56 protein-coding genes, 1 rRNA gene and 1 pseudogene (1 of these 58 only partly in view) are annotated in these 106,500 nt (G+C 62.8%); 25 read left to right on the top strand and 33 right to left on the bottom strand.

Annotated elements, in window-relative coordinates; genetic code table 11:
- The first annotated feature begins 152 nt into the window (after positions 1–152).
- From rrf to AC19YY_RS20310, 5 genes are all read left to right on the top strand, one after another.
- A 5S ribosomal RNA gene (rrf, locus tag AC19YY_RS20330) occupies positions 153–268 on the top strand.
- Positions 269–499: 231 nt separating this feature from the next.
- Positions 500–2,392, top strand: coding sequence for a penicillin-binding protein 2 (mrdA, locus tag AC19YY_RS20325; protein WP_169957315.1), 1,893 nt, complete (start codon positions 500–502; stop codon positions 2,390–2,392).
- Between the two features lie 117 nt (positions 2,393–2,509).
- A complete protein-coding gene (locus tag AC19YY_RS20320; RefSeq protein ID WP_057439140.1) occupies positions 2,510–3,022 on the top strand; it encodes a sigma-70 family RNA polymerase sigma factor in 513 nt (170 codons plus the stop codon).
- Positions 3,019–3,993, top strand: a complete 975-nt coding sequence (locus AC19YY_RS20315) for a FecR family protein (protein WP_169957317.1) — start codon at positions 3,019–3,021, stop codon at positions 3,991–3,993. The genes AC19YY_RS20320 and AC19YY_RS20315 overlap by 4 nt, the downstream gene beginning before the upstream one ends.
- Positions 3,994–4,103: 110 nt before the next feature.
- The gene (locus AC19YY_RS20310; protein ID WP_500604741.1) at positions 4,104–6,521 is read left to right on the top strand and encodes a TonB-dependent siderophore receptor; all 2,418 of its coding nucleotides are present in this window, start codon (positions 4,104–4,106) and stop codon (positions 6,519–6,521) included.
- Between the two features lies 1 nt (position 6,522).
- Here AC19YY_RS20310 and AC19YY_RS20305 read toward each other — a convergent pair whose 3' ends face one another.
- From AC19YY_RS20305 to AC19YY_RS20280, 6 genes are all read right to left on the bottom strand, one after another.
- Entirely contained in the window at positions 6,523–7,494 is a 972-nt protein-coding gene (locus AC19YY_RS20305; RefSeq protein ID WP_169957320.1) for a cyclase family protein, read from the bottom strand.
- A 28-nt stretch (positions 7,495–7,522) separates the two neighbouring features.
- A complete protein-coding gene (locus AC19YY_RS20300; protein ID WP_169957322.1) occupies positions 7,523–8,281 on the bottom strand; it encodes an SDR family oxidoreductase in 759 nt (252 codons plus the stop codon).
- A 32-nt stretch (positions 8,282–8,313) separates the two neighbouring features.
- Entirely contained in the window at positions 8,314–9,762 is a 1,449-nt protein-coding gene (locus AC19YY_RS20295; protein WP_170043684.1) for an aldehyde dehydrogenase family protein, read from the bottom strand.
- Between the two features lie 2 nt (positions 9,763–9,764).
- Complete coding sequence (locus AC19YY_RS20290) at positions 9,765–10,871, bottom strand: tartrate dehydrogenase (protein WP_169957325.1); 1,107 nt, start codon at positions 10,869–10,871, stop codon at positions 9,765–9,767.
- 116 nt (positions 10,872–10,987) lie between these two features.
- A complete protein-coding gene (locus AC19YY_RS20285; protein WP_492633481.1) occupies positions 10,988–11,875 on the bottom strand; it encodes a LysR family transcriptional regulator in 888 nt (295 codons plus the stop codon).
- 235 nt (positions 11,876–12,110) lie between these two features.
- Entirely contained in the window at positions 12,111–14,342 is a 2,232-nt protein-coding gene (locus AC19YY_RS20280) for a TonB-dependent receptor (protein WP_500604740.1), read from the bottom strand.
- A 227-nt stretch (positions 14,343–14,569) separates the two neighbouring features.
- Here AC19YY_RS20280 and AC19YY_RS20275 point away from each other — a divergent pair, with 227 nt between their 5' ends.
- The 6 genes from AC19YY_RS20275 (at position 14,570) to AC19YY_RS20250 (ending at position 22,433) form a co-directional block, all read left to right on the top strand.
- Positions 14,570–16,927, top strand: coding sequence for a DNA polymerase II (locus AC19YY_RS20275; RefSeq protein ID WP_170043686.1), 2,358 nt, complete (start codon positions 14,570–14,572; stop codon positions 16,925–16,927).
- A 50-nt stretch (positions 16,928–16,977) separates the two neighbouring features.
- Positions 16,978–17,610 carry a glutathione S-transferase N-terminal domain-containing protein gene (locus AC19YY_RS20270; RefSeq protein ID WP_169954794.1) on the top strand — a complete coding sequence of 211 codons (633 nt, stop codon included), beginning with the start codon at positions 16,978–16,980 and terminating at the stop codon, positions 17,608–17,610.
- A gap of 164 nt (positions 17,611–17,774) precedes the next feature.
- Positions 17,775–18,329, top strand: coding sequence for a DUF4174 domain-containing protein (locus AC19YY_RS20265; protein WP_032862995.1), 555 nt, complete (start codon positions 17,775–17,777; stop codon positions 18,327–18,329).
- A gap of 129 nt (positions 18,330–18,458) precedes the next feature.
- On the top strand, positions 18,459–18,974 hold the full coding sequence (locus AC19YY_RS20260) for a sigma-70 family RNA polymerase sigma factor (RefSeq protein WP_169954793.1): 516 nt from the start codon (positions 18,459–18,461) through the stop codon (positions 18,972–18,974).
- On the top strand, positions 18,971–19,930 hold the full coding sequence (locus AC19YY_RS20255) for a FecR domain-containing protein (RefSeq protein WP_169954792.1): 960 nt from the start codon (positions 18,971–18,973) through the stop codon (positions 19,928–19,930). Before AC19YY_RS20260 ends, AC19YY_RS20255 begins: the two co-directional genes overlap by 4 nt.
- An 82-nt stretch (positions 19,931–20,012) precedes the next feature.
- A complete protein-coding gene (locus AC19YY_RS20250; protein ID WP_500604739.1) occupies positions 20,013–22,433 on the top strand; it encodes a TonB-dependent siderophore receptor in 2,421 nt (806 codons plus the stop codon).
- Between the two features lie 343 nt (positions 22,434–22,776).
- Here AC19YY_RS20250 and AC19YY_RS20245 read toward each other — a convergent pair whose 3' ends face one another.
- From AC19YY_RS20245 to AC19YY_RS20190, 12 genes and pseudogenes are all read right to left on the bottom strand, one after another.
- Complete coding sequence (locus AC19YY_RS20245) at positions 22,777–24,183, bottom strand: lipid II flippase MurJ (RefSeq protein WP_500604738.1); 1,407 nt, start codon at positions 24,181–24,183, stop codon at positions 22,777–22,779.
- Positions 24,183–25,004 carry an acyltransferase gene (locus tag AC19YY_RS20240; protein WP_170043690.1) on the bottom strand — a complete coding sequence of 274 codons (822 nt, stop codon included), beginning with the start codon at positions 25,002–25,004 and terminating at the stop codon, positions 24,183–24,185. The genes AC19YY_RS20245 and AC19YY_RS20240 overlap by 1 nt, the downstream gene beginning before the upstream one ends.
- Positions 25,001–26,398 carry an O-antigen ligase family protein gene (locus AC19YY_RS20235; protein ID WP_170043691.1) on the bottom strand — a complete coding sequence of 466 codons (1,398 nt, stop codon included), beginning with the start codon at positions 26,396–26,398 and terminating at the stop codon, positions 25,001–25,003. Before AC19YY_RS20235 ends, AC19YY_RS20240 begins: the two co-directional genes overlap by 4 nt.
- A complete protein-coding gene (locus AC19YY_RS20230; protein ID WP_492633474.1) occupies positions 26,398–27,501 on the bottom strand; it encodes a glycosyltransferase family 4 protein in 1,104 nt (367 codons plus the stop codon). The genes AC19YY_RS20235 and AC19YY_RS20230 overlap by 1 nt, the downstream gene beginning before the upstream one ends.
- Entirely contained in the window at positions 27,492–28,706 is a 1,215-nt protein-coding gene (locus AC19YY_RS20225) for a glycosyltransferase (RefSeq protein WP_170043693.1), read from the bottom strand. The genes AC19YY_RS20230 and AC19YY_RS20225 overlap by 10 nt, the downstream gene beginning before the upstream one ends.
- Positions 28,707–28,731: 25 nt before the next feature.
- Complete coding sequence (locus tag AC19YY_RS20220) at positions 28,732–30,072, bottom strand: glycoside hydrolase 5 family protein (protein WP_170058393.1); 1,341 nt, start codon at positions 30,070–30,072, stop codon at positions 28,732–28,734.
- A complete protein-coding gene (locus AC19YY_RS20215; RefSeq protein ID WP_500604737.1) occupies positions 30,072–31,250 on the bottom strand; it encodes a glycosyltransferase in 1,179 nt (392 codons plus the stop codon). The genes AC19YY_RS20220 and AC19YY_RS20215 overlap by 1 nt, the downstream gene beginning before the upstream one ends.
- The gene (locus AC19YY_RS20210; RefSeq protein WP_170043696.1) at positions 31,250–33,229 is read right to left on the bottom strand and encodes an exopolysaccharide transport family protein; all 1,980 of its coding nucleotides are present in this window, start codon (positions 33,227–33,229) and stop codon (positions 31,250–31,252) included. The genes AC19YY_RS20215 and AC19YY_RS20210 overlap by 1 nt, the downstream gene beginning before the upstream one ends.
- A gap of 76 nt (positions 33,230–33,305) precedes the next feature.
- A complete protein-coding gene (locus AC19YY_RS20205; protein ID WP_492633471.1) occupies positions 33,306–34,127 on the bottom strand; it encodes a polysaccharide biosynthesis/export family protein in 822 nt (273 codons plus the stop codon).
- A gap of 6 nt (positions 34,128–34,133) precedes the next feature.
- A complete protein-coding gene (locus AC19YY_RS20200) occupies positions 34,134–35,045 on the bottom strand; it encodes a glycosyltransferase family 2 protein (protein ID WP_500604736.1) in 912 nt (303 codons plus the stop codon).
- Entirely contained in the window at positions 35,045–36,508 is a 1,464-nt protein-coding gene (locus AC19YY_RS20195) for a mannose-1-phosphate guanylyltransferase/mannose-6-phosphate isomerase (protein ID WP_172314451.1), read from the bottom strand. The genes AC19YY_RS20200 and AC19YY_RS20195 overlap by 1 nt, the downstream gene beginning before the upstream one ends.
- Positions 36,508–37,947: pseudogene (locus tag AC19YY_RS20190) on the bottom strand (undecaprenyl-phosphate glucose phosphotransferase). The gene AC19YY_RS20195 and the pseudogene AC19YY_RS20190 overlap by 1 nt, the downstream one beginning before the upstream one ends.
- A gap of 454 nt (positions 37,948–38,401) precedes the next feature.
- Here AC19YY_RS20190 and AC19YY_RS20185 point away from each other — a divergent pair.
- A complete protein-coding gene (locus AC19YY_RS20185) occupies positions 38,402–39,031 on the top strand; it encodes a LysE family translocator (protein ID WP_500604735.1) in 630 nt (209 codons plus the stop codon).
- 399 nt (positions 39,032–39,430) lie between these two features.
- Here the strand turns inward: AC19YY_RS20185 and inhA are convergent, their stop codons facing one another.
- Positions 39,431–40,111, bottom strand: a complete 681-nt coding sequence (inhA, locus tag AC19YY_RS20180) for an isonitrile hydratase (protein ID WP_169954790.1) — start codon at positions 40,109–40,111, stop codon at positions 39,431–39,433.
- A 90-nt stretch (positions 40,112–40,201) separates the two neighbouring features.
- On the opposite strand from inhA, the gene AC19YY_RS20175 reads away from it, so the two are divergent.
- Complete coding sequence (locus AC19YY_RS20175) at positions 40,202–41,170, top strand: GlxA family transcriptional regulator (protein ID WP_169954789.1); 969 nt, start codon at positions 40,202–40,204, stop codon at positions 41,168–41,170.
- Here AC19YY_RS20175 and AC19YY_RS20170 read toward each other — a convergent pair.
- The 4 genes from AC19YY_RS20170 to AC19YY_RS20155 form a co-directional block, all read right to left on the bottom strand.
- Complete coding sequence (locus AC19YY_RS20170) at positions 41,140–42,072, bottom strand: alpha/beta fold hydrolase (RefSeq protein WP_500604734.1); 933 nt, start codon at positions 42,070–42,072, stop codon at positions 41,140–41,142. The two genes, AC19YY_RS20175 and AC19YY_RS20170, sit on opposite strands and share 31 nt — an antisense overlap.
- 37 nt (positions 42,073–42,109) lie before the next feature.
- Positions 42,110–42,724: a GNAT family N-acetyltransferase gene (locus AC19YY_RS20165; protein WP_500604733.1), complete on the bottom strand. Its 615-nt coding sequence runs from the start codon at positions 42,722–42,724 to the stop codon at positions 42,110–42,112.
- A gap of 163 nt (positions 42,725–42,887) precedes the next feature.
- Positions 42,888–44,714, bottom strand: coding sequence for a glycoside hydrolase family 15 protein (locus AC19YY_RS20160; protein WP_169954787.1), 1,827 nt, complete (start codon positions 44,712–44,714; stop codon positions 42,888–42,890).
- On the bottom strand, positions 44,707–45,507 hold the full coding sequence (locus AC19YY_RS20155; protein WP_500604732.1) for a glucose 1-dehydrogenase: 801 nt from the start codon (positions 45,505–45,507) through the stop codon (positions 44,707–44,709). Before AC19YY_RS20155 ends, AC19YY_RS20160 begins: the two co-directional genes overlap by 8 nt.
- 161 nt (positions 45,508–45,668) lie before the next feature.
- On the opposite strand from AC19YY_RS20155, the gene AC19YY_RS20150 reads away from it, so the two are divergent.
- The 4 genes from AC19YY_RS20150 to AC19YY_RS20135 all read left to right on the top strand — a co-directional run bounded on the left by AC19YY_RS20150 (position 45,669) and on the right by AC19YY_RS20135 (position 50,663).
- On the top strand, positions 45,669–46,412 hold the full coding sequence (locus tag AC19YY_RS20150) for an AraC family transcriptional regulator (RefSeq protein ID WP_169954785.1): 744 nt from the start codon (positions 45,669–45,671) through the stop codon (positions 46,410–46,412).
- 114 nt (positions 46,413–46,526) lie between these two features.
- The gene (locus tag AC19YY_RS20145) at positions 46,527–48,005 is read left to right on the top strand and encodes an efflux transporter outer membrane subunit (RefSeq protein ID WP_169954784.1); all 1,479 of its coding nucleotides are present in this window, start codon (positions 46,527–46,529) and stop codon (positions 48,003–48,005) included.
- Positions 48,002–49,153 (top strand): HlyD family secretion protein, encoded by a 1,152-nt coding sequence (locus tag AC19YY_RS20140; protein WP_169954783.1) that lies wholly within the window; start codon positions 48,002–48,004, stop codon positions 49,151–49,153. Before AC19YY_RS20145 ends, AC19YY_RS20140 begins: the two co-directional genes overlap by 4 nt.
- Positions 49,143–50,663, top strand: coding sequence for an MDR family MFS transporter (locus tag AC19YY_RS20135; protein WP_169954782.1), 1,521 nt, complete (start codon positions 49,143–49,145; stop codon positions 50,661–50,663). The genes AC19YY_RS20140 and AC19YY_RS20135 overlap by 11 nt, the downstream gene beginning before the upstream one ends.
- A gap of 22 nt (positions 50,664–50,685) precedes the next feature.
- Here the strand turns inward: AC19YY_RS20135 and AC19YY_RS20130 are convergent, their stop codons facing one another.
- The gene (locus tag AC19YY_RS20130) at positions 50,686–51,270 is read right to left on the bottom strand and encodes a TetR/AcrR family transcriptional regulator (protein WP_169954781.1); all 585 of its coding nucleotides are present in this window, start codon (positions 51,268–51,270) and stop codon (positions 50,686–50,688) included.
- A 131-nt stretch (positions 51,271–51,401) separates the two neighbouring features.
- Between AC19YY_RS20130 and AC19YY_RS20125 the strand changes: the two genes are divergently transcribed.
- On the top strand, positions 51,402–52,574 hold the full coding sequence (locus AC19YY_RS20125; RefSeq protein ID WP_169954780.1) for an MFS transporter: 1,173 nt from the start codon (positions 51,402–51,404) through the stop codon (positions 52,572–52,574).
- A 1-nt stretch (position 52,575) separates the two neighbouring features.
- On the opposite strand, the gene AC19YY_RS20120 is transcribed toward AC19YY_RS20125, so the two are convergent.
- The gene (locus AC19YY_RS20120) at positions 52,576–52,941 is read right to left on the bottom strand and encodes a type II toxin-antitoxin system HicB family antitoxin (protein WP_169954779.1); all 366 of its coding nucleotides are present in this window, start codon (positions 52,939–52,941) and stop codon (positions 52,576–52,578) included.
- Complete coding sequence (locus tag AC19YY_RS20115; RefSeq protein WP_057439099.1) at positions 52,938–53,189, bottom strand: type II toxin-antitoxin system HicA family toxin; 252 nt, start codon at positions 53,187–53,189, stop codon at positions 52,938–52,940. Before AC19YY_RS20115 ends, AC19YY_RS20120 begins: the two co-directional genes overlap by 4 nt.
- A gap of 196 nt (positions 53,190–53,385) precedes the next feature.
- On the opposite strand from AC19YY_RS20115, the gene AC19YY_RS20110 reads away from it, so the two are divergent.
- The 7 genes from AC19YY_RS20110 to AC19YY_RS20080 all read left to right on the top strand — a co-directional run bounded on the left by AC19YY_RS20110 (position 53,386) and on the right by AC19YY_RS20080 (position 81,523).
- Positions 53,386–65,682, top strand: a complete 12,297-nt coding sequence (locus AC19YY_RS20110; protein ID WP_500604731.1) for a non-ribosomal peptide synthase/polyketide synthase — start codon at positions 53,386–53,388, stop codon at positions 65,680–65,682.
- Positions 65,675–71,413, top strand: coding sequence for an amino acid adenylation domain-containing protein (locus AC19YY_RS20105; protein WP_500604730.1), 5,739 nt, complete (start codon positions 65,675–65,677; stop codon positions 71,411–71,413). Before AC19YY_RS20110 ends, AC19YY_RS20105 begins: the two co-directional genes overlap by 8 nt.
- Positions 71,410–74,580: a non-ribosomal peptide synthetase gene (locus AC19YY_RS20100; RefSeq protein ID WP_500604729.1), complete on the top strand. Its 3,171-nt coding sequence runs from the start codon at positions 71,410–71,412 to the stop codon at positions 74,578–74,580. The genes AC19YY_RS20105 and AC19YY_RS20100 overlap by 4 nt, the downstream gene beginning before the upstream one ends.
- Before the next feature lie 125 nt (positions 74,581–74,705).
- A complete protein-coding gene (locus AC19YY_RS20095) occupies positions 74,706–75,212 on the top strand; it encodes an RNA polymerase sigma factor (RefSeq protein WP_262377088.1) in 507 nt (168 codons plus the stop codon).
- Positions 75,209–76,141 (top strand): FecR family protein, encoded by a 933-nt coding sequence (locus AC19YY_RS20090; RefSeq protein WP_500604728.1) that lies wholly within the window; start codon positions 75,209–75,211, stop codon positions 76,139–76,141. The genes AC19YY_RS20095 and AC19YY_RS20090 overlap by 4 nt, the downstream gene beginning before the upstream one ends.
- Positions 76,142–76,247: 106 nt before the next feature.
- Positions 76,248–78,734 (top strand): TonB-dependent siderophore receptor, encoded by a 2,487-nt coding sequence (locus AC19YY_RS20085; protein ID WP_500604727.1) that lies wholly within the window; start codon positions 76,248–76,250, stop codon positions 78,732–78,734.
- 245 nt (positions 78,735–78,979) lie between these two features.
- Positions 78,980–81,523 (top strand): TonB-dependent siderophore receptor, encoded by a 2,544-nt coding sequence (locus AC19YY_RS20080; protein WP_500604743.1) that lies wholly within the window; start codon positions 78,980–78,982, stop codon positions 81,521–81,523.
- Positions 81,524–81,590: 67 nt separating this feature from the next.
- Here AC19YY_RS20080 and AC19YY_RS20075 read toward each other — a convergent pair whose 3' ends face one another.
- The 7 genes from AC19YY_RS20075 to pvdN all read right to left on the bottom strand — a co-directional run.
- Positions 81,591–82,547, bottom strand: a complete 957-nt coding sequence (locus AC19YY_RS20075; RefSeq protein ID WP_492633460.1) for an alpha/beta hydrolase — start codon at positions 82,545–82,547, stop codon at positions 81,591–81,593.
- A 69-nt stretch (positions 82,548–82,616) separates the two neighbouring features.
- Positions 82,617–91,109, bottom strand: a complete 8,493-nt coding sequence (locus AC19YY_RS20070; RefSeq protein WP_500604742.1) for an amino acid adenylation domain-containing protein — start codon at positions 91,107–91,109, stop codon at positions 82,617–82,619.
- 83 nt (positions 91,110–91,192) lie between these two features.
- Positions 91,193–94,522 carry an amino acid adenylation domain-containing protein gene (locus tag AC19YY_RS20065; RefSeq protein WP_500604726.1) on the bottom strand — a complete coding sequence of 1,110 codons (3,330 nt, stop codon included), beginning with the start codon at positions 94,520–94,522 and terminating at the stop codon, positions 91,193–91,195.
- On the bottom strand, positions 94,523–102,400 hold the full coding sequence (locus AC19YY_RS20060; RefSeq protein WP_500604725.1) for an amino acid adenylation domain-containing protein: 7,878 nt from the start codon (positions 102,398–102,400) through the stop codon (positions 94,523–94,525).
- A 188-nt stretch (positions 102,401–102,588) separates the two neighbouring features.
- A complete protein-coding gene (locus tag AC19YY_RS20055; RefSeq protein ID WP_169954766.1) occupies positions 102,589–104,238 on the bottom strand; it encodes a cyclic peptide export ABC transporter in 1,650 nt (549 codons plus the stop codon).
- Between the two features lie 138 nt (positions 104,239–104,376).
- The gene (pvdO, locus tag AC19YY_RS20050; protein ID WP_169954765.1) at positions 104,377–105,255 is read right to left on the bottom strand and encodes a dihydropyoverdine dehydrogenase; all 879 of its coding nucleotides are present in this window, start codon (positions 105,253–105,255) and stop codon (positions 104,377–104,379) included.
- 30 nt (positions 105,256–105,285) lie between these two features.
- Positions 105,286–106,500 carry the 3' portion of a pyoverdine-tailoring periplasmic protein PvdN gene (gene pvdN / locus AC19YY_RS20045; RefSeq protein ID WP_500604724.1) on the bottom strand. Its footprint extends 57 nt past the window's final position, so 1,215 of the gene's 1,272 nt are visible here — the last part of the coding sequence; the start codon falls outside the window, past its right edge; it ends in the stop codon at positions 105,286–105,288.

Below are 106,500 nucleotides of genomic sequence, written 5' to 3'. Positions count from 1 at the left end.
AACACCCAAGCAATTTGTTTCTCGAAAGAGCATCAGATTGCGGTGTGTGAAGACGAAATGAACCGAAAGTTCGAATCTCACAAAACACCGAAAGCTGTCACATACCCAATTTGCTGAAGCGAGGCACATGCCACGACTCAGTACCCGAATTTCTTGACGACCATAGAGCATTGGAACCACCTGATCCCATCCCGAACTCAGCAGTGAAACGATGCATCGCCGATGGTAGTGTGGGGTTTCCCCATGTGAGAGTAGGTCATCGTCAAGATTAAATTCCGAAACCCCAATTGCGAAAGCAGTTGGGGTTTTGTTTTGGGCGGTCGAAAAGGCGCGCGCAAAGACTAGCCCGCAGCTTCGCTGCTATCCACCCCCCAACCACCCTTCGGTCAATTCAATACAAAGTGTTTCGGTATTTTTGGTAAGGTGCAGCAGCTTTTTCAGGGACGGCCTTTCAACCGCAGGATGCGGCATCACCCTTATTCAACGAGATGCTGTAGAAATGCCCGAAGCCATACCGATCAAAGACCACGAAAAAGAGCACCGCCTGGTCAACAAGCGCCTGCTGGCCTGCGCAATACTGGTGCTTGGCATCACCTGTGCCCTGGTCGCCCGCATGTATTTCCTGCAGGTGGTGGAGTTCGACTATCACTCCACCATCTCCGAAAACAACCGTGTCCACGTCCTGCCCATCACCCCGACCCGCGGCCTGATCTATGACCGTAACGGTGTGGTTCTGGCCGATAACCGTCCCAGTTACAACCTGACCATCACCCGCGAACGGGCTACCGACCTGAAAGGGGAGCTGGACTCGATCATCGCTCTGCTGCACCTGCCCCCCGAAGACCGCGCCGTATTCGACAAGGCCCTGAAGCAAGCCCGCCACCCGTTCGTGCCCGTGACGTTGTTCTATGAGTTGACTGAAGAACAGATCGCCATATTGGCCGTCAACGAATTCCGCCTGCCAGGCGTGGATGTCGAGCCGCAGTTCGTGCGGCACTACCCGCTGGGTGCACACTTTGCGCATTCCATTGGTTACGTGGGGCGCATCAACGAGAAAGAGTCCAAGGAGCTGGATTCGGTCGAATACCGTGGCACGCAATCGATTGGTAAAACCGGCATCGAGCGCTTCTATGAGTCGCAGTTGCACGGCCATGTGGGTTATGAAGAGGTCGAGACCAATGCCCAGGGTCGGGTCTTGCGGGTGCTCAAGCATACCGATCCGGTTCCCGGCAAAAATATCGTCCTGAGCCTGGATATCAAGCTCCAGGAAGCCGCCGAAGAAGCCCTGGGCGACCGTCGCGGGTCAGTAGTAGCCCTCGACCCGCAAACCGGCGAAGTCCTGGCGATGGTCAGCAAACCCAGCTTTGACCCCAACTCGTTCGTCACCGGCATTAGTTTCAAGGAATATGCCGCGCTCCATGACTCCCTCGACCGGCCCTTGTTCAACCGCGTGTTGCGCGGGCTGTATGCGCCAGGCTCGACGATCAAGCCGGAAGTGGCCATCGCCGGTCTCGACAGTGGCGTGGTCACCGCGCAAACCCGGGTCTTCGACCCCGGCTACTACCAACTGCCGGACTTTGATCACAAGTACCGCAACTGGAACCACAGCGGTGATGGCTGGGTAGATATGGACGCCGCCATCATGCGTTCCAACGACACCTACTTCTACGACCTGGCCCACAAGCTGGGGATCGATCGCCTGCACGACTACATGGCCGAATTCGGTCTTGGCCAGAAAGTCTCCCTGGACATGTTCGAAGAGTCGGCCGGCCTGATGCCATCCCAGGCCTGGAAGCGTGCAACCCGGCGCCAGCCCTGGTTCCCGGGCGAAACCGTGATCCTCGGCATCGGCCAGGGCTATATGCAGGTCACCCCGTTGCAATTGGCCCAGGCCACCGCGCTGATCGCCAACAAGGGCGTGTGGAATCGTCCGCACCTGGCCAAGACCATCGACGGTGTGCCACCCGTGGACGAGAACCCGATGCCCAATGTCGTGCTCAAGAACCCCCGCGACTGGGATCAGGTCAACCACGGCATGCAAATGGTGATGCACGACCCGCGCGGGATTGCCCGGGCGTCGGCCGCCGGTGCGCAGTATCGGATCGCGGGCAAGAGTGGCACCGCGCAGGTGGTGGCAATCAAGCAGGGCGAGCGCTACAACCGCCTGAAGACTCGCGAGCGCAACCGCGACAACGCATTGTTCGTCGGCTTCGCCCCGGCTGAACACCCCAGGATCGTGATTTCAGTGATGATTGAAAACGGCGAGGCGGGCGGCCGGGTGGCAGGCCCGGTGGTGCGCCAGATCATGGATGCCTGGTTGCTCGATCAACAAGGCCACCTGAAACCGCAGTACGCCACGCCGGCCAAGACATCGGGCGACCCTCGTGTCTAGCGCCAGTATCGTCAAGCCGTCTTGAGCGAGGTTCCACTGGGTAGATAAGCGATTGCATTTAGCCACAGCCTGCGCAGATAATGAGATGAATTATCATTAACGTGCTTGGCTGCCCGCGTGTCTACTCCTACCGATCCCAAGGTCCTTCTGGCAACGCTTTATGACGACAACCATCGCTGGTTGCGCGCCTGGTTGTATCGTCAGCTCAAGTGCCCGCAAGATGCCGCGGACCTGACCCAGGACACGTTTATCCGCATTCTGGATGCGCGCCAGCTCCATCAACTCGATGAGCCCCGCGCGTTTCTCAGCACCGTGGCGCGCCGCTTGTTGTTCAGCTTCTGGCGACGCAAACGGTTGGAGCAGACCTACCTCGACAGCCTGGCGCAGTTGCCGCACGCCTACACCCCTTCGGAAGAAGACCTGGCCCTGGTGCGCGAAGCGCTGGAAAGCATCGATCGCCTGCTCAATGGCCTACCGCCGCGTGTCCGGCAGATCTTTATGCTCAATCGCCTCGAGGGCTTGTCGCAGCCCGTCATCGCCCAGCAGTTGAGCGTGTCGCTGGCCACGGTAGAGCGTGATCTGCGCCGGGCTTTCCTGCATTGCCTGGCCGAGTCGGCGGACCTGACATGAGCCACCCCAAGGTGGACGCCACCACCCGCGCCGCCGTGGATTGGTTGCTACGCCTGGAGGCCGGGGCTGACGACCCCGCGCTGCGTCAAGCCTTCGAAGCCTGGCTGCGGGCCAACCCCCAGCACACCGTCGCCTGGCAGCGTGTGGGCAGTTTGCTGCAGCAGCCGATTGCTGATTTGCAGCGCGTCGAGGCCCGTAGCCCCGGCCAATTGCGCGCCGTTACCCAGGCCCTGGCGACGCCGGATTCCGAAGCGCGGCGCAAGGTACTGCGCGGTGGCCTGGCCCTGGTGTTGTTCGGTGTCAGCGGTGCGGCGATCTTTGACCGCGCCCAACCGCTCAATGGCCTGTGGGCCGACCGCCACACCGCCACCGGTGAGCGCAAGACTTTCGCCTTGGCCGATGGCAGCCGCCTGAGCCTCAATGCCCGCAGTTCGGTGGACATCCACTTCAGTGACAGCCGTCGCCTGGTGCGCCTGCGTGAGGGCCAAGTGTTCGTGGACGTCGCCGCCGACCCGCGCCGGCCGTTTGTGATCGCCACCGACCAGGGCGAAGTCCAGGCCCTGGGCACGCAATTTATGGTGCGCCAGGAGGCCACCGGCAGCCTGACCTCGGTGCAGCTGCACAGCGTCCAGGTCACCACGCTCGGCGGCAGCCAGCGCCGTGTAGAGGCGGGGGAGGCGGCGTGGTTCAGCGATGTCGATGTGCGCCCGGTACCGCTCTCGGTACGCAGCCGCGCGGACTGGCGCGACGGCCGCGTGGATATCCGTGATGAGCCCCTGGGCCTGTTGATCGACGCCCTGCGGCCGTATCGCCGGGGCGTATTGCGGGTCAGTGAGCAAGCCGCAAAAGTACGCGTCTATGGCGTGTACCCACTGGATGATCCGGCGCAAACCCTGGAGTCGCTGGCCCAGACCTTCCCCCTGCGCATCAGTCACTACGGCCCCTGGTTGACCCTGATAGACGTGCGTTGAGCCGACAATGGGAATTATTTTCACTCAGCGTGAGGGGGTCGCCGATCTCGCGAGTCAAGGTTAGGGAACGCCAACCTGACAATGAGCATCCTCACCCTATGGCACCCTTGATGATCCGTCCCTGCCTGTTGACCCTGGCCGTAACCCTGGCGGTGGTCGGCCACCCCGTGGCCGCCCTGGCCGATACGGCCGCCAGCACCCAGCAATATTTCAATCTGCCCGCTGCAGACCTCGGCGATAGCCTGAGCCGGCTGTCGCGGGAAAGCGGGCGCACGCTGTCGGTCAGCCCGGCCTTGCTGCAAGGCCGCCGCGCGCCGGCGCTGCAGGGCCAATACAGCCCTGAACAGGCCGCGCAACACTTGCTGGCCGGCAGCGGCCTGGGCCTGACCGTCACCGACAATGGCACCTGGAGCCTGTACCTGCTGCCCGAAGGCGGCGCCTTGAACCTTGGCGCCACCACCGTCACCGGCCTGGTAGCAGAAAATGCCTGGGGCCCGGTGGATGGCTATGTGGCCACCCGCAGCGCCACGGCCACCAAGACCGATACACCGATCCTGGAAATCCCGCAGACCGTCAACGTGGTCACCGCCGACCAGGTCAAGGTCCAGGGCGCACGTAACCTGACCCAGTCCTTGCGCTACACCCCAGGCGTCGATACCAACGGCTATACCGATCGCAACACCATCGCCGACGAGCTGACCAGCCGTGGCTTCGCGCCCACCTTGTTGTATCTCGATGGCGCCTATCTGCCTTACGCCGGCAGCCTCGGTGGCGCGCCACAGATCGATCCCTACACCCTGGAACGCATTGAAGTGCTCAAGGGCCCGGCCTCAGTGCTGTTCGGGCAGAACCAGCCGGGCGGCATGATCAACCTGGTGTCCAAGCGGCCCACCACTGAGGCCCGGCACCAGGTCAAGTTTGGCCTGGGCAGTTACGACCGGGTCAATGGCGCCCTGGATTTCAGCGGCCCCCTCGATGAGGCAAAAACCTTGAGCTACCGCCTGATCGGCCTGGTCCGCGACGGTAACGAGATGGTCGACCATGCCACCGACAGCCGCACCTTGCTGGCCCCCAGCCTGACCTGGGCGCCCACGGATGACACTGCCCTGACGATCTATGCGCAGATCCAGCGTGACAAATCCCTGGCCGACTACCAGGCGTTACCGGCCATTGGCACCCTGTACCGCAACTCCAAGGGCCAGCACATCGACCGCGACACCTTCCTCGGCGACTCCGACTGGAACAACTACATTCGCGATCAGTATGTGCTGGGCTATGACTTCTCCCATGCCTTCAACGACAACCTGGAATATCGCCAGACCGCACGGTTTACCGACGTCAACGACCGCTACAAAGGTTTCTACCTGAACCGCTTCGTCGAACTGCCCGATGGCAGCACCGATGACACCCGCGCCAGCCGCACCAAGCTCGACTGGCGCCAACACAACAGCGCCTACACCCTCGATAACAACCTGCAGGCCAAGTTCGCCACCGGTGCTCTGGAACACACCTTGCTGGTGGGCTTCGATCACCGCGAGTTCACCCGTAAATATCAGGGCTACAACCTCTCCGGCGCAGAAATCATCGACCTCTACAAACCGTCCAACTACCACACCTTTGGCCAGCCGCAACTGACCACCAAGTGGAACAACACGGTCAAGCAGACCGGCCTGTATGCCCAGGACCAGATCAAGTTCGACCGTTTCATCCTCACCATGGGCCTGCGTGAAGACTGGGCCGAAGTGATCAATCGCGACCTGCTGGACCACAGCACGGTGTCGCAGAAAGACAAGCAACTCACGCGTCGCGTCGGCCTGACTTACCTCACCGACTTCGGCCTGGCGCCCTACGTCAGTTATGCCGAATCGTTTCTGCCCAGCGTCGGCCGGCTGGCCCCGGAGCGTGGCGGCGGCGCCTATAAACCGGTGGAAGGCGAGCAGTATGAGGCGGGCCTCAAATACCAGCCCAACGACCAGTCGCTGCTGACCTTGTCGGTGTTCCAGATCAAACAGAAAAACGTCCTGACCGGCGATCTGGTCTATCGCGAATACCAGTTGCAGGAAGGCGAAGTGCGCTCGCGGGGCGTGGAATTTGAAGGCAAGGCCCGGTTTGGCCAGGTGGAGTTGATCAGTGCGCTGTCGTACCTGGACGTGATCTATACCAAGAGCAACTACGGCGAAGAGGGTAACCGCAGCGAGGCGCAGGCGCCTTGGAGCGCCAGTACCTGGGCCGACTACCACTTTGCCGGCGATACCCTGGCCGGCCTGACCGTAGGCGGTGGTGCGCGGTATACCGGGAAGAAGTACGGCGACTCGGCCAACACCTTCAAGACCCCGTCGTTCGTGGTCTTTGACGCCACCGTCAGCTACGACCTGAGCCGCGTCAGCCCCACATTCAAGGGGGCCGAAGCCAGCCTCAACGTGCAGAACCTGTTTGACCGCGAGTACGTCTCGTCCTGCAACTACTCCTTTGGTTGCTATTACGGCCAGGAGCGCACTGCGTCCCTGGCCGTGTCCTACGATTGGTGAGCTACTTGATCACCACCGGGTTCACCGGCGCGCCGCTGCCACCGACAATCTTCAACGGCGCGGCGGTGTAGAGGAACTTCCACTGGCCGTCGTCGGCACAATCGGCGGCCAGATCCTCCAGCAGCACGATCTCGGTAAAGGCGATGCCGAGGTTGCGCATCAGCGCGCAATGCAACGGAATCTGCACCCCCGACACCGGATCGGTGATCACTTCGTTAGCGATGGTATCGGTCACCAGGTTGGGGATTTCCATGGCGTGGAACCACTCCACCAGTTCCCGGCTGTAGGTCAGGCCGGGCTCCACCAGGTCCTTGAAAAACTCGGTCTTGCCATACTCGTAGAAGGCGCCCATGGAGCCGGTACGGATGATCAGGATGTCGCGCTTTTCGATGGTCACGCCCTGGGCCTTGGCGGCGGCCAGCAAGTCCAGGTGGTTGAAGGTTTCGCCACGGCCCAGGTATTTCTTGCCGCGATGGCGGGCCATGTCGATCAGCACCGCGCGCCCGACCACGCCGCGCTCGGCAATCGCCAGTACACTGGCCTTGGCCATGCCGCCGACGGTGCTCATGGCGTCGTAGCCGTTCCACAGTTGATTGTCGTACCAGGCATGCCCGAGGGCGTCGTACTGGGTCGAGCCTTGCAGCTGCATGAAGATCACATCGTCGCAATACGCCGCGCCGCCGGTCATTTCGGGTTGCTTGCCGAAGTGGTAGTGGCTGTGATCCAGGGTGTTGAAGCGCATCGACGGGTTGCGCGCCGGCCACATCGGGTCGCCGCCCGGATGGCCGATCTGCACTTGCAGGGTGAAGGTCTTGCCCTGGCGCACCGCGGCCACGCCGCGCAGCACTTCGGTTTCGGTCAGGTAATTGAGGGCGCCGACTTCATCGTCCGGTCCCCATTTACCCCAGTTCTTTGGCAGGCCTTCGAGTAGCTGCTTGGTGCTCGGTTCGTTCTTGTTATGTAAGTCGCACATATCGACTCCGATCCCTTTGGTCGTTGAGTTACACGCAGCGCCCACCGTCGACTTCAAGGCAGGTGCCGGTGATAAAGGCCGCTTCGTCCGAGGCCAGGTACAGGCAGGCATTGGCCACGTCTTGCGGGGTGGAAAAACGTCCCAGGGGGATGGTTGCCATGAACTTCTGACGGTTTTGCGGGGTGTCCGGCACGCCCATGAACTCACTGAGCAACGCGGTTGCGCCGACCACCGGGTTCACGCAATTGACGCGGATATTGTCCGGCCCCAGCTCCGCCGCCATGGTCTTGCTCATGACCACCACCGCGCCCTTGCTGCCGTTATACCAGACCAGTCCCGGGCGTGGGCGGATCGCGGCGGTCGAGGCAATATTGACGAACACGCCGGCGCCCTGGCCGCGAAAGTGCGGCACAAAATGCCTGGCGCTGAGGTAGATGCTTTTGACGTTGACCGCGAACACCCGGTCGAATTCGGCCTCGTCCACCTCCAGCATTGGCCGGTTGCGGTGGGTGGTGCCGGCGTTGTTGATGACGATATCCAGCCCGCCGAATTGCTCCAGGGTCGCGCGCAGCAGCGCGCCCACGCTTTCGTCGTTGGCCACATTGACCTCGACGAAATGGGCATGGCCGCCGGTGGCGGCGATCTCATTGACCACCCGCTGGCCGCCGGTGGCGTTCATGTCGGCGACGATAACCCGCGCACCCTGTTGGGCGAAGGTCTTGGCGATCCCTTCACCAAAGCCGGAACCGGCACCAGTGACGATGGCAACTTTGTTTGCTAGACGCATGGAGTGTGCTCCTTTCTTGTTGTTGTAATGGCTTAGCCGTGTTTGATCGCGATGGTCTTCAAGGTGGTAAAGCCCAGCAGGGCCTCGAAGCCTTTTTCCCGGCCATAACCGCTGGCCTTGACGCCGCCGAAGGGCAGTTCAACCCCGCCGCCGGCCCCGTAGTTATTGATAAATACCTGGCCACAGCGCAGCTTGCGCGCCAGGCGCATTTGCCGTGCGCCGTCGCGGGTCCATACGCCGGCGACCAGGCCGAACTCGGTGCCATTGGCCAGGCGGATCGCCTCGGCTTCCTCGTCGAAAGGCATCACGGCCAACACCGGGCCGAAGACTTCCTCCCGGGCCAGGCGGCTGTCGGGCGGCACGTCGCGAAACAGCACCGCTTCCTGGAAGTAACCACCACTGCCGGCCTCGGCCACCACCTGGCCGCGCGCGGCCACCGTGATGCCGGCCTGTTCGGCCTCGCGCACGAACTCACGTACCTGGCGTTGCTGCTTCTGGTTGATCAGTGGGCCCATGTCCAGGTCCAGCGCCGAAGGCCCGGTGCGCAGTTCGCGAAAACGCTGGCTGAGTTGCTCCACCAGCGCCTCATAAATGCTGCGCTCCACCAGCAGCCGGCTGCCCGCCGAACAGGTCTGCCCGCAGTTCTGCACAATGGCGTTGACCAGCACCGGCAAGGCTTGCTCCAGGTCGGCATCGGCGAATACCAGCTGCGGTGATTTCCCGCCCAGTTCCAGGGTCACCGGGCAGTGCCGTTCAGCGGCGGCCTTGGACACCGCCGTGCCGGTCAGGGTGGAACCGGTAAACGAGATGTGATCGATACCCGGGTGGCTGCACAACGCCGCGCCAGCCTCGTAGCCATAGCCGGTCACCACATTGATCGCACCGGCCGGGAAGCCCACTTCGGCGGCAATCTGCGCCAGGCGCAGCAACGACAGGCTGGCATCCTCGGCCGGCTTGACCACACAGGCGTTGCCCGCCGCCAGGGACGCACCGACGCTGCGGCCGAAGATCTGCATCGGGTAGTTCCACGGGATGATATGCCCGGTTACCCCATGGGGCTCGCGCACCGTCAGCACCGTGTAGCCGTTCTGATAAGGCAGGGTCTCGCCGTGCAACTTGTCGGCCGCGCCAGCGTAGTACTCGAAATAACGGGCGAGGGCGGTGGCATCGGCCCGCGCGACTTTCAGCGCCTTGCCAGTGTCCCGCGCCTCGATCTGCGCCAGTTCTTCGTGATGCTCCAGCACCGCCGCGCCAAGCCTGGCCAGCAGGCGGCTGCGCTCCAGGGCCGACAACGTGCCCCACGGGCCATCGAAGGTTTCGCCTACGGCCAGGCGCGCGGCGCGGACGGCGGCGTCCACATCGGCAGCGGTGCCCCGGGCGATGCTGGAGTAGGTTTCGCCGCTGCTGGGATCGATCACCGGGATGTCTTCCAGGGACGTCGAGGCTTGCCATTGGTTGGCGATGTAATGTGCGTTGATCATGTTCAGCTCCTGTTCCCGGCGATGCATTCGGCGATGGCCACGCCCACTTCGATCGTACTGGCGCTGCCGCCCATTTCCCGGGTGCGCGGGCCTTGCGCAAGCACCGTCTCGATGGCCGAGACAATCGCTGCTGCGGCCTGCTGGTACAGCGGGTCGCCATTGCCCAGGTGCTCGATCATCAACGCAGCCGACCAGATCTGCCCGATGGGGTTGGCCACGCCTAGCCCGGCAATGTCCGGCGCCGAACCGTGTACCGGCTCGAACAGCGACGGGTAGCGCCGCTCGGGGTTGAGGTTGGCCGAGGGGGCAATGCCGATGGTGCCGGTGCAGGCCGGGCCGAGGTCGGAGAGGATGTCGCCAAAGAGGTTGGAGGCCACCACCACATCGAACCAGTCCGGGTGCTGCACAAAGTGTGCGCACAGTATGTCGATGTGGAATTTGGCGCTCTTGACGTCCGGGTAGCGCTGGGCGATCAGGTTCACCCGCTCGTCCCAGAACGGCATGGTGATGGAAATGCCGTTGGATTTGGTGGCGGCCACCAGGTGCTTGCGTGGTCGCTGCTGGGCGAGTTTGAAGGCGTAGTCCACCACCCGGTCCACGCCTTCGCGGGAGAAGATCGACTCCTGCACCGCGATCTCGCGCGGCGTGCCTTCCCACATCCGCCCGCCGACGCTGGAGTACTCGCCCTCGGTGTTCTCGCGTACCACGATAAAGTCGATATCCCCCGGCACACGGCCGGCAAGCGGGCAGGGCACGCCGGGCATCAGGCGTACCGGGCGGATGTTGACGTACTGGTCGAACTGGCGGCGGATCTTGAGCAGTGACTCCCACACCGCCGTATGGTCGGCGATGATGTCCGGGGCACCCACGGCGCCGAAGAAGATCGCATCATGGCTGCCGATCTGCTCGGCCCAATCGTCCGGCATCATGGTGCCGTGGGCCAGGTAGTGCTCGCTGCACCAGGCAAAGTGATCGAACTCAAACGCAATCCCGAAGCGCCGGCTGACGGCCTCCAGTACGCGCAGGCCTTCGGGCACCACCTCGCGGCCGATACCGTCGCCGGGAATCACCGCAATACGATGGCGGGTGCTGGTCGTGGAATTGGACACGCCGTGTCTCCTGTTTTTGTTGTTGTCAGTGAGGCGGGGACATTCTTGGCACAGGTGCAGCGGTGGGGGAATTGCTGATTACAGAAGCGGCCTTCGCAAAAATCGAAGGCCAGTGATCAGTCGCAGTGGCAGGTAACCAGGTAGTCGAATAACGCCAGGCTCGTCGGAGACGGCTGTTGCTGGCGCATGCAAAGGTACATCTGGCGGTCGGCCCAAGGGTCGTCGATTTCGATAAAGCGCAAGGCCATCTCCTTGCGAAAGATCTGCACCGCGCCCTGGGGCAGTACGCCAACCCCTTGCCCGGCGGCAATCAGCCGGCACACCGCTTCAAAGCTGCGTACCTGCACCCGCAGGCGCAGCGGCATGCCAATCGCGGCGGCGGCTTCGGTGATCAGCGCGGTGATGGCGGCGTTATCCTCCAGGCCCACAAAGTCATAGCCCAGCAAATCGGCAAAGCGCGCATGGCGCATCTTGAACGGATGATCATCGGGCACCAGCAGGCACAGGCGGTCCTGGCAGTACGGGGCAAAGCGCAAGTCCTCGCCGCCCGGCTGGGTGGTGACGATGCCCACATCGGCCACGCCATCGCGCACCGCCTGCAGGATTTCGCGGCTGCGCTCTTCGCGGATATCCAGGCGGATGCCGGGGTGCAGAGCGTTCCACTGGGTCAGTTGGCGGGGCAGTTGCTGGCTCATCGCCGAACTGTTGGCATACAGGCACACGCGGCCGGTGGCGCCCTTGGCGTAGTCGGCGAGGTCAGCGTGCATCACATCCACTGCGCGCAAAATCGCCAACCCATGCTCGGCCAACACCTCGCCGGCCGCCGTGGGCGAGACGCCAGTGGAGGAGCGGTGCAACAGGGCGACCTTGAAATGCTGCTCGAGCAACGACAGGCGCCGGCTGGCCGCTGACAGCGAGAGGTGCGACTGCTCGGCCGCCCGGGACAGGCTGCCGAGCTTGACCGTCTTGAGGAACAGCTCGATGGAGGTGAGATCGGGGGCCATGCCAGAGTCCTTGTGCGCGGTCTGTGAAAACTACGCAGTTGGGACAGGACTGTCCAATCGTCTGATACAACGTTGGAGGCGCCGCCGATCCCTTGTGGGAGCTGTCGAGCCCTGGCGAGGCTACGATGGCGGCGGCATTGCCAGCATTGATGGTGACTGACCCACCGCCATCGTAGCCTCGCCGGGGCTCGACAGCTCCCAGCTTTAAACTTTGCTGCCTTGAGTAAAGTGCCGGTTAGAACTCGATGCTCGCCGACAGCTTGGCCACCCGTGGGTCGCCCTGGGTCAGGTAGCCGCCCATTGCCGACTCCCAGTATTTGGTATTGGCCACATTGTCCACGTTCAGCCCCAGGGTGACGCTGCGCTGGTCCACTTTGAAGTTGTAGCGTGCGCCCAGGTCAAAGCGGTTCCAGGCCGGCAGGCTGAGGTTGTTGGCGGCATCCACGTACTGCCCGCCGGTACGCAACATGCGCCCGCTGAGGGTCACGCCTTGCAGGCCCGGCACATCCCATTCCACCCCGGCATTGAGCTGGAACGACGGCACGCCAATCGCGCGGTTGCCGTCGTTGGCGCCGTTCTGGGTGCCCTTGAGCTCGGTTTTCATCACCGTCGCACCGCCGAGCAAGCGCAGGCCGGCCAGCGGTTCGCCGAATACGTTGAGCTCTACGCCTTTGTTGATTTGCTCGCCTTCACGCACGAAGCGTGCGGTGGTGGCATCGATGATCTGGGTGTAGCCGGCGCCGGGCTGCTCGATGCGATACACACCCAGGGTCGCGCCGTAGGTGCCCATGTCAACCTTGACCCCGGCCTCGATCTGCTTGGAGCGTGCCGGCGCGAACGCCTGGCCACCGCCAATCACCGTACGCCCAGAGGAGTTAACCGGCGAAACAGGCCCCTTGGCCAAACCTTCAATCCGATTGGCATACAGCGACACATGCTCCCAAGGCTTGAACACAATGCCGTACACCGGTGTGGTGATCGACTGATCGTAGTTGGCCGTGCGGCTGCCGCTCATATAGTTGTAGCCCTGCACCACCATTTGCTGATGGCGCAGGCCCAGGGTGACCAACAAGCGATCATCGATAAAACCAACGGTGTCGGACACCGCCGCGCTGCGCATGAAGGTCTTGGCGGTGATGGTCGGGTCGCTGAAGTCGGTGCCAGGGGTATTGCGCGGGCTGTTCAGGCGCGGTTCGGCGCCGGTTACCGGGTGGTAGATATTGGTGCTGGTCTTGGCGCTGTCGAACACATAGGCGTTGCGCGCCTCGGTCCAGATCCCGGCCAGGCCGAAATTCAGGCGGTGGCTCACCGGCCCGGTCTGGAAATTGCCCTTCAAGCCGGCCATGGCGCTGCTGTTGTCTTCTTCGTGGGCGATGGTCGAGGCGCTGGTCTGGGCATTGCCCAGGTTGTCGTTGATGGTCACCGAGGAATACCGGCCCATCTCCCGGGTATGCTTGGCACCGCCCGCCGCGTAGGCGGTCCAGTTGTCGTTCAGGTCGTACTCGGCGCGCAGCATGCCCAGGGTGTCTTCAATATTGGTTGCACTCCAGCGCGGCGCGTAGTTGGTGTCGGCGGAAGGGGCGTCGGGTACGTGGGTCACCAGGGGGCCGAGGAACACCGAGTTGCGCCCGCCATTGACGCGCTGCTTCTGATACGCGAAATCCCCCGACAGGCGCAATGCATCACCACGGTAATCCAGGCCGACGGCAAACAGCTTGGAGCGCTGGTTCTCATTGTCGGTGGCGGTATCGCCTTCACGCTGGGACAGGTTCACCCGCGCCCCAAAACGATTGTCTTCGCCAAAACGCTGGCCGAGATCCAGGTGCTGGCCAATCCGGCCTTCGCTACTGATATCGGTGCTGAAGCGGCGCAGCGGCACGTCGTCGGCGCGCTTGGGTTGCAGGTTCACGCCGCCGCCGATACCGGAGCCGGAGGGCGTTACCCCGTTGATAAAGGCGTTGGGGCCCTTGAACACTTCCACCCGCTCCAGGGCGTCGGTGGACATGATCTGCCTGGGCAGGATGCCGTACAGACCGTTGTAGGAAATGTCGTCGCCATTCAGTGGCAGGCCACGAATCACGAACAATTGCGACTGGTTGGCGTAACCCGAGGCCTGGCGCACGGACGAGTCGTTGAGCAGTACATCGCCCACCGTCTCGGCCTGTTGGTCGCGAATCAGTTGTTCGGTGTAGGAGGCCATGCTGAACGGCACGTCCATGATGTCCTGGTTGCCCAAGACCCCCAACTGCCCGCCGCGTGCGACCTGGCCGCCGGCGTACACCGGGGGCAGGGCGCCGGGGATGATGGATTCGGCGCTGATGCTGGTTGCCCCCAGTTCCAGGGCCTGGCCATTGCTCGCATCCTGCGGGGTTTGTTGGGGGGCGCTGTGGACAGCAAAGCTCAGGGAGCAGCACAGGGCGAGCAGGGTCGGGCGAAACGGCACGGCGAGTCGGGTACAAGTGGGCATGGTCGATCCGGACGGCGAAGCGTCAATGTGAGGAAGGGGGCAACAACGTTGCGCTTCCTCGCTGCGCGAATACGACTCCAATGCAAATGATAATAAATGCTAAATGATATTTCACAAACTGATTTGTGATGTATGACTTTTCTGAAGGGCAAAAAATTTCTATTAAGGCCTGATGGCGGATGCCGAGTAGAATCGCGCCCTGAAAGCGATTCCTGAGGTGCGGCAAGGTGGATTTACAGCAGGGTTTTGTCCTGACCCGGCATTGGCACGACACCCCGGCGGGCACGCAGGTCAGCTTCTGGCTGGCGACCGACCAGGGGCCGCGGTATATCCGTCTACCGGTGCAGCCTTCGGTGATGTTTATTCCGTTGGCCCATCGCGAGCACGCGCAACGGGTGCTCAAGGGCGAGCGCGACGTGGAACTGCGCCCGCTGCAACTGTGTGACTTCCACCATCGCCCGGTCCTGGGCCTCTACACCCGCCAGCATCGCCAGGCGATGGACCTGGAAAAACGCCTGCGCCAGGCCGGCGTGGATGTCTACGAAGGCGATGTGCGCCCGCCCGAGCGCTATATGATGGAGCGCTTCATCACCGCACCGGTGGCATTTGGCGGCACGCCCGGCGAGGGCGGGATGTTGCTGGAGGCGCAGATGAAGCCCGCGCCCGACTACCGCCCGGCGTTGAAGCTGGTGTCGCTGGATATCGAAACCACCGCGCGCGGCGAGCTGTATTCCATCGCCCTGGAAGGCTGCGGCGAGCGCCAGGTGTATATGCTCGGCCCGCCGAACAAAACCTGCGCGGTGGATTTTAAGCTCGAATACTGCGACAGCCGCGCCCAACTGCTGGAGCGCCTCAACCAGTGGCTGGCGCAATACGACCCCGACGCGATCATCGGCTGGAACCTGGTGCAGTTCGACCTGCGGGTCCTCCACGAGCATGCCCAACGCCTTAACGTGCCATTGCTGCTTGGCCGTGGCGGCGAGGCCATGGCCTGGCGCGAGCACGGCAGCCGCCACCATTTCTTCGCCGCCGCTGCCGGGCGGTTGATCATCGATGGCATCGAGGCCTTGCGCTCGGCGACCTGGACTTTTGAGTCATTCAGCCTGGAAAACGTCGCCCAGACCCTGCTGGGCGAAGGCAAGTCGATCGCAACGCCGTATCAGCGCATGGACGAGATCAACCGCATGTTCGCCGAGGACAAGCCCGCCCTGGCGCGCTACAACCTCAAGGACTGCGAGTTGGTGACGCGGATTTTCGAGAAAACCGAGTTGCTCAAGTTCCTTCTGGAACGGGCCAGCGTTACCGGCCTGCCGGCAGATCGCAACGGTGGTTCGGTGGCGGCGTTCACCCATTTGTACATGCCGCTGATGCATCGCCAGGGCTTTGTCGCGCCCAACCTGGGGGACAAACCGCCCCAGGCCAGCCCCGGCGGTTTTGTCATGGACTCGCGGCCGGGGCTGTACGAGTCGGTGCTGGTGCTGGACTACAAAAGCCTTTATCCGTCGATCATTCGCAGCTTCCTGATCGACCCCGTGGGCCTGATCGAAGGCCTGCGCCATCCTGACGACAGCGAGTCGGTGGAAGGCTTTCGCGGCGCGCGCTTTTCCCGCACCCGGCATTGCCTGCCGGCCATTGTGGCGCGGGTCTCCGAAGGCCGCGAAGTGGCCAAGCGCGAGCATAACGCGCCGTTGTCCCAGGCCCTGAAGATCATCATGAATGCCTTCTACGGCGTGCTCGGTTCCAGCGGCTGTCGGTTCTTCGACACGCGGCTGGCGTCGTCGATCACCCTGCGCGGCCACCAGATCATGCGCCAGACCCGCGAACTGGTAGAAGCCCAGGGTTATGAGGTGATCTATGGCGACACCGACTCCACCTTTGTCTGGCTCGGCAGTGCCCATTCCCAGGAGGACGCCGCGCGCATCGGCCAGGACCTGGTACAGCACGTCAACCAATGGTGGCGCGAGCGCCTGCACAGCGAATTCGGCCTGCAAAGCGCCCTCGAACTGCAATACGAAACCCACTTCAGCCGCTTCCTGATGCCGACCATCCGCGGTGCGGAAGAGGGCAGCAAGAAGCGCTATGCAGGCCTTGTGACCCGCGCCGATGGCAGTGAAGAAATGATCTACAAAGGCCTGGAAACCGTGCGCAGCGACTGGTCGCCCCTGGCCCGCCAGTTCCAGCAGGAGCTGTACCAGCGCATCTTCCATCGCCAGCCCCACCAGGATTACGTGCGTGACTACGTGCGCCGCACCCTCAGCGGCGAGTTCGATGAGCTGCTGATCTACCGCAAGCGCCTGCGCCGGCAACTGGGCGACTACGAACGCAACGTGCCGCCCCATGTACGGGCCGCGCGCCTGGCGGATGAATACAACGACCGCCAGGGCCGCCCGCGCCAGTACCAGAACGGTGGCTGGATTCGCTACGTGATCACCGTCAACGGCCCCGAGCCCCTGGAAGTACGCCAGGCACCGATTGACTACGACCACTACGTCACCCGGCAATTGCAGCCGGTGGCCGATGCGATCCTGCCGTTTGTCGATGATGATTTCAGCACCCTGGTCGGTGGTCAGATGGGCTTGTTTTAACCCCTGGAACACGTTTCACTCTGGACGCTGAATCTCCAGGAGGAAGGCCCATGTACACGCTCTACGGTACGCAAAGCTCTGGCTCATGCATCGTCGAAATCGCTCTGCAACGCTGCGGCGTGCCGTGGCAGCAGGTCGATGCCAGCCCCTGGGGCGATGCGGCGGGGATGGAGGCCCTCGGGCAGATCAACCCGCTGCGGCAAATCCCCACCCTGCAACTGCCCGACGGCAGCGTGTTGACGGAGAGCGCGGCGATCCTGATCCACCTGGGCCTGGCGTATCCGGCCAGCGGATTGCTGTCCGGCAACCGTGCGCAGATCATTCGCGGCCTGGTGTATATCGCCGCCAACTGCTACTCGGCAATCACCATCATCGACTACCCCCAGCGCTTTCTCGACGACGCCGACGAGGCGGTACAGGCGCAACTGATTGCAGGTACCCAGCAGAAACTGCACCGCACCTGGCAGTTGTTTGCCGAGCAATTTGCCGGGCAACTTTTTACCCCGCAGGGCCTGCCCAATGCCTTGGGCATCATGGCGGCGGCCGTGTCCCGCTGGGAGGGTGCGCGCGACGTCCTGCAACACTCCCACCCCGCGTGCGCCCAGGCCCTGGCGCAGGTGGATGCCGACCCGCAGGTGGCCCCGGTGTTCGCCTGGCACTGGCCGGATTGGCCCGGGCAGTAAGCCTTGGCAATCAGAAGAAACAATGAGCCCCGAAGCGCCTCAAGCCCTTGCGTCGCGGGCGTCCTGGCCTACTCTTTCTGATAGTCGCGTAGGAATCATCCTTGAAATTGACTGTCGCAGACATGAAACTCAAAAACTCTGCATGGAATTGGAAGGAGGTACGCATGCTCGTCCGGTCGCTGACCCTGGCTACCTTGATGGCGTTTACGGGGCCGTTGTTGGCTGCGGATAACCGAGGCCCGCTGGAACAGGATCAAGGCAAATTCCGCCCGCTGATCGTGATTGCACCCAGCTCCATCGACCCGACTCAGGTCCAGCTCAAGAAAGACCTTGAACAGCCTGAGAACAAACAGAAGTTCACCGAGCGCAACATGGTGCTCTACACCGTGAACTACACGAGCATCGGCACCGTCGGCCAGCGTGACGGCAAGGACCTCGGCGCCCAGGACACCAACGCGCTGATCCGCGCCCTGAAGCTTGGCGCCAGTGCCGGCACCAAAGTGATCCTGGTGGGCAAGGATGGCGAGAAGAAAGTCGAAAAGACCGTGCCCCCCGATACCCTTGACCTTGCAGAGTTCTTTGCGGCTGTCGACAAGATGCCCATGGCAGAAAAAGAAGCCGCCGCCCCCGCCGAGCCGGAACCCGCCGCCCCGGCAGCGGGCAAACCTGGCGCCAAAGCCAAGCCTGGCAAGCACGCGCCGCAACCGCTGGAAGATTGATGCTCCTCGCTGGCGCCTACAGGGGAGGTGCCAGCGAACCCTACAAGCTGTATGCCACTTGCAGGCATTGCGCCATGAAGCATATGATAACAGTTATCATTTACGACTTACCTTCTGCGCGCACCCTCCATGCCCCCGAACCCTGCGACAAGCCCTACTGACCTGGCCACCCTGTATCAGCAGCAACACCGCTGGCTGCAGCACTGGCTGTGGCGTCGCCTGAACTGCTCGCAGAGCGCCGCCGACCTGGCCCAGGATACATTCCTGCGCCTGCTGGCCAAGAACCAACCCCTGGAAGTCCAGGCGCCTCGCAGCTTTCTGGCGAAGGTCGCACAGAGCGTGTTGTCCAATCACTTTCGTCGGCAGAAGCTGGAAAAGGCCTACCTGCAAGCCCTGGCGCTGTTGCCCGAAGAGGTCGCCCCCAGCGCCGAGACGCAATGGCTACTCCTGGAAACCCTGATGGCTCTCGACGAAGTGCTCAGCCGCCTGGCATTGCCGGTGCGCCAGGCCTTCCTCTGGTCGCAGCTCGACGGCTTGAGCCACGGCGAGATTGCCGAGCGCCTGGGCACCAGCATCACCACGGTCAAGCGCTACATCGTCAAGGCCGGTGCGCAGTGCATTGTGCTCGACAGCCAGCGCCCATGAATCCCTCGCCCCTGACCCTGGACGCCGCCGAGCAAGCCATGCACTGGCAGTTGGAGTTACAGGCGCCGGATGTCACCGAACAGACCCGTGCGCAATGGCTGGCGTGGCGCCAGCAGGATCCGCTCAACGAGCAGGCATGGCAGTATTCCCAGCGATTTTTCCAGCGTATGCACGAGGTGCGCGACCCGGCGCACCAGGCGCTGGTCAGCGCCACCCTGTTGCCGGCGATGTCCCGGCGCCGGGTGCTGAAAAATCTGGCCCTGTTGCTGGCCGCCGGCAGTGTGGCATGGACCGCCCGGGACGCCGGCCTGCTGCAACCCTGGACCTGCGATTTCAGCACCTCGGTCGGTGAGCAATGGCGCATCGACCTGGCGGACAACAGCCAAATCCAGCTCAACACCGACACTGCTGTCGATGTGAACTACGGCCCCGACCAGCGCCAGATTCATCTGCTGCGCGGGGAGATCCTGGTGTTGCCCAACCCGCTGGACAGCCGCCCGCTGTGGGTGAAAACCGCCGAAGGCCTGACCCACGCCACGGGCGGGCGCTTCAGCGTGCGCCAGCGCGATGGTTTTACCCAGTTGGGGGCTGACCAGCAGCCGCTGGCGGCGCAGATTCCAGCGCGCAACCTGAGCCTTTCTCCCGGCGAAATCATCAGCTTTGACCCGCAGACCCTGCTGGCGCGGCGCTCCCAGCGCGCCGGCGAACTGGCCTGGAGCCGCGGCATGATCGTCGCCGAGGATCTGCGCCTGGAAGACTTCCTCAATGAATTGAGCCGCTACCGGCGCGGGCATCTGGACTGTGATCCGAGCGTGCGCGAACTGCGCGTGTCTGGCACCTATCCACTGGCCGACACCGACCGCATTCTGGTGGCGCTGCAACAGACCCTCAAGCTGGATGTGCAGCATTTCACGCGGTACTGGGTCACGCTGAAACCGCGTCGGGCACAGGTATGAATTTATTTTGCATGCCTGTGGTCCGTTTCCCAATCTCACGAGACTTATATCCCCAGACACTCACTTATCTGGGGAACAGGGCATGCACCCGCAACGCACCATCCGGGCAACACTGAAAAAATCACTGGCCGTGGCCGTCGTCCGTGGCATCGCCAGCTTCGGCGTGGCTGCGCCGTTGTTGCTGGCGCCGGCCTGGGCAATGGCCGCGTCACAGCAGGAATTCGATATCGCCCCAGGCTCACTGGCCGGCGCGTTGAACCAGTTTGGCCAGGCCACGCAGATCCTGCTGTCCTACCCGGCCGCCCTCACGCAAGGGCAGACCAGCCCGGGCCTGCAAGGGCGGCATGACCTCGACAGCGGCCTGGCGATCCTGCTCAGCAACAGCTCGCTGCAAGCGGTGCGTGGCAGTGGCGATAACTACTCCCTGGAGTCCCGGCCTACCGACGGCGCATTGCAACTGGGCACCGTGTCGATCTCCGGCAAGGCGCCGGGGTCGACCACCGAAGGCACCGGTTCCTACACCACGCAGTCGTCCAGCAGCTCCACGCGCCTGAACCTGACGCCCAGGGAAACCCCGCAATCGCTGACCGTCATGACCCGCCAGCGCCTGGATGACCAGCGCCTGACCAACCTGTCCGATACCCTGGATGCCACCCCCGGCATCATCGTATTGCGTGATGGCCTGGGTTCGGAAAGCGATAGCTATTTCTCCCGGGGTTTCCAGATCCAGAACTTCGAAATCGACGGCGTGCCCACCGTCACGCGCATGGACAACTACACCCAGAGCATGGCGATGTACGACCGGGTGGAAGTGGTGCGCGGCGCCACCGGCTTGATCAGCGGCATGGGCAACCCCTCGGCCACCATCAACCTGATCCGCAAGCGCCCGACGGCCGAGGCGCGGGCCAGCGTCACCGCTGAAGCGGGCAACTGGGACCGCTACGGCAGTGGCCTGGACGTGTCCGGCCCGCTGACCGAAACCGGCAATGTGCGCGGGCGCCTGGTGGCCGACTACAAGAGCGAACATGCCTGGGTCGACCGCTACAAGCAGCAAACCCAGTTGCTGTACGGCATCACGGAATTCGACTTGAGCGAAGACACCTTGCTGACCCTGGGTTTCAGCTACCTGCGTACCGACGTGGATGCCCCGGCGCGTTCCGGTTTGCCCACGCGCTTTACCGACGGTTCGCGCAGCAACCTCAGCCGTTCCCTGAATACCGCACCGGCCTGGTCCTATAACGACCATGAACAGACCAGTTTCTTTACCTCCATCGAACAGAAGTTCGACAGTGGCTGGAGCGCCAAGGCCGAGTTCACCCATTCGCAAAACAAGTTCGATGAGGTGTTCAACTACGTCAATGGCAGCCTCAACAGCGATGGCAGCGGCACCACGCAGTTGCCGGTGCGCTTCTCCGGTACGCCGCGCCAGGACAACCTCGACCTGTACGCCACCGGCCCGTTCAGCCTGCTGGGCCGCGAGCACGAGTTGATCGCCGGCGTGACCCTGTCCAAGTACAAGGAAAACGTGCCCAGCCATGGCGGCTGGGACTACGCGTATTCCGGTTCCCCGGCGGGCGCCATCGACAACCTGTTCAACTGGGACGGGCACTCGACCAAGCCGGACTTCCCGGTGACCGGCAAATCCTCGGTGGATGAAAGCCAGTACGCCGCCTACCTGAGCACGCGCCTGCGCATGACCGACGACCTGAGCGTGATCCTCGGCAGCCGGGTCATCGACTGGAAGCGCGAAACCGCAGACAGCCCCTATGGCGGCGTCGCCACCCGCACCGATGAATCGGAGACCGGCGTGTACATTCCCTACGCCGGTGTGGTCTACGACCTGACCGACAACTGGTCGGCCTACGCCAGCTACACCAAGATCTTCAATCCCCAGGCCAGTTGGGTGCGCGATATCAACAACAAGGCCCTGGAACCTATGGAAGGCAAGGGCTACGAGCTTGGCTTGAAGGGCAGCTTCTTCGACGAGCAGTTGAACACCAGCCTGGCGCTGTTCAAGCTGGAGCAGGACAACCTGGCGATCTGGATCGACACCCCGGGCGGCAACACCTACCGCAACGAGAAGGGCACCACCACCGAGGGCGTCGAGCTGGAACTCAACGGTCAATTGGCGGAAGGCTGGCAAGCCTCTGCGGGCTATGCCTATGCGGTCAGTACCGATGCCGACGACAAACGCATCGTCACCACCTTGCCCCGCCAGAGCCTGAAGACCTTCACCACCTACCGCCTGCCGGGCGCGTTGAACAAAGTGACCGTGGGGGGCGGGGTGAACTGGCAGAGCAAAGTCGGTGAAGACCTGCACACGTTCAGTCAAGGCAGCTACGCCATCACCAACCTGCTACTGCGCTATGACGTGACACCGCAGTTGAGCACCTCGGTCAACCTCAACAACCTGTTTGACCGCGAGTACTTCAGCTATGCCGGCAACCACGGGATGTACGGCGCACCGCGCAACCTGATGACCAGCGTCAAATACGACTTCTAGACCCACCCATGACCCCCTGTGGGAGCTGGTTCAGGCACCATTTCCGCTAGCTGACACACCGCCTTCGCAGGCAAGCCAGCTCCTACATTTGAACTGCGGTGTGGCAAAAATCCTAAGCCCAACTGAGATCCCTTGTAGGAGCGGGCTTGCCCGCGATAGCGGTGGTTCAGGCACCATTTCCGCTAGCTGACACACCGCCATCGCAGGCAAGCCAGCTCCTACATTTGAACTGCGGTGTGGCAAAAATCCTATGCCCAACTGAGATCCCCTGTGGGAGCGGGCTTGCCCGCGATAGCGGTAGTCCAGGCACCATTTCCGCTAGTTGACACACCGCCATCGCAGCTCACGCCTTCCACGGCTTGAACCACAGCCCCAACCCTGCCAATACCACGATGCCCGCCAAGGTACTCAACCCCAGCTGCCAGCCATCGTTATGCAGCGGGTGCAGCACCAGTGCCGCGACTCCCAGCAACACCACACTCAAGCCCCACTGCAACGGCCAGCTCAGTTGCCCGAGCAGGTGTTGGCGTTGCATCAGCAGCAGGTTGGTGACGATCACCCCACCCAAGGCCGCCAAGGCAATACCTGGCAGGCCGAAGAAGTACGGCAGTAAGACCAGCAGGCCGGCATTGACCAGGCTGCCCAGCAGTTCACATTTGAGCGGCAGGCGCGTGTCGCCGCTGGCGTAGGCATAGCGCGCGAGCATGGCGTTCCAGGCGCCGAATACCAGGGGCGTAGCGAACCAGGCGAGCAGGGCGGGCAGCGGGCCGTCGGCGCTTTGCGCGGGCATCAGCAGGTGAATCAGCACTGGGCTTGCGCCAATCAGGCCGAGGGCGGCGGGCAGGCTCAGCAAGGTGGCGGCGTCCAGGCCACGGCGCAGGAGTGCCAGGCGTTGTTGGCCTTGCTCACCGCTCATCATCCCCAGCAATACCTGGTTAAGGCTCATCAGCGCGATCAGCGGCAGGTTGATCAGCTTGCGCGCCAGGTTGACCCAGGTCACCGCGCCTTCGCCCAGGTAGCTGGCGATCAACCGTTCGAGCAACGCCAGGCCCTGGCTGGCGACATTGCTCGCCAACAGCGGGCCGATACGCCCCAGCAGTTCGCGGCCGGCCTGGGCATCGCCCCGGACCTGCCAGGGGCGCCAGCCGAATGACCAGACCGGCGCCAGCAGCGGCAGGCACATCAATACGCTGCCGGCAAAAAAACACATCGCCAGTTCCGCGCTGTCGCTGGCCGTGCCGCGGATAAACAGGTACAGCACCGGCGGCAGGTTGAACAGCAGCGAGCCCAGCCCCGGCAGCACAAAGCGCTGGCGCGCCTGCAACGGAATACTGAACAGGCCATGCATCACCAAGCCCGGCGCACAGGCGGCCAGCCAGCGCAGATTGGCGGCAGCCTGGTCGTGGGCGGCGGCGTCCAGCCCCGGGCCGATCAGCCGTACCCACAGTGGCGCGCCGAGTGCCAGCAGGGCGAACAGGCCCAGGCCGACGCCGAGCAGGCGCGGCGACAGGCTGGCCAGCCAGGCTTGCTGGCGTTGTGCATCACGCTGTTGATAGAGGGGCAGGGCAGCGGCGGCGAGCAAGCCGGCGGCCAGGGTCATGCGCAGCGCCTCGGGCAAAAACACCGCCACCAGGAACCCGTCGCTGCGGCTGCCCGCACCCCAGGCGGCCACCAGCAGCCATTCCCGGGCAAAGCCGGCCACCAGCCCGGCCAGCGTCGCCAGGGTCAGCCACAGGGTGCTGCCAAACATCAGTGGAACAGGGTGAACAGGCCCTTGCCACCCACCTTGTAGTTCAGCCCGCGAACGCGTTCGCCCATGACTTTGGCACCGGTGCCGCCGACAATTTTGTACGGCGCGACGGTTTTCGCCACCACGGTATTGGCAGTCACCACCGAGCCTTCGCACAGATGGGTGCCAAAACCGATCAGCGCACGGCTGCCGATCCACACATAGTCGTCGATATAAATCGCCCCGGAAATCGACCAGAACTCCGGTGCCTGCAAGTCATGGCTGCCGGCGATGATCAGCACATGGGAGGCAATCGCCACATGGTTGCCGATCACCAGGCCAGAGCGTGCATCCACCTGGCAATGCCAGCCGATCACCGTGTCGTCGCCGACTCTCAGGTTGTGGATGCCCAGCACCTCGGTGTTGCGCCACAGGCTCGAACCCTTGCCGATTTTCGCGCCGCCCAGGCGCAGCCAGCCGATACGGATGTGGTGACTGGGGATCTTGTTGATCAGGATGTTGTAGGCCATGTCCCAGGCGCTGCGCCAGCGGTCCTTGAGGGTCGGCCAGTTCTTGCCATAGATCGGCAGGAACTGTGCCGGAATGTCCTGTTTCATGCGATGGAACAGCCGACGTGCCACCGGATGCTCGATGGTCGGCTCCACATCGAAGGACGTCATCCAGAAGCGCTTGTTCTCGCCTTCGCCCTCTTCAAAAACCACCTCGTTGGCCAGGCACCAGGCCAGGCCGTCCTGCAGGTCTTGCAGGCTCACGCCGAGTTCGCTGGCCAGGGCGGGCAGGCGGTCACGCAGGTCGGGGGAGTGAATAGTGCGATGTTTCATGGTCGGTCATCCTTTGGTACGCAAACAGGAGCGGTAATGGTCGGGCTCAGGCGCACCTGTTGCAGGCTGATGCCCATCAACAGCCAGAACAGCGCGATCAATACGAAGGTGAAGCTGAAGTAGTGGTCGAAAATCCCCGTCAGCAGCGCCGCCAGCACACCGCATACGCAGCCCAGCCACAGGGCGTTGTCGGCGGTGACCTTGCGCACCATGCCCAGCGGTCGCACTTCGCGCCACCACAATACGGTGATGGCGATGAACAACAGCATCCCCGGAACGCCGATCTTGTAGATGAAGTTCAGCCACAGGTTGGAAATCCCCAGCAGGTTGCTGCCCGGCACCGGTGGGTCGATCTTGAAGCCGATGCCCAGCGGGTACTTGGCCATGACATCGGGGAACCCGGCGTACTCGTCGAAGCGGATCTCGGTACTGGCGTTGGTGGTCGAGAACATCGTCATCAAGCGGTCCTGCAATGGCGGATAGAACAGCACCAGGGCGATCACAAAGGCCACGCCGATGCCGATGATCCGCCCGCTGTGAGGCACGCGCTTGTAGGTCAGCCAGATCAGGATCAGCGCCAGGGCCACAATCGCGCCCCGGGAGATACTCAACAGCAGGCCGGCGCAACCCAGTACCGCCACTGCCAGGCCCAGGGCGCGGCGCCAGCCGGTGCGGGTCCAGCCGTAGAACAGCGCCAGCGGGATAAACAGCACCAGCACGCCACCGGTCAGGTTCGGGTGAACCCAGGGCGAGGCCATGCGCTTGTAGTTAGCCGAGAAGATGTCCTTCACCGCCTCGGGGTGGGCGTATTTGAGGTCGGTGAGAATATCGATCATCGACATCGCGTTGCGCGTCTTGAGGAACATGAAGATCGACAGCGACAGCATCGCCAGGTTGCCCAGCAGCAGGGCGACCACCACTTTGTCGCGGTCGGCATCGGTACGCAGCAGCAGCGGCACGATAAACAGCAGCGACAGGTTCATCAGCCAGCGCACCCAGTTCACCGGGCCGTTGCCCTCGGCGTGGATGATGAGCATGCCCCAGATAAACGGGATGGTGCTGAACAGCATCAGCCACATCAACGCCCGCTCCGTGGGGCGCCAGACCATGAAACCACGGGTCTTGCCGATAAACGATTGCCAGAACACCCCGGCCCAGGTCAGGCCCAGCACCGCTTCGCTGATGGTGGTGCGGATCCCCAGTTGCAGGGTGGTGTAGGGAATACTGGTGGCCAAGACAGCAAAGATCAGCAAGCCCCACAACGGTTTGCGGATCAGGGTCAGCGCCACGCCCACGCCGACCACGATCATGAAGACCTTCATCGGCGGCAGTGCCAACAGCAAGCCCCCGAAGACCAGGCCCAGGAGCAGACTAACGAGTTTTCCTGGCAGCATTAGCGGTTCAATTCCTTGAGCAGTTTATCCAGGCGCAGGCGATAGGCCGGTTCGGCAAATTGCCGGGCCCATGTGCGTTGCAATTGGGGGTCGACCGTGGCCCCAGGTGCAGCCAGTGACACCATCAATGTTTGCAGTTGCAGGGCGTCGTCGGGTGCAAAGCGTGGCGCCGTGGGCGGCGCCACTTCATCCAGGGCCGAACCACGGGCCACCGCAACCTGTGTGCCGACACTCAGCGCTTCCACCACCGGCAAGCCAAACCCTTCGGCATAGGAAGGCTGCCACAGGTACGCGGCATGCCGGTAGAGCGCCTGCAACTGGCCATCGGACAGCCCGTTGCGCCAATGCAGGCCAGGCAACTCGCCGAGGGCCGCCGGCACATCGCTGGCGTGGCCGACCAGCACCAGGTCCGGCACGCTCGGGTCCTGGGCGCGGCTGGCTTGCCATTGCTCCAGGAAAAACGCCATGTTCTTGCGTGGCTCGCGGGTGCCCACCACCAGCCAGTAGCGCGCCGGAATGCCTGCGGGCAGCGGCTCGGGTGCATCGGTGAACTCCGGCACCAGGTTATTCAACACGCGGAACTTGGCCCGCGCCCAGGGAAACAGGCGCGCGGCTTCATCGCACGAGAACTGCGACGGGCACCACACCCGGTCCGCCTGCCACACCGACCAGGCAATCGACGCGCCGTCGATCAGGCGGTAGGCCAGGGCCTTGAGGCGGGAGCGATGGAAGTTGCGGTGGGTCAGTTGAAACAGGTCGTGCAGCACCAGCACATAGCGGGTGCCGGCGGGTTTGCGGCACAGAGGCAGGCCCATGTTGGCCGTGGCGATGTACAGGTCGATCCGCTGTTGGTGGATTTCCCGGGACAAAAAACCGCGCTCAAAGCGCAGTCGTACCTGGGGCCGTTGCAGGCCTTCCAGGGGGCTGGCCCACGCCGGGCACACCGCGGTGGCGCGCTGGGGATGATCCAGGGGTGCCTCGGTAAACAGCACCACTTCAGTGTTGTCCCGTGCGCGCAAGGCTTGCTCCAGGGCCAGCACCTGGCGGGCAATGCCCGACGAAGGTGCGACCGTGGCGGGGCGGTAATCCAGGGCTACGCGCATGCTTGGGGCTCCTGATGGGTTGGCAAGGTGCGGTAGATCTGCTCCAGTTCGTTACCGGCGACCGCCCAGTCGTGATAGTTGCGCGCGTAATCCCGCGCGGCATCCGCCAGTTGGCTGGCCAGTGCCGGTTCGTCCAGCAGGCGCACAATCCCATCGGCCAGGGCCTCGGCGCTTTCGCCGGCCAGGTAGTGTGCCTGGGCCTCGACCGCCAGCCCGGACACGCCCTGGGCGGTACTCACCAGCGGCAGGCCGGCGGCCATCGCTTCCAGCACTTTGAGCTTGGAGCCGCCACCATGGCGCAGCGCGGCGACAAAACCTGCACAGCGGCGTTGCAAGGCCGTCAGGTCGGGGACAAAACCCTGCCACTCAATACGTTCGTCCGGCCAGCGCTCGCGCCAGTGTTCGGGCAAGCCGAAGCCGGCCACCGCCAGGCGGGCGTTGGGGCATTGCAACCAGACCCGGGGGAAGATGTCGTCGAGCAGCCACTGCACTGCGTCGAGGTTCGGCGCGTATTCGTAGTTGCCGACAAACAACAGGCGCTGGCTCTGCGGGTCGGCGCTGACGTCGCTGAAGGCCCGGCTGTCGACCCCGTTGACCACCACGCTCACCGGTGTAGCGGTCAGTTGGCCGATGGCCTGGGCATCGGCCTGGGTCACGGCCACCACATGGCAGGCAGCATCAAACGCCTTGCGTTCCCACTGCTGGCAACGCCATTGGTCGTAGCGCACGAACGGTGCGGCCCATTTCGGAAAGCGGTCATAGGTGGCGCCGCCCAGGCTCGATTCCAGGTTGTGCTCGGTGAGCACAAAATCCCGCGCTTGCTGCTGCAAGAGCGTGAAGTACGGTTGCAGGCTGTAGCTGTGCTCGACCTGGATCACATCCCAGGTTTCGTCCAGCAGTTCGCGAAAGCGCGCCTGCAACACCGGCGACAGGCCGTTGACCGTGGTCAGCAGCGGCCAGGGCGCAAATACCCCGGCGAGCAGGGTCATGGGGTGTTTCAGCGGTCGGCGCGGCACCACGATCAGGCGTTCGAGCAAAGGCTCAAGGGCGGCGTGCACGGCGGCGTCGGCCGGGGTTTTCGATTGCACCAGCAAAGTGATGCGATGCCCGCGCTCACTCAAGGTGCGCAGCAAATGGTACTGCCGGGTCTTGCCGCCGCTGGTCATCGGCCACGGCAGATAGGGCACAATCCACAGGATTCTCACGTGCAGCTCTCCATGCCTGGGCGTGCTACCACACCAATATCTGCAACGACGGTTTCACCACGGGGCGAATGCCGTTGTAATCGTTAAGGGTCTGCCGGGCGCCGGTCAGCGGGTCCAGCAGCTCGGCGTGTTGTACGTTGGGCAAGGTGATGCTGGTGCCTTGCGCGCTCCAGTACATCAACAGGTGTTTGCCGTCTTCGCGGGTCCAGGCCACGCTGTAAAAAGTCTTGGGTACGTCTGCAAGCGCGGGGGTGACCCCAGGCTTGAGCGTCGGCCCGGTGATCTCGAGGAAGCGGGCGAGGGCGCTGTAGACTGGCTTGGGTTCGCCGTTGAGATCCAGCAGGCCGTAGTGCTGGTCACGCACGGAGGCCCGTTCATCCAGGTCGGACAGGGCAAACAGGAAAATCTTCTGGTAGTCCTGGGACGCCATCAACGCCAGGCGGCGCAAGGTGAAATCGGCCTGGCCGTCGACGCCGATCAGGTCCTGCATCTCCTTGGGCCCGGCATAGCTGGACCAGCCCCACTCGGTGGCCCACACATCCTTGACCCCGGCACCGTGCAGCACGGCGTTGAGTTGGTCGCCGCGCAGCAGTACTTCGTTCTTGCCCGGTTCGTCGGTTTCCGGGGTCATCGAGTACGGGTGATACGCCGCGACCATACCCAGGGTTTGTACGCCCAGCGCGCCGAGGGCTTCAAACATCAGGGTCTTGCCGCGCGGCGGCATCTGGCTGTAGTAGGCCATGCCGCCCATCACCTGGATTTTGTCTGGCGCGGCGATATTCAGGGCCTGGTGACTGGCCAGCAGCAAGCGCGCGTATTCCTCGGCATTCACTTGCGGGCGCCAGTTGTTCGGCAGGTTCTGTTCGTTCCACACCTGCCAGGCGTTGATGTTCGGGTAGCGCTTGGCCAACAGGGCCAGGCGCAGGGCATACACGCTGGCATCCCGCGGGCGGTATTGGTCCTGGAATTCTGCGCCTTTGGGAGCGGTGGTGATGAACGGCGCCGACCCCACCAGGTAGAACACCGAGCGGATCTTCTCGGCCGTCAGGGTGCGGTCCAGTTCGTCGAAAGTGCTCAGTTGATAATCTTCTTCCTTGGGCTCCAGGCGGTCCCAGTGCAGGTCGACGCGCACCCAGTCCAGCCCCAGCTTCTGGTATTGGCGAATCTGCTTCTGGTACTGCTCGGGCTTGAACCACAGGAAATGCGCGTTCACCCCCAAGAACTCGCGCCACTCCACAGTGCGCTGGGGCGCCAGGTTCACGGGCTCCGCGTCGACCTTTTCACTGAGCAGCAGTGCGCCGCCCACGGCCATTGCAATGACCAGTGGCAGGTAGCGCCACATCCGGCGAGTAGACGAAGTGTTCATCACAAAGGCTCCTTGACTGCGGCCTGGAACATCTCGGCAAAGCGTTGGGCGGTGCTGGCCCACTGGCGCTGCCGGCCGATCTCGGCAGCGTGGTCGGCCCACTGGCGGGCCTGTTGCGGGTCGAGGATCAGGCGATTCAGGGCATCGCTCAACGAGGCGATATCACCCTGTTGATAGGTGATGCCATTGCCCCCGGCGACTTCTTCGGCGAAGGCGCGGGCATTGGAGGTAATCACCCCGCGCCCGCAGGCGTTGGCCCAGGACAGCGCGCCGCTGGTGCCGCGCATCTGCCCCAGGAAACCGAGTTTTTTCGATTCGCGGTACGGCAGCACCATCACATGGTGGGCCTGGATGGTGTGGGGAATGTCGGCCGAGGGCAGGTCCAGTTGCCAGTCCACCACATCGCCCAGTTGCAGGCTGGCGATCAGTTGGCGCAGGCCATCGAGGTAGTTGCCGGCCGGGTCGAAGGTCATCTCCGGCGCGGTGCCCCCGGCCAGGGTCAGGCGCACCTGGCCCCGGCATTGCGGGTGGGTAGCCAGGGAGCGGGCCAGGGCCTGTAGCAGGTCCTCGATGCCCTTGCCCCGGTAGATAAAGCCGAAATACAGCAGGCGCAACGGTTGCAACGGCGGCAAGGCCACGGGGGCGATGGGCAGGTTGCCGTGGGCAATCACTGCCACTTGCTCAGGTCTTAGCCCCATGCGCTGGCGCAGGCAGTCGCCCCCCAGGCGCGTGAGGGTGATCAGGCGACGCATGCTTTTGGCCAGGCGCCGCTCTTCGTATAGGGTCAATGGGTCGGCGAGCAGCGCCGCGGCCTGGGGCAGCGGGTGGGGCAGGCGTTCGAGCAGGGTCAGCGGGAAAAACAGCTTGGCCCGGCGCCAGATCAGGCGTTCCGGGTCGTGTACGGTGGCGGTCAGCGGCAGTTGCGGCTGGGCCCGGCGCAAGTAATCCAGGGCCTGGAACTCGGCAAAGCGCCCGCCGCCCAGCTCGGCATGGACCAGGTCCACGCCGCGCCAGTCAAAGGCGTGCAGGCGCTGCAACTGTTGCGTCAGGTCCAGGCAGCCTTCCAGAGGCGTCAGCACCTCCAGGCCCTGGTCGCGCAACGCGCTGCGCAAGTGCGCAGCGTAGTCGGCGATCCCGGTCTGCTCCGGCGGCAGCGGCGCCAGCAGCGCAATGCGCATCAGGCCGCACCGCGCCAGCTGTTGATCCGCGCCAGGACATTGGCCGGCACTTCAAAACGGCGGCGGTTGAGGATCATCCCGTCGACTTTGCCGAACGCAGTGGTCAGCAGCGACAGGGCGTTCTCGATGGTCGGCACGGTGCTGGTGCGGGCTTCGATCACCAGCACAATCTGCTCGGCGCGGCGCAGGGTGAGGAACGCCTGCGGGTTGGACGACAGGGCCGAGGCGTCCAGCAGCAGCACTTCACCGGGCTTCGGCGCTTCGGTGCCGTTGACCGAGACCTGGTGGCCGCGCTCTTCGAGCAGGCGCTTGAGTTGCTCGATGATAAAGCTCACGCCTTCGCCATGCCGTGCCGAGGTCAGGCCCAGGGCAAAGCCCTCGCTGGCGATGCGCTCGGCGGGTAGCAGGCTGTACAGGCGATAGATGCTGGCGGTGAGGGCTGCCGGCGTCGCGTGTTGCACATCGGGAATGCTGCTCCACAGCGGTACACCGAACACTTCCTGCAAGCGCGCACCATCGTGGATGCGCTGGTCCAGCAGGTACAGCACGTAGATGGTCAGCAAGCCGACGGCCAGGCCGGCAGGAATGGTGAACAACAGAATCAGCAGGCTCTTGGGAAACACGCGCGCCGGGTTGAGGGTGGCGTGCTCGATCAGGGCGATGTTGCTGATCTGGCTGCTGTCCAGTTCGTGGTCGATGCGCGCCTGTTCGAGGTTTTCCGAGTACAGCGCGTAGCTTTTCTCGGCGGTGCGCAGTTGCTGGGTGAGCTTGTTCAGCTCAGGTTCATCGGTCATCGCCTGGTCACGCTGGGCGCGCAGTTCGGCGAGGGTCTTCTCGTAGTTCTCGATTTCCCCGGCCAGTTTGCGCTCCTGCAACTGGGCATCGATGATCTGTTGCTTGACGTTGATTACCAGGCTGTTGGGCGCGGTGTTTTGCGAGCGTTCCAGGCGTGTCGCTTCCTGGGCGCTGAGGTCTTGCATGTCGCGGATGTTCTGCTCGATCTGGTTGACCTGCGGCGTGCCCGGCAGGTAGGTGCGCAGCAGGCGCGCGCGTTCCACTTGCAGGGCATTGAGCTGGCGCTTGAGGTCAAGCTGGGTCGGGTTGAGGCTGGTTTCCCGGGCCGTCACCACTTCCGCTGGCTGGTTCTTGATCTGCTGGCTGGCGTTGGCCAGGAAGCTGCGGATCCCCGCGATCTGGTTTTGTGCGGTGACCTTGGCGTCGGTGACGCGGTCGATCTGGTTGGTCAGGTTTTTCAGGCGCGCGTCTACGCTGATCGAGTCGATCTGCTTCAAGCGGCCCTGCAGTTGATCCTTGAGCCCCTGGATATTGGTGGCGACCTTGGTGCGCTCGGCTTCATAGAAGGTGTGCAGGCTCTTGCGCCCAAGAATCCGTGCGCGTTCTTCGAGGTAGGCATCGACCCAGGTCTCGACGACTTTCTGCGCGATGACCGGATCATCCCAGGTGAAGGAAATCTCGATCACCGAGGAGCCCGGTTCGTGGCCGGCTTCGAAGTTCTTCTCCAGCTTGGTCGCCAGGCGTTCCAGCGGGCTTTGCTTCTCGGCCAGGCCGACGAATTGCAGGACGCTGCGCACCGCATCCAGTACTTCACCGGCGGCTTTCTTGACGTAGAACTTGGTGACTTTCCAGAAGCCCTGTGGCGGCTCGGACGTCATTGCCAGGTAGCGCTCGGCAACGATATGCACGATGGGCCGGCCGGTGAGCATCTTCTCCTCATCGACGATCGGGTCGTGCTGGGTGCTGGGCGCAATCAGCGTCTGGCGGTTGGCGGCTTCGATCGGCAACGTGGTGTTGTCCCGCCCTGGCTTGACCAGCAAGCGCGCGTCGGACTCGTAGCGAGCCGGCAACAGGAAGGCACCCAACACGGCCACCACAATCGTGGTGATCACGGCCAGTTTGAATTCGCGGCGGAAGATGAAAAACAGCCGCAAAAGGTCGCGTAGAGAGCGGATTTCGATCACAGGATCACTCCATTGAATATGTGGTGTACGCCAGACGGGAACAGTCGGTTCGAGTGATACGAAGCCTGGTCCATAATCATTGGCCTGCGTTGATGACTGGGTTGTTGTAGATGGTGTTGCCGCTGTTCTTCACGCCACTGTCGTTGAGGTCGTAGTTCAAGCCCACACCAATGCCCTTGTTGATCGGGAACAGGCGGGTGAAGTACATGTCCACCGCTTCCACGGTGGCGCCGATGCCCGACTGCGGCACGTAGATCAGGTCGCCACGTTGCAGGGCCACCCGAGGGTGATTGGGATCGGTCAGCATGTTGTTCAAACTGATGAAGTAGGTCTTGTACTTGCCATCCGGGCCGGTACGCATCAGGGCCACGTTGGAGGCGTCCGCCGAGGCCAGCACGCCGCCGGAGCTGAGCAGGGCCTGCTCCACACTGACATTGCCCGCCAGGTCAAAAAACGCCGGGTTAGGCACCGCACCACCGATAAACACCTTGTTGCTCGGGGCGCTGGCGATGTTCACCGTCACTGCCGGTTCACGGTAGATGCGCTTGTACTTGTCGGTGATTTCCTTGCCCAGGTCTTCCGGCGTGCGCAATGCCGCCTTGACCCGACCGATGTTGGGGATGGAGATCACGCCGTCGGGGCGCACGACAAATACCGTCATGTCGTCGGCCGCCGCCGGCTCCTGGGCATCACGCACGATGCGCAACAGGTCGCCACTCTGGATCAGCACCTGCGGGGGCGGCAGGTCGGCCAAGGTCAGCGCCGCCTGGTGGCCGGCCTTGAGCGTGTTGTTGTCAGGAAGCGGCACCCGCGCAGGGGTCGAACAACCAGCCAGCCAGATCGAGGCACTCAACAGGCTGAACAGGGTAAGACGGGAACGTCGGTTGGTAGTCTTCATGACGGCTCAAGTCCAGTAGGTGGAAAACATGCCCAGGCGCTGCTTGAGCGATTTGGGCAGGTAGCGTTCAAGGTGGCCGAGGCGATAGCCCAGCAATTTAAAGGCACTGCGCACCACCACTTCGGGGGCGCGGTGCAAGGCGTTGGCCTCGCGCAAGGCACGTAATTCGGCCAGTACATAGCGTTTACCTTCACCGCCGGCGTCGCCAAACGCCTGGCGAATCCACGGCTCGCGGCCGTAGAACACACCAATGTCGAAGTAGCGGTGAAATTCATCCATGAGTCGGTAATCGTGGGAGTGATAAACCCGGGCGCTGGCGGCGTACTGCACCTTCCAGCCCGCCAGCAGCAGGCGCGCGGCGACGTAGGCGTCTTCGCTGCCGATCACATCGGCGGGAAAGCCGCCCACGGCCTCTAGGGCGCTGCGCCGGTACACGGAAAACGAATCGGAGCTAAAGCAGGTCTTGATCCCCAACTGCGGCGCATCGGCCAGGCTTTTGCTGCGGCTGTGGGCCGGGTAGTTGAAGTGCCGCGACTGCGCGCCCAGCACTCCCGCACCGGGGTGCGGCAGCTGCCGGCCATAGGCGACGCCGTTGAGTGGGTCCTGTTGCAGCTCGGCGAGCAGGTTGGCGAAGGTCTCGGGCTCGGCCGGGATCGCATCCTGGGTCATCACGATCAGCGCATCGCCACCCACGTGCTCGCTGGCCCAGCGCCGGGTGCCGCCGTGGTTGAAGTCGCGGGCGGCGATCACTTCGACACGCGTGCCAAACTCGCGAAAGCGCGCCACCGTGTCATCGCTCGAGGCGCTGTCCACTACCAGCATTGCGTCGGGTTGCAGGGTCTGCATGCGCAGCGCCGGCAGCAGCCGGTCGAGGTGGCCGGCGGCGTTGCGGGTCGGGATGATCAGGGACGTACGCATCAGGGCTTGGGCTCGCTGGCGGGCGCACGGCCGTAGATGTCGTCGAAGCGCACAATGTCGTCTTCGCCCAGGTATTCGCCGCTCTGCACCTCGATCATCACCAGGTCGATGATGCCGGGGTTGGTCAGGCGGTGTTTGTGCCCGGCGGGAATATAGGTGGACTCGTTCATGTTGAGCAGGATCTCGCGCTCGCCATTGGTGATCATTGCCGCGCCGCTGACCACTACCCAGTGTTCGCTGCGGTGATGGTGCATTTGCAACGACAGCGAGCCCTTGGGCTTGACCACGATGCGCTTGATCTTGAAGCGCGTGCTTTCCTCCAGCACCGTGTACGTGCCCCAGGGCCGGGTGACGGTGCGGTGCAGGCTGAACGCGGGATGATTCTGGCGCTTGAGTTCGGCAACGATATGGCGCACATCCTGGCTGCGGTTGGCGTCGGCAATCAGAAGGGCGTCGGGGGTGTCGACGATGATCAGGTCACGCACCCCGACCGCGCCCAATACGCGCTTGGGCGAGTCGATATAGCAGTTGTGCACGTCGTGCAGGATCGCTTCGCCATTGATCTGGTTGCCGTTGTCGTCGCTGGGGGTCAGCTGGCGCAGGGCTTCCCAGGAGCCGATATCGCTCCAGCCGATGTCACACGGCACTACGGCAACCTGGGCGGATTTCTCCATCAGGGCCACGTCGATGGAGATGTCCGGCGCGGTGCCAAAGCCTTGCGGGTTCAGTTCGCGCTGGCGGCTGCTGTTGTTTTGCAGGCTGGTGCTGTGTTCCAGCGCCGCCTTGGCTGCGTCCAGCACGGCCGGGGCGTGGGTCGCCAGCTCTTCGAGCAGGGTGGCGGCCTTGAAGCAGAACATCCCGGCATTCCACAGGTGCTTGCCGCCGTCGAGGTAGCCTTGGGCGGTGGCCAGGTCGGGTTTTTCGACGAAGCGCTGGACACGGAAACCCTGGGCCAGCGCCGGGCCTTGTTCGATATAGCCAAAGCCGGTCTCGGGGCGGTCGGGCTGGATGCCGAAGGTCACCAGGTAACCCGCTTCGGCCAATTCGCGGGCCTGGGCCACGGCCTTGGCGAAGGCGTTTTCATCGAGGATCAGGTGGTCGGCCGGCATCACCAGCAATTGCGCATCGTCGCCGAAAAACTCCTGCACATGCAGGGCAGCGACCGCGATGGCCGCAGCCGTGTTGCGGCCGAACGGTTCCAGCAGCAAATCCAGGCCCAGGTGGGCGGTGTTGACTGCGCGGTAATCGTCGAGGGTGCGAAACAGCAGGTCGCGGTTGGTCACCGTCAGCACGCTGTCGACCCCCGGCAGGCGGCTGGCGCGCAGGAAAGTTTTCTGCAACAGGCTCTGGTCGTCGCGCATGCGCATGAACGGCTTGGGCATGTTCTGCCGCGAAACCGGCCACAGCCGCGTGCCCGAGCCACCGGAGATGATGCAGGGAATCAATCCGTTGAGGGTGTTCATCAATAGACTTCCTTGGTGGAAAGGACGGCCGGGACCGTCATGAAAACGATGTACAGGTCAAACCACACCGACCATTTGGCGATGTATTCCAGGTCGTATTCGACCCGTTTCTGGATCTTGAACAGGGTGTCGGTTTCACCCCGGTAGCCATTGATCTGCGCCCAGCCGGTGATGCCCGGCTTGACCCGGTGCCGCGAGCTGTATTCGCTGACGGCTTCCTCGAACGGAATCCCGGCGGCCTTGGTGGCGGTGGCATGGGGGCGCGGACCGACCATCGACATATTGCCCAGCAGCACATTGAACAGTTGCGGCAGCTCGTCGATGCTGGTCTTGCGAATGATTCGCCCGACACGGGTGATACGTGGGTCGCGGCGGGTGGTCTAGCACTCGGCGTTGAAATCGCTCTGGTCGACGTACATCGAGCGGAACTTGAACACCCGGATCAGGTTGTCGTTATAGCCGTAGCGCTTCTGGCGAAACAGCACCGGGCCCTTGGAGTCGAGCTTGATGGCAATGGCGGTCACCACCATGATCGGCGACAACAGCAGCAGGCCGGCGCTGGCCAACAGCAGGTCTTCACAGCGCTTGATAAAGGGTGACCAACCGCGCAGCGGCAGTTGCGAGGTGTTGAACATCAGGATGCCGCCGACATCGGTGATGCGGTTATGGCCATAGCGCAGGGCGGCCATGTCCGGCACCAGCATGACGTTGACCGACATCTGCCGCAGGCGCTTGACCAGCCCGTTGATGCGCTGCTCGGCGGCCCAGGGCAGGGTGATCATCACCTGGTTGACCTGTTCGGACCTGATCAGTTTTTCCAGGTCGCGGGTGTTGCCCAGCAACGGCAGGTTGCTCAATTCCTTGGGGATGCGTTCGGTGCGGTCGTCGATAAAACCGATCAGGCCGGAGCGGATGTCACTGTTGCGCGACAGGTGTTCGGCCACATGGATGGCGGTGTCGGTAAAGCCGAGGATCACCGTGCGCTGCAGGAACTTGCCATTCTTCATCAGGTTGCGATACAGGCGCAGCATCAGGATGCGTTCCACGCCAAACAGGATCAGGCTCAGGCTGAACCAGAACATCAGGTTGCGCGGGCTCAACTGCGGGAACAGCAGCAGGATCTGGTACATGAACAGCAGGATGCAAAACGCCGAGATCCACGCGACCAACATCACGCGAAAACGCAGGCGGTTGCTGAACAGGTCCTCGGAGTACACCCCCAGGGCCTGGAACAGAATGATGGTCAGGATCGCAAAAAACAGCAGCAGGCCCAGGTAGTGGCCACGCATTTGCGGGTCGACCGGATCCGGGTAGAACAACAGGATCATCGCCGGCAGGACTGCCGTCAGGCCGTGGATTAATTTGACGAAAACCACAAAGAATTCAACAAAACCGGTACGAGTCAGAAACAGGCTGTCGACTGACGACTTCTCACGCATAAATCATCCCTCAATACACCACCAGGACTTCCCTGTTCGTTTGCTCATCCATAAGGCAGGTCTGCTTTATAAGTGGTGCAAGGCGAACGACTGCTTTCACTGGGTAACGCGCAATTGCCTGTCTGGGCGCAGGCTGTTGCGAAGTAATGTCTAAATGATGGCTCCTTTTGATTTTCTCGTCAAGGTTTTGACTTTTTCCATGAGTCTAGCCGTCTAGTGTCATAAGATACTCTTGTGATGACGGTTTGTTGACATATTTTGCGGTATTCTCAGATTAATCGAGAATAAGTGATGGCTTTTTGGAGTGTAGAAACAAAAGCGGGAATTATCCTGCCGGGCAGGAAAAGCTTTTTTGACGGGCTGCACCGGCATCTGTAGGAACTCTCTGGCGGCTGCTGGCATCTGGCCCAGGGGTGAGACTAATCTACGGTTTTCCCTGGCGGATGAGCTAAGCATGATCGATCTCCCAACCCTGGCGGTTTTCTCTGGCTCCGTGCTGCTGTTGCTGCTGTCGCCCGGGCCGAACATGGCCTTTGTCATCAGTCATGGCGTGAGCTATGGCTGGCGCGGTGGGGTGGCGGCGGGGTTGGGGATCGGGGTGGCCGACCTGCTGCTGACCGCACTCACCGCTACCGGTGTCACCGCGTTGGTGGCCAGTTGGCCCCCGGCGTTTGACCTGATTCGTTATGCCGGGGTGGTCTACCTGCTGTGGCTGGCGTTCAAGACCTTGCAGAAAAAACCGTCCCTGGATACCGCCCAAGTTGTGCGGGTACGCCTGGGCGGGGTGTTTATGCGGGCCATGCTCAACAGCCTGCTCAACCCCAAGGCGCTGCTGTTTTTCATGGTGTTCCTGCCGCAGTTCGTCAAACCCGAGGCCGGCCCCATTGCCCTGCAATTGGTGCAGTTGGGTGCGGTCCTGACGCTGATTGCGGGCGTATTTCACGCGGTACTGGGGGTTTTTGGCGGGGCGATCAGCCGGTTTTTCGCCGGTAGTAAAAGAACCGCCGGCCTGCAGAAATGGGGGCTGGCCACGGTGCTGACGGTGTTGGCCGTGCGCCTGGCGGTGATGCCGCGCAGCTTGTAAATGGCAGATGCCTCTCCTTGTGGGAGCGGGCTTACCCGCGATAGCGGCGGTTCAGCCATTATTTTTGGCGGCTGGTATACCGCCATCGCAGGCAAGCCAGTTCCCACCTTTGATTTGTGGTGTGGCCCAAACTACTGCCCCGACGCACATCCCCTGTGGGAGCGGGCTTGCCTGCGATAGCGGCAGTTCGGCCATTATTTTTGGCGGCTGGTATACCGCCATCGCAGGCAAGCCAGCTCCTACCTTTGATTTGTGGTGTGGCCCAGGCTTCTGCCCCGACGCACATCCCCTGTGGGAGCGGGCTTGCTCGCGAAAGCAGTGGGTCAGTCAACATCAATGTTTGCTGGGCCGACGTCTTCGCGAGCAAGCCAGCTCCCACAAGGGAAAAGCGTCCGGCCTTCAGCCCAGCCGCGCCGCCGCCCGTGCGGCAATTTCGCCCCGGGTCTTGCGTGATTCAGCGGTGCGCTTATTCGCCTCGTCCAGCACCGGCCGTGGCGCGGTGTCCGGGCGGCCGGCATTGAAGGGCGGGGCTGGCGCATATTCAAGCTGCAATTGCACCAACTGCGCCGCCGCCTCGCCGTACAGCTCGGCGGCCAGGGTCAGGGCAAAGTCGATCCCCGCCGTGATGCCGCCCCCGGTGAACAGATTGCCGTCGCGTACCACACGCTCCTGCACCGCAGTCGCGCCCAAAGTGGCCAGCATCTCGTGATAGGCCCAATGCGTGGTGGCTCGCCGCCCGCGCAGCAAACCCGCCGCTCCCAGCACCAGCGAGCCGGTACACACCGACGTCACATAGCGCGCGGTCTGGGATTGTGCCCGCAGAAAGTCCAGGGTCGGCTCATCTTCCATCAGCGGCCCAACCCCCGAGCCGCCCGGTACGCAGATCACGTCCAGCGTCGGGCAGTGGTCGTAGGTGATGGTCGGTGACAGCACCAACCCGCTGCTGGAAGTGATCGGCGCCAAGTCTTTCCAGATCAGGTGCAACTTTACGTCCGGCAATGACGCCAGTACGTCGTAGGGGCCGGTGAGGTCCAGTTGCTGGATGCCGGGGAACAACACAAAGCCGATCTGCAAGGTCATGGTGAAACTCCAGGAGAGGGGATGGACGGCTTCACTCTAGTGGCCTAGGCTTTGGCGCATACGCCATTGAGCCCACGAATCACGCCAATCATGCCGAAAATCATCCATGTGCTGGCCTTTGCCAACGTGCAGGTACTCGACGTCACCGGGCCGTTGCAAGTGTTTGCCTCGGCCAACGACCTGGCCCGCCAGCAAGGTTTGCCGTTGCCCTATGCGGTCAACGTGGTTGCCGCCCAGGCCGAGCCGGTGATGACCTCTGCCGGCCTGGCCCTGGTGGCCGAGCCGTTGCCTGCCGCCGATACGCCTTGCGACACCCTGGTGATCGCTGGTGGCTGGGGCGTGTATGGGGCGGCCGATGATCCGCAACTGGTGGAGTGGGTGCGGCAAAAAGCCAAGCAGTCGCGGCGCATCACCTCGGTGTGTACCGGTGCCTTCCTGTTGGCCGCCAGTGGCCTGCTGGACGGCTGCCGTGTCGCCACCCACTGGACGCGCTGCGAGGAACTGGCGCGTAAATACCCCAGGCTGCGGGTCGAGGCCAACCCGATCTTTATCCAGCAGGGCTCGCTCTGGACTTCGGCGGGAGTCACGGCCGGTATCGATTTGTGCCTGGCCCTGGTGGAACAGGACCTGGGCCGCGCAGTGGCCCTGGAAGTGGCGCGGCACCTGGTGGTGTTTCTCAAACGACCCGGTGGGCAGTCGCAGTTCAGCGTCACCCTGTCCCTGCAAAAGGGCGGCAGCCGCTTCAGTCAATTGCATGCGTGGATTGCCGAGCACCTGCACCTTAACTTGAACATCCCGACCCTGGCGGCTGCGTGTGGCATGAGCGAACGCAGCTTCGTACGCCATTACCGCGCCGAAACCGGCCAGACCCCGGCCCGGGCGGTGGAACTGATCCGCGTGGAAACCGCACGCCGGCAATTGGCCGACAGCACCGTGGCAATCAAGCGCATCGCGGCGCAATGCGGCTTTGGCAGCGAAGAAACCATGCGCCGCAGTTTTATCCGCGCGTTGTCGATCACCCCCCAGCTTTATCGCGAGCGGTTTGCGGCGCCGGCGTGAGTCTGCTCCAGCAGTTCAAACAATGCATCGAGGGTGGCCTGCGGTGCTTCCTGGGGAATATTGTGGCCCACCCCGGCGAGCACCCGGCGTCGATAGAATCCGCTGAAATTGCCCACGTCGTCATCCACCTCGGGAGCCGGGCCGACACCGTCGTCGGCGCCGCACAGCGAAATGCTTGGCACCGAAATCGGCGGCGGCTGCACCAGCGCCTGTTCAATCCCTTCCAGCGCCGGATCACCCTCGGCATACATGAAACGATGGCGATAGGAGTGGATCACCACCTCCACAAAGTCCGGGTTATCAAACGAGGGCGCCGTCTGCGGGTAAAGGCTCGGCCCCTCGGCCCAGGAGGGCGACCAGAGTGACCACAGCAGTTCACACAGCTCGCCGCGGTTGGCGGTCAGGCCATCGACACCCCGTTGGGTGTGGAAATAGAACTGGTACCACAACCGATGCTCCGTGACCGGCGCGCGTGGCTGGACGGACTTGGCAATGTCCTGAATGTTGTAGCCATCACCTGTGACCAGGCAGCGTACGCGCGTGGGCCAAAGCGCCGCGACAATGCACGCGGCGCGCCCGCCCCAGTCATAACCAGCAAGGGCTGCCTGGTCGATGGACAGGGCGTCCATGAAATCCAGCAGGTCCTTGGCCAGCGCCGCCTGTTGGCCGGAGCGCATTACCTGGGCGTGGGCAAAACGGGTCGGGCCGTAGCCGCGCAGGTAAGGCACCAGCACGCGATAGCCAGCCTCGGCCAACACCGGCGCGATGGCATCGTAGCCGCGAGGGTCATAGGGAAAACCGTGCAGCAGAATCACCACTTCGCCGTCGGCCGGGCCATGGGCTTCGTAGGCGATATCGAGCATGGGAGTGCGGATATACAGCAGCGTGATCGAGGGGCTCATTGGGACTCCGTCAGGGTCACAGCAGGGAGCCTGGACTTTAGCGCGAAACCTTTGCGTGTTCATGGGCCAGCAGCGAAAACACGTGCAGGTCCTGATAACGCCCCGCCCAAAACCCGGCCTCGCGCAGCACGCCTTCGCGGCTAAAACCCAGGCGCCCCAGCAGTGCCTGGGACGCCAGGTTGCGCGGATGAACCAGCGCTTCGACACGATGCAACTGCATCTGCGCAAAGCCCCAGTCGAGCACGCTGCCCAGGGCTTCGCTCATCAAGCCTTTGCCCCTGGCCGTCGGTGCCAGCTCGCAGGCCAGGGCGCAGCTGTTCCACTGGCGATTCCATTTGAACAGCCCACAGGTGCCAATCAACCTGCCTTCACATTCCAGACCCCAGCGCGTGCCCGGATTGGCCTGGGTCCGCCATTGAGCGAAGGTGGCGATCAGGGCGTGGGCCTGTGATACATCGGTCATGGGATCAATGCCAAACCAGGGCATGGCCTCGGCGTCGCGATAGATCGCGAACAGCGCCGGGGCGTCGTGGGGGGTCAACTCCCGCAGGTGCAAACGTTCAGTGTGCAGGGTGGGGAACGCATCCCTGTGGTGTGGCGCGGTTGGCGTGGGTATCGACTGAACATTGTCGGGCGCCAGGGGCGGGTTCATATTCGTTCCTTGAATACAGGAGGGGCAGGCAGATAGCTTGCTCAAGGTAGCAAAGATCAAAGGTGGAGCGGTCGAGCTTTAGCGAGGCAGCGATGGCATCGGTGCAGCCAATGTGGAGGTTGCCTGAAAGCTCCTCCAAGGGTTTCACTTCGCTGCTCGATTCTCAAGGTTGCCACACGGTTTTTTCCCCACTCAACTTGCGATCCAGAAACGTCGCCGCGCTGATCAGCGCCAAATGGCTCAAGGCCTGGGGCGTGTTGCCTAGATGCCGTGCCTGGCTGTCGAACTCTTCGGCATAAAGCCCCAGCGGGTTGGCATAGCGCAGCAGTTGCTCGAACTCCAGGTGGGCCTTTTCCACTTGCCCCGCGCGGGCCAGGCATTCGACGTACCAGAATGAACAGGCGGTAAACGCCCCCTCTGTGCCTTGCAAGCCGTCAATCTGGCTGTCGTCATTGCGGTAGCGGTACACCATGCCGTCGCGCACCAGGCTTTTCTGGATGGCCTCCAGGGTCGACAGCCAGCGCGGGTCGGTAGCCGCCACGAAGCGCACCAGTGGCATCAACAGCATCGACCCATCCAGTGCAGTGCTGCCGATGTGCTGCACGAAATGCCCGCGTTCGGCGTTCCAGAAGTTGCTCCAGATATCTTCATAAATCGCCTGGCGGGTCTGGTCCCAGCGGGCGAACGGGGCTGGCAGCGAGCGTTTGGAGGCCAGGCGTATCGCCCGGTCGAGCGCCACCCAGCACATCAGCCGCGAGTGCAGGAAGTGATGCTGCTCGCCACGCATCTCCCAGATGCCGACGTCTTTCTGGTTCCAGGTTTCGCACACCTGGTCCACCACTTCCAGGGTGTGTTTCCAGCCTTCATGGGAGATGGCCTCGCCGTACTTGTTGACCAGGTACACCGCGTCCATCAGTTCGCCAAAGATATCCAGTTGCACCTGGTCAAAGGCCTCGTTGCCAATGCGCACCGGTTGCGCGCCGCCGTGGCCGCTGAGGTGGGTCAACTCGGTTTCCGGCAGCTGTTGGCGGCCGTCGATGCCATACAGGATATTGATTTTCATCGGCTGCCCGCAGCAGTCGCTGACGCGCCCGCGCAGCCAGCGCATGTAGTCATTGGCTTCCTGGACAAACCCCAGGCGCATAAAGGCATAGACGGTGAACGAGGCGTCGCGGATCCAGGTGTAGCGGTAGTCCCAATTGCGCTCGCCGCCGGGGCTTTCGGGCAGGCCGAAGGTGGCCGCTGCGAGGATCGCCCCGTGTTTGCGCGAGGTCAAAAGCTTCAGGGCCAGGGCCGAGCGGTTGACCATTTCCCGCCAGCGGCCACGGTAGTTGGACTGCGCCAGCCAGCCGCGCCAGAACTGCAGGGTGCGTTGCAGGCACAGGTCGGTGCCGCCACTGTCGACACGCACATCGTCGAGGCCACCAAGGACAAATTCGGCGCCCTGGTCCTGGTCCAGGGTAAAGCAGGCAACAGCGGCATCGTCCTCGATCTGTACCGGTAGGCTGCTGGCCAGGCGCAGGCCGGGCAGGCCCGGGGCTTGGAAACATACATCGGTCTTATCCGCCGTAGCCCGGGTGGGCGCCCGGGCATAGTCATGGCGTACCGCGCAGCGCATATGCAGGGTGGCCTTGCCGCTCACCACCCGCACGCGGCGGATCAGCAGGGGCAGGTCGTCGACGTCGTCGCTGATGCTCAGCAGGTCGGTGATTTCCACCACCGCCTCATCGCTCAGCCAGCGGGTTTGCAGGACGTTGGTGTCCGGCAGGTAGATTTGTTCGCGGCGCGCCTCGGGCAGGTCTGGGGTGAGCTGGAAGATCCCGGCGGCGGGGGAGTCGAGCAGTGAGCAGAAGATCGACGGGCTGTCGAATTCCGGCCAGCAGAAAAAATCGATGCTGCCCTGGTCGTTGATCAGCGCTGCACTGCGCATGTCGCCGATGATGCCGTGGGCGTCGATGGCGCTTTGCGCTTCGTTTTTCAGATCAACCATTGTCTTTGAACTCCGGATAAAGGCTCATGCCGCCGTCGATAAACAAGGTGCTGCCCACCACATAGTCGGACGCATCACTGGCCAGCCAGACCACGGCGTTGGCCACATCCTCCACGTCGCCAACGCGGCCATAGGGGATCAGTTTGAGCAACTGCTGCTCGGCATCGCCCTCGGTGGCGGCGCGGTTGATGGCCGTGCGGATCGCCCCCGGCGCGATGCCGTTGATGCGGATCCGTTGGTGGCTGACTTCCTGGGCGAGGCTGCGCATCAGCATCTCGACGCCGCCCTTGGAGGCCGCGTAATTGACGTGGCCGGCCCAGGGGATCAACTGGTGCACCGAACTCATATGGATGATCTTGCCGGCAGCCCGCGATACGCCGACTCGCACACCCTGGCGGTTGAAAATGCGCAAGGCGGCGCGGGCGCAGAGGAACTGGCCGGTGAGGTTGACGCCAATCACCGCGTTCCATTGCTCAAGGGTCATGTCGCTGATGGCGGCGTCTTTCTGCAGGCCCGAGTTGGCCACCAGGATGTCCAGGTGGCCGAAGGCGTCGAGGGTTTGCGCAAACAGGCGCTCGACATCGGCCTCCCTGGACACGTCGGCACCGATCGCCAGGGCCCGGCCACCGGACTGGTTGATCTGCGCGGCCAGGGCCTGGGCGGGTTCTGCCTGGCTGTTGTAGTTCACCACCACCGCCGCGCCGGCGGCGGCCAACGCTTTGGCGGCGCCCGCGCCAATGCCGGAGCTGGCCCCGGTGACCACGGCCACTTGTTGTTCCAACGAGATGCGCATTGTCCACCCAACCTTTCTTCAGGAGTCCATTGAGCTGACTGATGGTGCGCGGCACAAGTTCAGCGGCTTGTCTGAAATGCGACGATGGCTGTCTATATCTATCGTTTTCGCCAGCGGGCTTTTGGTTAGAATCAGCGGCTTGATGACGTGAGACGCTGCCCATGACAACTGCGCACCGGCCTTGGCTTGAGGCTTATGCCGACAACTACCGCAACGACGAAGTGGTCCACCCCCATTGTCATACCCAGGCGCAACTGATTCACGGGGTCACCGGAGTGATGGTGGTCAGCACCGCCCAGGGCAGTTGGCTGGTGCCGTCCGGGCATGCGTTGTGGGTGCCCGCCGGGACGCCCCACGAGATCCGTATGGCCGGCGAGGTGCACATGCGCACCTTGTTCCTGATGCCTGAGGTGGAGCCAAGCCTGGGCCGGACCTGCCAGGTGATCGAGGTCTCGGCCCTGCTGCGCGAGCTGATCGTGGCCGCCACACAGATCGCCGGCCAGAACAGCCCACGCTTGCAGGCCATGGTGGAGTTGATCCGCATGGAGCTGTTGGCTGCACCGGTGGTGGCCATGCATGTGCCGGTTCCCGGCGAAGCGCGCTTGGCCCGGCTATGTAACCGGTTTATCCGCAACCCATCCGATGACAGCAGCCTGGAGTCCTGGGCCGAGACCCTGAACATGAGCGCGCGCACCCTGAGCCGGATTTTCCAGCGGGAACTGGGCATGAGCTTTGGCGAGTGGCGCAAGCGTGCGCGCCTGGCCCTGAGCCTGAAGCTGCTGGCCCAGGGCGCTTCGATCCTGGAGGTGGCGCTGGAGCATGGTTACCAGAGCCCGAGCGCGTTCAGCGCGATGTTCCGTCGTTCGCTGGGGTATCCGCCGAGTCATTTCCGTCCCGGGGCCTGATGTTGCTTCATGTAACCCAATTGTCCATTTGGCGACGATACATGGCCCTGGCGCGGGCGAATCCGCCAGGGTGCATGCCTAATCTGCAAAGCTCATTCTTCAGCGAGCTTTGTGATGCCCAGCCTTGTCGTTCATCCACCCACTAGCCATCGATCCCCGGCATCCCTGACCCTGCTTCTGCTGGGCGCGCTGGCCGGATGCAGCGGCCTGCCCGACGAGCCAGCCGCGCAGTTGACAGCCCAGGCGGCGCCGCAATTGTCCAGTGGCTCGGCCACCCAGCCGCTGCCCCAGCGCTGGTGGCAGTTGTACCGCGACCCGCAATTGGACCGGCTGGTCGAGCAGGCCTTGAGCCACAACAAAGACCTGGAGGCTGCCGCCGCCCATGTCGACGCGTTGCTGGCCCGCCTGGAACAGGTCGACAGCGAGCGCCAACCCTCGAGCCTGCTGACCTACGGCGTGGGCTATGGCCGCAGCCGAGACGACCAGACCCTGGCCCAGGCGAGCGGTAAACATGCCGACGCCCAATGGAGCCATACGCCCGGATTCGCCCTGAGCTACACCCTGGACCTGTGGGGCGAGGTGCGTTATCGCCTGGCCGCCGCCCGCGCCGATGCGGATGCGGCGCGCGCGCTGGAAGATGAATGGCGGGTGACGGTGGCCGCGCAGATCACCCGCGCCTATGGCCAGGCCTGCGTCTATGAGTTCAGCCGCCAGGTGCAGCGTCATTCGGTGCAAGTGTTGGAGCGCAGTGTAGAAGTCACCCGCACGTTGCAGAAAGCCGGGGCGGCGACGGCGCTGGACCTGGCGCGCCTCGATGGCCTGCTGGAAGAAACCCGTGCGCCGTTGCCGATATTGACTGCCCGCCGTCAGGCCGCCCTGTATGAATTGGCGGTGCTCAGTGGGGTGGCGCCCCAGGACGTGGCCCGTAACAGCTGTGCCCGGCCCCCGCAATTGCAGGCGCCGCTGCCGGTGGGGGACGGCTGGGCGCTGGTGCAGCGGCGTGCCGATATCCGGCGTGCCGAGCGCCAACTGCAAGCGGCCACGCTGGCCATCGGTGTCGCGCGCGCAGATTTGTATCCGCGGGTGACGTTCGGTGCCGCGCTGGAGTCTTCCGCCAGCAGCCTGGGCAAGTTGGGGGACAGTGAGGCGCTGGTGTATTCCGTGGGGCCGTTGCTGTCTTGGCGCTTTCCCCATCGCGGCGTTGCCCAGGCCCAGGTGGGCCAGCGCCGGGCCCAGGCGCGCGAGGCCCAGGCGCGTTTTGACGGCACGGTACTCAATGCCTTGAAACAGGTCGAGCAAGCCCTGGCCCTGTATCAGGGCGAACAGCAACGCCGCCAGGCCCTGCAAGCCGCGCTGGACAGCAGCCAGCGGGCGTTTGAGCTGGCCAACCGCAGTTTTCGGGCCGGCGCCCTCGATGCCCTGCAACTGCTGGACAGCGAGCGCAGCCTGGTCAACCTGCAGGCCACCCTGGCCCAGGCTGACCTGCGCTTGATCAACCGCCAGATCGACCTGTTCCAGGCCCTAGGTGGCGGCTGGCAACGTGACGATCACCCCCAACCCATCCCCCTTGCGACCCTTGGAGCCACGCCATGAACCAGGCTGTTGAACCCGCCATCCTGCAATCCACTCCCAGCTTGATGCAACGCCATCGCCGTGCATTGCTGACGGGCGCATCCCTGGCGACGCTGTTGGGGCTGGGGCTGTTTGCCGGGTATTGGTGGCAATGGGGGCGATTCCTTGAAGAAACCGACGATGCCTACGTGCGCGCCGATTGGGTGGCAATCAGCCCACGCATCGCCGGCTACGTGGCCCAGGTGTTGGTGGAGGACAACCAGCCGGTCAAGGCCGGGGATGTGCTGGTACGCCTGGATGACCGCGACTTTATCGAACAGTTGCACAGCACCGAGGCCAAGTTGCAGCAAGCCCGGGCAGCGGCGACGGCGCGCCAGTCCAGCCTGCATACCCTGGACGCACGCCTGGGCGAGCAGCAGCAACGCATCGTCCAGGCTCAGGCTGCGTTGAGCAGCAGCGAGGCCGAGGCTCATCGTGCCCGCCTGGACTTCCTGCGTTATCGCGACCTGGTGGACCAGCAGATTGCTACCCGTGAGCGCCTGGAAACCGCCAGTGCCGGCCAGGCCAAGGCGCTGGCGGCAGTGACCGAGGCCCGTGCCCAAGTGGCCCGGCAGCAGGCCCAGTGCCAGGTGTTGCAGGCGCGCCGCCAACAGGCCCAGGCGCGGATTGCCCAATCCCAGGCCCGGGTGGGCGAGGCCCAGGCCAAACTGGCCCTGGCCCGCAACGCCTTGAATGACACGGCGATCCGCGCGCCGTTCGATGGGGTCGTGGGCCAGCGCAAGGTGCGTCGCCAGCAGTACGTGATGCCGGGCCTGCCGTTGCTGGCGGTGGTGCCGGTGGAGCAGGCCTATGTGATCGCCAACTACAAGGAAACCCAGTTGCAACACATGGCGCCGGGGCAATCGGTGGATATCGCGGTGGACAGTTTTTCCGGCCAGCACTGGCGCGGCCAGGTGGAAAGCATCGCGCCCGGTTCCGGCGCGGTGTTTGCCTTGTTGCCGCCGGACAACGCCACCGGCAATTTCACCAAGATCGTGCAGCGCTTTGCGGTGAAGATCCGCCTGGTGACCGACGCGGCGAATGCGCCCGTCATCTTGCCGGGAATGTCGGTGATCGCCACGGTGGACACCCGTCCGGCCAGCCAGCAGGACGGTTCCCATGGAGGCTGATGCACGCACCTCGAACGTATCGTTTCGCGCCTGGGTCGCGGTGATCGGTGGCTTGTTCGGGTGTTTCATGGCCGGCATGAACGTGCATGTCACCAGCGCCGCCCTGCCGGAAATCGAAGGGGCCCTGGGGGCTACGTTCGAGGAGGGTTCGTGGATTTCCACGGCCTATCTGGTGGCGGAAATCATCATGATCCCGCTCACTGCCTGGCTGGTGCAGGTGTTTTCGTTGCGGCGGGTGATGTTGTGGGGCTCCGGGGTGTTTCTGGTGGCCTCGGTGGCGTGCTCGATGGCGCCTAACCTGCCGGTGATGATCATCATCCGGGTCATCCAGGGCGCGGCGGGGGCGGTGCTGATTCCGTTGTCGTTCCAGTTGATCATCACTGAGTTGCCCGCCAGCAAGATCCCCCTGGGCATGGCGCTGTTCAGCCTGGCCAACAGTGTGGCCCAGGCTGCGGGGCCGTCCATTGGTGGCTGGCTGACTGATGTTTATTCGTGGCGCTGGATCTTCTACCTGCAACTGTTTCCCGGCGTTGCCCTGTTGGCGGCCGTGGCCTGGTCCATCGACCGCCAGCCGATGAACCTTGGGTTGCTGCGCCAGGGCGACTGGCTGGGCATCGCCTGCATGGTGCTGGGGTTGGGGGCATTGCAGATCGTGCTGGAGGAGGGTGGGCGCAAGGACTGGTTCGGCTCCTCCTTTATTGTGTGGATGAGCCTGGCGGCGGTAGTGGGGTTGGTGGGTTTTGTCGGCCGGCAATTGTGGGGCAGCAAGAGCTTTATCAACCTGCGGTTGTTGGCGCACTACAACTTTGGCGTCGCCAGCGTGGCGATGTTTATCTTCGGCGCCAGTACGTATGGCCTGGTATTTCTGGTGCCCAACTACCTGTCCCAGATGCAGGGCTACAACGCCAGCGAAATTGGCATCAGCCTGATTGCCTATGGCCTGGTGCAACTGGTGCTGGCGCCGTTCCTGCCGCGGCTGATGAAGTGGTTGAGCGCGAAAATCCTCGTGGCTTCGGGTTTTGCGATCATGGCTTTGGGCTGTTGGATGGGCGCGCATTTGTCGGCAGACAGCGCCAGTAACGTGATCATCCCCTCGATCGTAGTGCGCGGCATTGGCCAGCCGCTGATCATGGTGGCGCTGTCGGTGCTGGCCGTGCATGGGCTGGCCAAGGCGCAGTCCGGTTCGGCCTCGGCGGTGTTCTCGATGCTGCGCAACCTGGGCGGTGCGGTGGGCACGGCCTTGCTGGCGCAACTGGTGGTGGTGCGCGAGCAGGTGCATTCGGCGCGCATCGGTGAGTCGCTGAGCATTTTCGAACCTGCTTTGCAGCAACATTTGCCGGGCGGCGGCGTGTTGCAGGAGCAATGGCCGCAGCAGCAGCAAGTGCTGGAGTTGCTCGACCAGAGCGTGCGGCACCAGGCATTTTTGATGGCTTACAGCGACGCGTTCTACCTGGCGTGTGTGGCGCTGACCTTGTGTGCGGTGGCGGCGTTGCTGCTTCGTCGCACTTGATGGCTGTCGCGGGTTGAGCAATTCAGCGATTGGGTTTCAGCCCCCGCAGCAGCAACTCCAAGCCTTGCAGCGCTTGCTCCAGGCGTTCGTCCGGGCGTTCGGCATGGGCAATCCATTGCGCCGTATCCACCAGGCTGCCATTGATCAATCGGGCCAGCGCCAGGCTGGGGGCCTGTTCAACCAGCCCGGCGTGCATCAACCCCTCCAGCAGCCCGCGCAATGATTGGATGCATTGCTGCTGGGCTGCGGTGTTTTCGCCAAGTACTGCCGGTGCATCTTGCAGCACGATGCGCTGGATCTCGGGGTCCTGGGCCATGCGCAGATAGGCGCGACAGCGTTCGCAAAAACCATCCCAGGGGTTTTCGGCCTGGGCGCTGATCTGCTGTAGACGTTGATCCATCTCGCCGTCGAGTTGCGCGACTACCGCCGCCAATAAGCCTTTTTTGTCGCCAAAGTGATGGTACAACGCTCCACGGGTCAGGCCGGCGCGGGCGGTGAAATCATCCATCGAGGTATTGGCAAAGCCTTGGGCGGCAAAGGCCTGGCGGGCGCTGGCAAGCAGGCGGGCACGGGTTTGTTCGATCATCTCGGCGCGGGCTCGGCTCATGGGAAACGCTCGCTATTTGCAGGTGAGTGGTTGACATACGCTGCGTATATTACTCATGATTTGTCACATACGCACCGTATATCTTTCATCGGATGGCCAGCTCCAGGGCTCCCAGCAAGAGGTCACGCACCATGGCAAACCCCTACGCCGAGCTGTTCAAGGCGCCAGGCTCCAGGGCTTTTGTATCGGCTGGCATGCTCGCCCGCATGCCGATTTCCATGACCGGTATCGGGTTGATCACCATGTTGTCGCAGCTTCGCGGCGGCTATGGGCTGGCGGGCGCGGTGGCGGCGACGTTTGCCCTGGCCACGGCCTTTTGCGCGCCGCAGGTTTCACGGCTGGTGGACCGCTACGGCCAGGGCCGTGTCTTGCCGGTGGCGGCGATGATTGGCGGGGGGGCGTTGCTGTTGCTATTGCTGTGCACCCGCTTGCAGGCGCCGGACTGGACTCTGTTTATCTTTGCCGCCCTGGCCGGGTGCATGCCCAACATGTCGGCCATGGTGCGGGCGCGCTGGACCGAGATCTATCGCGGCCAGCCGCGTTTGCAAACCGCCTTTGCCCTGGAATCGGTGCTCGACGAGGTGTGTTTTATCCTCGGCCCGCCGCTGTCGGTGGGGTTGTGTGTGCTGCTGTTTCCGGAAGCCGGGCCCCTGGTGGGGGCGGCCTTGCTGGCGGTCGGGGTGAGCACGTTCGTCCTGCAAAAACAGACGGAGCCTGCCGTCCATGCACAGCTTGAGCAGCATGGCCGCTGGCTGATCACCCAACCTTCGGTGCTGGTGTTGATGATCCTGCTGATGGCCATGGGCACCATTGTCGGGGTGGTGGATGTGGTCAGCGTGGCGTTTGCCGAGCATCAGGGCCAGCCGGCTGCCGCGAGCATCGTGCTGTCGGTGTATGCCATTGGCTCGTGCCTGGCGGGGTTGGCCTTTGGCGCGTTGAAACTGCACATGCCGTTGCCCCGGCAGTTCCTGCTGTGTGGCCTGGCCACGGCGTTGACCACCCTGCCGTTGTTGTGGGTGGGGGACATTCTCGGGCTGTCGCTGGCGGTGTTTGTCTCCGGGCTGTTTTTTGCGCCGACGCTGATTGTGTCCATGGCCCTGGTGGAACGGGTCGTGCCACCCAGCCGCCTGACCGAAGGCATGACCTGGCTGATCACGGGCCTGAGCATCGGCGTGGCCATCGGTGCTGCCAGTTCCGGCTGGATGATCGACCAATCTGGCGCCCCCAGCGGGTTCTGGGTGGCGCTGGTGGCCGGCGCGGTGGTGTTGGTGGCCGCGGTGTTGGGCTACCGCCGCCTGGGATGAGTCACCCCAGGGCGGGGTGACTGTCCGCACCGTGATGGCGCAGGAACTCGTGCAACGCCTGGCGCGTCAGGTCGTTGAGCGTGACCTTTTTCTGCGTCGCCGCCAGGGCCGCGGCCAGGTGCAGATCATGGCCGACCCGCACATTGAACGAGCCTTTGCAGGGCTTTTCCGGTGTCTGGCCCAGGGTCTGGCAAGTAGCCAGGTAATCCTCCACGGCCTCGCGAAAGGCCGCTTCCAACTGGGCCACGGTCTGGCCTTCGTAGCTGACCAGCGGGCGGATAAACAGCAGCTTGCCGAACAGGCAATTGTCCTCGACGCTGGCTTCTATGGAGCCGATGTAGCCTTTGTGTCTCAACTGGTTGCTCATTGAATCAAGCCTCCTGATTCCAACTGTTCAATGATCTGGCGCCGAATGTAGTACTTCAGCTCATTGCCAGGGTGGGGCTTGTGCAGGGTGATCATTGCACTCGGGTCGCCAATGTCGAACTTGACGCGGCTCCCAGCCCCTTCGATTTGTCGATAACCCAGCCAGCCCAGCAACGTGACGAGCTCGGGCCAGGTAAATGCCATCTGCAGGTTGAGCAGTTTGGCGAGCAGCTTTTCATTTTTGGACACGGCGTTCCCTGCGTGTAACTAAATGTAGTTGCAAATGCGGTGATCCGTCAATGATAGGACGCCTTCGCGGGCCTCTGTCGGGTTTGATGTAACGCCCGATGACTGCACTCGCCTGCGCTAATTTTTCCTGTCTGGATTCGTTTTATAGGGACGACGTGCCTTTGTGCTTCCTGCCTATTGCTCCGGATCCCAAGAAATGAACGCTGAAGACTCCTTGAAACTTGCTCGCCGGTTTATCGGGTTGCCCCTGGAAAAACGCCAGATGTTCCTCCAGGCGCTGCAAAAGGAAGGGATCGATTTTTCGCGTTTTCCGATTCCGGCCCAGGTCGAGGCCGAGGACCGTCAGGCGTTGTCCTACGCCCAGCAGCGCATGTGGTTTCTCTGGCAACTGGATCCGGCCAGCGCCGCCTACAACCTGCCGGGAGCGGTGCGCCTCAAGGGCCGTTTGAGCCTGTCAGCCATCGAGCAGGCGTTTGCCAGCCTGGTCGCGCGCCATGAAACCCTGCGCACGGTGTTCCAGCGCCAGGCCGATGAGCGCCTGTTGCAAGTGCCCTGCAAACCGGCGCTGGCGATTGAGCCATTGGACCTTGGCAACTTGCCACTGGCCGAGCGCGAACAGGCCGTGATGGCCGCCGCTACCGCACAATCGCTGCAGCCCTTTGACCTGGCCACGGGCCCACTGCTGCGTGTGCAATTGCTCAAGCTTGCCGAGCAGGAGCATGTGTTGCTGTTGACCCTGCATCACATCGTCTCGGACGGCTGGTCGATGAACGTGCTGATCGACGAGTTCATCCGCTGCTATGACGCCTTTGAGCGCAACCAGGCGCCGCAACTGCCGGCCCTGCCGATCCAGTACAGCGACTATGCCCTGTGGCAGCGCCGCTGGCTGGAAGCCGGGGAGCAGGCGCGGCAACTGGATTACTGGCGCGAGCAGCTGGGCGATGAGCACCCGGTACTGGAGTTGCCCCTGGACTTTGCGCGCCCAGCCGTGGCCAGTCATCAGGGCCAACGCTATGAGTTCGCGGTGCCGGCGCCGCTGGCCGAGGGCGCGCGCTTGCTGGCGCGCCAGCAGAATGTGTCGTTGTTCACCGTGCTGCTGGCTGCATTCAAGATCCTGCTGTTTCGCTACACCGGCCAGACCGACCTGCGGGTGGGCGTGCCGATTGCCAACCGGCATCGCGGTGAAACCGAGGGTTTGATCGGCCTGTTCGTCAATACTCAAGTGATGGCTGCGCACGTCGATGGGCAGGCGCGGGCCAGTGACTTATTGCAAGTGCTCAAGGACGTGGTCAGCGGCGCCCAGGCCCATCAGGACCTGCCGTTCGAACGCCTGGTCGAAGCCCTCAAGCCGGAGCGCAGCCTGAGCCACACGCCGCTGTTCCAGGTGCTGTACAACCACCAGCCGCAAGTGGCTGATCTTGAGGCGCTGGTGCTGGAGTCCGGCCTGTCCTTGAGCCTGGTGGAGTGGCAAAGCCGCACCACCCAATTCGACCTGAGCCTCGACACCTGGGAGCAGGGCGGCACCCTGCGGGCCGCGCTGACCTTCGCCACCGACCTGTTCACGCCCGCCACCATCGAACGCATGGCCCGCCACTGGAGCAACTTGCTCGCTGGCATGGTCGACAACGTGCAGCAGCGCGTGGCCGAACTGCCGATGCTCGACGCTGCGCACTACCAGCAGCAGATCCATGACTGGAACGCCACAGCTTCTGAGTACCCGCAAGAGCGCAGCATCCATCGACTGATCGCCGAGCAGGTCGAGCGTCAACCGGATGCCCTGGCCCTGACCTACGGCGCCAAGACCCTGAGCTATCGCCAGCTGGACGGCCAGGCCAATCAACTGGCGCACCAGCTGATCGAGCTGGGCGTAGGCCCTGAAGTGCGGGTCGGCGTGGCCATGCAGCGTTCCGACGCGTTGATCGTCGCCTTGCTCGGGGTGCTCAAGGCCGGCGGCGCCTATGTGCCGCTGGACCCGGATTACCCCGCCGACCGCGTGGCCTACATGCTCGAAGACAGTCGCGCCCAGGTGCTGCTGACCGAGGCCGAGCTGCTCGCCGACTTGCCCCAGACGCAGGCCCGGGTGCTGCTGATGGATCAACTGGCCGGCTATCCGCTGACAGCACCGGTCACCGCCGTGGCGCCCAATAATCTGGCCTACGTGATCTACACCTCCGGCTCCACCGGCAAGCCCAAAGGCGTGGCGATTGCCCATGGCAACGTACTGGCGCTGATCCACTGGTCGCAGCAGGTGTACAGCCGCGAAGATATCCAGGGCGTGCTGGCCTCGACCTCAGTGTGTTTTGACCTGTCGGTGTGGGAAATCTTCGTCACCCTGGCCAACGGCGGCTCGCTGATCCTCGCGCGCAATGCCCTGGGACTGCCCGACCTGCCGGCCCGCGACCAGGTGCGCCTGATCAACACCGTGCCGTCGGCGATCAATGCCTTGCAGCGCGCCGGGCAGATCCCCGAGAGCGTGCGCATCATTAACCTGGCCGGCGAGCCGCTCAAGCAATCCCTGGTGGACCGCCTCTACCAGCAGGCGTCGATCAAGCAGGTCTATGACCTGTATGGCCCGTCCGAAGACACCACCTATTCCACCTGGACGCCACGCGAAGCCTTGGGCCAGCCGAGTATTGGCCGACCGTTGAGCAACACCCAGGCCTACATCCTCGACGCCGACCTGCAGCCCGTACCTACCGGGGCCGCTGCCGAGCTGCACCTGGCCGGCGCCGGGATCACCCGTGGCTATCTGGGCAAGGCAGCCTTGACCGCCGAAAAGTACGTGCCCAATCCTTTTTCCACCACCGGCGAGCGCCTGTACCGTACCGGCGACCTGACCCGCTATCGCGCCGATGGGGTGATCGAGTACGTCGGGCGTATCGACCATCAGGTGAAGATCCGTGGCCTGCGCATTGAGCTGGGGGAAATCGAGGCCCGTCTGCTCAGCCACCCACAGGTCAAGGAAGCGCTGGTGATTGCCCAGGATGGCCGCTTGCTGGTGGCCTATGTGGTACCGGCGACGATGCCTGAAGACCAGGGTGCGTTTGAGCAGACCCTGCGCGCGCATCTGGCCGAAACCCTGCCGCAATACATGCTGCCCACGGTAACCATGGCCTTGGCGCAATTCCCCGTGACCCCCAACGGCAAGCTGGACCGCAAGGCCTTGCCACGGGCCGGCGAGGCCAAGGTACAGGGCTTCAGCGCACCACAGGAGCCTCGGCAATTGCTGCTGGCCGGGATCTGGCAGGACATTCTTGGCCAGCCGCAGATTGGCCTGGATGACAACTTTTTCGAGCTGGGCGGCGACTCCATCGTCTCGATCCAGGTGGTCAGCCGCGCCCGCCAGGCCGGCTTGCAACTGGCGCCCAGCGACCTGTTCCGCCACCAGACCCTGCGCAGCCTGGCCGCCGCCGCCCGTGAAGTGTCGACACTGGCCATCGAGCAAGGCCCGGCCCAAGGCCCGGTGCTGCTGACCCCGGTGCAGCGATGGTTCTTTGCCCAGGACATTCCCGCCCGCCAGCACTGGAACCAATCGCTGCTGCTCACCCCGCGCCAGCCGATACAGGTCGCCGCACTGACCGCTGCGTTGCAGGCGTTGGTGGTACAACACGATGCCTTGCGCCTGCGTTTCGTCGAGGGTGGGCAGGGCTGGGAGCAAGCGCATGCGCAATCCACGACGATGGAGCTATGGCAGCGCCAGGCCGCCAGCGTCGAGGCATTGCGCGAGCAGTGTGATCTGGCCCAGGCCAGCCTGGACCTGCAACACGGCCCGTTGATGCGGGCCTTGCTGGTGGACATGGCCGATGGCAGCCAGCGCCTGTTGTTGGTGCTGCATCACCTGGTGGTGGATGGGGTGTCCTGGCGTGTGCTGCTGGAAGACTTGCAGCGCGGCTACGCCCAGGGCCTGGCCGGCGCACCGCTGACCGCGTCGCACAAGACCAGTGCCTACCAGCAGTGGGCCGCGCGCCTGGACGACTACAGCCGCAGCCCGGCGCTGCTGGCCGAGTTAGCGTACTGGCGCGGGCAGTTGCAGGGCGCTGCCAGCGACTTGCCACGGGATAATCCCCACGGCCGGCAGACCCAGGCGGTGGCTGAACACATCCGCCTGCGCCTGGACCGTGAACACACCCGGCAACTGCTGCAACAGGCGCCGGCGGCCTACCGCACCCAGGTCAACGACCTGCTGCTGGCCGCCCTGGCCCGCACGATCTGCCAATGGACCGGCCACCCCTCGGCGCTGATCCAGCTCGAAGGCCATGGTCGCGAAGAGCTGTTCGATGATATCGACCTGACCCGCACCCTCGGCTGGTTTACCAGCCTCTACCCGCTGCGCCTGACCCCTGGCAACGAGCCGGGCGCGACCCTCAAGGCGATCAAGGAGCAATTGCGCCAGGTGCCCCGCAAAGGCATTGGCTACGGCGTGCTGCGCTACGGTGCTGCGGCTCAAGAGCTGGCGGCGCTGGCCCAGCCACGGATCACCTTCAACTACCTGGGGCAGTTCGACCAGCAGTTTGGCGATGATGCGCTGTTCGTACCGGCCAGCGAAGGCGGCGGCCAGGCCCAGAGCCCGGAGGCGCCCCTGGCCAACTGGCTGAGCGTGGAAGGGCGGGTGTACGCCGGCGAGCTGGAACTGGACTGGAGTTTCAGTGGCGAAGTCTACCGCCGCGAGACCATCCAGGCCCTGGTGGATCATTGCGCCCGGACCTTGCACGAGCTGATCGCACACTGCCTCGACCCGCAGCAGGGCGGGGCCACGCCTTCGGACTTCCCGCTGGTCAGCCTCGACCAGGCACAACTGGAAGGCCTGGGCTTGCCCCTGACGCAGATCGAGGACCTCTATCCGCTGTCGCCCATGCAGCAGGGCATGCTGTTCCACAGTGCCTACGATGCCGGGGCTGGCGCCTATATCAACCAACTGCGCCTGACCATCGATGGCCTGGACGTGGAGCGGTTTGGCCAATGCTGGCAAGCGGTGCTGGAGCGCCACGAAGTACTGCGTGCGCGGTTTGTCTGGGAAGGCCAGGCGCAGGCGTTGCAAGCGATCCAGCGTGCGGTGCAACTGCCGCTGACGGTGCTCGACGTCGCCCCCGACGACCTTGACCAACTGGCCCTTGAACAGCGTGAACAAGGTTTCGATCTGCACCAGGCGCCGTTGTTGCGCCTGGTGTTGGTGCCACTGGCGGCTCAGCGCTATGAACTGATCTACACCAGCCATCACATCCTGATGGACGGCTGGAGCAACGCGCAGTTGCTGGGCGAAGTCCTGCAACGTTACGCCGGGCAGGTGCCGGCGCCGGTCACCGGGCGCTATGCCGACTATGTGGGCTGGCTGCTGGCCCAGGACCCTCAGGCCAGCGAGCAATTCTGGAGCGCGCAACTGCAAGCACTGGCCGCGCCGACCCTGCTGGCCACCGCTCTGCCGGCGCCGCGCGGGGGCAGCGGTCAGGCCAGTCACCACCTGCTGCTGGACGCCAGCACCACCGCGCGGCTGGGGGAGTTCGCGCGGCACAATAAGGTCACTTTCAACACCCTGCTGCAAGCGGCATGGGCGATTTTGCTGCAACGGTATTGCGGCCAGCCGAGCGTGGCCTTTGGCGCCACGGTGGCCGGGCGTCCGGCCCATTTGCCGGGGATCGAGCAGCAGGTCGGGCTGTTTATCAATACGTTGCCGATTATTTGCAGTCCGGAGGCCACCCAGAGCGTCGCCAGTTGGTTGCAACAGGTGCAGGCGCACAGTGTGGTCCTGCGCGAGCACGAGCACACACCGCTGTACGACATCCAGCGCTGGGCCGGGCAGCCGGGCAGCGCACTGTTCGACACCTTGCTGGTGTTCGAAAACTACCCGGTGTCCCAGGCGCTGCAAGCCGGCGCACCGGCCGGCTTGAGCTTCAGCGGGCTGCACAACCACGAGCAGACCAGCTATCCGCTGACCCTGGGCATCGAGTTGGGTGAAACCCTGAGCCTGGACTTCAGCTATGCCCGGGCCGCCTTCAGCCCGCAGCAAATACACACTATCGGCGCGAGCCTGTTGCAACTGCTTGAGCAGTTTGTCGAGGCGCACGGCCAGGCACTGGGTAACCTGAGCCTGCGCGCTCCGGCCCTGGAGCGGGCGGCGGTGCAGCCGGCCGTCGACCCGTTGCTGGCGCACCAGCGTATCGAGCGCCGCGCTGCGGCGACCCCGGATGCCCTGGCCTTGATCAGCGGTGACGAGCGCTGGACCTATGCCGAGCTCAATCAGCGCGCCAACCGCCTGGCCCATCGCTTGCGCGAGCAGGGTGTAGTGCCCGGCCAGCGCGTCGGGCTGGCGGTGCGTCGCGGTGGGGCGATGATTGCCAGCCTGCTGGCGATCCTCAAGGCCGGCGCCGCCTATGTGCCGTTGGACCCTGATTACCCGGCCCAGCGCCTGGCCTACATGATTGATGACAGCGCCATGGATCTGCTGCTGCGCCAGCCCGGCGTGCTCGACGACGCCCTGGCCGATGCACGCGTGCCGTGCCTGCTGCTCGACGGATCGGAGCGCGACTATCCGTGCACCAACCTCGCCAACCTGGCGCTGGCCGAGCACCTGGCCTACGTGATCTACACCTCCGGCTCCACCGGGCAGCCCAAGGGGGTGTCCATCGCCCATGGCGCGCTGCGCGAGTTCTGCACGATAGCCGCCGAGTACTCGCAACTCACCCCTCAGGAGCGGGTGCTGCAATTCGCCACATTCAGCTTCGACGGGTTTGTCGAACAATGCTTCCCGCCGCTGTGCGAAGGTGCCTGCCTGGTGCTGCGCGGTGACGACACCTGGGACACCGTGACCCTGTACGAGCAGATGATCGAGCACGGCGTGACCCTGGCCGACTTGCCGGCGGCGTACTGGTTCCTGCTGGCCCAGGACTGGGCCGCCGACCCGCAGCGCAGTCGCGGGCAACTGCGCCAGGTGCATGTGGGGGGCGAGGCGATGTCGGTGGAAGGGCTCAAGCTCTGGCACGCCGCAGGCCTAGGCGGCGTGCGCTTGCTCAACACCTATGGCCCGACCGAAGCCACGGTGGTGTCCAGCACCCACCTGTGCCAACTGATGGATGCCGACGCGGCCAATGGTGTGCCGATTGGCCGTGCCTTGCCGGGTCGGGCGCTGTATGTGCTCGATCGCGACGCCAACCCACTGCCCGATGACGTGGTCGGTGAGTTGTGCATCGCCGCTTGCGAGGGCTTGGCCCAGGGTTATCACCAGCGTGCGGCACTGACTGCCGAGCGTTTCATTCCCGACCCATTCGCCGCTGTGGCCGGCAGCCGCGTGTACCGCAGTGGCGACCTGGCGCGACGCGACGCGGCGGCGGTGGTGCATTACTGTGGGCGGATCGACCACCAGGTGAAGATCCGTGGTTTCCGTATCGAACTCGGCGAAATCGAATCGCGCCTGTTGCAACAGCCCGGTGTACGTGACGCGGTAGTCCTGGCCCATCAGGGCGCGAGCGCGCAGCAACTGGTGGCCTATATCGTGCCGGCGCAGGCCGAGCCTGGGTTGCGCGAGCGCCTCAAGGCCAGTCTCAAGACGAACATGCCGGACTACATGGTGCCGACCTACTGGATGCTGCTCGACCACTTGCCGCTGACCCCCAACGGCAAGCTCGACCGCAAGGCCCTGCCCAAGCCGGACGCCAGCCTGTTGCAGCAGGACTATGTGGCGCCGGTCACCGCCGTGCAGCAGCAACTGGCGGCTATCTGGCAAGCAGTGTTGAACCTGCCGCGGGTGGGGCTTGGGGACAACTTCTTCGAGCTGGGCGGTGATTCGATCCTGTCCATGCAGGTGGTCAGTCGAGCCCGTCAGGCGGGGCTGCACTTCACTGCCAAGGCGTTGTTCGAGCAGCAGACCATTCAAGGCCTGGCCAGTGTCACCCGCAGTGGCGATGGCCTGCCGAGCATCGACCAGGGTCCGGTGGTCGGTGGCATGCCGTTGCTGGCGGTGCAGCAGGTGTTTTTTGACGAGGATATTCCCCAGCGCCAGCACTGGAACCAGTCGGTACTGTTGACGCCCCGCCAGCCCCTGGACGGGGCGCGACTTGCCCAGGCCTTGCAGGTGCTGGTCGCCCATCACGATGCGCTGCGCCTGAACTTCCAGCACGACGGTGCGCAGTGGCTCGCCAGCCACGGCGCGGCGTCAACCCAGGAGCTGCTCTGGCAGCTCCGGGTCAATCACGACGCCGAGCTTCAGGCGCTGGCCGACCAGGCCCAGGCCAGCCTGGACCTGCAACAAGGTCCGCTGCTGCGCGCGGTGTTGTTCGACAAGGCCGATGGCAGCCAGCGCCTGCTGGTGATCATCCATCACCTGGTGGTCGACGGCGTGTCCTGGCGCGTCCTCCTGCAAGACCTGCAGGACGCTTACCGCCAGCCCACCGTGAGCTTGCCGGCCAAGACCACCGCGTTCAAAACCTGGGCCGAGCAACTGCAAGGTCTTGCCCGCGGTCCCGCGCTACCCACCGAGGTTGCGTTCTGGCAAGCACTGCACGGCACCGACAACCACCTGCCGGGCGCCAGGGTGGACGCCAGCCTGCGCAGCCGCGACGGCATTACGCTGGATACGCGCCTGGACGCCGACCTGACCCGGCGCCTGTTGCAGGACGCACCAGCGGCCTATCGCACCCAGGTCAATGACCTGCTGCTGACGGCATTGGCGCGGGTCATCACGCGCTGGACCGGGCGCCGTGAAGTGTTGATCCAGCTCGAAGGCCATGGCCGTGAAGAGCTGTTCGACCACCTGGACCTGACCCGCACCGTGGGTTGGTTCACCAGCCTGTTCCCGGTACGCCTGGTACCCGCCGAGGCGCTGGACGATTCGATCAAGCAGGTCAAGGAGCAACTGCGCGCCATCCCCAATCGGGGCGTGGGTTTTGGCGCCTTGCGTTACCTGGGCGACGCATCGGTGCGGCACACCCTGGCGGCACTGCCGGTGCCGCGTATCACCTTCAACTACCTGGGCCAGTTCGACAGTAGCCTTGAAGGCGAGCACAGCGCACTGTTTGTACCCAGTGGCGAACGTGCCGGGCTTGAGCAGCACCCGGACGCGCCGCTGGGCAACTGGCTGACCCTTAACGGGCAGGTGTTCGACGGCGAGTTGTGCCTGGGCTGGACCTTCAGCCAGCAGATGTTCGACGCCGCCACCATCCAGGCACTGGCCGACGCCCTGGCCTTGGAGCTCAAGGCGCTGATTGAACACTGCACGAGCGCCGGCCATCACGGCGTGACCCCGTCGGACTTCCCGCTGGCGGCGTTGACCCAGGTGCAAGTGGATACCCTGGCCGGCGCCTGCGAAGCCATCGAGGATATTTATCCGCTGTCGGCCATGCAGCAGGGCATGTTGTTCCATAGTCTGCTGGAGCAAGGCGGCGGCGAGTATGTCAACCAGATGCAGGTCAGCATCGACGGCCTCGATCCCGAACGCTTCCGGGCGGCGTGGCAGGCGGTGGTCGATGCTCATCCTATCCTGCGCACCGCCTTTGCCTGGCAGGGTGGTTTGCCGCAACCGGTGCAGGTGGTGCACAAGCAGCTTGAAGTACCGTTCAGCGTGCTCGACTGGCGTGAACGCAGCGACCAGCCACAGGCGCTGCAAGCGCTGGCCGCCGCCGAGCTGGCCCAGGGTTTTGACCTGAACCAGCCCGGGTTGTTGCGCCTGGTGCTGGTACGCCTGGATGCGCGTCGTTGCGAATTGTTGTACACCCACCACCACATCCTGATGGATGGCTGGAGCAACTCCCAGCTGTTGGGCGAGGTGCTGCAACGCTATGACGGCCAGGTGCCGACGCCGTCGGTGGGGCGCTATCGCGATTACATCGCCTGGCTGCAACGCCAGGACCAGCAGGCTGGCCAACAGTTCTGGCGCGCCAACCTGGCGGCACTGGAAGAGCCGACTCTGCTGGCCCAGGCGGTCAGCGACCCGGCGCAGGCGCTGGCCGGTGGTCATGGCGATCATTACCTGACACTGGATGTGGCGCAAACCCGCCGCCTGGGCGAGTTTGCCCGCCAGCAGAAAGTCACCCCCAACACCCTGGTGCAGGCCGCATGGCTGTTGCTGTTGCAGCGTTACACCGGGCAGGACAGCGTAGCCTTTGGCGCCACGGTCGCCGGTCGCCCGGCTGACCTGGCGGGTATCGAGCAGCAGGTTGGCCTGTTCATCAACACTTTGCCGGTGATTGCCAGCCCGCGTGCCGAGCAAACGGTCAGCCAATGGCTGCACGCCGTACAGGAGCAAAACCTGGCCCTGCGCGAGCATGAGCACACGCCGTTGTTCGATATCCAACGCTGGGCCGGGCACAGTGGTGACGCGCTGTTCGACAGCCTGCTGGTATTTGAAAACTACCCGGTGGCCGCAACCCTCAAGCGTGGCGCACCCCAGGGGCTGGTGTTCGGTGAGGTGCGCAGTGTCGAGCAGACCAACTATCCGTTGAGCCTGCTGGTCAGCCTGGGGGAAACCCTGACCGTGCATGTGCGCTTCATCCACGCCCATTTCAGCGTGGGCACCATCGATGAACTCAGCGAGCATTTCAGCCGCCTGCTGTTGGGCATGCTCGATCAGCCCGAACTGGCGCTGGGTGACTTGTCGATGCAAGGTGCGGCCCGTCAACGACAGGTGGTTGCGCAATGGAATCCACCGGCGGTCGATTACCCGCGCGAGCAGTGCATTCATCAATTGTTCGAAGCCCAGGCCAAGCGGGCCCCCGAGGCCGTCGCGCTGGTGTTTGGCCAACAATCGCTGACCTATGCCGAGCTTAATCAGCAGGCCAACCAACTGGCGCATCGGTTGCTGGCCGAAGGTGTCGGGCCGGATTGTCTGGTGGGGATTGCGGTGGAGCGCGGCTTGCCGATGATCATCAGCCTGCTGGCGATCCTCAAGGCCGGTGGCGCCTACGTGCCGCTGGACCCGGCTTACCCGGCCGATCGCCTGGCGTACATGATGCAAGACAGCGGCCTGAGGTTATTGATTACCCAGGCGCCGCTGCTTGGTTCGCTACCGATTCCGGGCGGCGTGCAGGCGCTGGTGCTGGAGGGCGAGGCGGGCTGGTTCGCCGGTTACCCGAGCCACAACCCACCGGCGTCGGCCGGGCCGGACAACCTGGCCTATGCGATCTACACCTCCGGTTCCACCGGCAAGCCCAAAGGCGTGATGGTGCCCCATGGCGCCCTCGGCAATTTCATTGCGAGCATGGCCCGCGAGCCGGGGCTTGCGGCGGGTGAACGGATCCTCTCGCTGACCACGTTCTCGTTCGATATCTTCGGCCTGGAGATCTACCTGCCGCTGACCGTCGGCGCCTGTGCGGTGCTGGTGGACAAAGACACCACCCTCGATCCGGACGCGATCCTCAGCACCGTCGCGAGCCAGCGCGTCAACACCCTGCAAGCCACGCCCTCGACCTGGCGCATGTTGCTCGACAGCCCGCAGGTGGCGGCGTTGCAGGGTTGTACCTTGCTCTGCGGTGGCGAAGCCCTGGCCGACGAACTGGCGGCACGCATGCTCGCCCTCGGCGGCGCGGTGTGGAACCTCTATGGCCCGACCGAGACCACCATCTGGTCGGCTGCCCACCGCCTCGACGGCCAGCCATGGTTGGGGCGGCCAATCGATAACACCGCGTTGTACATCCTCAGCCAGGACGGTGCGTTGGCCCCGGTCGGCGTGCCCGGCGAGTTGTTGATCGGCGGCGATGGCCTGGCGCGTGGCTACTTCCTGCGTCCAGGCCTGACTGCCGAGCGCTTCTTGCCCGACCCATTCGGTGCGCCCGGCCAGCGCCTGTACCGCACCGGCGACCTGGCGCGCTACCGCCCCGAAGGGGTGATCGAATACCTCGGGCGCCTGGACCACCAGGTGAAAATCCGTGGCTTTCGCATCGAACTGGGGGAAATCGAGGCGCGCATCCAGTCCCAGGACGCTGTGCGGGAAGCGGCGGTGCTGGCCCTGGACGGACCCAGCGGGCCACAACTGGTGGGCTATGTGGTACTCGCCGAACCTAGCGATAGCCCCGAACGGCACGCGGCGTTGCGCGAGTCGATCAAGGCCGGCCTCAAGCAGCACCTGGCCGACTACATGGTCCCGGCGCACCTGGTGTTTGTCACGCAGATGCCCCTGACCCCCAACGGCAAGCTGGACCGCAAGGCCCTGCCGGCGCCGGACGTCAGCCAGATGCAACGGGCCTATGTGGCCCCGGCCTCGCCGCTCGAGCAGCAACTGGCCGAAATCTGGCAGCAAGTGCTCAAGGTCGAGCGTATCGGGCTTGGCGACAACTTCTTCGACCTGGGCGGGCACTCCCTGCAGGTGGTGGTGATGTTGTCCCGCGTGCGCGCGGTGCTTGGGGTGGACGTGGCGGTGAAGGACTTTTATGCCCAGGACAGCCTTGGGGCGTTGGCCAAAACCCTGGCCGACGCGGCCCAGGGCGATGGCCTGGCCGATGACTTTGACCTGATCTTCGATGCCCTCGATGAGCTGGAGCAGGAAAACCTGGAGGAAAGCAATGCTTAACAAAACTGCGGAACTGGTGGCGCGCATCAAGGACTTGAGCGCACCCAAGCGCGCGCAACTGTTCAGCAAGCTGGAACAACAGGGGGTCAATGTCGCGCGTTTCCCGATTGTGCCGGCCAGCGAGACCGGGCCCCAGGCCCTGTCGTATGCCCAGCAGCGGCAATGGTTCCTCTGGCAGTTCGACCCCCTGGGCAGTGCCTACAACATCTGCGCGGCCCTGCGTTTGAAGGGCGAGCTGGATGTCGAGGCGCTGCAATGCAGCCTGTCGCAGGTGCTGGCGCGTCATGAAGGGCTGCGCGCCGGGTTTGTGCAGGAGGATGAGCGGGTGCGGTGCATCATTCGGCCGATTGACGCGCTGGAACTTGCGGTACAGGACGCTGCGGCGGGCGACCCCGAGTCGGTCATCAAGGCGTTTGTCCAGGTGCAGAGCAGCCAGCCGTTCGATCTGGAACACGATCTGTTATTGCGTGCCGCAGTGTTGCGCCTGGCGGACGATGAGCATGTGCTGGTGCTGACGTTGCACCACATCATCACCGATGGCTGGTCGATGCAGATCATGATCGATGAGCTACTGGCGCTGTACATCGCCCAGGTTACGGGCACGCCATGCGCGTTGCCGGCGCCGGTCATCCAGTACGCCGACTATGCCGCCTGGCAGCGGCAATGGCTGGAGGCCGGGGAAGGGCGCCGGCAGCTGGATTACTGGCGTGGCAGACTGGGCACAGAGCACGTCCTGCTTGAGCTGCCGGTGGATCGCCCGCGCCTGGGGCCGCCGGACCAGCAGGGTGCGACGCTGCCGCTGGCGTTGGACCGCGCCCTGAGCGATGGCCTCAAGGGCCTGGCGCAGCAGCAAGGGGTGAGCCCGTTCATGTTGCTGCTGGCGTCGTTCCAGGTGCTGTTGCACCGTTACAGCGGCCAGTCGGATATCCGCGTCGGCGTGCCCACCGCCAACCGCAACCGCGCCGAGACGGAGCGGGTCATCGGCTTTTTCGTCAACACCCAGGTGATGCAGGCCACGCTCGACAGCCAGCAGCCGTTTGCGGACTTTGTGCAGACCGTCAAGGCCGCCGCCCACGAGGCCCAGACCTGGCAGGACCTGCCGTTCGAGCAGTTGGTGGAGGCGCTGCAACCCGAGCGCAACAGCCTGCACACGCCGTTGTTCCAGGTCATGTTCAACCACCAGATGGAAGCTGGCCGGTTTACCGATGGCCAGCCCCTGGGCGGGTTGCTGTGCACCCCGGTCGACTCGGAAAACCGCAGTGCGCCGTTTGACCTGACCCTCAATACCTTCGACGGGCCCGATGGCCTGTCGGCGGCGCTCACCTATGCCACCGACATCTTTGACGCCTCGACTGTCGAGCGCCTGGCGCGGCACTGGCAGGCCTTGTTGCAGGGCATGCTCGATGACCCCCGCCAGCGCATTGGCCAACTACCGATGCTTACCGCCGCCGAACAACGCCTGGCGCTGCAAAGCTGGAACAGCAGCACCGCCGACTACCCTCGCCACAGCGCCATCCACCAGTTGATCGAGGCCCAGGCCGCCCGTACTCCGGACGCTGTGGCGTTGGTGTTTGATACACAGTCGTTGACCTTTGCCCAGCTCAACCAGCAGGCCAACCGCCTGGCCCATCGTTTGATCGAAGCCGGCGTGGGCCCGGATGTGCTGGTGGGCATCGCGGTGCAGCGCAGCGTCGACCTGGTGGTCGGGCTATTGGCGATTCTCAAGGCTGGTGGCGCCTACATCCCGCTGGATCCGGCGTATCCCGAGGATCGCCTGGCCTACATGATGCAAGACAGCGGCCTGGCCCTGCTGCTGACCCAGGCGCCGTTGCTCGCGCGCTTGCCGATCCCGGCCGGGGTCAGTGCGCTGGTCCTGGACCAGCCGGGTGCGTGGCTCGATGGCTACAGCGTGGAAAACCCACTGCCGCGCAGCACCGCCGAACACCTGGCCTACGTGATCTACACCTCCGGCTCCACCGGCAAGCCCAAAGGCGTGATGGTGCGCCATGGTGCGCTGACCAACTTTGTGTGCAGCATGGCCCGCCAGCCGGGGTTGCACGCCCAGGACCGGTTGCTGTCGCTGACCACCTTCTCGTTCGATATTTTCGGCCTGGAAATCTACGGGCCGCTGCTGGTCGGCGCGACCCTGGTGCTGACCGGGCAGGACATCAACCTCGACCCGCAAGCCTTGCTGGCCCTGGTCAAGCAGCAGCGCATCAGCGTGTTGCAGGCCACGCCTTCCACGTGGCGCATGCTGCTCGATCACCCCCAGGCCGAGGCCCTCAAGGGCTGCAAGCTGCTGTGCGGCGGTGAGGCGCTGCCCCTGGAGCTGGCGACCCGACTTTTGGCGCTCTCGCCCCAGGTGTGGAACCTCTACGGGCCGACCGAAACCACCATCTGGTCGGCGCAGTACCCACTCACGCCAACCCAGCCACAGCCGTGGCTCGGCGGGCCGATTGCCAATACCAGCCTGTATATCCTCGACGATAACCTGGCGCCGGTGCCGGTCGGGGTCGCCGGCGAATTGTTGATTGGCGGCGACGGCCTGGCGCGAGGTTATTTCCAGCGCCCGGCACTCACCGCCGAACGCTTCTTGCCTGACCCATTTGGTGCGCCCGGCGCGCGCCTGTATCGCACCGGCGACCTGGCGCGCTACCGCGCGGACGGGGTGATCGAGTACATCGGCCGCGTGGACCATCAGGTGAAAATCCGTGGGTTGCGGATCGAACTGGGGGAAATCGAAGCGCGGCTGTTGGAGCAACCGCCAGTGCGCGAAGCCGCCGTGGTGGTGCGGGACGTCGCTGGCCATCCGCAGTTGGTGGCGTACGTGGTTGCCGTGCAAGCGGTGAGCGATGAGCAGGCGCTGCGTGAGGCGTGCAAGCGTCAGCTCAAGGGCGACCTGCCGGAGTACATGGTGCCCAGCCATTGGGTCTTCCTCGACAGCCTGCCGCTGACTCCCAACGGCAAACTCGACCGCAAAGTGTTGCCGGCGCCGGATGCCAGCGCCCTGCAGCAACACTACATCGCGCCGCGCAACGCCCTGGAGCAGCAGATCGCCGAGGTCTGGCAGCAGGTGCTGGGCCTGGCGCAAGTGGGGGTGAGCGACAACTTCTTCGAGCTCGGCGGGCACTCGCTGCTGGCCACCCAAGTGATCGCGCGACTCAAGCAAACCCTGAGCAGCAACCCAGGCTTGCGTGACCTGTTCAACGCCCCGGTGCTGGAAGATTTTGCCGCATTGCTGGCAAGCCGCTCGGTTGTGCAGCCGGCGCAAATCGCCTTGCACGCCCATGGCCCGCGCAGCACTGCGCCCTTGTCCCTGGCCCAGCGGCGCTTGTGGGTGGCCGAGCAGTTCTCGGCCGGCAACGGCGCGTATGGCATGCCCTTGGCGTTGCGCTTGCGTGGCGAAGTCTCGCTGGCGTTGTTGATCGCAAGCCTCAAGTGCGTGGTGCAACGCCATGAGGTGCTGCGTACCGCCTATGTCGCCGACGATGACGGCGATCCACTGGCGGTGATCGCGCCTGAAGCGAATGTGGACTTCGCCGTGGTCGACCTGTCGCACCTGGACCGTATCGAACAGGAAGCCCAGGTCGCCCAGGCCACACTGGACAATACCCGGCGCCCGATCAACCTGGCGCAGGCGCCGTTGTTCCGTGGGCAGATCCTGCGCCTGGGCGCCCATGAACATGTGCTGCTGTATTCGATGCACCACATCATTTCCGATGGTTGGTCGATGGCGGTGCTGGTGGGTGAACTGGTGCAACACTACGCCGCCCTTAAGCAGGGGCGTGGCATCGATCTGCCGCCGCTGCCGGTGCAATACAGTGACTATGCGCAATGGCAACTGGCGCTGGAGCAGGCCGGGGTATTGCAGCAACAGGCCGGCTACTGGAAGGACGCCCTGGCCGGTCACCCTGGGCACCTGCTGCTACCGACAGACTTTGCGCGGCCGCCGATGCCGTCCTTCGAGGGCTCCAGCGAGTCATTCAGCGTGCCGCCGGCGTTGGGTGATGCACTGAAAAGCCTGTCCGCACGCCAGGGTGTCACGCCTTACACCACGTTGTTGGCCGCATTCCAGGTGTTGCTGCACCGCCTCGCCGCCAGCGACGACGTGCTGGTGGGCGCCGATGTGGCGGGGCGTCAGCATGCCGAGCTGGAAGGCTTGATTGGTTTCTTCGTCAATATCCTGCCCCTGCGCTCGCGCTTCGACGCCCGGGCGCGCTTCAGCGATTTCCTCGCCGCGGCCCGGGAAACCTCCCTGAGTGCCTTCGAACACCAGGACCTGCCCCTGGACATGATCGCCGAAGCCAGCAACGTGCCGCGCCACAAGGGTTTCAACCCCTTGGTGCAAGTGCTGTTCGTGATGAACAACCTGCCGGTGCACAGCGCGGGCCTGGCGGACATTGCGGTGGAAATGGTGCCCAGCCTGGGCGGTTATTCCAAGTTCGATATGGCGCTGTTTATCGACGAAGACCACGGCCAGTGGCAGGGCACCTGGCAGTACGCCAATGACTTATTCAAACAAGAGCGCATCACCGAACTTGTGAGCGCCTGGATGGGAATTCTTCAACAGATTGTCATGGATCCAGACATCCGATTAGGGGACATCATCATGCCGTCGAATACCGCTGTTGCTCCTGCCGCACCTGCCAGCCCGAAGGCCGACAAGCTGGGCAAGTTCCTCAAGAAACCGTCGAGCCCGGTGGCCAGGGCCCCGCTGCCGGCGATGCGTGAATCGCTGTTGAACGCCGACCAGGTGTTCCCGTTGCTGATGGAACCCAACGACCCGGGGCTCGACCTGGTGACCTGGGTCCAGGCCAATCGCGCCCTGGTCGAAGAGAAACTCGCGCGGCATGCGGGGATCCTGTTCCGAGGCTTCGCCATGCGTGACATCCACGACTTCGAGGCCTTTGCCGAAGCCGTCCAGCCGGGCCTGTACGGCCAGTACGGCGACTTGCCGAAGAAAGAGGGCGGCAAGAACACCTATCGCTCCACGCCTTACCCGGAAAAGAAAATGATCCTGTTCCATAACGAGAGCTCGCACCAGGATCGTTGGCCGCGCAAGCAGCTGTTTTTCTGTGAGCAACCGTCGCCCGTGGGCGGGGCCACGCCGGTGGTCGATTGCCGGCAGATGTACCTGCGTTTGCCGCAAGCGTTGCGCGATACCTTCGAAAGCAAGGGCCTGCTGTATGTGCGCACCTTCGCCGACAAGCTCGACGTGTCCTGGCAGCATTTTTTCAAGACCGAAGACCGCGCCCAGGTCGAGCAGCGTTGCGCGCTGGCTGGCATCCAGTGGACCTGGCTGGACAACGACGAACTGCAGATCCGCACCCCGTGCCCGGCGATCATCACCCACCCGGGCACCGGCGAGAAAACCTTCTTCAACCAGGTGCAACTGCACCATATCTACTGCCTGGACCCCGATGTGCGCGACGACTTGCTGGGCCTGTTCGGCCCCGAGCGGATGCCGCGCCACGTGTACTACGGCGACGGCAGCCCGATTGAAGACGCGGTGATGCAGCAACTGGGCGAACTCTACGAGGCCTGTGCGGTGCGCTTTGACTGGCGCAAGGGCGATGTGATCCTGCTGGACAACATGCTCGCCGCCCACGCCCGCGACCCCTTTGAAGGCCCACGCAAAATCGTCGTGGCCATGGGCGAAATGATCGAACGGCGCGACCTGGAAACGGTAGTGCCCTCCACACGTATGCAAACTGAAGGGACTGACGCATGAGTACGCTTAACGATGCAGGCCTGGCGCTGCTCGCCGAACAGCAGCAGCGGGTGCTGGACGCCCAGGGCGGCGCGAGCTGGGGCGACATTGCGCACCTGCTGTCTATCCAGATCAGCGGCGCGCTCGATGTGCCACGGCTGCAAGCGGCGTTTAGTGGATTGCGCCAGCGTCACACAGCGCTCGCGGCGCGTTTGGCGACCGCGCCCGGTTACCGTGGCCTGCGGCAGTTCTTTGATGCCGGGGCGGCGAATGGGGCACTGGCGGTGGATGAGTCCAGTAACACCGCGCAGGTCCTGGCGCTGTGGTGTCAGCGCCCGGTGAGCTTGGCGTCCGGAGTGTTTTTTGAGGGCCTGTTGCAGCGTATCGACACGCAGCACTGGCAACTGACCCTGGGCCTGGCGGGTTTTATCGGCGACCAGGCCAGCCTGGAAATTCTCTATCAAGACCTGTGCACAGCCTATGAGCAGGGCAGTTGCAGCGTGGACGAGGAACTGGGGCAGTTTGCCCAGTACCTGGAATGGCACGCAGAAGTGGTGCTTGACGAAGACGCGGATACCGCCAAGGCCTATTGGAAAACCTACCTGGCGGGCGCTGGCGCGCTGGCGCCGGACTTGCCGGGCCGCTACGCCAATACCGTGCAGGGCAAGGCCGTTGGGCAGTCCCTGAGTACCGACCTTGACCCGCGCGTGTTGGCGCGCCTGGGCCAGTTGGCGACCCAGCACGGCACCCAGGTGACCACGCTCTTGCAAGCCGCCTGGTGGGTGCTGCTGGCGCGGATCAGCGGGCGCGAAGGGTTTGTCGCAGGCCTGCGGCATGACGCGCGCGCGGACTATGAGTTCTTCGCGCCGACCGTGGGCCTGTTGCAAAGAACCCTGGCGCTGCACCTCGACCTGGCGCCGACGGCCTCGTTCAGCAGCGTCCTGGCGCAGTTGGCGGGGGTGCTGGACAGCCATGGCACCTGGCAGGAATATGCGCCGCTCGACGCTGGCCTGCCGCTGACCCATGGCTTTGGCGTGCGCCGCCAGCCGGCAGCGCGCGCAGTGGGGGCATGCACTTGGAGTGGCGCCTACAGTGCTGATCTGCGGCCGCTGTTTGAACTGGCGCTGAATGTCGATGTGGAGGAGGGCGGCGCGGTTACCGGGCTGTCGCTGGACTATGCCGCCGCCGTGTACAGCCAGGCATCGATGCACACGCTGCTGGCGCAGTATCAAGTGCTGCTGGCCAGTGTGCTGGAGCAGCCGGACGCGGCCATCGCTACCTTGAGCCTGTTGGGGGAAGCGGAGCGCCAACGCTTGCTGGCATTCAATCCTGCGACCCAAGTGCTGGAAGAGCGGGTGCTGTTGCCCGAGCATATTCTCAATTGGGCCGAAATCACCCCGGATGCGCTGGCGTTGGTGGCGGGTGGGCAATCGTTGAGCTATGCCGGGCTGGACGCCGGTGTGCGCCAACTGGCCGGCCGTCTGCGCCAGCACGGCGTTACTGCGGGCGGTATCGTCGCCCTGGCGTTGCCGCGCGGCGTGGCGCAGGTGCTGACCATTCTTGCCACCTGGCGCACAGGGGCCGCCTACCTGCCGCTGGACCCCAGCTGGCCCGCGGCCCGCCAGGCCCAACTGGTGGCGCAGGCCGGCGCGCAACTGCTGGTCACCCAGGGCGCGGCACCGGATGGATTGGGCTGTGCGGTGCTGGATCTCGATCAACCGGTGCAGCAGCCGTTGCCGGAAGGGCCGAGCGCGAACCTGCAAGGCCAGGACGCGGCCTATGTGCTGTTTACCTCCGGCACCACCGGTGTACCCAAGGGCGTGGTGGTTGAGCATCGGCAATTGCTCAACTATGTCGCGGGTGTCAGCGGTGAGCTGGACCTGGCCGCCTGCCGGCACTTCGCTCAGGGCTCAACCGTCGCCGCCGACCTGGGCAATACCAGCCTGTTTGGTGCGTTGTACAACGGCGCCACCTTGCATATCGCTGATGACGCCACGATGCAGGATCCGCAGGCGTTTGCAGCGTTTATCCAGACCCAGGGCATCGACTGTCTGAAAATCGTCCCGTCCCATCTTGCGGCCTTGCTCGAAGCACCGCAGCCGACAGTACCGGCGACCCTGATCCTCGGCGGCGAGGCCATCGGCCAGGGGTTGGTGGCGCGCATCTTCAACCTGCGCGCCGATTGCCGCCTGTTCAATCACTACGGCCCCACCGAAACCACCGTCGGCGTCGCCGTGCATGGGATCAGCCCGGACGACTTGCAGCAGATGGCGATTGCCCTGACTCGGGTGCTGCCAAACAACCAGTTGTACATCCTCAACGAGGACCAGCAACTGGTGGCCAGCGGTGAACTGGGTGAGCTGTATATCGGCGGCCAGCAATTGTGCCGAGGCTATCTGAATGACCCGGTGCAGACCGATGCCGCGTTTATCAGCAGTCCGTTCGCCCCTGGCGAGCGCCTGTACCGTAGCGGCGACCTGGCCCGTTACCTGCCCCAAGGTGGCATCGCCCTGTATGGCCGGCGCGACCACCAGGTGAAGGTGCGCGGGTTCCGTATCGAACTGGCAGAGATCGAACAACACCTGCTGCGTGCCCCAGGAGTGAGTGAAGCCGTGGTGCTGCTGGCGCAGGATGAGCCGGTAGCCTTTGTACTGCCGAGCCAGGACGCGCCAGCGCACTGGCTGCAAACCCTCAAGCAGCACATGGCCGAGCACTTGCCGGCGGTGATGGTGCCGCGTCAGTACCAAGTGGTGCAGCACATGCCCCGCCTGGGCAATGGCAAAGTCGATCGCCAGGCCTTGCAGCGCCTGGAGCCCATCGATGAAGACGACAGCTTCGCCGAACCCCAGGACGCCCTCGAAGCCTTGCTGGCCAGCCGCATGGCCCAGTTGCTGGGTCGTGACCGCCTGGGCCGCGACCGCGACTTTTTTGCCGCCGGTGGCCATTCGCTGCTGGTGATCAAGCTGGTGGCGGGGATTCGCAAACTGCTGCACTGCGAAGTCCATCCCGGCATCGTGTTCGACCACCCAAGCCCCGGCGAGCTGGCCCAGGCCCTGCGCGCCCAGGAAGACAGCCCTGGCCAACTGGAAAAACTGGCCCAGGCACGTTTGCGCCTGGATGCATTGAGCCCAGAGGAGAAGGCCGCGTTACTGGAGAAGGCGCGCCAACAGGCGGCAGTGCAGAGCTGAGACGGTTGCGGGCGCTGGCGGTCAGTCAGCGCCCGCACGTTTTATGCTGTTGCGAACGATTCTCATAAATTGTAGTCTAGCGCCCCCTATGTGTGCCCTGCACACGGATGCCCATGGAGTGTGCGTTGGATAATCTGGATCGGTTGTTTCGCCTCTATCATCGCGAACTGCAGCAGATTGCCTACCGTCGGCTGGGCGACCGGGAAATGGCGGCCGACCTCATGCAGGACGCGTTCGTGCGCTACGTCGGCCTGGACCGGCAGCAGCGCACCCATACCATCACCAATCCGCGGTTTTTCCTGATTCGCGTATTGCGTAACCTGATCATCGACCTGGGCCGCAGCCGCACACGGCGCGGGCCGATGGACTCGCTGGAGGATGTGCAACACGAGTTGCTCGACCCATGCCCGGGCCCTGCGGCACTGGTGGAAATGCGCCAGCAATTGCAGCTGTTGCAGCAGGCGTTGGGAGAATTGTCCGAGAACAGCCGCCAGGCCTTGCTGCTCAACCGCCTCGACGGCTTGGGCCATGCGGCGATTGCCAAGCAACTCGGGGTGTCTCCCAGTATGGTCAGCAAATACATCATGAGCGCGGTGCTGCATTGCGCCCGGCGTCTTGGGATGACCGAGTGACACTGGAAAAACCTTCACCATTGCTGACCGAGCAGGCGTTGCAATGGCTGGTCGACCTGCATTCGGGCAGCCCCGAGGCACCGACCTGGGACGCCTACCTGCAGTGGTGCGAAACCTCGCCCGAACACCAGCGTGCCGCCCATGCGGCGGAACGACTGTGGGAGAGCCTGGGCAGCGCACTGGAGCGCCCACCTGGATCGTCACGCCGCTTGTTGCAACTGGGGCTGGTCGTCGCATTGAGCCTGGCGGGCGGCTTGTCCTGGCAGGCGGAGCAACACGGCTGGATGGCGGACCAGGTGACCGGCCTGGGCGAGCACCGCCGCGTCACACTGGACGACGGCTCACACCTGGAACTGGCGCCGCGCACCCGGGTGGATATCGACATGCAAGGTGGTCGCCGGGTGCTGCATCTGTATACCGGCGAACTGTTCGTCCAGGTTGCCCCCGATACCCAACGCCCCTTCGAAGTACGCGCCGGGCGCGGCAGCCTGCGCGCGCTGGGCACTGGCTTCGACGTGCGACGCGAGGGCGAGCAGGTGCGGATGGTCGTCACCGAACACACCGTGCGCGTGACATTGGACGGCGACCCGCAGACCACCGATGTCGAGGCCGGACAGGCCGTGCAATACGGCCCGGACGGCCGCGCGCGCACCCAACCGGCCGACGTCGGCACCGCCACGGCCTGGCGCCGCGACAAACTGGTGTTCAACCGCCAACCCCTGGGCGAGGTGCTGGAGCAACTGGGTCGCTACCATCGCGGCGTGATCTGGGTCCGCGACAACAGCCTGCGCGACCTGCCCGTGACCGGCATCATCGCCACCGACGATACCGACGCCCAACTCAAACTGCTGCAACGCACCCTGCCACTGCGGGTGCGCCTGCTGCCGTGGCTGACCGTGATCGAGCGCGACGACTCGCGCCGACAGTAACCCATGCGCAAAAAATACGCTGGCCGCCGCTGTCGGGTTTCAGAAGGCTGACGTCTTTCCTGTTGAGATTGATTTTTATTTGGCTGATTTCAGCAGGGGGAGCGTTATGCAGCATCTGATCAGGCACACCGCCTTGAGCCTGGCACTAGCCACGGCCAGTGCCGTGGGAATAAGCCTGCCGGCACAGGCGGCGCAGCAGCAGAAGACCGACAACCGGGCCTACGATATCGAAGCCGGTCAACTTGACCAGGTACTGACGCGCTTTGCCGAGCAATCCGGGTTGCGGTTGATGGTCGTCAGCGAGTGGGTGGCGGGTCAGCAGTCGCAAGGGTTGAAGGGGAACTACCCGGTGCAGCAGGGGCTTGACCGGTTGTTGCTGAACAGCGGCCTGGTCGCCCGGCTCAGTGATGATGTGATCTTGATTGAAAAGGCCCCGGTGCAGGGAGGGGCGGTGGAGTTGGGGGCTACCACGATTCAGGGGCAGGGGATGGGGGAGATGACGGAGAATTCGGGGTCGTACACCACCGGCCTGACCAGTATCGGCTCGAAGACTCCGACCAGCCTGCGGCAGACGCCGCAGTCGGTGTCGGTGGTGACTGCGAAGGTTATTGAAGAAAAGCGCATGACCGACCTGGCCGAAGCGATGAAAACCACGCCAGGCATTACGGTCACCAACAATAACTTCCGGTTGTCAGACTTCTCCTCTCGAGGCTTCAACATCGAGAACATTCAAATCGACGGTGCCGCTCCCATGGCCCTGGGTACCACGTCGGGAAGTTTCTATTCCAACAAGAGCTACGACCTGGTGGAGTATGACCACGTTGAAGTCTTGCGGGGTGCGTCCGGGTTGTTCGGCGGTACAGGCGATCCAGGCGGCATGATCAACCTGGTACGCAAGCGCCCGTTGGATGCCTACCAGTTAAAGATCGATGTCTCGGCGGGGAGTTGGGACAACTACCGCACGCAGATGGATGTCACCGGACCTTTGGGGTTTGACGGCAAGCTTCGTGGGCGCATGGTGGCGGCCTACACGGATCGCCAATACATGGCTGATGATCGCGCCCTGGAAAAGCCGATTTTCTACGGGGTGTTGGAAGCGGATATCACGGATGACACACGACTGACCCTGGGTGGGCGTTCTGAACGCATCCACGAGACGGGTTCAGGTACGGGCTTGCCGCGTTACCTTGATGGCCGGGATCTAGGACTTTCGCGAAGCGCCAGCCTGACACAGAACTGGGCGTACCTGGATGGTCGATCCCAGGAAATCTTTGGCAAGATCGATCATGAGTTCAACGAGAACTGGAAGGGGAACGTTTCCTATACCCAGACCCTGGATTCAGGGTTTTCCAAAAGCGCGTTCTCATTTGGCGCGGTTGATCCTGCGACCATGACAGGGCCAAATACCGGGGGCTCTAATAACAAATATCGTAGCGATCAAAAGCTGTTTGATGTGAATCTCGCCGGCAAATTCGAGGCAATGGGGTTGCAGCACGAACTCCTTGTGGGGATGGATCACCAGAAGATCACCAGTTCATGGGCGGGGACTGCCCAGGCCACTGGGTCGGGTGTGCCAATCGATGTCTTTAACCCAGCACCATGGCCACAGCCCGACACCGACAAAGATTTTTTCCACCGTTTTAGCCCTAACACCCAAGTGCAGTACGGCCTGTATTCCACCCTGCGTTTGCAATTGGCCGCGCCGTTGCACCTGATTGTCGGTGCTCGTGCGCAACGTTATAAATTCGATCAACTCTATCGTTCCCGCGACAAGGGGGTCTGGGGTACTGATTCAGATGTTTCTGTTCGCGAACCCACGAAGGTGGTGCCTTACGGCGGCATCGTCTATGACCTCACGGATGAATGGTCGACATACGCCAGTTATTCCGAGATTTTCAAACCACAGCAAACCAAACTGATGGGGCCGTATCCAGGCAGCCCTATCGAGTCCATGACGGGCAAGACCTATGAAACGGGGGTCAAGGGAGAACTGTGGGGCGGGGCTGTCAATACGTCGTTTGCGCTTTACTACACCAGCCGTAAAAACGAGGCAGTACTTGATCCTCGCTACGAAGCGTCCAGTGTGCTGCACGGCGGTAACTGCTGCTACCTACCTCAAGGCGAGGTAACCAGCAAGGGTGTTGATATGGAGTTCACCGGCGAAGTATTGCCGGACTGGAACGTACTGGCCGGTTACACCTATAACCACAACCGCAATCGCACTCAAGCCAAAGTGTTCAGCAGTGTGACACCCAAGCATCAGGTCAAACTCTGGTCTACCTACCGTCTGCCAGGCGTATTCAATGACCTGAAGGTGGGTGGCGGCGTGAATCTACAGAGTGCTACGGATGTCAGCGGGACAACCTGGTTTGCCCCTCAAAAGCGGTATTACGATTTTAAATACAGCCAGTCCGGATACGCCGTCTGGGACGCCATGGCCGAGTATCAGTTGGATGAGAACTGGAGCGTGCTTTACAACATCAATAACCTGTTCGACAAGCATTACTACAGCAAACTGGGGACACCGTCCTCGGGCAACTGGTATGGCGACGAACGCAACCACATGGTGACCTTGCGCGGTACTTTCTGGTAAGCACGGCTTGAAATGAAAAAGGACATCGTGAGATGTCCTTTTTTGTTTCTGTTACAAAGTGATTGAGAATCCTTCTAAATTATTTTTATCCCGAACGTTCATTAATGGCTCGATACCGATTCAAGTCAAAACCGTCCCTCTGCAACAGGGAGTGGGGTCTGGACGGTTTAACTAAATTCAGGTCATTCCGCCTCAAGAGTGGGAGGCCTTCGACATTAATGACATATCTGGGGCTAAACCAAACAATGAAACGCGAGAGTAAAAGGTTCAGGCAAAAACTCTTCAGTGCTTCCCTCTCTTCCTGCCGCAGTTGCGTGTCGGTGGCGGTCCTTGGGTTGGCTCTCAGTGTCTGCGGCGTGGCTTTCGCCCAGCCCATACAGGTGAATGTGCCAGCCCAGTCGCTGGACAAGGCGCTGACCGAGCTGGGCAAGCAGACCGGCCTGCAAGTGCTTTTCGGGCCGGATATGGTCGCGGGCAAGAAGTCCACCGCCGTCAATGGCAGCCTGGAACCTGCAGCTGCGCTTGAAGCACTGCTCAAAGGTGCAGGCCTGACTTTCAGGATTGAAAACAACACGGTCATCCTCAGCCCTGAAAACGGCGCGAGTACAACACTGGAGTTGGGAACCACCACCATCCAGGGCCAGGGGATGGGAGAAATGACGGAAAACTCCGGTTCCTATACCAGCGGCCTTGTCAGTGCCGGTTCCAAAACGCCTACCAGCTTGAAGGATACGCCGCAGTCGGTGTCGATCATCACCCAGCAGCTTCTGGAAGACCGGCGCATTGTCGATCTGTCCGATGCGATGCGACGCACGCCGGGCATCACCGTTAAAAATGCCAACTACCGCCTGCCGCAGTTCATCTCTCGTGGTTTCCGCATCGATAACATTCAGATTGATGGTGCTTCGCCGATGGACATCGGCTCTGGTGTAGGGACGTTCTATGCCAACCAAACCTATGACATGGCCGAGTTTGACCATATCGAAGTGCTGAGGGGGTCGTCTGGTCTTTTTGGTGGTACTGGTGATCCGGGCGGTATTATCAACCTCGTGCGAAAACGTCCGCTGGACTACTTCCAACTCAAGTTCAATACCTCGGCGGGTTCCTGGGACAACTACCGTAGCGAAGTTGATGTAACGGGGCCGATGGCCTTTGACGGCAAGTTGCGAGGGCGTGTGGTGGTGGCCAATACCGACCGCCAATACTTCATGGATAAGCGTAGTACCGAGAAGCCTTTCATCTATGGGGTACTGGAGGCGGACGTGACTGACACCGCCAGAGTTACCGTCGGTGGCCGTTATGAGAAGACCCATGAAAATGGCACGGGGGATGGTTTGCCTCGATTCAGTACCGGCGAGGATTTGAAACTCAAGCGCAGTAGCTGGTACACGACCAATTGGGCATATGCGGATATCAGTACCCAGGAAATGTTCGCCAAATACGACCAGGATCTGGCGAACGACTGGAAACTCAACGTTTCTTTCACCAATACCCTCAACAAATCCGATACCAAAGGTGTGTTTCTATGGGGGGCTCCGGACCCGATCACCCTTGAAGGCGCTACTTGGGGAGGGAGTTTCGTCAGAAGTTGGAGCGAGCAGTCGTTGTTTGATACCAACGTGTCCGGGAAATTTACTGCGTTCAATCGTGAGCATGAGCTGTTGATTGGTGCGGATGCGCAGAAAGTGACCAGTCGCTGGCGCTCGACGTGGGGCATGGCTGGGTTCTATCCCATCGATGTCTACAACCCGGATGTACCGGCACTCCCGCCTTCCAGTATCGGTAGTGCCCTGGAGCGTGACTACAGCCCCAATACTCGTAAACAGTATGGTTTGTACTCGACCTTACGCTTGCAATTGACTGATCCGCTCAAACTGATTCTCGGTGCCAGAGTGCAACGCTACAAGTTCGAACAGACCTACAAGACCGTAAATGATAGTACGGGCGCCTGGGATGTTCAGTCCCAGAGTAATCATCGTGAACCCACCAAGTTGGTTCCCTTCGGTGGTTTGGTATATGCCCTTGATGACGAATGGTCGGCGTACGCCAGCTATTCGGAAATCTTCAAGCCCCAGGCCCAGCAACTGCAAGGCCCAAGTACTTCTGGAAAAGTCCTGGAACCCATGGTTGGCAAGACTTACGAAACCGGCATTAAGGGTGAACTCTACGGCGGAACGCTGAACGTTTCGGCTGCGCTGTTCTATACCAAGCGAGAGAAGGAGGCGATTCAAGATCCGCGGTACGCGGCGGAATCAGTCTTGTATGGCGGCAGTTGCTGCTATCTCGCCCAAGGCGAGATCGTCAGCAAGGGGCTTGAGCTTGAAGCCAGTGGTGAGGTGTTACCTGGGTGGATGGTGATGGGTGGGTACACCTTGAACCTTACAGACAATGGTACCAAGGACACTTTCCTCACTACGGTTACACCCAAGCATTTGGCGAAGTTGTGGACCGCGTACACGTTGCCTGATCGCCTTTCTGACTGGAAAATCGGTGGTGGTGTCAACATCCAGAGCGCCAGCTATGCCAGCGGGACTGCCTACCGGGTCAGAAAAAATCCGACGGAGAATTACTACGATGTCTACGATGAGCGGCCTTTTGATATGGTTCAGGGCGGCTACGCCGTATGGGACGCCATGGTCGAGTACAAAGTCGATGAAAACTGGACTGTCGCCCTCAATGGCAACAACCTGTTTGACCGCAAGTACTTCGAGACCCTGAAGACTTCCGAGTACGGTAACTACTATGGCGAACCGCGTAACTACATGTTGACGGTACGCGGCACGTTCTAGGTTCCCATCAGGCGTCGCAAAAAAGCCACCTCGATCGAGGTGGTTTTTTTTGCCTGTTTTTACCTGGTTAAAGCTGGTCCAGCCAACTGTCTACCGCACTGTAAATCCCTGCAATGTCTCCAGTGATACCGGACATACGCAGAAAGTCATGGGTCAGGCCGTTTTGTGTCAGCAAGGTCACTTGGGTGCCCGTGTTCCTCAGAAGCTGCGCATACTCCAGACCTTCGTCATACAGAGGGTCATATTCGGCCAGGCTGATATAGGTCGGCGCCAAGGCAGTCAGTCCCTGGGTCAGCAATGGCGAGGTACGCCAGTCGCCACGTTGCTCGGCGTCAGGCGTGTAGTTTCGATAAAACCATTGCAGTGTCTCGCTCTCCAGCAGGAAGCCTTCGCCATAACGCTGGTGGGAGGGGCGGGTTCGCTGGGTATCAGCGACCGGGTAGAACAGCAACTGAGCCTGGGGCATAAGCATCATATTTTCAGGCTGTTGCACGGCGCTGATGGCCAGGACAGTTGCCAGGGTTGCACCGGCACTGTCGCCCGCGACGGTCACCTGAAGTGAGTCCAGATGCAGCTCGGCACCCTGACGTGCGAGCCAGTTTGCACTGTCTATAGCGTCATTCACTGCCGCAGGAAACGGATACTCAGGCGCCAGGCGATAGGCCGGCGCCAGTACTGCATGACGGCCGCTGGCAGCCAGGCGTCGGCAGATCGAGTCATGGGAGTCGAGACTGCCGACCACATAACCGCCTCCATGAAAATACAGGATCACCGGCAGCACGCTCTGCTCTGTACCGGTCTTGCGGTAGAGGCGGGCAGCCAGCTGTTGACCGTCGCGAGTGGGGATCTGTAACGAGTGGACACTGATCGCCCCGGGCGGGCTGGGGTCGAGAATCTTTGAGGTCAGGTCGAACTCGGTACGCGCAGCTTGTGGTGTGAGTTGGTGCATCGGTTGGCTTTTGCCGCTCAGGCGGCCCATCTCGGCCAGTTCCAGAAAACCTTCGAGGTCAGGGTCCAGAGGCATTGCGTGTTCCTTATCAGGTAGTGCCAAACAAAAAAACGCCCCGCACGACAGGTCCGGGGCGGTAGCAGGTTAACCGGTCACCGTTTCACGCTGCGTCAATTGCTGGAGCAGGCTGTGCAGCAGTTGGCTGTTGTTGAGCATCTGGTAATGCCCGGCGACGATCCGCTCGTCCAGCACACTGCCCGCTACCGGGTTGGCGAAGTCTGGGGTACTGGCGTCGCAGGCCCACCAGCAACTGGCTGCGGCACGTGTCTGGGGCAGCGCCGTCAGTCCCAGGGAAAGTGCCTTGAGCTTCATCGCGACCATAAATGTATGGGCCAATTCCTCGACGCTGATATCACTGAACGCTGAAGGGCCGGTGACTTGTTGACGGATATCCGTGATCAAGCCCTCCAGCCTCGCATGAGGGCTGTCGGCGGGCAATTCCACTACAGGCAGGTGCTCGGTAGCTTGGCCGAAGATCACTGCGAGGAAACCACGCAAGTCTTCGCCCCAATCCAGATCGGCCGCAACCGGGGCGGCGCAAGGGATAAAACTGTCGACCAGTCCCAGGAACTCTACTTCCTGGCCCTGCTTTTCCAGTTCCTGAGCTACCAGTACGGCGAGGGTTCCCCCCAGTGACCAACCGACCAATTGATAAGGCCCCTGGGCCTGTTTCTGGCGGATGTACTGGGCGTAGTCGATAGCCATGGACGCCAGCGATTCGTCCTGCCAATCACGGTCGAGCAGCATCCGGCATTGCAGGCCATAGACGCTGCGCTTGCCCTCCAGGCGACGGGCGAGAGTGTCATAGTCGAACACTGTGCCAAAGCCAGCATGCAAGCAAAATAGCGGTTGGGCGTGGGAGACGCGGCTATTGAGCAGCAGCAAAGGATCCAGGTCGGTGGCCGGGGCAAAGCCCGACAATTCGGCAATGGTCGGTTTGCCGATCATGTCCCGCAATTTCAGTTCAAGCCCCAGCTCAGGCATGCTGCGCACTTTGGACAGCACCTTGAGGATCCGTAGTGAGTCGCCGCCTAGTTCGAAGAAGTTGTCGGTCACGCCTACAGTTTCCAGTTCCAGCACTTGCTGCCAGATGGTCGCCAGGGCGTGCTCAGTTGCATTGCGCGGAGCCACAAACTCACGGCCCTTGAAGTCCGGATCGGGTAGAGCCTTGCGGTCGATCTTACCGTTGGGGTTAAGCGGCAAAGCAACCAGGCGGATGATCTGCGCGGGCACCATATAGTCCGGTAAATCGGCCTGGAGCAAACCCCGCAACCGCTCTGCAGGTGCCTCATCTGCTGGCGTCACGACGTAGCCGATCAGTTGCTTGCTGGCCCCTGTCTCGCGAGCGACAACGACCGCATCCTGCACTCCAGGAATATCCCGTAGCCTGGATTCGATTTCGCCGAGTTCGATGCGAAATCCACGGATTTTCACCTGGTTGTCCAGGCGACCCAAATAGTCAACCACGCCGTCATGGCGTTGTCGTACCAGATCGCCGGTACGGTATAGACGTGAGCCGTCGGCAGCGAATGGGTCAATGACAAACCGTTCGGCCGTCAGCCCCGGACGCTGGTGGTAACCCCTGGCCACGCCCTCACCACCGATGTACAACTCACCGGCTGCTCCCTCGGGCAAAGGATTGAGGTGCTCGTCGAGGACATACAATGTGCGATTGCCAACACGTGTCCCAATCGGTGCGTACACCGCGCCGCAGGTCTCATTGGCGGCGGCTTTCCACAGCAGCGGCGTCACCACGGTTTCGGTAGGGCCATAGCCATTGGTCAAATACGCAGGTTTGAGGGACTGCTTGACCAGCTCAAAGTTGGCATCAGCCACCGCATCCCCGCCAAAGCAGTAAATGCGTACCGGCGGCGGCGCCTTGCCACAATCACGGGCGTACTCCGCCAGTTGTTGCAGATAGGCCGGTGGGAAGCAGGCAATGCTGATCTTATGGGCGTGCAAGGCGTGCCAGGTTTCCTCGGGAGTCCATAGGCGGTTTTCGCGAACCACCAACTGGCCGCCGTGGGTCAAAGTACTGAGCCAGCGCTCCTGGGCCCCGTCAAAGGCAAACGACATGAACAACAGCTCGCGGGTGGCACTATCCATTTCATAGCGTTGACCGATAGCTTGGCAGTGCATGCGGATCTGCCCGTGACTGACCGCCACACCCTTGGGTTTGCCGGTAGAGCCGGAGGTGTAGATCAGGTAGGCGAGGTTGTCGGCATCGATCAGCGGTGCCGGGCAGCTATCGGGCTGTGTTGCCAGTGACAGGGTATCGAGCTCAATCAGTGTGGGCGCCCACGGCTGGTCGAAGCGTTCGCGCAGCGGGCTCTGGGTCAGCAGCACCCCCATGGTCGAGTCTTCGACAATCCACTTCACCCGATCTTCTGGGTAGTCGATATCCAGCGGGACGTAAGCGCCGCCAGTCTTCATCACGGCGTAGAAGGCGACAATTACGTCCACCGAGCGTTCCAGGGCAACGCCAACGAAGGTTTCCGGTCCCACCCCCTGGGCGATCAGGTGATGGGCCAGACGATTGGCGCGTTGCTCAAGTTGGCCGTAGGTCAGCCGGTTTTGTTCGCAGGCTACGGCCACGGCATCGGGATTGCTGTCGGCATGCCTGCAAATCTGTTGTGCCAGTAGTTGTTGGCCATGGGGCTCGGTCGTCAGTTGATTGCGTTGCCACAACGTCCGTTGCTCTTCGGCGCTCAACATGGACAGGCTGCCCAGGGTCGCCGCCGGGTTGCCCAGCATGGCCAGCAACAGGGTTTCAAAGCTACGGCGCAGTTGCTCCACGGCCTGGACGGTGAAGCGGTTGCGTAGGTACATGAACTCGACGGTCAGGCGACTGCCAAGGTTGACCGCCAGGTCCATGGCGAAGGTAGTGACGTCCTGGCTCTTGGTTTCACCGAACCTGAGATCATCTTGCTCGGCCTCTTGCAGGCGCTCGTCCACCGGGTAGTTCTCGAACACGATGATGCTGTCGAACAACGCCTGGCCACCTTGGCCGGACCAGCGTTGCACATCGGCCAGTGATGCGTGTTCGTGATCGCGTACTTCCAGATTGTAGCTTTGCAGCTCTAGTAACCAGTCGCCCACCGTCTGCTGCGGCTGCGGGGTCTGGATGATCGGCAAGGTGTTGATGAACAACCCCAGGATCTCGTCCGAGGCCGCAAGGCCTGGTGGCCGACCGGCGACGGTACTGCCAAAGCACACGCTGTCTTGCCCGGTGTAACGCTGTAGCAATAGTAGCCAAGTCGCCTGGATCAGGGTGTTGGGAGTTACGCGCAGACGCTGCGCCTGATCTTTCAAACGCAGGGTTTGTTGCGCATCCCAGTTGAGATAGAGCGCCTGATGACCGTCGTTTTCCTGGCCGGGACGCGGAGACAGGCTATTGGCAAGCACGGTAGGGCCATTCAGCCCTTGCAGCTTGTGCTTCCAGAACGTTTCCAGCGATGCCTGCGGTTGGGCTTGCAGCCAGGCAATGTAGTCGCGGTACTTGCCGCGTTTGTGGCTCTGGGACTTGCCGTTGTAGACCTCGAACACTTCTGCGAGCAGGCGTGAGCTGCTCCAGCCGTCTAGCAGAATGTGATGGTTAGTCCAAATCAGGTAGAGCTTTTCGGCCGCCAACTTGACCAGCGTCAGGCGCATCAGGGGCGCGCAGAGCAAGTCGAAGCCTTCACGACTGTCGGCTTCGACTTGTCCTTGCAGGTCTTGCGCCGAGACTTCCCGCTCCTGCCAGTCAAGAACCCGTAGGGGCAGGACGGCGGTTTTGAACACCAGTTGCAGCGGCTCATTCAGATGGCTGGCGGCCCAGAAGCCGGTACGCAGGATTTCATGGCGCTCGATGACGGTATTCCAGGCGCAGGTAAAACGCGCGATATCCAGGCCACTGACCGGTACTGCTGTCTGATTGATGTAAGCCGCAGCCTCCGACGCTTCGAGGGTGTGGAACATCATGCCTTGCTGCATCGGCGAGAGAGGGTATATGTCCTCGATCTGCCGGACCGGGATACTCAGCGTATCCAGTTGTGCCTGGCTCAACCCAGCTAGCGGGAAGTCAGACGGCGTAGCGCCTTGATGCCTGGTATCGCAGCAGTAGGCAATCAGTTGTTCCAGTGCTTGCAGGCAACTATTGGCGAGGGTCTGGATAACCTCGACAGGGAAAACGTCGAGACTGAAGATCCAGCCCATGCTCAGCTGATTGTTGTAGACCTGGCTGTTGACGGTCAGCCAGTTGTCTAGGGGGGCTTCATTGTCCTTTTCAGCCCCCTGTGCTTCGCCCGACGGGGAAAACAGCGCACCTTGGGTATTGTCGAAGCTGCCATCGAACTGGCCCAGGTAGTTGAAGGTAATGCGCGGCATCGGTAATGCACCCAGGCGTGCCTGAGCCTGAGTGTCGCCCAGGTAGCGTAAAACACCAAAACCAATGCCTTTTTCGGGAATGGCCCGTAGTTGTTCCTTGACCTGCTTGATGGCGTCGCCAAGGTCAGAGTGGGCGGTCAACTTGACCGGGTACAGGCTGGTGAACCAGCCCACGGTGCGGGTCAGGTCGATGTCATCGAACAATGCTTCGCGGCCATGGCTTTCCAGCTGTATCAGTACGTTTTCACGGGCGGTCCATTGGCTGACAGCACGGGTCAGGGCGGTCAGGAGCAGGTCATTGATCTGCGTGCGGTAGGCGCCAGGAGCTACCTGCAGCAACTGTTGGGTCAAGGCTTTGCTCAGTTGGACATTGACGGTAGTCGCCTGGCTATGCCGCTGGCTGCCTTCAGGGTTGGCCTGAGGCAGGTCGTGACTGGTTGTGTCCAGTTGCTGTTCCCAGTAGGCCAGTTCCTGCTGCAGGACCTCATGCCGGCCGTAGGCCTGCAACTTCTCGCCCCAGGTTTTGTAGGCACTGGTCTTTTCTGGCAAAGCGATAGCCTGGCCCGTTTGCAATTGGCGGTAGGTGCTTTGCAGGTCATCGAAAAGGATGCGCCAGGACACGCCATCGATCACCAGGTGATGGATCGCCAGCAACAGGCGCTGGCTACCATCGCTCAGGCTAACCAGTACCGCTCGCAGCAGCGGCCCTTCTTGCAGGTTCAGGCTGCTTTGGGCTTCGTCACCCAAAGACTGCAATTGCGTGGTGTCGTCAATCCGGGTTTGCCATAGCACCGAGACCGTGCTCGGGCGGTATTCGGCGTGCCAGCCATGTTCAGCCTGTGTGAAACCCAGGCGTAGGGCATCGTGGTGCTGGATCAGGGCGTCTAGGGCCTGCTCCAGCAATTGTGGGTCCAGGGGTGTGGCAGGTTTGAGCAAGACCGACTGGTTCCAGTGGTGACGCTGGGGGATGTCGGTGTCGAAGAACAGGTGCTGGATGGGCAGCAACGGTGCCAAGCCTGTGACCGGGCCCTGATCGATCGCGAGGTCCTGTCCATGGGTTTTCGCCACGCTGGCCAGGCCCTGGATGGTCTGGTGCTGGAACAGTTCCTTGGGGGTGAAGTGGATGCCGGCCTGACGCGCGCGGCTGACCACTTGGATAGATATGATCGAGTCGCCGCCCAGTTCGAAGAAGTTGTCGTTCAGACCGATTTTTTCCAGCTTGAGCACTTCCTGCCAGATATCGGCGATGCGCTGTTGCAGATCGTTTTGCGGCGCCACATACGTGTGCAGGGCCTGGCTGACATCTGGCGTGGGCAGGGCCTTGCGGTCGAGTTTGCCGTTGGGCGTCAGAGGCAGGTTGGCCAGGAACACCCAGTGGCTGGGCACCATGTACTCAGGCAGGCTTTCCTTGAGTTGGCGTTTGAGGGTGTCACGCAGTTGCGCCTGTGCTGCCCCGTCGCCAAGGGGGCCTGCGGTGGTGGCATAAGCGACCAGTTGCAGGTTTTCGGTGACTGTCAGGGCTAGGACGACGGCTTCGCGGATGCTTTCTTGCGCCAATAAGCGAGCTTCGATTTCACCCAGCTCGATACGCAATCCACGGATCTTAACTTGGTGGTCGATGCGCCCGACGTATTCTATGACGCCATCGGCACCATAACGGGTCAGGTCGCCGGTGCGGTACAGCCGTTCACCCGTAGTGGAAAACGGGTTAGGTACATATTTCTCCGCCGTCATTGCCGCCCGGCCGAGATAGCCTCGGGTAATCCCTGCACCGGCCAAGTGCAGTTCAGCAGCCACCCCGGTGGGCACCGGTTGCAGGTCGGCGTCGAGCAGATAGCTTTGGGTGTTATGCAAAGGCCGGCCAATGTTGGCCTGGCCGCCGGCCTCGCGGCGAGTCCAGGTGGAGTAGGTGGTGTCTTCGGACGGGCCGTAAAGATCGAAGACGTGCTTGATCGTGGTTTGTTGGTAGAGGCTATCCACCAGCGACTGTTTCAGTGGTTCGCCGGCCAGATTGATGATGTGCACGCTGTCAGGGATTTGTCCGGCTCGCTGCAGGGCATTGATCGCCGATGGCACGGTGTTTATCAGGCGGACCTGGTCGCGGGCCGGCAAGTCCGGTAGTTCCAGGGCATTGCGGGCAAGGACGATCGAGCCGCCATTGGCCAGGGTGACAAAGATTTCCCAGACAGACAGGTCGAAGCACACCGAAGTGGAGGCCAGTACGCCCTGGATATCCTCGCGACTATAAACTTGCTGCGACCAATGGATCAGCGCCAGCACATTGCGATGAGCAATTGCCACGCCCTTTGGTTTGCCTGTGGAGCCTGAGGTGTAGATCACGTAGGCCAAATTGTCTGCGGTGACCTGGGTGATCGGTACGGTCTTCGGGTATTCAGCCAGTTGATCCATCAGTAACACTCGCGCGCCGGTGTCGGGCAGGTCGGCGAGTAGCTCGGCTTCGGTCAATAGGACTTGGGCGCGACTGTCTTCCAGCATGTAGGCAACGCGATCGGCAGGGTACTCGGGATCCAGCGGTACGTAGGCACCGCCGGCCTTGAACACACCGAGCAAGGCGACGATCAGCGCATCGGAACGTTGCATGGCTACGCCAACCCGAACTTCGGGGCCAACGCCGAGTTCAATCAACTTGTGGGCCAGTTGGTTGGCCCGGGCGTCCAACTCGCGATAGCTCAGGGTTGTAAGGCCATGGGTCACGGCCACGGCTTCAGGGTTACGCTCCACTTGTTGCTCGATCCACTGGTGAGTACAACACTCACCCGAGTGGAAGGAGGTGGTGTTATTCCAATCGTGCAAGATCTGCTGCTGTTCAGCCCCGCTGAGCAACGACAGGCTGGCGATAGGTTGGTGTGGCGCGGCGATGCAGCGTTCGAGCAGGTTCAGCCAATGCTGCCCGAGGCGTTCAATGGTGTTCGCTTCAAACAGGTCGCTGGCATAGTTCAGGGTCGCCGAAAGCCCTTGCGTCGACTCGAAGGTATTGAGTGTCAGATCAAATTGCGCGGTGCGACTGCCCCAAGTCATCTCTTCGATGTGCAACGAGGACGGCGAAAAATCTCCAGTGGCTGCACTACCCTGATGCTCACTGAGGTGGTTGTACATCACCTGGAACAGCGGGTTAACGCTCAGGTTACGCTCCGGTTGCAGGGCCTCGACCAGTTGCTCGAAGGGCAAGTCCTGATGGGCCTGGGCATCCAGTGCGGTTTGCTTGACCTGGGCCAGTAGCTCGCTGAAGGACAGCGGTTCATCGAAGCGCGCCCTGAGTACTTGAGTGTTGACGAAAAAACCCAGTAAACGCTCGGTTTCCACCCGGTTGCGGTTGGCTACGGGTACACCCACACGAATGTCGGCCTGGCGACTGTAGCGATGTAGCAGCGCCTGGAACGAAGCGAGCAACAACATGAATAAAGTCACGCTGTGTTGCTGGGCAAGCTGCTTGAGCTGCTGCTCCAGTGCTGCCGGAAGCGTGACCTTGATGTTCGCTCCCCGGAAACTCTGCACAGCGGGTCTTGGATGATCGGTGGGCAACTCCAGGACGGGTTGCTCGCCGCCCAATTGGTCTTTCCAATAGTTCAGTTGGCGCTCACTTTCCCCGGCCTCCATCCAGTGACGCTGCCAGATGGCGTAGTCGGCGTACTGGATTGCCAGCTCAGGTAATGCACTTGCCAGGCCCTGCTGGAAGGCGGAATACAGAGTGATCAACTCGTTGACCATTACCTGCATCGACCAGTCATCGGAGACGATATGGTGCTGGGTCAGTACCAACACATGATCGTGGTCACCCAATTGCAGTAGAGCGACACGCAGCAGTGGGCCTTCCTGCAAATCAAACGGTTGGTAGGCCTGGGCCTGGATAAACGCTTTGATCGCTGTTTCATCGAATGTCTTGGCGGTGCTCTGTTGAATCTGCAGCGGCATTTCCAGATGAATGACTTGCAGTGGCCGTTCTTCGCCAGTTGCAAACGTAGTACGTAGCGTCTGGTGGCGGGCGATCAAGGCATTGAAGCTTTGTTCCAGTACAGCAACGTCCAGCGGGCCGTTGAGGCGCAGGGCCGTGGGAATGTTATAGGCACAGCTGTCAGGGTCCAGTTGCCAGAGCACCCACTGGCGCTCCTGGGCAAAAGACAGGGGGACTGACTCGAAGGCCGACTGCACTTCTGGGATTGGGAGATTGGCGGGTGAAACCCCTTCAGCCAACATTTTCTCCAGGTACAGCTTGCGCTTTTCCAGGGGCAGGGTGATGAAGCGCCGGGCAATGCGGGCGGCGACAGCCTTATCCATCAGAACTCCTCCATTTCATCGAGCAAGGCTTCAAGCTTGTCCAGCTTCTGCGCGCTGACAGGCCCGGCCTGCTGCTCAAGCTGTGCGGCAAACGCGCCCAGGGACGGATGTTGGAACATCAACTGCGGCGTCAATTGCATGCCCAGTTCCAGTTGCAAGCGCGAAACCACACTTACGACCAGCAGCGAATGTCCGCCCAGTTCAAAGAAGTGATCTTCAAGACCGATAGGTTCGACTTTCAACACGTCCTGCCAGATCTGGGCTATTTGCTGTTGCAAAGGGCTATTGGGCGCGACGTAGGTTTTTTGTACCTGGCTGGCGTCAGGTTTTGGCAGTGCCTTGCGCTCCAGTTTGCCGTTCGGACTCAAAGGCAATTGATCGAGGAAAAGCCAGTGTGCCGGCACCATGTACTCCGGCAGATGCGCCTTGAGACGAGCCTTGAGTATGTCGCGCAGGGCTGTGGCGTCGCTGTCCGAAGCGGGAACGATGTACCCGACCAGTTGCAAGCCGATGGCGGTCTCAACGGCCAGCACGGCCGCTTCATGCACTTCGTTTTGCGCCAGCAACTGTGCCTCGATTTCACCCAGCTCGATGCGCAAGCCACGAATTTTCACTTGATGGTCGATACGCCCGACGTATTCGATAACCCCATCGGGACGCTGGCGCGCCAGGTCGCCGGTGCGGTAAAGGCGTTCGCCTTTGGCATAGGGGCTTGCGACAAAGCGCTCGGCAGTCAGCGCCGGTCGTTGGTGGTAACCCCGGGCAAGGCCTTCGCCACCGAGGTACAGCTCGCCGATTACGCCAGGTGGGACAAGCGCCAGCTCTGCATTGAGGACCCACGTACTGAGGTTAGCGATAGGCCGGCCTATCGGTACGCTGCTAGCGTCTTGATGACAAGTCCAATGGGTCACGTCGATGGCGGCCTCGGTCGGGCCATAGAGGTTATACAGGCTCGCGTTCGGCAATTTGGTGAACACCTGTCGCTGGGCATCGACTGACAGTGCTTCGCCGCTGCACACGATACGTTGCAAACCGCTGCACCGGGACACCTGCGTATCGGCCAGGAACACTTGAAGCATCGACGGCACGAAATGCAGAGTGGTGACGTGATGCTGATTGATCAACTCGATCAGTCGGGCCGGATCACGATGGTCTCCAGGGTTAGCAATCGCCAGGCGAGCGCCAGTCATCAGCGGCCAGAAAAACTCCCACACTGACACGTCAAAGCTGAATGGGGTTTTCTGCAGCACCGTGTCGTCCGCAGTGAGGCCATACGCCTGTTGCATCCAGCACAAGCGGTTGACCAGTGCGCAATGCCGGTTAGCTGCACCTTTGGGCATGCCGGTCGAGCCGGAGGTGTAGATCACATACGCCAGGTTTTGCGGGTCAAGGCAGACCGTGGGATTGGTGCTGGCGTAAGTGTTCGCAGCCGGTTCGTCCAGGCACAGTGTGAGAACGTTTGCAGGGACTGGCAGGGTATCGAGCACGGACTGTTGGCTGAGCAATAAGGTAATGCCGCTGTCCTGCATCATGTAGGCCAGGCGGTCGCTCGGATACTCAGGATCCAGTGGCACATAGGCGCCGCCGGCCTTGAGGATGGCCAGCAGGCCAACGACCATTTCCAGGCTGCGGTCGAGCGCAATGCCCACCATCGCGTCGGGACCTACGCCATGCTCGATCAGGCGGTGGGCCAACGTGTTGGCCTGCTGATTGAGTTGGGCGTAAGTCAGTCGCTGCTTGTCAAAAATCAGCGCTGTCGCGTCGGGAGTACGCTCGACTTGCTGTTCGATCCAATGGTGAATACAACGCTCAAGGGGATAGGCCGTAGCGGTATGGTTCCAGCCAAATAGACTCTGCTGCTGCGCGTCGCTGAGTAACGAAAAGGTGTTGATAGGCTGCTGCGGCGCTGCAATGCAGCGTTCCAGCAAGTTCAGCCAATGTTGCCCGAGGCACTCAATGGTGCTGGCGTCAAACAGGTCGGTGGCGTAGTTCAGCGTTGCAGACAGACCCTGTGCCGATTCAAAGGTGTTGAGGGTCAGGTCGAATTGCGCGGTCTGGTGCTCCCTGCTCAGGCTCTCGACGTGCAAGGTGGAAGGTGATGACGGCCCACCGGCGGCAGCGCCCTGATGTTCGCTGAGGTGGTTGAACATTACCTGGAACAAAGGGTTGAGGCTCAGGTTACGTTCCGGTTGCAGGGCTTCGACCAGTTGCTCGAAGGGCAGGTCTTGGTGGGCTTGGGCCTCAAGCGCAGTTTGCTTGACCTGGGCCAACAGCTCGCTGAAGGACAGCGGTTCATCGAAGCGCGCCCTGAGCACTTGGGTGTTAACAAAAAAGCCCAGCAAGCGCTCGGTTTCAACCCGGTTGCGATTGGCCACGGGCACGCCGACACGAATGTCGGCCTGGCGGCTGTAATGGTGCAAAAGTGCCTGGAAGGAGGCGAGCAGCAGCATGAACAGCGTCACATTGCTCTGCTGGGCAAGCTGCTTGAGTTGGTGTGCCAGCGCCGTGGGAACCGTGACTGTGATGTTCGCCCCGCGATAGCTCTGCACGGCGGGTCGCGAGCGATCAGTAGGCAACTCCAGGACCGGTTGTTCGCCGCCCAGTTGGCCCTTCCAGTAAGCCAGTTGGCGTTCACTTTCCCCAGCCTCCATCCAGCGGCGCTGCCAGATCGAGTAGTCGGTGTACTGAATCGGCAGTGCTTCCAGCTCGACGGACAGGCCCTGGGAATAGCCACCGTATAGCTGCACCAACTCCTGGACCATCAGGTGCATCGACCAGTCATCCGAGACGATATGGTGTTGGACCAATAGCAATACATGATCATCGTCGGCCAGGCGCAGCAACTTCACCCGCAGCAACTGATCGTTGCGCAAATCGAAGGGTTGACGACTCTGGTGCTCGACGAAGTCCTTGATCAAGCTATCCGTGGCGCTATGTTCGCTCGTGACTTCCAGGACCATTGCGCTGCGCGGCTCGATCACCTGCATCACGCCCTGCGGCTCTTCGACAAACCGGGTGCGCAGGCTCTGGTGCCGCTCGATCAGGGTATCGAAGCTGCGTTGTAGCGCATCGATGTCCAGCGGGCCACGTAGGCGTAATGCCGTCGGCAGGTTATAGGCAGCGCTGGCAGGGTCCAGCAGCCAGAGAAACCACTGGCGCTCCTGGGCAAACGACAAAGGTATTTGCGCGAAGGCATGCCGGGTTTGTGGGATCGGCAGGCGCGACAAACTCATACCCTTTGCGTTCATTTGTTCATAAAGGGTCTTGCGCTGGGTAACTGGCAACTTGATAAAACGGTCAATCAAGTCGTTCAGGGCATTGGCTTGCATTTATTGGGTCTCCAGCACATCGAGCAGATCGAACAGATCATTCAATGAGTCATCAGGGGTTTGTCCGCCAGCGGGTTCGATACGGGATGCATAGTCTTGCAGCGAGGCACTTTCGAAAATCGTCGCCAGTGGCGCCTCGATCCCCAGGTTCAGGTGCACTCGGGATGTCACCTGAGTGGCCAGCAACGAGTTGCCGCCCAGGGCAAAGAAGTTGTCATCCAGGCCAATACGCTGGGTTTTCAGCACGGCTCGCCAGATATCGGCAATGTCGCTCTGCAACCCGCTTTGCGGTTCACGGTGTTCCTGGGCTTCGCTTTGCACGTCTACGCAGGCCAGAGCCTTGCGGTCGAGCTTGCCGTTGGGGTTGCGTGGCATCTGCTCCAGCACATGCACCTGGGCAGGAATCATGTAGGCCGGCAGGCGGGCCTTGAGGAAGGCCCGCAGCGCATCGATGCCTGAGTGAGTGTCACCTTCTTCCAGGGTCAGATAGGCAATCAACTGCTTGCCCAGCGGGTTCTCGCCGACCAGTACGGCCGCTTCGCGAACCCCGGGGAACAGCGCGATTTGCGCCTCGATCTCTCCCAGTTCGATACGGAATCCGTGGATTTTTACCTGCTGGTCCACACGCCCCAGGTACTCCAGGGCGCCGTCTTCCTTGCGTCGGCGCGCCAGGTCACCGCTTTTGTACAGGCGCTCCCCCGGCACTAGGGCAAAGGGGTTGGGCACAAAGCTGGTGGCGGTGCGTACCGGGTCGCCACAGTAGCCGCGCCCTACGCCGACGCCGGCAATGCAGATTTCACCCGTTGCCCCGGTGGGGATCGGCGACAGGTCGTCGTCCAGCACATACAGGCGATTGTTGTCGGTTGGGTAACCGATCGGGATGTAGGTGCGTTGAGTCGAGGCCGGGTCAATGTCGTAGAACGCCACATCATCAGAGCATTCAGCCGGGCCGTAGGCGTTGATCAGCTTGATCGCTGGGTAACGTGCCAGCCAGTCGGCAGCGGTTTCTGCTGGCAGCGCTTCGCCCGTCGGCAGTAGCCAGCGCAGGTCGGGAAGGTCGCTGTGTTGTTCGGTCAGCAGCGCCTGGATCAGCGCCGGGACAATTTCCAGTACGGTGATGCGTTGCTCTTTAACCTGTGTGAGCAGTGCCTGTGGGTTCTTCGAAATATCGTCGGCAAAAATACACACCTGGGCGCCGCACAGCAGTGCGGTGAGGAACTGCCAGACAGAAATATCGAATGACTGGGAAGCAGTCTGGGCAACGATGTCCTGGTCGGTCAGTTGCAGGTACGGCACTTTGCTCAACTGGTTATTGAGCATGCCGGCCTGTTCCACCATGACCCCTTTTGGTTGCCCGGTGGAGCCCGAGGTAAAAATCACATAGGCCAGGTTGTTCGGGCCGCTGTAGCGCCCAGGACGTTGCTGGTTGGCGTGCTTGGGTGGCAGATCTTCCCAGACCAGCAGGCCCACGGTATGACCGGGAGCGCTGGCGGCCAGTTCGGCAAGCAGCGTCTGGGCGTGCTCACGGTACTTGGCCGTGCAGACCAGCAGCGGTGTCTTGCTCAGGCGCAGGATGTTCTTGATCCGCTCGGCAGGATGGCTCGGATCCAGCGGCAGGTAGCCGGCACCGGCCTTGAAGGTGCCGACAATCATCGCCAGTAGTTCCAGGTCACGATCTGCCAGCAATGCCACGGGTTGGTCCAGGCCCACGCCGCGCTCAATCAAACGGTGGCCGAGGCTGTTGGCGTGGTGGTCAAGTTGCTCGTAGGTCCAGCTGCGGTCCCGGCACATGGCCGCTACACGCTGTGGGCTGGCATCGACATGGTGCTCGAACTGTTCGACGAACGAGCGCTGCAGGTCGTGGGGTACCTGCGATTGGTTGTGTTCAAGGACCCAGTCGTCCAGGCGCGTGGGATCAAGCAGCGTGATCTGGGCTAACGGCTGATGCAAGTGATGACGCAGGGCGACCAGCCATTGCTTGAACTCCTCCAACAGGCTGTCCATGGTCGAGCGTTCAAAGAAACGGGTGTCGTAGGACAGGTGCAGGCCCACCTTGTCGCTCGGGTAGACCACCACGGTCACCGGGTAGTTGGTGTGAGTCCGTGAGGATTCGGAGATCACCCCCATGTCCTGGGCGTCCTGGCCGACGGAGTCTTCCATCGGCGCGTTCTCGTAGACGAACAGGCTGTTGAACAGCGGCTGGCCTTTGAGGATCTCGCTGCACTCCTGGATGTTGACCAGGGGCAGGTAGTCATATTCACGCAGCGACACGTTCTTGTGCAGGATGCTTTGCAGCCAGGCGAAGGTGCTGAGTTGACTGTCCGGGGTAGGGATAGCGACCCGCAACGGTACGCTGTTGATAAACAGCCCCACGGTATTTTGCATCTCGGGAATATGCGCTGGGCGGCCGGAGACCGTGACACCGAACACCACGTCCCGCGAGCGGCTGTGGTTATGCAGGGTCAAGGCCCAGGCCGCCTGGACAAAGGTGTTGAGGGTGAGGTGGTAGCGTGTCGCGGCCTCTTGCAGCGCAGTACTGTCTTGCTGGCTGAGCCAGGTGTAATTGTCGCCAATCACCGACACCGAGTGCGCAGCCACTTGCGGATGATCCACCGGGAGTGACGTGGTGTGTTCCAAGCCTGCCAGTTGGTCTTGCCAGAACGTCGTGGCGGCCGTGCGATCCTGGTGTTGCAACCATTGGATAAAGTCGCGGAAGCGGTAGGGCGTGGCCAGCTCACAGGGCTTGCCTGCCAACCTGGCATGGTAGATCTCGAAGAAGTCCGACATCAACAACGAGCGGCACCAGGCATCCAGCAGGATATGGTGGTTGCTCATGACAAACCGGTGGGACTGGTCGGCCAGCAGGATCAGCTTGAAGCGGATCGGAGGCTGCAAGGCGAGATCGAAGCCGGTTTCCCGCTCTACCTTGAGCAGGTGTTCGATTTGCGCCTGCACCCGATCCATTGGCACATGGCTCAAGTCCACGCGTTCGACCTGCACGCTGCTGTTTTTGTGGATGACTTGCAAAAGCGTACCGCCGGTATTCCACAGGAATGACGCCCGAATCGCTTCATAGCGTTGCACCACCTGCTGCCAGGCCGCCTCGAAGTGTGGATAGTCCAGCGTTTCCTTGATGGTGTAGCACTCTTGCATGAAGTAAATGCCGGAGTTTTTTTCCAGCAGCGTGTGCACCAGCAAGCCTTCCTGCATGGGCGACAACGGGTAGATGTCTTCGATCTGCTGGACTGGAATGCTCAGAGTGTCCAGTTGTGCCTGGCTCAACCCGGCCAATGGAAAGTCCGAGGGGGTTGCACCTTGATGATTGGTATCGCAGCAATACGTGATCAACTGCTCGAGCGCGAGCAGGCAGTTGTTGGCGAGGTTCTGGATAGCCTCGACAGGGAAGACTTCATGGCTGAAGGTCCAGCCCATGCTCAATTGGTTGTCATAGACCTGGCTATTGATGGTCAGCCAGTTACCCAAAGGCGTTTCGGCGCTTTTTTCGGCACCACGTTCCTCGCCAGTGGGAACAAACAGCGCGCCGTCGGCACTGTCGAAACTACCGTCGAACTGGCCCAGGTAATTAAAGGTAATGCGCGGCACGGGCAATGCGCCGAGGCGTTCCCGAGTCTGGGCGTCGCCCAGGTAGCGAAGAACGCCAAACCCAATGCCTTTGTCAGGAATGGCCCGCAGTTGCTCCTTGACCTGTTTGATTGCTTCGCCCAAGTCCTGATGGGCGGTCAACTTGACCGGGTACAGGCTGGTGAACCAGCCGACGGTGCGAGTCAGGTCGATATCATCGAACAGGGCTTCGCGGCCGTGGCTTTCCAGTTGGATCAGGACGTTGTCGCGCGCGGTCCATTGGCTGACCGCACGGGTCAGGGCAGTCAGCAGTAGATCATTGATTTGCGTGCGGTAGGCCGCGGGCGCGACTTGCAGCAGTTGTTGGGTCAGGGTTCTGCTCAGTTGAATATCGACAGTCGTCGCCTGGCTGTGCCGTTGCTTGCCTTCAGGATTGGCTTGCGGCAGGTCGTGGCTGGCAGTCTCCAGTTGCCGTTCCCAGTAGGCCAGTTCGGGTTGCAACTGCGCACTCAACCCATACCCCCGCAACTTCTCCCCCCACGCCTTATAAGCGCTGGTCTTCTCCGGCAATTCAATCGCCTTACCCGCCTCTACCTGCCGGTACACGGTCTGCAAATCATCAAACAAAATCCGCCACGACACGCCGTCCACCACCAGGTGATGAATAGCCAGCAGCAAACGCTGGCTACCGTCCCCCAGGCTGACCAGCACCGCTCTAAGCAACGGCCCGTCTTGCAGGTTGAGGCTGCGTTGGGCTTCGTCGCCCACCGAGTGCAACTGTGTGGCGTCGTCGATGCGGGTTTGCCATAGCACCGAGGCTGTGCTCGGGCGGTATTCGGCGTGCCAGCCGTGTTCAGCCTGGGTGAAATTCAGGCGCAGGGCGTCGTGGTGGTGGATCAGGGCGTTGAGGGTCTGTTCCAGCAGGTGCGGGTCCAGGGGGGTGGCGGGTTTGAGCAGGACTGATTGGTTCCAGTGGTGACGCTCGGGGATGTCGGTGTCGAAGAACAGGTGTTGGATCGGCAGCAGCGGGGCTGGGCCTGTGACCGGGCCCTGATCGATTGCGAGGCCCTGGCCGTGGTTTTTTGCCACGCTGGCCAGGCCCTGGATGGTCTGGTGCTGGAACAGGTCCTTGGGGGTGAAGTGGATACCGGCCTGGCGCGCGCGGCTGACGACCTGGATGGAGATGATCGAGTCGCCGCCCAGTTCGAAGAAGTTGTCGTTCAGGCCGATTTTTTCCAGCTTGAGTACGTCTTGCCAGATGCTGGCGATACGCTGTTGCACTTCGTTCTGCGGGGCTACGTAGGCGTGCAGGGCCTGGCTCGCGTTGGGGGCGGGCAGGGCCTTGCGGTCGAGTTTGCCGTTGGGGGTCAAGGGCAGTTGCGCGAGGATCAGCAGGTGGCCGGGGACCATGTAGTCCGGCAGGTGTTCGCCGAGGTGGGCCTTGAGGGTCTCGCGCAAGGCGTCCTGGCGGGCAGTGTCCGTTGCCAGCGCTGTCGGCACCACGTAGCCCACTAACTGCGCGCCGCCCAGGGTTGGGTGGGCGATGACCACGGCTTCGCGCACCGCCTCGTGTTGCAGCAGTTGCGCTTCAATTTCCCCCAGTTCGATACGCAGGCCGCGGATTTTGACCTGATGGTCGATGCGCCCGATGTAGTCGATGACCCCATCGGCGCGGTAGCGGGTCAGGTCGCCGCTGCGATACAGGCGCGCGCCGTTGCCTGCGAACGGATCGGGAATAAAGCGTTCGGCGGTCAGCCCCGGGCGCTGGTGGTAGCCCTGCGCCAGGGAGTCGCCGCCGATCAGCAGTTCGGCGCTGGTGCCCATGGGGCACAGTTGCAGGTCGTGGTCCAGCAGGTAGGTGCGCACGTTGGCGATGGGGCGGCCGATAGGGGCAATGGCGCCCTCGGGCAAACTCTGGACATCAAAGAAGGTGCTGTCGATGGTGGCTTCGGTTGGGCCGTAAAGGTTGCACAGGCGGCCGTTCCAGCGTTCGCGCAATTGTGCGACCAGCGGGGTGCCGAGGGCTTCGCCGCCGAGCAGCAGCAGGCGCAGGGATTGCATCTGTGCGCCCTGTTCATCGGCGAGCAAGGCTTGCAGCAGGGAAGGCGCCATTTGCAGCACGCTGATGCGCTGGGCGGCTACTTGCGACCACAGCACTGACAGGTCTTCGGTCAGCTCGCTGGAAGCCAGGACCAACTGCGCACCGTTGAGCAATGGCAGCCAGAACTCCCACACCGAGGCGTCGAAGCTGAAGGCGGTTTTTTGCAAGACCCGGTCCGCAGCGCTCAGGCCCAGTTCGCCCTGCATCCACAGCATATGGTTGGTCAGGGCGCCATGACGCACTTGCACGCCCTTGGGCTGCCCGGTGGAACCGGAGGTGTAGATCATGTAGGCCAGGTTGTCGGCGCTGACCGTTACCTGGGGGTTGGCGCTGTCATAGCCTTCCAGCCAGTCGCTGTCCTGATCCAGGCTCAGGGACGGCAGGCTGTCAGGGGCGGGCAATGCCAGGCTGCTTTGGCTCAGCAGCAGGCCGATGCCGCTGTCGTTGATCATGTAGGCCAGGCGTTCGGCGGGGTAGGCCGGGTCCAGCGGCACATAGGCGCCGCCGGCCTTGAGCACGGCCAGCAGGGCGATGACCATCTCCAGGCTGCGCTCAAGGCCAAGGCCTACGCAGACGTTGGGGCCGACGCCCAGTTCCAGCAGTTTGTGGGCCAGTTGGTTGGCGCGGCGATTGAGCTGGTCCAGGGTCAGTTGCTGGTCGCCGAACACCACGGCGACAGCCTGTGGCTGGCGTTCGGCTTGCTTGGCGACCAACACGTGCACAGGTTCTGCGTCGGGGTAGTCGACGGCCGTGGCATTGCACTGCGCCAATTGCTGCCCGCGCTCTTGGTCGCTGAGCATCGGCAGTTCGCCGATCAGGGCATGGGGCTGCTCGATCATGCCCTGCAACAGGTTCTGCCAGTGCCCGACCAGGGTGGCGACGGTCGCCGGACGCAAGCAAGCGGCGTCGTATTCAACATGCGCGGTGATCTGCTGCTGGCTGTATTCCACGTCCAGCGACAGGTCGAACTTGGCCTGCAGCGGGTGGCTGTCCATAAACCTCAGCTCCAGCGGGCCCAGGTGCAGGGCCTCCTCCTGCGCGGCGCCGACGCGCCAGTTGAACAGGGTCTGGAACAGCGGGTTGGCCTGGGGGCTGCGTTGCAGGTGCAGGTCTTCGAGGATCAGCTCGATGGGGTAGTCGGCATGTTCCAGGGCGGCCAGGGACTGCTGGCGCAGGCCCTGGAGGAACGCGCTGCAGGTTTGCTCGGGCGCCAGCCGCGCGCGATACACCTGGCTGCTGACAAAAAAGCCCACCAGGTCCTGGATCTGCGCCTGGTTACGGGTGGCGTTGGGCACGCCGACGGTGAAATCGACCTGGCCGCTGTAGCGCCCCAACAGCAACTGCCAGGCACCCAGGAGCACCACGAAAGGCGTCAGGCCCTGTTGCTGGCAAAAGGTCTGGAGGCGCTCGCTCAGGTGGGCGGGCAACGCGTGCCGATGATGGCCGGCACCGGCGGGCTTTTCCAGGCGCTCGCGAGGCAGCTCCAGGGTGGGGATTTCGTCGCCCAGGCAGGCTTTCCAATACTGCGCGGCTGCGCTGTGTTGCGGCGTCTGCGGGTAGTCCTGGCGCTGCCATTGGGCGTAGTCGGCGTACTGGATGGCTGGGCGCGGCAGGGCCTGGCCCGGTTGGCCGAGGGCGCTGGCCAGGTCGTGGGTCAGGATCGGGTTGGACCAGGCGTCCGAGACAATGTGGTGCATGTTGAGCAGCAGCACGTAGTCCTGTTCGGCCCGTTTGAGCAGGCTGCTGCGAATCAGCGGCGCCTGGCGCAGGTCGAAGGGTTGGGTGGCGTGCTGGCGGATACGCTGTTGCAGCTGCAAGTCGCGCTGCTGGCTGTCCAGGGCGCTCAGGTCCTCTTCCAGCAGGGTCAGCCGCGCGTCATGCTCGATGACTTGCAGCGGCGTGCCGTCGGTGTCGCGAAAGGCGGTGCGCAGGATATCGTGGCGGTCGATCACCCGGTTCAGCGCCGCTTCCAGGGTACGCGCGTCTACCGGGCCCTTGAGGGCAATCGCCCGTGGCAGGTTGTAGGCATGGCTCTGGGGATCGAACTGTTGCAGGAACCACAGGCGCTGCTGGGCGAACGACAGCGGTACCGGGTCATGCCCGGCGAGGCTCTGGATGGACTGCCCGGCGCCGGCTTCATCGGCCAGCAACAGGGCCAGCAGGTCGTCGTCGGGAAGTTGGTTCAATTGGTTCATGATCGATCTCGTCGCCGTCGGCAGAGGAAATAAGCTGTGTCAGGAAGACGAAGTTCGATCGATCAGATTTAGGCGCAATAGCCGGCGGGAGGCGTTGTAGGAGCCGGCTTGCCGGCGATGAGGCTCGTGGCTTCATCGCATGCCTTGAGGCAGCCATCGCCGGCACGCCGGCTCCTGGGGGAGGGAGGTCAGGCGCAGGCTTTTTCGCTGATGACGCGACCGGCCTGCATGCGTACCAACTGGTCGGCGACGTCGAAGTAACGGTCGTCGTGGGAGATGACGATGATGGTCTTGCCCAGGCGCTTGAGGTCCGGCAGCAGCTCGGTGTAGAAAATCCGCCGGAAGGTCGGGTCCTGGTCGGCCGCCCACTCGTCAAATACCAGCACCGGGCGCTCATCGAGCCAGGCGTTGACCAGGGCCAGGCGCTTGCGTTGCCCGGTGGACAGGTCGGTGGTGGTGAACGCGCCATCGCGCACGCTGACCTTGTGCGCGATCTCCAGGCGCTCCAGGTATTGGGTGGCGTCGTCGGGCAGGGCCTTGTCGTTCTGCACCAGGTCGTCGAACAGGAAGTAGTCGGCAAAGATCGTGGTGAACATCTGGCGGTAGTCGTCCAGGCCCAGGGCGTCCACGGGCAGGCCGTTGAGGCGGATTTCGCCTTGCTGCGGGGTGTACAGGCCCAGCAGCAGCTTGATCAGGGTGGTCTTGCCGCAGCCGTTTTCGCCGACGATAAACAGGATCTCCCCAGGCTCGATGCTCAGGTTGACCGGCCCCAGCTTGAATGGCTCGCTGCCTTCCACGGGCGGGAAGGCGTACTGCACGTTGCGCAGTTCCAGGTGCTTCATCACCGGCACGCTTTTGTCGGCGTCATCGAGCAGCAGGTGCGGTTCCGGCGAGGAGAAGCGCTCCGACAGGTCGGCAATGCGCCGGAAGGCGATTTGTGCGCGGCTGATGATCGGCAGGTTGCCGATCAGGTTTTCCAGCGGGCCTTTCATGTACAGCAGCACCAGGACAAAGCCGCTCATCACCGCCGGGTCCGAGCTGGGCCAGAACTGTTGCAGGGTCAGCGCCAGGCCGATGACCACGAAAAACAGCATCGAGCCCAGGCTCTTGGCGATCACAAAAATATTGATCGAGCGGATATGGGTGTCGCAGATATGGTCGGCGGTGCCCTGGATATTGCGGGTGTGCATGGCGTGCCGGCGTGGGCGATGGATGCGCAGTTCCTTGGCGCCCTCGGCAATCGCCGAGTAGTGTTTTTGCAGGTTGTCTTCGGCGTCACGGGCCGCGTAGAAGCCCTTGATGCCTTTGCTCTGGGCCACGAACTGCACCGCCGAACCAATGCCGATGGCCAGCAGGGTCATGAGGAAGATCGGCCAGGACAGCACCGCCAGGTAGCCCAGGCAGCCCAGGATCACTGTGGTCGAAATCGCCAGCGGGGCAAAGGCGAAGGCAAAGTCGCTGATGGTGTCCACGTCATGGGTCAGCACCGGGATCAGGCGGTGGGTGCGATAGCGCTCGATCTGCTCGATGGGCGCGGCGAGCACCTTGGCGCCGAGGTCCTTGCGCAGTTTGGCAATCACCTTCTGCCCAACGAAGTTGGTGCCGATATCGGCGCCGATACTGCTGAGCAACGCCAGCAGGCACAGCCCGGCGAAGGCCAGGACCACGCCGGTGCCCATGCCGTCGGCGCTGTGCAGGCCGCGGTTGACCGTGGCCAGCAGCGCGGTGACGCTGAGGCCGCCGACGATGCCCAGGGTGATGGAAGAAATGACAATCCGTCGATAGGGCTTGAGCAGGCTCAAGAGTTCGCGAATGGCGCTGCGCGGTGCTGCGGTCATGAAACTACCTCGATCGCGACGTGGCTACGTGCTGTGGGCAAGTGAAGGCCTGCGCGCGAAGGTTTACCGCTGGCAGGCCGATAGTAGGAGGACGAGTCGGGCCCGGCGCGATTTAGCCGCGTCCCGAGTTGCACAGGCTCAGAGCTCCCGTGCCACGCGAAAGCCCAGCCAGTCGCCGCGCACGTTGGGGTAGAGGTTGTTGCGGTTGCCGGAGCGGGAAAACACCGGCGCCTCGCCCCAGTCGTTGCCGCGAATCTGCCGCACCTCGCATTGCCCGGTCAGCCAGGCACTGCCATCGCTGGGCGCTCCCACATAGCTGTCGTTTTCACAGTCTTCGACCCATTCGTAGACGTTGCCATGCATGTCATACACGCCGAACGCATTGGGCGCATAGCTGCCGGCCGGCGCGGTGTAGCTGTAGCCATCGGCCGGCCCGTAGGTGTTGGCGTGCTTGGCGATGCTGTATTCCTTGCCCTCGTCGAACGGGAACGGGAAGGGCCCGGAGGTGCCGCCACGGGCGGCGTACTCGCGCAGGGATTCGCTGACCATGCGGTACTGCTTGCCGGTTTTCTTCGACAGCCAAGCGACATAGGCGCGGGCTTCGGCAAAGTCCATGCACACGGCTGGATGTTTGGCGCTTATCTTGTAAGTGGGTTTGCCGGCCGTGCATTTGCGGCCAGGGCGGTCGTCGCCGTCGGGCATTTTGTAGCCGGTTTCTTGCAGGTAGCTGTCCCATTCGCCGGCCAGCACCTGGAAGCGGCTGATGGCCACGGGTTTGGCGAAGGTCACGTCATGGATCGGGCCTTCATCGGGCTGGCGGCCGACTTCATCGTCCGGGGTGCCCATCTTGAAGGTACCGGTGGGCAGCACCACCATTTCCGGGCAGTTCTTGCAGTCCTTGAACACGGTGCCGGGCTTGGGCGGCGTGGCGGCCTGGGCGGACGGTGCCAGGCAGGCGATCAATGCCGTCAGCGCCAGGGACTTGAGCAGCGTTGGGGTGAGCGGTTCATCGTTCATGAGTCGTCTCGTGGGCAAGAAAAAAGGGGATCAGAGGGCTTTGTCGAGCAGGGCCAGGAAGCGGTCGACCTCATCTTCGGTATTGAGCAGGCCCGGCGCGGTACGCACCACCGGGCCGACGTCGCGGTTCACCGCGTCGCTGACCACGCGGTTTCGCATCAGGTAGGCGGCCACCTTGTCGCTGTCCTGGCCCTTGACCCGGAAGAAGCTGAAGCCGGCCGACAGCTGCGGGTTGGCCGGGGTGACCAGCTCGATGTTCGGTCGCGCCTGCAAGCGCTCCTTGAGGTAGGAGTTGAGGCTGTGGATGCGCTGCTGAACCTCGGCCTTGCCCAATTGCAGGTGCAGCTTGAAGGCCTCGTCCAGCGCCCAGCGATGCTCAAAGGCGTGATAGCCGCCGGGGGAGAAGGTGGTGGCGAAATCGGTGTCTTCGGAAAACGTCGGCATGCCCGGGGTGAGGGTGGTCACTTGCTCCGATGCGGCGCACACCAGGCCAGTGCCCCGTGGGCCGAACATCCATTTATGGGTGCCGGCGATAAAGAAGTCGCAGTGCATGTCCGGGAAGGCCAGGTCTTCGACGCCAAAGCCATGCACGCCATCGACCACGTAGAGAATCCGATCCTTTTCTTCGCGCCCCTGGTTGTGGCGCTTGACCAGTTGCCCGATTTCAGCGATAGGCAGCTTCACGCCGCTGCCCGACTGCACCCAGGTCATGCCCAGTACTCGGGTATTGGGGCGAATGTTGCGCTCGATGGCCGTCAGCACTTCATCGACCGACACGTGGTGGGCGTTGGCGAACAGCTTGATCTTGCGCACCTGGGTGCCGTCACGCTGGGTGCGCAACGCGAGGATGCTGTCGGTGGAAAAGTGCTCGTGCTCGGTGGTGAGGATTTCCTGGTCGGGGCGCACGTGGATGCCGCCGTAGATCATCGCCAGGCCCTCGGTGGTGCTGCCGGTGAGGGCGATCTGGCCGGGTTTGGCTTGCAGGTAGCGGCCGGCCCATTCACGCACCTGGCCTTCGCGTTTCCAGGGTTCCTGCAGGTCCCAGTCCATGGTCAGGCCGGGGTTGCGGTCAAGGGCGGCGCGGTGGCGCTCGATGGCTTCGCGCACGGGCCTTGGGTGCGAGGTGATCAGGAAGTTGGAGAAATGGATGTAGTTCGGATCCTGGTCGAACAGTTGGCGCAGGCCGGCCCATTTATCGACGGGGGCCTTGGCGCTAGCCGCCTGCACGTGCAGGCTGGTCCCCAG

The sequence above is a fragment of the Pseudomonas sp. MF09156 genome, from assembly GCF_059862305.1.
This window is presented reverse-complemented; position numbering and strand designations above follow the sequence as displayed.

What these genes read in the sequence shown, in the direction of transcription:
- AC19YY_RS20130 (WP_169954781.1), bottom strand. Translation starts at nt 51,270, where the DNA reads ATGAGCCGAGCCCGCGCCGAGATGATCGAACAAACCCGTGCCCGCCTG.
- pvdO (WP_169954765.1), bottom strand. Translation starts at nt 105,255, where the DNA reads ATGAACGATGAACCGCTCACCCCAACGCTGCTCAAGTCCCTGGCGCTG.
- AC19YY_RS20245 (WP_500604738.1), bottom strand. Translation starts at nt 24,183, where the DNA reads ATGTTTGGCAGCACCCTGTGGCTGACCCTGGCGACGCTGGCCGGGCTG.
- AC19YY_RS20240 (WP_170043690.1), bottom strand. Translation starts at nt 25,004, where the DNA reads ATGAAACATCGCACTATTCACTCCCCCGACCTGCGTGACCGCCTGCCC.
- AC19YY_RS20185 (WP_500604735.1), top strand. Translation starts at nt 38,402, where the DNA reads ATGATCGATCTCCCAACCCTGGCGGTTTTCTCTGGCTCCGTGCTGCTG.
- AC19YY_RS20295 (WP_170043684.1), bottom strand. Translation starts at nt 9,762, where the DNA reads ATGATCAACGCACATTACATCGCCAACCAATGGCAAGCCTCGACGTCC.
- AC19YY_RS20140 (WP_169954783.1), top strand. Translation starts at nt 48,002, where the DNA reads ATGAACCAGGCTGTTGAACCCGCCATCCTGCAATCCACTCCCAGCTTG.
- AC19YY_RS20135 (WP_169954782.1), top strand. Translation starts at nt 49,143, where the DNA reads ATGGAGGCTGATGCACGCACCTCGAACGTATCGTTTCGCGCCTGGGTC.
- AC19YY_RS20195 (WP_172314451.1), bottom strand. Translation starts at nt 36,508, where the DNA reads ATGAACACCCTCAACGGATTGATTCCCTGCATCATCTCCGGTGGCTCG.
- AC19YY_RS20215 (WP_500604737.1), bottom strand. Translation starts at nt 31,250, where the DNA reads ATGCGCATTGCGCTGCTGGCGCCGCTGCCGCCGGAGCAGACCGGGATC.
- AC19YY_RS20310 (WP_500604741.1), top strand. Translation starts at nt 4,104, where the DNA reads ATGATCCGTCCCTGCCTGTTGACCCTGGCCGTAACCCTGGCGGTGGTC.
- AC19YY_RS20220 (WP_170058393.1), bottom strand. Translation starts at nt 30,072, where the DNA reads ATGAACACTTCGTCTACTCGCCGGATGTGGCGCTACCTGCCACTGGTC.
- AC19YY_RS20150 (WP_169954785.1), top strand. Translation starts at nt 45,669, where the DNA reads ATGACAACTGCGCACCGGCCTTGGCTTGAGGCTTATGCCGACAACTAC.
- AC19YY_RS20060 (WP_500604725.1), bottom strand. Translation starts at nt 102,400, where the DNA reads ATGAACCAATTGAACCAACTTCCCGACGACGACCTGCTGGCCCTGTTG.
- AC19YY_RS20110 (WP_500604731.1), top strand. Translation starts at nt 53,386, where the DNA reads ATGAACGCTGAAGACTCCTTGAAACTTGCTCGCCGGTTTATCGGGTTG.
- AC19YY_RS20285 (WP_492633481.1), bottom strand. Translation starts at nt 11,875, where the DNA reads ATGGCCCCCGATCTCACCTCCATCGAGCTGTTCCTCAAGACGGTCAAG.
- AC19YY_RS20165 (WP_500604733.1), bottom strand. Translation starts at nt 42,724, where the DNA reads ATGAACCCGCCCCTGGCGCCCGACAATGTTCAGTCGATACCCACGCCA.
- AC19YY_RS20145 (WP_169954784.1), top strand. Translation starts at nt 46,527, where the DNA reads ATGCCCAGCCTTGTCGTTCATCCACCCACTAGCCATCGATCCCCGGCA.
- AC19YY_RS20260 (WP_169954793.1), top strand. Translation starts at nt 18,459, where the DNA reads ATGCCCCCGAACCCTGCGACAAGCCCTACTGACCTGGCCACCCTGTAT.
- AC19YY_RS20175 (WP_169954789.1), top strand. Translation starts at nt 40,202, where the DNA reads ATGCCGAAAATCATCCATGTGCTGGCCTTTGCCAACGTGCAGGTACTC.
- AC19YY_RS20080 (WP_500604743.1), top strand. Translation starts at nt 78,980, where the DNA reads ATGAAACGCGAGAGTAAAAGGTTCAGGCAAAAACTCTTCAGTGCTTCC.
- AC19YY_RS20300 (WP_169957322.1), bottom strand. Translation starts at nt 8,281, where the DNA reads ATGCGTCTAGCAAACAAAGTTGCCATCGTCACTGGTGCCGGTTCCGGC.
- AC19YY_RS20160 (WP_169954787.1), bottom strand. Translation starts at nt 44,714, where the DNA reads ATGGTTGATCTGAAAAACGAAGCGCAAAGCGCCATCGACGCCCACGGC.
- AC19YY_RS20255 (WP_169954792.1), top strand. Translation starts at nt 18,971, where the DNA reads ATGAATCCCTCGCCCCTGACCCTGGACGCCGCCGAGCAAGCCATGCAC.
- AC19YY_RS20270 (WP_169954794.1), top strand. Translation starts at nt 16,978, where the DNA reads ATGTACACGCTCTACGGTACGCAAAGCTCTGGCTCATGCATCGTCGAA.
- AC19YY_RS20280 (WP_500604740.1), bottom strand. Translation starts at nt 14,342, where the DNA reads ATGCCCACTTGTACCCGACTCGCCGTGCCGTTTCGCCCGACCCTGCTC.
- AC19YY_RS20155 (WP_500604732.1), bottom strand. Translation starts at nt 45,507, where the DNA reads ATGCGCATCTCGTTGGAACAACAAGTGGCCGTGGTCACCGGGGCCAGC.
- AC19YY_RS20085 (WP_500604727.1), top strand. Translation starts at nt 76,248, where the DNA reads ATGCAGCATCTGATCAGGCACACCGCCTTGAGCCTGGCACTAGCCACG.
- mrdA (WP_169957315.1), top strand. Translation starts at nt 500, where the DNA reads ATGCCCGAAGCCATACCGATCAAAGACCACGAAAAAGAGCACCGCCTG.
- AC19YY_RS20125 (WP_169954780.1), top strand. Translation starts at nt 51,402, where the DNA reads ATGGCAAACCCCTACGCCGAGCTGTTCAAGGCGCCAGGCTCCAGGGCT.
- AC19YY_RS20075 (WP_492633460.1), bottom strand. Translation starts at nt 82,547, where the DNA reads ATGCCTCTGGACCCTGACCTCGAAGGTTTTCTGGAACTGGCCGAGATG.
- AC19YY_RS20265 (WP_032862995.1), top strand. Translation starts at nt 17,775, where the DNA reads ATGCTCGTCCGGTCGCTGACCCTGGCTACCTTGATGGCGTTTACGGGG.
- AC19YY_RS20305 (WP_169957320.1), bottom strand. Translation starts at nt 7,494, where the DNA reads ATGTGCGACTTACATAACAAGAACGAACCGAGCACCAAGCAGCTACTC.
- AC19YY_RS20105 (WP_500604730.1), top strand. Translation starts at nt 65,675, where the DNA reads ATGCTTAACAAAACTGCGGAACTGGTGGCGCGCATCAAGGACTTGAGC.
- AC19YY_RS20250 (WP_500604739.1), top strand. Translation starts at nt 20,013, where the DNA reads ATGCACCCGCAACGCACCATCCGGGCAACACTGAAAAAATCACTGGCC.
- AC19YY_RS20205 (WP_492633471.1), bottom strand. Translation starts at nt 34,127, where the DNA reads ATGAAGACTACCAACCGACGTTCCCGTCTTACCCTGTTCAGCCTGTTG.
- AC19YY_RS20230 (WP_492633474.1), bottom strand. Translation starts at nt 27,501, where the DNA reads ATGCGCGTAGCCCTGGATTACCGCCCCGCCACGGTCGCACCTTCGTCG.
- AC19YY_RS20065 (WP_500604726.1), bottom strand. Translation starts at nt 94,522, where the DNA reads ATGCAAGCCAATGCCCTGAACGACTTGATTGACCGTTTTATCAAGTTG.
- AC19YY_RS20315 (WP_169957317.1), top strand. Translation starts at nt 3,019, where the DNA reads ATGAGCCACCCCAAGGTGGACGCCACCACCCGCGCCGCCGTGGATTGG.
- inhA (WP_169954790.1), bottom strand. Translation starts at nt 40,111, where the DNA reads ATGACCTTGCAGATCGGCTTTGTGTTGTTCCCCGGCATCCAGCAACTG.
- AC19YY_RS20235 (WP_170043691.1), bottom strand. Translation starts at nt 26,398, where the DNA reads ATGCTGCCAGGAAAACTCGTTAGTCTGCTCCTGGGCCTGGTCTTCGGG.
- AC19YY_RS20055 (WP_169954766.1), bottom strand. Translation starts at nt 104,238, where the DNA reads ATGACCGCAGCACCGCGCAGCGCCATTCGCGAACTCTTGAGCCTGCTC.
- AC19YY_RS20200 (WP_500604736.1), bottom strand. Translation starts at nt 35,045, where the DNA reads ATGCGTACGTCCCTGATCATCCCGACCCGCAACGCCGCCGGCCACCTC.
- AC19YY_RS20170 (WP_500604734.1), bottom strand. Translation starts at nt 42,072, where the DNA reads ATGAGCCCCTCGATCACGCTGCTGTATATCCGCACTCCCATGCTCGAT.
- AC19YY_RS20100 (WP_500604729.1), top strand. Translation starts at nt 71,410, where the DNA reads ATGAGTACGCTTAACGATGCAGGCCTGGCGCTGCTCGCCGAACAGCAG.
- AC19YY_RS20120 (WP_169954779.1), bottom strand. Translation starts at nt 52,941, where the DNA reads ATGAGCAACCAGTTGAGACACAAAGGCTACATCGGCTCCATAGAAGCC.